The sequence below is a fragment of the Gammaproteobacteria bacterium genome (assembly GCA_029882975.1).
Lineage (GTDB): Bacteria > Pseudomonadota > Gammaproteobacteria > SZUA-152 > SZUA-152 > JAJDNG01.
Genome location: JAOUJW010000009.1, coordinates 57672 through 145829 on the forward strand (window position 1 = coordinate 57672; position 88158 = coordinate 145829).

The following is an 88158-nucleotide window of genomic DNA, read 5'->3' on the forward strand; positions in this document are numbered from 1 at the left end:
AATCATGATCTCCTGGCTCACCTGGCTTAGCCGCAGCTCGGGCGAAGACCCCTTGGCCCAGGAAATACAATCAGAGCTTCCAGACGACATGTCGACGGGCAGGGCATCCGCCTGGACTCTGGCCGGTTTAGTGCTGTTGGTGGGCAGTTCCCACCTGCTGGTCTGGGGCGCCACCCATGTCGCCACCGCTTTAGGTATCAGCGAATTGGTGATCGGTCTGACCATCATTGCCGTGGGAACCAGCTTGCCCGAAATCGCTGTCGCCATCAGCGCTGCGCTGAAAAAAGAACACGACATTGTCATTGGCAACGTGATTGGGTCTAATATGTTTAACAGCCTGGCTGTCATTGGCGTGGGTAGCAGTATTACACCGTTTCAGTTTCCTGATGTAGTGTTACTGCGCGATTACAGCACCATGGCTGCGCTAACTCTGGCCCTGTTGATCATGGCGTACGGATTTAGAGGCCCAGGCCGCATTAATCGCGTTGAGGCTTCGTTATTATTAGCTGCCTATGTGGGATATATGGTATCACTTTACATTACTGAGGCCGCATGAATCAGGAAAAACTCATTACATTGGCAAAAGCCGTCATTGAAAATGAAGCCAAAGCCATAGAAGCCCTGTCTGACCGAATTGACGAGGACTTTTTCAAGGCCTGCAGCATTATGCACGCCTGTCATGGGCGTATTGTCGTCATGGGTATGGGCAAATCAGGACATATCGGCGGCAAAATAGCCGCAACCCTGGCCAGCACAGGCAGTCCGGCGTTTTTTGTTCACCCCGGTGAAGCCAGTCATGGCGATATGGGCATGATTACCCAGAGTGACGTGGTCCTGGCTTTTTCCAATTCCGGCGAAACCGACGAAATCAGCACTTTATTACCCCTAATTAAGCGTAAAAACGTACCTTTGATTGCCCTGACCGGGAACGTCAACTCCAGCCTGGCCCGTGCTGCCACCGTACATATTGATGTCAGCGTGGAAAAAGAAGCCTGCCCCTTAGGGCTTGCCCCCACCACCAGCACCACAGCGGCATTGGCCATGGGCGACGCCCTGGCAATCGCTCTATTGGAATCCAAGGGGTTTACCGCCGATGATTTCGCTTTATCGCACCCAGGCGGTCAGCTGGGCCGGCGACTCCTGCTCAAGGTGGACGATATCATGCACAGCGGCACCACCATACCTAAGGTCAGCAACAGCGCCATGCTCAGCGAGGCTCTGATGGAAATGACTCGCAAAGGCCTGGGAATGACCACCGTTGTGGATACCTCTGAGAATTTATTGGGTATTTTTACCGATGGAGATCTGCGCCGAGTACTGGACCACGGCGATGTCAATGTGCACAACATTAAAGTCACCGATGTGATGACCAGCCCATGTAAAAAAGCCGAATTGGGCATGCTGGCGGTAGAGACATTACGTATTATGGATCAATATAAGATAAACTCTTTACCTGTGGTCGATGCCCAAGGACAGGTAGTGGGAGCGATGAACATGCACGATTTACTAAAAGCAGGCGTGGTGTAATGCTGGACATCTACGAAAAAGCCAAAAAAATTAAACTCATCATTTTCGACGTTGACGGCGTGCTCACTGACGGTAGCCTGTTTTTCGGTGATGACGGCCAAGAATACAAAGCCTTTAATGCAAAAGATGGCCATGGCATGAAAATGTTACAACGCAGTGGTGTGGAGGTCGCTATCATCACTGCCCGTAGCTCGGAATTGGTGAAACATCGTATGAAAAACCTGGAAATCAAACACGTGTACCAGGGCCAAAAGGACAAATTGCCGGCATTTAAATCTTTGATTGATAAGCTAAAAATACACTCTGATGAAGTGGCTTACGTCGGTGATGATGTAGTGGATTTACCCATAATGATTCGCGTCGGCCTGGCAGTCAGCGTGGCGGATGGGCACCCACTCAGCAAGAAACACGCACACTGGATTACCCCTACCCCCGGCGGTCGGGGCGCTGCACGCGACATCTGCGAATTGATTATGCAAGCACAGGGCACACTGGAACCCATGATCCAGGAATACTTAACCATGAATCCTTAGCATGCAAATCCGCATTATATTTCCATTGGTCTTACTGCTCAGCGCCGCCTTGAGCTGGTGGTTTGTAACATCTTTGGATTTTACCGCCCTGGAAGAACCCGAGAACGATACCAGAAAACCGGATTATTTCATGCACGGTGTGCGCACGGTGGTAATGGATAAAAAAGGCAAGCCTAAACAAGAATTATATGCAAACTTCCTGGCTCACTATAAGAAAGAAAACCGAACCGAATTGACCCAGCCCAACCTAACTGTACACCGCGCAGATGGCTCAGTTTGGACCGTTACCGCCGAAACGGGCACCATCTATGATGAAATGCAGGAAATCCTCCTGCAAGGCTCTGTACTGATAGAGCAAGAAAAATCCAACGTCACTATCAAAGCCCAAGACATAACCATCTATCCACAAACTCATACGGCAGAAACCAATAATGCAGTTACGATAGTATCCAGTGAAAGCACGGTCCAAGCTAAGGGTATGCATGCAGACTTCAAACAGCTCCGGCTCAGATTAGACGCCAAGGTAAAAGGCACATATGTTCAATAGTCGATTGACCCTCTGCCTCTTTGCGCTAACGCTGGCATTCACCCCGGCGGGAAATCCGGCGGCGAAAGATAAAATGCAACCCATAACCATAGAAGCCGATCGAGCCACTTTGGATGAAAAAAAGGGCGTGAGCACCTATTCCGGTCATGTACTGTTAACGCAAGGCGGCATCAAGATCAACGCCGACACCCTGATCGTCCACAGCGACAAGGGAGATTTAAGCCACGTCACCGCGATAGGATCCCCGGTGCGTTATGTACAGGAAGGCAAAATCAATAGCGAAAACATTAAGGGCGAAGCCAATACCATGGAGTACTTTGCCCGGGAAAAACGCCTGTTGCTGTTGGAAAATGCGCGCCTGACCCAAGGAGGTAATGCATTTAGCGGCAATCGAATTGACTACGATACCCAGAAAGAAGTCGTCACCGCAGCGGTGGATGAATCCGGACAACAACGTGTACAAGTTACTATTCAACCCCCATCCCAGGAATCCGAAAACGATCCGGCGAGTATAATAAAAATACCATGAGCCGACTGGAAGTTAAGAATCTGGCAAAACGTTTTCAAAACCGCATTGTGGTTAAAAACGTGTCGCTGAAAGTCAACAGCGGCGAAGTCGTAGGGTTACTGGGGCCTAACGGTGCCGGAAAGACTACATCCTTCTATATGATCGTGGGCCTCGTTCCTTGTGATGAAGGCGCAATTCTCCTTGAGAATCAAAATATTGCTGCATTTCCGCTGCATGCCCGTGCTCAGCTGGGTATCGGCTATTTACCACAAGAAGCATCTGTGTTCCGCAAGCTCTCTGTGGCCGATAACATTCTTGCAATCCTGCAGACTCGATCTGACTTAGACAGCCGTCAACAACAAGCTAAACTTAAAGAGCTACTGGAAGAATTGCATATCAGCCATATCAGTGACAGCCTGGGCATGAGCCTGTCCGGTGGCGAGCGAAGGCGCGTTGAAATTGCCCGAGCCCTGGCGACGGAACCCAAATTTATATTGCTTGATGAGCCGTTTGCGGGAGTGGATCCCATATCGGTAATTGATATTCAGCGAATCATTAACCAATTAACCAAAAAAGATATCGGTATACTTATAACCGATCATAACGTCAGAGAAACATTGGGCGTGTGTCATAATGCTTATATTATGAATGATGGTCGGGTGTTGGCCCACGGCAGCCCACATGAGATTTTGGAAAACCAGGAAGTAAAACAGGTTTATTTGGGAGAAAGCTTTAAACTATAGCAGCTTGTGTGCAGCACTGCCGTTTCTAAAAAGTAAAAAAACACGTAATGCACTCAAAATAAGCACAACAACGCATTTCCTGAAACTTTTTCAGTCAGTAGCTGTGATTTGGCTGCACACTTGGCTCAATTAGTGCTATTAATTACTATGCGGAACCAATAGAATTTTCAGGGATAGGATTGAATTAAAGATTTAAAACAAACTTAACACTTTTATGAAGCAGACGTTACAACTTAAACTTGGGCAACAACTTACCATGACGCCCCAGTTGCAACAGGCTATTCGCCTGCTGCAATTGTCGTCATTGGAACTGCAATCTGAGATTCAAGAAATCTTGGAATCCAATCCCATGCTGGATACGGAAGAGTCCGGCGACAACCAGAATGATGACAGTAGTCAGAACGACGAAAATATTGTTGCGAAGGACACATCGGACAAAGATGTTGACCACACAGTAGATATGGATATCCCCAATGATCTGCCAGTGGACAGCGATTGGGGCGATACCTTTGATACTTACACGCCGATTAAATCTTTGGATCCGGACGACAACCGGATCATGGAACAACCCCAAAACAGCGGGGAAAGCCTTAATGAACATTTGATGTGGCAAATGCGCCTCACCCCCTTCAGCGAAGTGGACATGGCCATTGCGACCTCCATCATCGACTCCATAGACGAAAGTGGATTTCTTACCGCTGCCGTAGAAGAATTACACCAAAGCCTGGTAGAACAAGGGCTGGATATTGAATTGGACGAAGTGGAGTCCGTGCTGCGCCGCGTGCAAAATTTCGATCCTCCAGGGGTAGGCGCGAGAAACCTGCAAGAAAGCATGGTGTTGCAGTTGGGATACTATGATATGGAAACACCATGGTTAACCGAAGCCAAGGCTATCATTAAAGACCATTTTGATTTGCTGGCCAATCGGGATTACCTGTCTCTAATGCGCCGCACCAAATTGTCAGAGAAACAATTACAGAACACCTTGGTTCTCATCCAGTCTCTCAATCCCAGACCCGGCAGCCAAATCACCGACACCCAGCCGGAGTATGTAGTACCCGATGTTTTTGTCCGTAAAATCAAAGGCCAATGGAAAGTAGAGCTGAATCCGGAGGTCACCCCCAAGCTTTCCATCAATGCTCTTTACGCCAATTTAGCCCAAAAAAACAGCAATTCCAGCGATACCACCTACATGAAGAATCATTTACAAGAAGCCCGCTGGTTCCTGAAGAGCTTGAAAAGCCGCAACGATACGTTATTGAAAGTGGCCAGGTGCATTGTAGAACGACAAAAGGACTTCTTCGAGCATGGTGATGAAGGGATGAAACCGCTGGTCATGCACGATGTCGCTGAAGTGGTGAGTATGCATGAATCTACCATCTCACGCGTCACCACCAAGAAGTATATGCATACCCCCAGAGGCATTTACGAGCTGAAATACTTTTTCTCCAGCCACGTCAGCACGGCCAGCGGCGGAGAATGTTCAGCTACGGCAATACGTGCCATGCTTAAGAAACTGATTGCCGCCGAACAAGCCAACAAGCCCTTAAGTGATAACAAGTTAGCGATTCTTTTGGGAAAACAGGGCATCAATGTAGCACGCCGAACCGTGGCTAAATATCGCGAAGCGATGTCCATACCACCCTCCAACGAAAGAAAACGATTGATTTAGGAATTTTCTGCGACATTTCCGGATGAGCGGAAAGAACAGAATGTGACCGCCAGAGGCAGCCATGCCTCACCCACTCTTGCGCCAACTTGGTGGAAAATGCAAATATTGGAAATATATCTAAGCTTTTCAGCGAAACAGACGATTCTGTTCTTATTAACGAGAGATTCTTACAACATTTACGCAAGTGCTACAGAGATGACTGGTATTCCGCCGCATAGGGCGGTATTATCCCCGGTTTCGTGCTCGATGCCGGACATAATAACAATAAAGACGCACAATCGTTTACACGGCAACGTAAACGGCTAAGTTTCACCGATACAGGAGATTTTTATGCACATCACCATCACTGGCCACCATTTAGAAGTAACACAATCATTAAAAGACTACGTTCAAGAAAAAATGCAAAAACTCGAGCGCCATTTTGACCAGGTGACCAGTATCGATGTGATTCTCAGCGTTGAAAAACAACGTCACAAAGCCGAGGCCACGATCCCGGTCAATGGCAACAAAATTTTTGCTAACGCTGAAGACCAGGATATGTATGCCGCCATTGACGCTTTATTGGATAAACTGGATCGGCAAATTATCAAGCGGAAAGAAAAAACAACTGACCATCACCGCAATGAGGGTTCTCCCAAAAAAGCCCAGATGTGATTTTGATTGGATGTAACCAAAAACGTAGAATAAGATGGAAATTCAAGACATTATTACACCGGATCGGGTCGTCAACGATCTAAATGTCAGCAGCAAGAAAAGAGCATTGGAAACTGTCAGCGAGATCCTCGCCAGAGGCAGTCAATCTTTAGCCTCTCAGGATGTTTGTGAAAGTCTGTTTGCACGGGAAAAGCTGGGAAGCACCTCCATTGGCAGTGGCGTTGCCATACCTCACGGACGACTGAAAAACACAGAGCAAACCATAGCCGCTTTCATCAAGCTGGAACAAGGCATTGACTATGACGCCATTGACAAACAAGCTGTCGACTTGATTTTTGCACTACTGGTACCTGAAAACTCCACTCAAGAACACTTGAATTTACTGGCGGAAATCGCCGAAATGTTCAGCATCGAGACCATTCGGGAGAAAATCCGCCAATGCGAGGATGCAGATAGCCTGTGCCATCTGCTTCAAAATTGGAAAAATCACATCAATAATTAGAGGATGTCACAAGAACAAATCACAGCGGAAAAACTTTTTGGTGCTCACAAAAACCGCTTGTTGTTGCAGTGGATTGCAGGGCACTCCGGCGCAAAGCGAACCGTTCAGTTTGTGGACCAAAGCCTGCAACCCAGCGCCAGCCTGATCGGACATCTCAATGCGGTACACCCAAACCAGGTCCAGGTTTTGGGCCCCTGGGAAACAGACTACCTGGAGGGCTTGGGAAAAAACACCTATCACGACGTCATATCACAATTATTCGCCAATCAACCCGTAGCGGTCATCGTCACTGACTCCATCACACCACCGGCCCAGCTCGTTGAAGCAGCACAAAGTTCCGGTACGCCTTTACTGACCTCGCCCATGCCCAGCCAAAAATTGATAAATCGCATGCAGTATTATCTGGAACATACATTAGCGGAGCGAATCGTCCTGCACGGTGTTTTTATGGAAGTCTATGGTTTGGGTGTACTATTGCGCGGCGAAAGCGGTATTGGTAAAAGCGAGCTGGCACTGGAGCTGATCAACCGCGGCCACCGCCTGATTGCCGATGACGCTCCGGAATTTTCCCGAATTGCCCCCGATGCCATTAAAGGCTTGTGCCCGCCCGCACTACAGGATTTTCTGGAAGTCCGTGGGCTAGGGGTCTTGAATATACGGGAAATGTTTGGTGACAGCGCCATAAAACCATCGAAAAATCTGCGTTTGATTGTAAAGCTCTCGTATATTAAGCCCGACCAGGAGTATAATCTGGATCGCCTGATGGGGACGAAACAAAACTTTACCTTATTGGATGTGGACATTTCTGAAGTGACAATACCGGTGGCACCCGGACGCAACTTGGCTGTGTTGGTTGAGGCAGCGACACGGCAGTATATACAACTTTTGTCAGGATACGACGCCGTCAAAGACTTCATGCAAAAACAAAAACAATTATTGGAACCGTCTTCCGAATGAAGCTCATTGTCATCAGCGGCGTCTCAGGCTCAGGCAAAAGTACCGGCCTCAACCTCCTGGAGGATCTGGGATACTATTGCATTGATAATCTCCCGGTCGGTTTGTTACCGGCGTTTTCCGAGCAAATGCAGGCTGCGGTACCCAATACCGTGGAACACATCGCCGTAGGTATAGATGCTCGTAATCTGCACAAAGAGCTACACCGCTTTCCGTATATTCTCGACCAAATCAAGAACAAGGGAATCAGTTGCGATGTCCTCTTTCTGGATGCTGACGACGACATACTCCTGAAACGTTTTAGTGAAACCCGTCGCAAACACCCCCTGACCGCCAACAAGGTCCCCTTGCTGGAAGCGATAAAAATTGAGCGCGAGTTACTGGAGCCCATCTCGTCTCGGGCCGATCTTTATATTGATACCAGCCGCAGCAATGTACACCAACTGCGAGAGCTGATTCGAGAACGCCTAAACGGCAACGAATTTGCATCCCTGTCACTGCTGTTTGAATCCTTTGGGTTTAAGCATGGAGTGCCGGCAGATGCGGATTTTGTCTTTGATGCCCGTTGCTTGCCCAACCCACATTGGGAGCCGCGATTGCGGCAAAAAACCGGCCTGGACGACGAGGTAGTGACATTTTTGGAAACACACCAGGATGTAGACAAAATGTATCGCGATATCAAAAACTTTCTGGATCATTGGATTCCTAAGTTTGAGGCTGACAACCGCAGTTACATGACCATCGCAATCGGCTGCACCGGTGGGCAACACAGGTCTGTATTCCTGGCGCAAAAGTTGGGTGAACACTATAAGACACAGCGGGATAATGTTTTAATGCGGCACAGAGATTTACCATGACGGTTAGCGTCTTATTAATCACGCACGAAAATTTAGGCAAAATTCTGCTGGAAATCACCACCCGGGTTCTGGGTGTCTGTCCCCTGCAAACCGACACCCTATGTGTTCCCTTTGATTCAGACCCAGATCAAATGCTGGCTCAAGCTCAAGCCAAAGTGGAAACCATGAACAGCGGCGATGGTGTACTGATTCTTACCGATATGTTCGGTGCTACACCCAGCAATATTGCCCACAAATTATCCAAGCCGGAACACGTCATGGTGGTGACCGGTTTGAACATGCCTATGATGATGCGCGTCATGAACTACCCGGATCTTACGCTCACCCAACTGGTGGAAATTGCCGTCGATGGCGGTAAAGACGGTGTATTGTTCAACCGCAGAGAAATTACCTAAGGAACCTCTGAAGTGACGAGAAGAGAAGTGAAGAGTTGTTATGCTGTCCACTGAACTGACCATAGTGAATAAACTGGGTTTGCATGCCCGGGCAGCGGCCAAATTGGTACAACTGGCATCGCGGTTTCAAAGTAGCGTGTTCGTCTCCAAAGACGGACGGGAAGTCAATGGAAAAAGTATCATGGGCGTCATGATGCTGGCGGCCAGCCAAAACTCCATCATCACTGTCACCGTGGATGGCGCAGACGAGTACGAAGCCCTGAGTGGTTTGCAGCAGCTGGTCGAAGAACGATTTGGTGAAGATGAATAAAGTATTTTAGCAACTGACAACCCTCATTCGTTATACCTTAACTTTTCCTACACTCTCTCAATTTGCCGCGCTTTGGTTTAAACTTGTGCGTTGGTATCCCCATTGTTTGAATCAGGGAATTTCATGTCAGACACAGAGCAAGAAGCCGGCAAAAACATCCTGGTAGATTTCACCGACCTGATCAATAAAGGCAGTGTTGCCCAGGTACGCCGCAAGATCAACAAAATACACCCCGCCGATCTGGCTCATTTGCTGGAGTCTCTGCCACAACCGCAGCGACACAGTATTTGGGAGTTGATTAAGAAAAAAAATCGCGGTGACGTACTGGCCAGCCTGCATGATGATGTAAGAACCAACCTGATCCAGACCATGGAACACGATGATCTGGTCACCGCGGTTCAAAGCCTGCCTAATGACGACTTAGCGGATATTCTCGAAGATATTCCGGAGGAAGCCACCTCACAACTGCTCCAATCCATGGACGAACAACGGCGTCAGCGTTTAGAAGCCGTTATGTCATACCCGGAGGATACCGCAGGCGGCCTGATGAACACCGATACCATCACCGTACGCGAAGACACGACGCTGGACGTGGTTCAACGCTATTTGCGCCTGCTGGGTGAAATTCCACAAGCCACGGATAACCTGATCGTCATTAACCGGGAAGGCACCTATATTGGCACCCTGGCGCTGACGGATTTGTTAATCAAAGATCCAGGTTTATCCGTTGGCGCACTCACCAAGCGGGACAGTCAGGCGATTGACGCCCATCTACCGCAACAGGAAGTGGCACATATTTTCTCGCAACGCGATCTCATTTCCGCCCCTGTGGTGGATAGTGAAAACAAACTTTTGGGACGTATTACTATTGACGACGTGGTGGACGTTATTCGCGAGGAATCGGACCACTCACTCATGAGCATGGCGGGACTGAACGAAGAAGACGATATGTTTGCCAGCTCCATTACCAGCAGCCGCCGTCGCAGCGTCTGGCTGGGTATCAATTTACTCACCGCCTTACTGGCCTCCTGGGTAATCGGCCTGTTTGGTCAAACCATTGAGCAACTCGTAGCCTTGGCCATTCTGATGCCAATTGTCGCCAGCATGGGGGGTATTGCCGGAAGCCAAACCCTGACACTGGTGATTCGGGGCCTGGCACTGGGTAAAGTCAGTCCGGCCAACGCCATGCGTTTGATCAATAAAGAAGCACGTATTGGTCTGCTCAACGGCTTAATCTGGTCACTGGTAGTCGCAGCCATTGCGGTGCTCTGGTTCGGTAACGAAAAACTGGGCTTAGTTATCGGCATGGCTATGATCGCCAATCTCGTTGTAGCCGCACTGGCAGGGGCATCCATCCCCATCGTACTACAAAAGTTCAAAATCGATCCCGCTCTGGCCGGCGGCGTGGTACTGACCACGGTAACCGATGTCATTGGATTTTTGGTATTCCTGGGCCTGGCGGCTCTGTATCTCGTGTAAGCATTAATTATTAAGGACAGCACATGCCTTTACCCGTCACACCGCTACTTACCGTGGATATCATAATCGAGCTGAGAGATCGTCCGAACCACCCCATTGTACTAATTGAACGACGTAACCCACCTTTGGGCTGGGCACTGCCCGGCGGCTTTGTGGATCGGGGCGAAACGCTGGAAACAGCGGCCATACGCGAAGCCAAAGAGGAAACCTGCCTGGATGTCACCTTGGTGGCCCATTTAGCCAACTACTCCGCCCCCAAGCGGGATTCCCGCTTTCACACCGTTAGCAGTGTCTATATCGCCCACGCTCAGGGCACCCCGCAAGCGGCCGATGACGCCATCAATCTTAAGGTGTATACGCCCGACCAAATCCCCACCCCCTTGGCGTTTGATCACGAACAAATCCTTAGAGACTATCTACTATTTAAGCAAACGGGCTGCAAACCCGGACTATTGCCGACGACATAAGTTTTTATCATTCCAGCCCGCATGGATTTTCCCCAGCGTTTCTGTAAAATTGCGATATTCTCTCGCAATAAGGGATTCTTGAATGAGCATTCCGGGAATTCGAAAAAATGACAAGCGACTCACTGCATTGGTAACCGAAATCTCTCTCGACTTGTCGCAAGGTAAAAAACACGTCGTCGCCGGACTGGGCACGTTCTCCGCTTGCAGCCGCAAAGCCGGCGCCGGAAACCCCGCTTGCACCATTGCCATGTTCCGAGCCTGTACAGAACTACGCGACTACGCAGAAGGCGGGACCAAACCCAAGACCGAAGGAACTCACGCGCCAATTGTGCAAATCATTCTCAACGCCATGAAAACCCAAGAAACCGTGGACATCCCGCGATTCGGTCGTTTGGCGATGGTGAAAGACGGAAAAAAAACCAAATTGATATTTCACGGCGCTGATGAGCTCAACGGCAAACTTGGCATAAAGTGAATCATCAATTAATGAAAACAGAGTTTTTGCAACAAGGATTCTATTTAGTTAAACAAGCCATCCCAAAAAAGCAAATAGACTCGCTGCTACAAGCGCTCAATCCACTTCAAAAAGAAAGCAATCACTACGGCGTGCGCAACTTAATGCAGCGAGTTGCTGAGATTCGTGATTTAGCTCTATCACCTACCCTACATGGGTTGACAAAAACGATACACGGAGATTTTTCCCAACCCGTAAGATCGATATTTTTCGACAAAACATCACAATCCAACTGGAACGTAGCTTGGCATCAAGACACATCCATCGCATTAAAGGAACGGCACGCTGTTCCCGGTTTTGATTTATGGAGTGAAAAACAAGGGATACCGCATGTAGAACCGCCGCAGGAATATTTAAACAACATGGTTACTTTGCGCCTGCACCTGGATAGAAGCGATAAAGACAACGGCGTCTTGCGGGTACTGCCGGGCACTCACCGCAATGGTCGCACAAGCTCCAAACAACTCATTAAACAAGTGGAACAAAACGAGTCCAACATCGTTGAATGTGTTGCCGAACCGGGAGATGTTTTAATCATGAGTCCCTTGCTGTTTCATTCGTCGCGAAAAGCTGTCCAAACAACACACAGAAGAATCGTACATATTGAATATTGTTCCATGCAACTACCGCCACCGTTGCAATGGTACGAAGCCTGATCGGGCCTTGAAAAATGAGACCTCATGTTTGACACGAGATTGGCAAAATATACAAACAGGAAGCGGGCCGGGTGCTGGCGGTTTTGTCTGCCCCTATGCAGGTGATTGGTTCGACCAGATAGTGAAGGGTTTCAAGCAAACACCAGAAACCGCTTCATACTGTTATTTTTCTAATACTTAGGCGCGCATACAACAAACGCGTACAACAAAAGGAGCACGACCATATGCAGTTTTTTGTTTACGTTACCTTGATATACCCCTATGAGCCCTTCCTCTGCGGAAGGTATGGTCAGAACGGGGAAATTTATGCAGAAAGCTTTTGAGACCGGCAAAATTGTGACCACGGGGAAATTCCCCCAACAAGTGACCAACGTACAGCTGGACGGGGAGTTCTCCATCTGCGCCAATGTATGGGCAACGGTACCTTGCGTATGGCCCAGTTGGTGGGAACCGGCGCTGAAGAGCTCAAACCCCCGGCATGAGCTTTCGACAATCAGGAGAAACCGTGCTTAGCGCTGTTTCTCTGGTCTCCAAATCCAGTAAAATAGCGTCATGATATATGCTATACCCACTTTGGCCTTGTTGGCACTCATTTTTGGGCCCCAGCTATGGGTCCGCTATGTACTGCGCAAACACAGCCGCCACCTGGACGGCATGCCCGGTACCGGCTCGGAACTGGCCAGACACTTGTTGCAGAAGTTTGGTTTAACTGACGTCAAAGTGAAGCAAGGTGGCAAAGATGAAAACTACTACCACCCGGAACAAAATACCGTGTGCTTGAGTCCCGATGTGTATACGGGAAAATCCCTGACTGCGGTGGCGGTAGCGGCCCACGAAGTGGGGCATGCGATTCAGTTCAATAAACAGGAACCCGTAAGCCAACTGCGGGGAAAATACTTAAATAAAGCGCACAGAATCCAAGCTGTTGGCGTATTCATTCTCACCGTGCTGCCCATCGTCAGCCTGCTCATAAGAATCCCCCATTTAGCGCTGGTCTCCGCGCTCATTGGCATTCTCACCATGGCCGCTTCGGTCGCACTTTATGTTGCCATATTACCGGAAGAATTCGATGCCAGTTACAATAAAGCCCTACCTATTTTGGCAACCGGCTATGTGCCTGAAACCTATATGCCCGCTGTGCGGCAAATTCTCAAAGCCTGTGCCCTCACGTATGTTGCCGGTGCGTTGGCGGACATACTGCGTTTGTGGCGCTGGATTGCCATTTTAAGATAAACACTTTCACACCGAGATTTTTTAAACCATGCAGACACAAGACAACATTTGGATCAGTGATTTTTTAAAACTGGAAAGCGCCGGGGGCATATTGCTGTTTATTGCCTCATTGGCCGCAATCATTGCGGCCAACAGCTTCGTCGCACCGTATTACGATTTGCTCCTTAGCGTACCCATAGAAATTCGAGTGGGCAGCTTTGAAATCGCCAAACCCTTGCTGCTTTGGATCAATGACGGCCTGATGGCCGTATTCTTCTTTCTTGTGGGTTTGGAGCTGAAACGAGAATTGTTGGAAGGTGAATTGGCAGACCGAAAAAAAGTCGTACTACCTGCCATCGGCGCAGTAGGCGGCATGATCGTACCGGCAGCGATCTATTTTCTTTTAAATAAGGACGACCCGGTAGCCATCAAGGGTTGGGCGATTCCCGCCGCGACAGATATCGCTTTTGCTCTGGGGGTATTAAGCTTATTAGGCACGCGTATTCCCGTTTCTATAAAAATATTTCTCACCTCCCTGGCAATATTCGACGATATCGGCGCCATAATTATTATCGCCGTGTTTTATACCTCAAAAATCTCTTTGACCGCACTTATCGTTGCGGCGCTGTGTTTATCCGTGTTGTATTTTCTTAACAAGCGCAACACAGCTTCCACCAGCGTATATATTCTGGTGGGCATCATCATGTGGGCAGCCACATTGAAATCCGGTGTTCATGCCACGCTGGCCGGTGTTTTGCTGGCCATGTTCATTCCCATTCGCTCAGCCCATAAACCCGACTATTCTCCATTAAAGAGCTTAGAACACGACTTACATGCGGCCGTAGCGTTTTTTGTACTACCGGTGTTTGCCTTTGCCAATGCCGGCATTAGTTTCAGCGGTGTCAGCGCCGAGCAGCTCTTGCATAATGTGCCCATGGGAATCACTCTGGGCCTGTTCCTGGGCAAGCAAATAGGGATATTCGCTTTTTGTTGGCTCTTCATTAAATTGGGTTTGGCGAGTTTGCCTAGCGGTATGAATTGGCGCAGCTTATACGGCACGGCAGCACTTTGCGGCATTGGTTTTACCATGAGCCTGTTTATCGGCTCCCTGGCGTTTGAAGAAACCGGCGTCAATCTGCTGTTTGATGAGCGTCTGGGGATACTATTGGGCTCTGTCCTCTCGGGAATTCTGGGTTACCTAATCCTGCGTAGTAGCCCTCATCAAGCTGACCCTGAGAAAGGGTAGCCGAACAGTCCTTTCCTATGCTGCGATAGGTTTATGGGTAATTAAGAGGGTTCGCCTGGAAAATGAAATGCTGTCTGCACTAAAAAGGAGCAGGCTTGAATTGCCCATTTTACTTTACGCTTTCTTTACCCATTTCAAACCACTGAACATAGGGCTGATAAGGTTTTCTCTTTTCCAAAACAGATAGAAAAACAGCACAAATACGTGTAAGGATACCAATCCCAGAATAAGGTACGACAAGTAATAGTGCCAACGATTGAAAAACTTGGCGGTATCCTCGGACACGTAGTCGAACAAAGGCCCGTACTCGAAAAAATCATCGGCATCAATAAACAAACCGGATATGGCCTGCAGGAGGAGAATCAGCAAGACAACCACAATCCACAACGATCCCATGGGGTTGTGCCCGGCGTAACCGCTGGGTGTTCGCTTCATGAGGGTTTTTGAATAAGCAATTACTTCACTGGGGCGGGAAAACAATGCTCTTAGCCGTACCGGATCAGGCCCTACCATTCCCCAAATCAATCGAAACAATAACAAGGCGACAATGGTATAGCCCAAATAAAAGTGCCAAAGCACCGAGTCTGACGACATGAACTTGCCAAACAGCCAACTGCCGGATACTGCTACAACGAAGATCCAGTGCCACACGCGTGTCACTGGATCCCATATTTTTTCTCGCTGCAATGGACTCACCATGCAATGCGGCGTCGATTAATCGTCTTTCTTGCGGAAATCGTCATGACAGGATTTACACGCCTTACCCAAATCCTTCATCGCCTTGCCCAAAGCAGATTGACCGTTACCGGCAACTGCAGCCACTTCCTTAACAGCTTTGGCATAGTCTTTACCGTAATCCGCTATTTTTGGCCAGGTTTCCCAAATTTTTGGTAACGCGGTTGTATCATCCGGATACTCCTTATTGGAAGTACCCTGCATCCAAGCCGCGCTATTGTTTAATTCCAATAAAACTTTAAGGTTGTTCGCCATGGTCTGGGCTTTTTTGGCATCGTAGGGCATTTTTCCCTTGGCCATGGCCATTAATGGGCCCATGTTAAATTTTCTGATTTGCATTTCGCCCTGTCGCGCCTTGATAGCCCCTTTTTTGGGGTCTTTATCGGCGAAAGCAGGCGAAGCCAAAGCCACGCACAGCACCGACAGGATTAATCTGGAAACAATCTTCATAAGTTAATTCTCCATTGTGTAAAGGTAACCGGATAAATATAGATGACTCTCAATATTTTGCGAGTATGGTCTATAAACGCCGTTTGCACCGTTTTATTCCCGGGTTTCGTATTTAAAAAAAGCTCAGATTGTGACCAAGAAATAAATAGCTTTTGGTTTCGCTATGGCGTGAAAACCCTTGTGCCAAGTACAGAGGCCCGATGGGCGTATCGACTCCGACAAATAAACTTCCAGCTAGTACTAAAGTACCAACATCGATTTCACTACTGTCATTCCAGGCATTGCCCGCCTCCACTGACATGCCAAAATATAATGGAATATCAATCAGCGTTGGCCAATTAATATAATCACCGGTATATAGAATGCGAGCAATTCCGGTATATCGTCCCATATAAGAGTTTCTTTCCAAGCCCGACAAGCTGAATAATCCACCCAAGGTATACCCCGTATCCGGCTCTACATCACCTCCCACCACCGCTCCCACACTTCCCCAAAACGTCAGCGTGTTTTTGCCAAAGGTTTCCGACAGCAGTAAATTGATTCGCACCCTGTCTTGCTCGCCAGCATTTCCCAGCGTCTGCCGCAGACCCAACCAATGGACACTTGCCAGAGACCCGGACGTCGGAAACTCCATGCTATCCAAATCGTCGTATACCATTCGAAGTTCCCATGCCCCCAAATCCGCATCATGATTATTAATAGACAACTTTCCCGTGTTGGGGACGCTGTCTCCAAACGCCCGATTCAGACCCAGCTCCACAGAAAATTGAGAACCAAACCAGCGACCCGCAACAAAACCCAACTGAGCAGTAGCCACTAAAGTATCATTGACTACATCGCGGGTTTTCGTAAAATCGTTTAAATGAGTTTGTTCAAATCTAAACCAAGGACGCACATAAAACTCTAACCGTCGATCCAAGGGTTGATAGAACTCCGTATGAAACACGTCGTTATAACCCAGTTGCAGCTCCGTGCGCCATTCACTGCCTGAACTCCCAACGGGAACCGTGTTGGCCGTCAAACTGAGGTGTGACTCAGTGGGTTCAGCATTGAAGTTGTTAGCGATGTTGGCGCCAAAACGCAAAAAATTGGGGCCCCAGGCTTTTTGCTTGGTGGTCAATACTAAGGTAGAGGTCCCATCGGAAGTCTCCAAATCAAAATCCACGCTTTCAAAAATATCCAACCCGTTGAGTTTTTCGATATCCTGTTCCAACTCTTTCATGTTTAGGGGGCCGGGCCTGGTTTGAATATACGTTTCTATGACGGAGTCAGACATTCTGGATTGATTTTGAACGACAACCCTGTCAACCCGCAACGGGCGTGTGGGCCGCTGTTTCTTGGCCAGATACTGCGTATAGTCACTTTCCGACAAAGACAGCACCTTTAGTTTCTCGCTCTGAGACTGCGCTGCAAGAATACCTATTTGCGTGAGCTCCTTAATCCGCTTGAAATCGGTGGAAGAAAAACCACTGGTATCGGGTTGAATCAAAATATCCCGATCGCCCAAAGCATCCAGTTGAAACGATGTTGCGCGCTGAATGGAGATATCGATGCTTTGGCCCAAAATACTGAAAGGAGATCCCAAGTCTTTTCGATTTTTCAGTTTCGAACTCAAATCCACAACAATCAGAATTTCGGCGCCCATTTCCCGTGCGAGTTTTACCGGGACGTTATTCACTATGCCGCCATCCACCAGCAGACGTCCATCCCACTCTACAGGGGCAAATATACCGGGAATAGACAAGCTGGCACGTAAGGATTCGGCCAAGCTACCCTCACCAAGCACGACATCTTCGCCTGTTTCGATATCTGTGGCGACGGCCCTAAAGTTGATGGGTAAATCACTAAACTTCGTTGGAGCATGTAACGTGAGCGACTTGAGATACACGTTGAGCTTTTGGCCCTCAAGCAGTCCTGTCGGCATGTAAAACGATCGGTTTTTAAAACCCATTTCGTTCTTAACGGGATAACCCAGATAATCGGTTTTACGCCTGGGACTCAACCCACGCCGTGGTGCCCTATCGGAAAACAAAACTTCCCAATCCGCCTGTGACAAGAGTAGCTCCAACTCGGCCGGGGAATACCCATAAGCGTATAGGCCGCCCGCTATCGCCCCCATGCTGGTCCCGGTGATAATATCCACCGGTACTCGCATTTTTTCTATTATTCCAAGAACCCCTACATGAGCCGCCCCGCGGGCTCCGCCGCCACTGAGAACCAAGCCTACGACCGGGCGGTCTTGTTTGCCAAGCTCTGTCGCAAATAGGTTGTTATCAGCGCCAAGCAAAGTCAAAAACAGCATTGCGGGATGTACCGCTATAAACTTAAAATTTGGCATGGCAAAACCTAATTTCTGACATATCGTGAAAATGGTGACTGCGCTGTTATTGCGCCGGTACTGTAACGCCCAAGCCACTGTCGTCCAGGTCGGAATTCAGAGTGCGCAAAAAGGACTCCAATTGCACCAGTTCCGTATCGGTCAATTTAAAGGGTAGTAAATCACTGTGTCCTAAACGGGTAAGAGGTCTTTTCTGATAATGTTTTAGGACCTCTGCCAGCGTACTAAACTGTCCCGCGTGCATATAGGGTGCAGTTTTGGCAACATTTCTCAACCCGGGTATCTTAAATGCTCCCAAGGTATCGTCCACAGTGAATTTTATAAATTGCAGCTCTTTGCAACCATCTTGATTGGCGTCACTGTAGTCACTACGACAATTAAAAGGATTGTTCAGTACTTTCTGTACACCGTCAAATCGGCCCTGGTCCTTGCCCAATGCTTTCACACCGGGGGTGGCAACGTTCTTAAAATCGTGGTTAGTGAATAACGGGCCCGAATGACAAATGACGCAGGTCGCTTTACCTATAAACAGTTTCAATCCTGCCTTTTCTTCTTCCGTATATAAGGGCTCAGAGCCCTGCACTACGCCGCTGTCCATTGCCTCTACATATCGATCAAAGCGGCTGGGACCGATAATTATCGTACGCTCATAGGCTGCCAGTGATTTTCCTATATTGACAAAGACCCGTGTCACCGTATTTTGATCCTCCGAGGACATGCTCTCCCAAGCCAGACTGGCAGAGGTGTCCGTTACGGGGCCGGCCTGTCGGGGAAAGCGGGATACATCGGATAGATCCGGGAAAGAGCCAAATACCGATTCATATAAACGCAAATACTCCGCATCACTGCCCAGCACATGAGCATAGTGAGTACGATTACCACCATGCTCCACGCCATTTTCCAAAGGCCCTAGAGCCTGAGACCATTGGCTATCTGCACGACCATCCCAAAAAAACCAGGGGCTATACGCCATACCAATGATGCTGGGAGCATTGCGCCGGGTTTGCCCCATACCGCGTGAAAGCGCTTGTCCGTCAGTAAAATTCTTACTCGGATCATGACAAGTCGCACAGGATATTTGACCGGACGCACTCAAGCGTGTATCAAAAAACAGCTTTTTGCCCAATTCAGCGGCTTTAGGATGGTCTGCGTATTGATTAGTCGGATCTTTAGGCAATGGAGGCAGATTCCCTATCCAGAGACTACGTACTATAGACTTTTCAGAGTCTGTCCAGCTCTGCGCTCCCACTTTGCCGTCGGCGGCAGCACAGACAACACTAACTGAACACAATAAAACTACAACAAAATTCGATACAATTTTCAGCATAATGGGCCGGCTTATTTTATGTTGACGACAAATACCGCCTTATCCCGGACTTTTCCGGCAATGATATTCAACCAAATCTCCCACTGTCCCGGCATGTTGAACTTAATACCGTCTATCAAATAGTTACCGTTACCGAGATTTTGTGTGACTTTTGGATTTGTGGAAAAACCGTGCTTGTGCTTGGGCATACCGCCATAAACCATGATATTGGCTGTTTCCACCGCCACTGCATCCGCGTCTTTCACTTGCAAGGTCCAATCGTGGATTTGGTGCAAAGGAGGTGGTGTTGTGTTTGGAAATAAACTCAACACAAAGCGTTTGTGATCGCTTACAACCACTAAGTGTGGCTCCTGACTCACCATCGTTGTTGCTTTTAGCATAGATGAGTTTGTGGAAGCGCATCCTGTCAAAACCAAACTGAGGGTAATCAAGTTAACAGCTATTGTAAAACGTTTCATTTCCGTCACTTCAGGAAAAACCGCTTCGGGCAATCAAGCCCAAAGCGGTTTGTTAAGTTAAACAAAAATCAAGTACATTTTTTATAAAACGCCCTGACCACCAACAATACGCGTGACGGTGGCACCGTTTTCACCCCGCCCCAACCAACTGGGTCCGGCACCAAAAACGGGCTGAACTTCACTAAAGTCGGAATCGGGCACGCCATCACAGTTCTTATCCACGCTCGGTGGTGTATTGGGACAACCACTGTATGGGACAGTAACAGTACTGCGACGTTGTGGGCCGAACTGCGCCGCAGAAATAGTATTGTTCGGCAAAGTTTTAAGGTACTCACGTATCATCTGCACCGGCGCCATATAATTATCAGGCGCGACTTGCAGCACTACCGGATTACGCGTGGGATCGACAATATTTTCCTTGTTCACAGGCCCGCAAATGCCAAGTTCGCTGGGCATATCAGGATCCGGATTGAAAGTACCACAGACGAAGCGCAAGTTACGTCCTCCGGAAGTGCGGCACTGCCGGTCAGACCCTTCACCATGAGGATAACAACTGATGACGGTATAAACTTTACCGGCATCAATTTTTTCGGCCCCCACTTTCATTTCCAAGATCCGACCTCCCAAAGTGGCTAAGGGAACGGAATTTGGTGCCGATTCCAGATCCAACACAAAATGCATATTGCTGGAGAAACCCATCCACCAACCGCCTTGATGACGGAAAGGGTGCGGATCAAATATTCCTTCCAGAAAACCTTCGTAACGATTGCGTAAAGCACCGCCGGAATAGTCCATCAAAGAAGCTGCCGGAGCGATAGGGATATAGTTATACAGCTCGCCCACGGTAATTGCCCCGTCAGCAAAGCCACCGTCCGGACCGTCCAAGGGGGTACCTTGGGCTAAGATAGGTATATCGTAACGAAACCCATTAGTAATACCGAAGGTATTTTCAGGGGTTAAATTTAAATCCGGATTTGTTGCAGCCAGAGACAAACCGGCGTATAGAGCAGCGTCTCCGATCATATTGTTTACGAAATCACCGATAACGTCGCGGCGCTCCAGCTCCACTTCTGTATAACCGACCACAGTGTCCAGCGGTGTACACAGCTTATGGCCTTTACCGTAGGGAAATCCGCCGTTACCAAACGTATGGCATTTGAAATCATCGCCGGAGTAAAAAGTTTTCACATTTTCCCAAGCGAGGGCTTTTATACCACCGGGAACAAAATAATCGGACTCGTCTTCAGGAACCTCGTCGGTCATTTCCAACAGTTCAAACTTGAATTTTTTCACTCGACCTTCGGAAGATACATTTAAGTCCAAACGACCCAAATACGCATCTTCACCGGACTCCACAATAATGGTCTTCTCGCCACTAGGACGCTTCACCACCATGGGCTCCGGCATGGCTTCGTGAGTATCGCCGCTGAGAATAACGTCAATACCGTCTATTTCTTTTGCGATTTGCACATTATCGCCAAGCCCAAGCTCTGTCGCTAACACAATCACTTGTGCACCGGCAGCTCTGGCATCGGCAATGTCTTGTGGCAGCTCTTCAAAGCCTTTGGTAAAACGAAAGCTCAAATTAAACAAAGGATTTTGTACCGGTAACCGTGTGGTGGTAATACCAATGAAACCCACTTTGATACCATTGGCTTCACGGATTACCCAGGGCTTGAACGTACGGTTCGAAGGAGACAGATTGATTTTGCGTGCGGCTCCTTGCGCCCGCTCGTTAAAGTTATAGACGTTGTTGGCCACAGTGTCGTAGTTGGCGGGGATCACATTACAGTCAGCCGGGCCGGCACTACCTGTGCACAAAGGATTCATGGAACTTAAAGTGGTCTGGTTGTTGACCGACATTTGCACCTTACCCTTTTGCTGGTCACGGTAGCGGTTACGAGTCGTACGGTTACCGTAGGCAAAATCCCAATTGCCCATCACAAAACCATCAATGCTCAGAGCATTAAATACAGGCATGATGGCATTGCCCAAGGTAAACATACACTCCGCACCACCGTGCGTGGCATCCCCAACCATGAACAACAGACTGTTGTCCTTACCTACCTCTTCACGTATGGATTTAATACCGGTTGCCAACTTGGCAACCCCTCCACTGTTAGTTCTATTACCTGCAACGATGAAATCTTCGTCGTGCGGTAAAATATGACAATGGACATCACTGAGATGGATGAGCGTGATATCTTTACTGGGAGAGGCCAAAACCGACTGGGAACCGAATGTCAATACCATGCCCAAAAAGGAACCCGCAATCCGGGGTACACTGTGTTTCAAAAATCGACAGTTCATTGTTTACTCCTTACTTTAGTATTATTTTTACTCCTGTTTTGACTAAAGCCACCACTCCACCCGATTCAAACCAGGCAGCGATACTTTAATCACATTTACAACGTTACTGCTTTTACAACACTTAGATACGGTTACCCCCTAGGTTTACCACTGAACAGACAGTGGAACACGGTTGACGCTATCGCGCTGGGAAGCGGGGAAGTTTTGCTGTCAATTCCCTTATTACATCTAACCCCAAGGGGAGGAGAAGGGGCAGAATTGAAATTCCAGAAGGTGGTGATTTTCCACCTCAAAATCACATCCGGAGGATAATATCGGTATTAAGAATTTCCTGCAACATGCAAAAGAAGACACTGAATCGTTTGTAAAGTAAAACGACAGCCAGCTTTCAGAATAATGGCATCGGACCTTAGACACAGTACAATAAAGCAGCAATATGCCTAAGGAACATTCTCACACGATAGGGTCACAGCGAAAACACCATAGAAGGAAGGATCAGCTCCTCTCATTCAACATCAGCCAAGTGTCCTTTTTAATCAAATACAGCACGTGTTCTCTCAGGGAATGATCCGGGGGTATTAAGGGATGTTCAAAATTGAACCGGGTATCTTCCATACCGATGCGCTCCATAACAGCACGCGATTTAAAGTTGCCCACGGAAGCAAAAGAATAAACCTGGGAGATGTGAAGTTCTTCGAAAGCCACTCTAAGAGCCACCCGAGCCGCTTCCGTCGCATACCCAAACCCCCAATATTCCATATCCAAACGCCAACCGACTTCAACGCAAGGGGATACCGGTAAATTGTAGTCAGGTTCATGCAAGCCGGTAAAACCGAGAAACTGTTGATCCTCTAAACGTTCCACCGCCCAAAAACCCCAACCTTTGGTTTGGATTAACCCCATAATTTTTCTCGCCATCGCATTGGACTCGTCTACCGTTAAAGTCCTTGGATAGAACTCCATAACCACCGGATCGGCATTCATCTTTGCAAACAACGGCAGGTCGTCTTCACGCCACTGTCTAAGTTTGAGCCTTGTGGTTTGGTACTCCATGCGGTTCTATCCCTATACATTTTTCTGTGTGTGTAAACGACGCATAAACATCAATTGACCCAAGATTTCTGCGTCGGCACTGAAACCCCAGCGTTGGTAGAATGGAAACATCGAGGCCAGACAATTTAAATCAATGTGCTCTACACTGACTAACTTCGGATGAGACAGAATTGAGTTCATGAGAAAAATCCCCAACTGTTTACCACGCATGTGCGGGTGTACAATAAGGTCATATAGGGTTGCTTTATAGACAAAATCGGTTAACACCCTGGCGAACCCCACAAGATTTTCTGCCTTGTCCAACACACCCAAAATAATGTCCGTATTGGCCAGCATTTTTTCAACATCACTTCGCTTGCGGGTATTGCACCAAAACTCATGACGATAGAGCTCCATGAGTTGATCTATTTGTTTCCCGCCCAGCTGCGAAACTAAGGTGTATTCATGCATGATGACACTGGGTTCCAAAGTTATCAAAGATCCGTTTCCAAGACTTCGTCGATTTTACAATAGAAACTTGTTTCCCGCATCGGCTGTAGTCTACTCTATGACCATGAACTTAAAGGATTTGCGATACGTTATTGCCGTTGCGGAAACCAAACACTTTGGGCGTGCCGCTGCCCGTTGTTTCGTCAGCCAACCCACGTTGAGTGGACAAATAAAAAAACTGGAGCAAGAACTCGGGGTTTGTATATTTGAACGCACCAATCGCTCGGTTGAAATTACGGCTATCGGTGGGGAAATTCTACAGCACGCTCGCTTAATGCTGGAACAGGCCGACGCCATTTCTCAGCTGGCCCTGGCGCATCAAGATCCACTGGCCGGACCATTGCGCATTGGTGCCATTCCCACACTCAGCCCTTACATGATGCCGTTGATACTGATCCCACTCAGAGACAAGCATCCACAACTGAAACTGGTATTGTCGGAAGAAATGACTCACGTGTTGACACAGCGGTTACGCAATCATGAAATTGATGCTGCGTTGTTAGCTACCCTGGTTAATGAACCGGATTTAACCCAAATCGAATTATTTAAAGAACCCTTCTGGCTGGCTCATCCGAGCAAGCACGAATTCTACCATAAGGAACAAATAACCCTGGATGACCTGAAAAACACCCAATTATTATTGTTGTCCGAAGGCCATTGCCTGGCCAAACAGGCACTGGAATTGTGTCAAACGGATGTCTCGGGAGACATGGCGGACTTGCGTGCCTCCAGCCTGGAAACCCTGTTGCAACTTGTCGGCGCGGGATTTGGTTGCACTCTGGTGCCGGCCTTAGCCATGCGCGGCAGCTGGACCACCGACAGTGGCGTCATTGCCCGTAAGTTGGAACTGCCCCAGGCGTTTCGCACCATTTCACTGGCGTTTCGCAGCAGTTTCCCCAGACGCGAAGCCTTGCACGCTTTGTGTAAGATTCTACTCAGTCAGTTACCCAATACCGTGCAAGCTCTACCGCAAGACTCAAGCTGGTGATTGTTACCGATGATCGTTGTACCATTCGATAAATTCCTTTAAATCCACCAACTCTATATACCCCATTTCGTCGGGCTCCTGAGGCAAACTCCCAACCTCAACGTAACCAATGTTATTGGCACACTCTAACTCTCCCAGAGCGGTTTCCAATATCATCCACATGGCCTCTTCGGATACATCAGCGTTCACATCCTCAAAATTGGGAATACCTATGCGTAATCCCAAGTCGTCGCTCGTATGGGATATGGGCAGAAACCACATTTCGTCCGGATCGTAGTGAACACCACCAAAACGCGTATAAAAACCAAATCCAATTCCAGTTTTAAAAGCGATGAAATTCCAATGCGGTAATTTTGGAGCTCGCTCGACCAACTCGATGACGCTGGTAAATTGCTCCACATCACCCTCGGCAGTGATAATCAATTCGCTTTGTGGTCCCGACTCTGATATCTCAAAAAACAATTTGTCATTGTAACGATGCAGCTGTTCCAGTATTTCGCCCATGATGCCATCGCGATCGGTTTCGTGTCGCGATTCTATTCTGCCCAGGTTGTCCTGAAACCAGGACCAAAAAAAATTATGTTGAGCCACTGCCTTATCCACCTTAGGTAAAGATCCAACGATTCTTCAGTCAGAATGATATAAAACATTAGTAGCGCTCACGAGTAAATAATACATACTAACTAATGTGACATATTCACACTGCCTGGAATACACATTAGCGCTGATCTAAACGCAGTCATCCAGGCAGTTGGCGTCGAGGGGAATGAAACCGAAGTGGTCACTGTAATTGACCCACAAACCGGATCAGCTCAGGAAAAAACTGTTGAAAATCGTCCTCCAGAGCTTCATAACAGCGATGAAAATCATGGATACCCTGGGCCAGATCGTTTCTATAACGTATTCTTGCGGCAGTTCTTTGTAAGGCGTATTCGATCCCTCCGTGGCTACGATAAGATTGGAGCATGCCCCCATGGATAATTGCCTGTAGAGTGTGGTGCAAACGCTGCGGGACTTGGTAGGGCAAGTCCTGATCCAGCAAGGCAATCCAATGCTGTAGCTGAGCTTCAAATCCTACAGGGGAGAATTCATCCCAATGTATCGCCAAAAAATGATCATAGAAAATATCCACCAGTATCCCGGAAAAACGGTAACGAGCCTGCTGGATACGCCCACGACTGCGTAAAAAAGTGGGGTGAGAATCGGTGAATTTATCAATTTGACGATGCTGAAATATACCTTTTTGCACCAAAATGGGGCATTCCTTCACGGCTTTGCCTTTGACAAAATCGCCCATGAGATTTCCCAGCAATTCATCGCGATTGGGTTGCGCTAAAAACAAATGTGCCAAAAAATTCACAATCCCGGTTGCCTTGTAATTCCCATTTCTGTCCTGTGTTATTCTATTTTTAATCAGTGTATGGTATTCATATTAACCTGTTTCCCTGGCCCCGGCTCCGATACTCAATGGGCCCAATAAAAACCCCTTTCCCTATATAGGGTGTATTTATGGATATATCCCAAATAAACAGCGACTTAAACCTTTTAACCATATTGAATCATGCCGTCAACCAGCATGCGATTATTTCCATGACAGACAAAGATGGCGCCATTATTTATGTCAATGAACTGTTTTGCCAAGTCAGCGGTTATTCCAAAAAAGAATTATTGGGCAAAAATCATAATGTGGTCCGCTCTCAAGCCCATGACACCAGGTTCTATCAAGATTTATGGCGTACGATAACCCAAGGCAAAACTTGGGAAGGCGTGATTCAAAATCGTCGCAAAGACGGCCAACCGTACTGGGTACAATCCACCATAGTTCCCATCCTGGATAACCACAAAAAACCCATACGGTATATCTCTGTGCGCACGGACGTCACCCAACGGGAACGGATGCGAGACGCCATGGAGCGCATGGCCACTGCCGATACCAGCCATGATGCTTTTAACGCCATAGCCAAAGCCATCTGCATCGGCCTGGACTGTCGATCTTGCCTAATAGCTCAATTTGTAACCCAAGATACGCAAACGCAAATAATCGGCAGCTTCGATCAAACACCGGATGTTGCACCAGCTAACGGCACACTATCCCCCGTTTTGCCACACAGCATTGCGGCTCATCTGCTTAACAAGGAACTGAGCTTGCTTGTCAACAACGCCGCTCACATGTACCCCGATGATCCCATACTCACCCGGCAAACCAGTGCTCTAATGGCGCAGGCCATACTGGATAATAGCAACAAGGTAATCGGACTTATATGCGCCACAAGCGGGCAACCCTTTATTCACTCGGGAACAGAAAACAGTTTGCTTAAGCTGGCCGCCAAACGTACCAGCCTGGAGTTACGCCGCGCGGAGTTCGAGCACGTGATACGGGAACGGGAACAGATGCTGGCCGCCGCACAACGTCTGGCTAAACTGGGTAGTTGGATCTTGGACTATCGCAACGGGAGTTTACATTGGTCCGAGGAAGTCTACCGAATTTTTGAGTTAGACCCAAAGACCACCACACCATCCTATGAATTGTTTTTACAAATGGTACACCCCGACGACCGCGAGCTGGTGCAACAGGCTTACGACAATTCCCTGCAAGACCGGAATGACTATTCCGTTCTGCATCGCTTGTGCCTGGAGGGAAAGCGCGAAAAATGGCTGCATGAACGCGGCGAAACCAGTTTCGATTCACAAGGTCACCCCATACGCAGCATCGGTTATGTTCACGATGTCACCGAACGTAAGCTTATAGAGAAAGAGCTCAGGGACAGCGAACAACGCTTTGACATCTCCCAGACCTTTGGCAACATCGGCTCATTTGAATGGAATATAGTGACCAACCAGGTACTTTGGTCCACCCAAATGTGGTCCATCCTGGGGTTGGATCGTAGCATCCCACCCAGTTTTGATGCCTATATAGAAAGAGTACATCCTGACGACGTCGATATATTGCAAAAAGCTGTTTTACAGTGCGTGGAAACCGCGACGGATGTGGATATAACCTATCGACTGATCCACCCCGGAGGTGAATTACATTGGGTCCGTGGCCGCGCCAATATCCAACACAATGGCGAAACAAAACGTATGCTGGGTATAATCATAGATATTGATAAACAAAAGCTGGCTGAAGATGAACAATCCCGGCTGCAAACACAACTGCAGCAGGCGCAAAAAATGGAATCCATCGGCCAACTCGCTGCCGGTATTGCTCATGATTTCAATAATATGCTCTCAACTATAGTGGGTTATACGGATTTGTGCAAAGAACTATATGTGGATCCGCAAAGCAAACCCGCCCAGTATCTAAATGAAGTTTTGAAAGCGGCAGAACAGGGACGTAATCTGGTCCAACAGATGCTGACTTTTGGCCGAGCTGCACCGGGTCATCGCAAAGCCGTACTCGCCGGGCGTTTGTTGAAGGAAATCTGCAAACTGCTCCACGCAACCTTGCCATCCCGAATTGCTTTGAAACCCCAAGTAGAGCAGGAATGCCACGTGTTAAGCGATCCGGTACAATTGCACCAGGTGGTCACCAATCTGATATTGAACGCCAGAGACGCTCTGGGACCCCATGGAGACATCCGTTTGATCTTGCTACCTAAAACCTATATTGAGGGAACATGCAGTAGCTGTGCACAACCGTTCCGAGGTGATTTTGTGGAAATATGTGTAGAAGACAATGGTCACGGAATCTCAGAGGACAACCTGACACATATATTTGAACCGTTTTTTTCCACCAAACAAATGGGAAAAGGCAGCGGCATGGGCTTACCCATGGTACATGGCATTTTGCATCAGCAGGACAACCACATCATTGTGGAATCGCAACTGGGCCAAGGCACAAAATTTCGACTGTTTCTACAACCGGCTTTAGAAAACGAAACAACGATAACACCGACCAAAACCGAGAAACCGCTGCCGCAGACCGTTAGCGAGTAGTGAGTCTTTAGCTAAAGAGCCCTCAGCGCGTAAGAGCCCTCAGCGCGTAAGAGCCCTCAGCGCGTAAGAGCCCTCAGCGCATAAGAGCCCTTTGCGCACAAGCCCTATAATTCCAATTTACGGTCTATTTCCTTCGCCATGGCGTCAGCCTCCTTGAGGTGTTTACCCTTGGGATGGGAACGTTTATAACCGTTGATTTCTTGCCTTGCTTTTTTCAACCAATGCAGTTTGGAACCGGGCTTATCGGCTTTCTTGTATTTATCCCAAGCATCGGTCACGTATTTAAAATCGCCATCGTCTTTTTGCACTTTGGCGATCACTGTCCATTTGTCCACCAAAGCTTGAAATTGTACATTGCCGGGATAGGCTTTTAATATGTCCTGCAAAGAATCCAACACACCCACCGCATTCTGATCCTCATCAGAGTAAATACGCAGTAATTGCTCTTTAGGATCACTCAAAGCGACCATGCCACGAAAGCTGCTACCCCAATACAGAGCCACATCCAACAAGGATGCAGGGTCCGGTTTCTCTTCGAAACTGACCCGTACCATGTCCTTTTTCCCGTCCACAGGAGTAACCACCGGGCTGAGCCGATTGTTTCGGGCCGGTACATCAAAAGGATGCGATACAAACTCCATGCGGTTGGTATCCAGGTCTTTTTGGTAAACCAACAGCTCCAACGGCTTGTCTCCCGGCGGAATTACCGGAATCTCAGCAAAGTGTCTATAAAACACATCCCAATGTTTGAAACTTTTGACTCGAACATAGTCACCGCCCTGGGTCGCATATACGCCATAGGCTTTTATTGTGGACAGTTCCGCGGCCTTTCCTGCGCTAACAAAACCACACAACAAAATTCCACCCACAACCAACCAAAGCTGCTCTTTCATAACATTATCCTATCTTTCATAACATTATCCTAATAGACTGATATTAACTGTTATCACAGTTTAACTGCATCCCCGGGAAAGGCAACCGAAGCGCCTGCGCCTATTTTCCCAAAGACTCCCATACATGTTCCGCAAACCCGACACCCGCTTCTGCAAAATAGTTATACGCATCGTCAGCGCCCGCCTCCAACACTGAGACCACATCCTCCGGAAACACGCCCGTGGCGCTCACCCGTCCTTTGTAGCCCCGTTTACGCAATTGAATAACAGCGGCCCTGTTAGCTGCGACGTCCGGCATCGCCAGCATGATAGCTTCCACACTATCGAGGTTTATATTGCTCCACAAGTCCGAATCTTCTGCGTCAGCATATAAGACACGACGTCCTGCACTACGATGTTTCTCCACCTTACCCGGATCCGAGTCCAGGCCGATGACACGCATTTGACGTTGGTTGAGAAAATCATAAGCCCCTGTACCCACACGCCCCATCCCGACAATCATCAGATTCGAGCTGCCAATGGATATGGGCACATCATCCGGATGCCGTCGAGCCAGTTCAAATCGACAAAGCAGCGAAGCGTAGCGATCGTATAGAGTATGGGCTAAGCGATTAGCCGGAGCCGCCACCACAAAGGACAGGGCCACTACCACTGCCAACAGCACCAACCAGTCGTTCCCCAGCCAGCCGTTGTCTACCGCCACGTTGGCTGCGATCAACCCAAACTCACTAAAAGTGGTCAAACTTAAGCCTGCCAATAACGCGGTGCGCGCCCTTACCCCAAAGGACAGCAACACAAAAAAGAATAGAACCATTTTCACCGGCAGCAGTAGCAACAGTAACAGCCCGAAACCAAAAGTCTCCCAAGTAGGGATGCCGGACATACCAATCTGTAGAAAAAAGCCAATGAGGAAAATCTCTTTTAACCCCCACAAGGCGTTGGACAACTCCGATGCCCGGTCATGCCCGGCCAACAACACCCCCAAAACCACGGCCCCCAATTCTGCACTCAAACCCAGCGCGTGAAACCCGGCTCCACCTGCGACTAAAGCCAAAACCAAACCAAACAGGAGCATCAAATCGTCGTGACCACTTAAGTCCAACAACTTATGAATAAGACCACGGAGCAAGGGTAAGGCGAATATCAACAACGCCCAGGGTGAGGGCATTTGTCCACTGGCGGTACTTAAAAAAGCCACCGCCACCAGATCCTGCATAATCAAAATACCAATAGCAACACGACCGTGAAAGGCGCGCAGCTCACGCTTTTCTTCCAACACTTTGGCTGCCACAACCGTACTGGAAAAACTCAGCGCTAAGGCGATAACTACGGAAGTGGTCCAACTGCTCCCCACAGAGAAATACACCAAAACACTTACGAAAGCTGAAAAAACCACCATATGCAACAAGGTGCCCAGCAACACCTCGGACCTGGCCACGTTCTTCAAACGCAGTTTCAGGCCCACGCTGAATAACAACAGCAAAACCCCTGTCTCCGCCACGTGTTTGATCATGTCGCTGCCGGATATCCCGTATCCATTTAGAGCAAATCCGGCCACCAAATACCCTACCAATGGTGGCAGACCGATGGAGCGTGCTGTCAATCCCATGAGGAACGCAATGGCTATATATATCGTGAACACTTGCACCTTCCCAGTGTGAGTTTATAATCCAGTGGATTCATACAGTGTCACGAATTCCACAACTAAAAGTCAACCAACAGCCAGTGGCTGGGAGCACTTTATGGCGAACCGGCCATCTATTGCCGTGAGCAGTTGTTTACTGGGTCACAACGTGCGTTATGATGGCAGCAACAGACACTGCCGCATCGTCACAGATATTTTAGCCTCGCAAATGGAATTTATCCCTCAATGCCCGGAGGTGGGACTGGGGATGGGCTCCCCACGACCTACCATCGGCTTGTATCAATACAAACAAACCTTGCGGTTGCTGCGTAATCCGGACTACTACGACTTTACCGACGCAATGGACCAATATGCGCGGGTGTCGCTGCAAAAGCTCTCGAAGATAGATGGTTATATATTTAAAAAAGGCTCCCCCAGTTGCGGGCCCTGGCAAGTACCGGTGTACCAAATGGGCAAGCCGGATCCTGTAGGACAAAGCGCCGGCCGGTATGCGGCTGCTTTTAAACAAACCTACCCGTGGATACCCGTTACCACCGAAGTGAGCCTGCAAAATCGCGACATCTTGGAGAACTTCACGCTTCGCGTACAGACACTATATCGCTGGCACCAGAGCGAACCCATCGACCTGGGCACATTGAGACAATTTCACAGTGACTATACAAAGCAACTGCCTTTGAATGAGCTACACCGGACACAGCTAAACACTTTAGTTGAGCAAGCCACCGGAGAAACATTAACATCTGTCCGGGCTGTGTATTTGCAACGGCTTATGGACGCACTGGCACCGGAATAATTTCATATTTCTCTAACATTCCCACAGTTCCATGGGTATTATTTTTCGATTTTTATTCGCCCCCAACCCTTTAAGAATTTTGATCCGGCCCGATACAGGGCTTAACTGGTGTAACAGCGAGGACCGAATATGAGGTTGTTGGTCAGGTTTTTTCCGGGAAAATCGCCAAAATCCGGATTACACAGCGGCATCGCCGTAGCATTGGCGATAGCGATAACGATGGTGTTTAGTGCATCTGCTCACGCCGTGGAACACGCAGGATTCAACACGCTGGAATACGTTGACTCCGAGCTAATCATTAAACACAATCTAGCCGAAGTCAGCAGTTCGATATTCAATAAGGCTAAAAACGAGCTGAATGACACTGGGTCCGGAAGCTGTGTAGGGACCACCTACCGTTTCGATCTGCAAGGTCAATTGGTCAGCACTCACCTGAATCGTCTCAATGGTTACTGGCAAAGTCTGTATGAAAATGGCCGGCTGGTGGACTACGCCTTCGTAAATTCCGATACGGGCGAAGTGCAAAAACAAAGCGAAAAGCTTGACCCAAACAAATTCAAAAAACAATTGCAAATGATGCGCAAGGTCCTGGAACAGACCATGTCCAATAAATTGGCCATCGCCGGGAATCACAAGCGCTATTTTTACGACCCCTGCTTTAACCTGGACGGACTGTATCAAATGGAACTGGTGGAAAGTGGACCTTACGGGCCGAAATATGCAAAAGCTTATTTGATCAAAAAAGGGAAGAACCCACAAAGCCCCGAGATTTTGTATATTTACTTTGACTATAAACAACAGCAAGTGGCTGACAATTCAGCCGCTATTCCTGCCCCCTAAGAGCTGATCGCCATGCAGTAGTGCATGGCGATTATTTTATTGTCTAAGCCGATATCCGGTTTTAAACATCCACCAAACCAACAATAAACAGGCTCCCAAGAACACCAAAACCATAGCCAGACTGATTCCCACATCCACATCCGCCACTTCAAAAAAACTCCAGCGAAATCCACTGATCAAATACACCACCGGATTAAACAAACTTACCGTCTGCCAAAAAGGTGGCAACATATTGATGGAGTAAAAACTCCCACCAAGGAAAACCAAAGGTGTAATGACCAACATGGGGATTAATTGCAGTTTCTCGAAATTCGTAGCCCACAGGCCGATGATAAAACCAAACAACGCAAAAGTGATGCAAGTCAGCACCAAAAACCCCACCATCCAAACCGGGTGAGCGATTTCCAGCGGTACAAAAAAACCTGCCGTACCCAGGATAATTAACCCAATAATCATTGACTTACTTGCTGCCGCGCCTACATAGCCCAGTAAAACCTCAAAAAAGGATACTGGGGCGGATAACACCTCATAGATGCTCCCGGTAAACTTAGGGAAAAATATTCCAAAAGAGGCGTTAGCCGTACTTTGGCTCAAAAGCACCAACATTATCAATCCAGGGACAATAAATGCCCCATAGGAAACTCCTTCTATGGCCTCAATGCGGGTACCAATCGCTGAGCCGAACACTACAAAATAAAGCACAGTAGAGATAACCGGTGAAACGAAAGTCTGCAATAGGGTTTCCCAGGCTCGTAGCATCTCAAACTTGTAGATTACGCGAATGGCGTACAAATTCATGACTGCTTCACCAAATTCACAAAAATTTCCTCCAACGAAGTCTTGGTGCTGAACACGTCTTTAATGGTTAATGGAGTCTGCGCCACTGCTCGCAGCAGCGCATCGATGCCCGTATCCTGCTTGCGTGGATCATAGGTATAGACCCAGTGACAGGCATCTTTACCAGGCTCCAAATTCCACTGACTAAGTTCCACAGGCAGCTGCACCACCTCAGTCTCCAATTGCAGGATCAACTGGCGTTTACCCAGTTTGTGCATCAATGCTTCTTTTTCCTCTACCAATAAAAGCTCACCCTGGTTGATAACACCCACCCGGTCAGCAATAGCTTCGGCTTCTTCAATGTAGTGCGTAGTGAGGATGATGGTCACTCCGGACTCCCGCAGTCGCCTTACCAAAGCCCACATATCTTTGCGCAGCTCTACATCCACACCAGCGGTGGGTTCGTCCAGAAACAATATTCTAGGTTCATGCGCCAGCGCTTTCCCGATCAGAACCCGGCGCTTCATCCCACCGGACAGCTCCATTAACATATTATTTCTTTTATCCCACAACGCCAGATCTTTGAGAGTACGCTCCAAGTGCTGTGCATCGGGCTTTTTCCCAAACAAGCCTCGGCTAAAACTCAAAGAATTCCACACCGTATCAAACGCACCCAAGGTGAGTTCTTGCGGTACCAAACCGATCAGAGATCGGCTCATACGATAGTCCTTTATGATGTCGTATCCATCAACGGTGACCGAACCGGAACTGGGATTGACAATGCCGCAGATAATTGAGATCAGCGTGGTTTTCCCTGCACCGTTGGGCCCCAGCAGCGCCAGAATTTCTCCCTGGAAAATATCCAAATCAATATTTTTCAGGGCTTGATAACCGGTATCGTATGTTTTACTCAGACTGGAAATGGAAACTATGGGTTCAGATGGATTCAATGAGCGCGTGTTCCTTAGTGGATTTACAGGGTTAGAAAACGTTATATAACACACCTACCAGACAAATTCCCCAACTGTTTTGTAACAAAGTATTACAACTTTGTCTTGTTTGGGAAACATGGATCCGCCGGGAGGAATCAACCAAATTGCCACTTGTCCAACAACTTTTGCATTTGAAAACCCATTTTCTCGGATAGCGATTTTCTACTGACAAAGCTGATTTCAAATAAATCGGCGTCTTTACTTTGCTCCAGCAAATAATCGTCACTGGTTTTAAGCTCATCCACTAACTTGCGCTCCAGCGCCCGTGTACCTGGCCAACTTTCACCTGTGGAGACTTTGGCGATATCCACTTCGGGACGATTATGGACAATAAAGTCCTTGAACAATACGTGAATATCTTCGATTTCCTCTCGAAACTTGGCTTTGGCCTCGTCCGTGTTTTCTCCAAACACAGTGACCGTACGTTTAAATTCGCCGGCAGTGAATTGATCATAATCAATGTCGTGCTTTTTCAATACCCGATTGAAATTGGGAACCTGAGCAATCACACCAATGGAACCAAGAATGGCGAACGGTGCGGCGATAATCCGGTTACCCACACAGGCCATCATATAACCGCCACTGGCTGCCACTTTATCCACCGAGACGGTTAGCGGGATGTTTTTTTCGCGCAAGCGCATAAGCTGCGATGCAGCCAGCCCATAACTGTGTACCATGCCTCCACCGCTCTCCAGGCGCACAAACACCTCATCTTTTTCCTCAGCCACCGTTAGCACCGCAGTGATTTCCTCGCGTAACGATGCCACCGCCGAGGCTCGAATGTCGCCGTGAAAATTCAAGACATAGATGCGCTTATTGCGACCCCCTCCCTTGGCTTCCTTCTGTGCGTCTTTATGTTTATCTTTTTCCTGTTTTAGATATTTTTTTAAGCCATCCTTATATAGCATGTTGGATTGCATGGCCAATGCCATATTCTCGTACTTCTCGTTGATTTTTTTTACTTCGATGAATTCTTTCTGGTGCTGTTTGCGGGAGGCAATAACCACTACAAATAAGACCACCGCGATAATGGCAACCACCAAAGTGGTGGTTTTTGCAAAAAATAGTCCATATTCATAGAAAAATTCTGTCATGAGGGCGTCGTCGTCTTTGTTTTGTTAGTGGAGTGTTGGTTTTATGTTGATTTTGTTTTGGCTGTGTTTCTATTGTAGTTCGGCGAATGGAAGAATTATTGGAGAATCAATGCCGACTGATTCTATGAAATATCCCGGCCGGCGTCCAGCACTTGCCAACCAGAGTGGTTTTTATTGCTGTAAAATTGGTAACTCCACCCAAAAAGTAGTCCCTGTAGGCGAACCTGCGTTTGTATGGGTGCTAAATCCGATGTTGCCTCCATGCATTTCCACAATCGCTTTCGCGATACTCAACCCCAGACCTGAGCTGCCCACTTTACCGTCACGCCGACCTTCTCGTGCCATAGTAAATTTTTCAAACACTCTGGTTTGAAATTCTTTTTGAATTCCTGAGCCATGGTCACTAACCGACACCCGCAAAAGGTCTTCACGACGGCACAGCCCCACTCTGATGGTATCCACCGCACCACCGTATTTGGCTGCATTACTCAATATGTTGTTGAGTACCTGCTCAATTCGATGTGCGTCACAAAATACTTTGTCATCTGGCATAGGTTTTTTTAAGGTATAGCGAGCCGAAAATTGCTTCGCGAAAAGTGCATTTTTGTTCACCGCCGATTCAATAATTTGGCTCAGTCGATGCTCCTGCTTGTTAAGACGCAGGTTCCCGGTTTCGATTTTTTGAATATCCATAAAATCATCAACCAATACCAACAGGCTTTCGGTACTGCTGATAGCAACATTGATATATTTGCGCACGACATCATTGATCTGCCCGGCGTCACCGTCTAACACCAAATCCAAAGCACTTTTCACTACCGCCACGGGTGTACGAAACTCATGCCCCACATAGCTCATTAAAACCTGTTTCTGCCGCTCGGCCTGCTGTCGCCGGTCTTCTGTTCTTTTTAGGCGGTGTAATAAAAACAGGGCAATCAGCATAAATGCCAGAAAAATTGCCCCTGATTCCCAGATCAGCGCTTTACGGTGATTTTCAAACAATACCGGATTACGGAAATCCACAACTTGCCAACGCGTACCTGGAACATCCAGGCGTGAGGAAATGAGGCCCGCTTCCTCCGGAGACAGACGGTAATCCTCCCGTTCCCATTGGTTGCGCGCACCTGTCGCCACCACTTCAATGAGATCCCGTTCCAGTGGTAATACCAACATTATTTTCTGATCAGGCCCCTGAATATTATTGATAATATCGCCCAACACAGCCGCTAAAAAACTAACGAAGAAAATACCCTCAACCGTTTTTTCCCCTTCGTCCTCCATTACGAAGCGCACCATAATGTCAAAGTGATAACCTTCGGCGTTAGGATGAATATAAGGTTGGTATTGTGTCTTGGTAGAGGAAAAAGTTTTGATATCGGTCAAGCACAACTCCGATATCAAACCGTCGAAGTCTTCAAAACGGGGCACGCCCAAACTATCTGCCACTGAAAAAGCAAAGTAATCCCGAAAGTGCCTACCGAGAGCTTCGTCCAGGTATTGATGTAGTGTGTCGTTATCCGGGTGGCCGAACAAGCCACGTATGGCGTCTGCATGACTATGTGAAATAGCCTCAACCATACGCCTTTTTTCAGAGATATACAGAGCCGCTTGCTGGCGCACACCCTGAATCGCCTCCCGCCCCAACTCATAGTGTTTTTGCTCAAAAGCCATCTGGCGGACACCACCAACCCATGCCAGCATTCCGGCGATCAGTGTCATCAAAATCAGTACGAAAACCAGATAGTTCCGGAGTAAGGACGATTTGTTAAACACTTGTTTCATAAAAAGGATTTCGGATTGAGCAGGGATTTCTTTAATTCCTTTTTTTCGACAATGGTAGTGCATCTTATTGAATTATATACTTATTGAATAATTCGCCAGTCCCGTCTTCTACAAAAACCGGCTTTGCGTTGGCGCTCGCACTACGCCAAAATTCAAGTTTCAATAACTTCAGGGCATACCATGAAAACTCCCATCGTAAAGGTTTTTAGCGGTAGTGACGTGCAACGCCACCTTCCCGAGGTAGCACGATTGCGTATTACAGTATTTCGTGAGTTTCCCTATTTGTACGATGGCGACATGGAATATGAGCAAAAATACTTGAGCACTTATACCGAAAGCCCGGACAGTGTCATTGCAATCGCATTTGACGAAGACAAGGTTATAGGCGCATCCACAGCGGTGCCATTGCAACACGAACCGCAGGAAGTTCAGCAGCCCTTTCTCGACCACCAAATTGACCCGGTTCAGGTGTTTTACCTGGGAGAATCGGTGTTGCTACAGGAGTATCGCGGTCAAGGCATTGGAGTGCGATTTTTTGAACAAAGAGAAGCCCATGCGCGCCGACTGGGGGAGTTTCAATGGTATGCCTTTTGTGCGGTCCAGCGGTCCTCGAGCCATCCCAGGTGTCCGCAGAATTATGAACCCTTGGACCGCTTTTGGAACCACCGCGGTTATCACAAACACCCGGAATTGCACACCACCTTCACATGGCAGGATCTGGATGAGGACACCCAGACCCCAAAACCCATGACTTTTTGGTTAAAGCCTTGCAGCTAATTGATGTAGCTACATCTAAGGAACCTCTGATTAATTCCTGGACGAGGGATCAAGAGCAATAATTAATCAGAGGTTCCCTAACTACATCATTTCCAAATCTTCTTTAATAGCGTCGATTCCGGCCTGAGCGCATTCCTCATCCAATTTGCCGTCTGGCGCTCCACTGACACCGATTGCACCGTACATTTCTCCTCCTGCTTGAATCGGTAAGCCACCGGCACCAAACATCAAATTATCCATATGAGCCAAAGAGCTGCTGCCTTGGCGCTCCATTGCAGAGGTGGCAGCCATAAACATGGCGGAAGTATTGGCTTTTTTCATACTCACTTCCACCGTCAAAAAAGGCGCCAACACATCCCGCAACATCACTTGAGACTGACCGTTACGATCCACCACGGTAACTCCGACCTGGATGCCCTTTTTGCGGCAACTTTGGATAGCAGCACGCGCCATTTTTAGAGACGATTCCATGGTCAATCGCTTGGTTGATATAACCAAAGGGTCATCACTGGCCCACAGACTGCTACAAAATACACTGAAAAAAATTAGGACTATGGCTCTCATATTCTGCTCCGCAATAGTGTTTACGACCAATATTCTTATCTCTATTTTAAAAAAATACAAGAAACAATACTCGAACCAAGCCCCTGCCACAATGGCCGGGGGCTTGAAGGCAGGACTTGTGACAGCTCACTACGAGGCTAAACCGCTTATGTTCTCCAGGAGGGTGGCACAACGGTATCCAATCCATTTTCGTCCAAGGTCCGCACGCAATCTCCGGGAACCGCTGTTTCGCAATGTTGCGCTATGGCTGGATTATGTTCCCTCCAATCGGCCGGGTCTGTGCAAACATATTTTGCCTCAAAGCCCGGTTGCCCCAAATTAACAAACTGCGCATCAATAACACAACACATCAACCGGCTCCGTAATATCTCATCCATTAACGGCCCGGTGAGACAAAGCCAATACTTTCGGAACGAAGACACTTGATCCAGGCTTTGAATCAATTCACAAAAACTCATTACACAGCTAGGCATAAGATAGTTTCCTCCCCTTATAAAAACTACGATTGTTTAGAACACGTCAATTCCAGATCTGCTAATACATCCAACGAATCGCTTTCCCGCTTTGCATTCACTTTACTACTTACACCTTTCTCATACGCTACATACACAAATCGATCTTCCATCCCTGGCAACAAATAGTCTGCATGGACGAAACTGTTTTCCTGCACCCCAAGATTACATTCATTCTTAGCAAAAGGTTTTAAGGCCAAATAGTGACCGGGAATGTTTTCAATTGCTGAATTCAAATTATGTGCTTGAATAGAAATGACTCCATCCACAGATAAGTTGGACGACGCATCCAAGACCATATCCGGAGACTGAATCACGGTTTGCGCTTTTAAAACAATATCCCCGCCCGCACCCTCGTCCGCATTGGTTTTTATGGCCCCACCCAGCAAAAACAACAACTGCGCATCCACGAAAACATTACCACCATTGGCAAAACCTGGATTGGCATCAGCACTGATGAACCCGTCTTTGATATAGACCATCCTGGAGGCACTAATCGAAATATCGCCCGGGTTTTCTACGTAATCGTTCAGTCCCAGCAGCGCAGCGCCGTCGGTGAGATAGAAGTCTTTAGCGCTAATGATAATATTGCCCTTACTCTGCGTTGCACTTGCGTCTGGTGCGTTTGCCAGCTGATTACTGACCAGAACCTTGGTGCGCGCAATACTAAACGCATCATCCTCATCATACCCCCTTTCCTGCCAATACTTGAAAGTATCTTCACTATAGCCACGGATTTCGACGACAGGAGCTTCGATAGTAACATCGCCAACTTTGCCACCCGAGGATACTCGGTCAGACTTCACCACAGCTCCACCGCTGATTTTTATACTCTCATCAGCCGTTATCGTCAGGTCTCCAGCCTGCCCGCTAAGTGATTGTGAGGAAGTATTTATAGTGGTTGCGCTATAAGGCCTGGATAAAGAGGCGCCACTAATTTCTACATTCTTACCGTGTAAAGTAATATCACCGCCCCTGCCTTCACCAAATACGATATCGGTAGAAACTGCGCTCCCGTTTTTGACGGTCAGATTAGTCCTTGCGGTTATAGAAATATTCCCGGATTCAGAAGCTGCACCAACCATCTGACTGAGAATGTAACCGCCTTCCATATTAAAACTGTCGGCCTGTATATCGACATTCCCACCGCTACTACCCGCGACTAAAACACCGGTGGGCTGCCACGGTGTATCGCTGCCTTCGATATTCACGGTACCCGCCTTGATATCAACATTCGCTGCTTTGCCGAATGCAATCGAATGAATTAGGGCAGAATGAGCCAATGTGACTTGCTCGGCCTCTATATCTATATCTCCTGCATCGCCAATACCCGAGGAACCTGCATGAATTTCGCTATTACTGATGCTGACTTCCTGGCCCAACTTAATATCAATCCCGCCACCCTTGCCGGAAAAAAAGCTTTGGTTGTCAGCAGCGATTTCCGAATCCGTCACCGTTAAACGTCCCCCTCGAATCACCACCTTACCGCCGGTCGCGGCACTAACATCCAGCGTAGCACCTGAATCCAGTTCAATATCCCCCAATGCCGTTTCCGAGTGACTAAGCACTGTATCTAAGGATTGAATTTGAGTACCCACTTCAAGCTCCGAGGTTAGCGTGCCTACCGCAGCAATTTGCACCGCACCGCCGCTAGAGCGTATCGCCGCCGCCTGGCCATCCTCCAATGCGGTCATGGTGACATTACCGGCGACAATGGTGACATCATGGGCACCGGCATCCAACTGGGCACCGCGTAACTCCACTGCCGCCGGGGCACTGGATGTAAATCCAAAGCTTGCCGGTGCCGCCACGCTCAAATCCAACCCCGAACTGGCAGCGGCAACGTTCATTTGCACACCGTCTTCAAAGCGCAAATAATCCGCCGTGCTCACATAAAAAGAACCATTGATATCCAGCGATGCACCTTCACCAAACAACACGCCGGCGGAATTCAGCAAATAAAAATCCGCTCCCTCAATTGAACTTTGAATTCGGCCGAAAATTTCCGATGGACTACCGCCGGTAACTCTTGTAATTACGTTGCCAATACTTTCATTACCGGTATGAGAAAAATGAGCGGTGTGATTTTGTTCTACATTGAAGCTACCGAAGCTATGAAACAGATTCTGCCCGGAAATAGTGCCCAACTCTGAGCGGATATCATATGTCATCACTCCCGTATCCGGATGCTGCTCAGCCAAAATAGCACCTGCGGGTGCAGCACCGGTACTGCCATCGCGCACAACTTCGGCATAAGCAAGGTTATTCAATAACACGGGAATGGCCAGTATCGTGAAACTCTTTTTCATCGAGCACTCCATAACAAATTCTTACCCTTTGCGACAGGGACGCGTGTGATGTTATGTCAGAAAGATTCGAAAGGGTAATACTTATTTAATCGTTCACAGCGAGTTTACCAGCATAGACAAGCACTAAGAAAGTTATTTAAACAAGCAGGCTCAAATGTCATTGGGTAAAGCGAAGAAAAGAAACAAAACGTCGATAGTTTTTACACTACTGCAGGATAATGGATAACATTTAACCAAGTAGCAAATAATCCCCTCGTTGCGTATACAGTTATGCCTGCCTCGCAACCCATCACGCAAGGGTTAAATACCAAGATGTCGACGGCAAAACGGAAAGGAAAATCCCGAAGCACGATGATACACGTGCTTCGGGTTGAAGCCGGGCGTGATTATTGCGGAGCTTGCTCCATGGAAGCGGCTGCGGGGTCTTGCGAGTCACCGCCCATTGACGGCTGCGCCCCACCCATGGGCGGCCCAAAGGGTAAAGGCAATTCGGTGCCATTAAGCGTTAACCTGGAATCTTTAAACTCGGCATGGGCCGTATAGTTATTACCTTGCTCTTTCACGTATCCGGCCTGGATAAACTGGGGCACTTGCTGCCCCAGCGGCGTCATCGCGAGCAAAAACTTGGGAATATTGACCTTAACGTCAGCAGAAGTCCGGCTGAGCAGATCAACAGGCATATTCATAGTTTGCATGCTCATATCCGCATCCAAAGCTTTGAAGTCCACATTAATGTCAATATTACCATCACCTTGCTCAGTCCCGACCTTTACCGCCTGGCCCAGATTGATGTTGCGTTTCAGGAGTTGGTCAGCCACTCCCATGAGTTGACCCATCATAAGTGCAATATCCGGTTGCGCGCCTTGTTTGGATTGCTCTTCCAGTACTTTTCCATAGTCCACAAATGCTTTAACGTCCAAATTACGCATGGAAAATTTTGCATCCAGGTTATTAATGGGCAAGGGTGCGCCACTGGAGGAAGATATTTTCTCTATGCTGGTGCTGAACTCATAATCAAAGGTTTCTTTATTGTTATCCGTCACCTTGTAGGTCATCTTGTTATTCGTCAATGTCACCGGGACCATGGCATTACCGATGTCGATAACAGCAATTTTCACACTGCCGTCGCCGGAGTACAGATTGGCGGCAAACTGCTGCAAATTGAAATCGCTGCTGATGTTCTCCAATTTGAATTGGGTTTCATCCCCTCGAGCGGAGCTCTCTTTTACCATCAGCAATGGCATACTGACCAAACCGGAAATTTGTTTGCCGTCTGATGAAACATCCATATCTCCGTTCATACCGGAGAACGACACTGACGTCATTTGTTTGACTGTATTGCCTAAGGGATCGGTCACTTCACGTTCATCCTGGAAATCGGCCTTAGGAACATTCAAATACATTTTCACGCTGCTGGCATATCCCACTACGGTATCGATGCTGGGCTCTTGGCCTCCGAAAAACTTGTCCACAGTGTTTTTGGCATTTTCGTCTTCGATAAGTAATTTTGTACGCACATGAGCAACACCGGTCGCAGTACTGCCATTGTTCAACGTGAACACCGGCATGGTGTTCACCTGGTGCTGTAGAGTGAACTCTACGGGAGTGGTTGGATCATTGAGTTTTATTTTGGTTGTAGCTTCTCCTCCAAACAAACCTTTTTTGTAGCTGCTGTCCATAACCGACAGCAAAGGGTGTTTGTCTATTGCTTCATGGGCAGCATTGAGTTGTCCTTCTGCCATTTGACCCGCCACTAATACTTGCCCGGCCACCAACACCAAAATGGCAGCTCCTGAGCCAATTACTATTTTTTTCATTTCTATCTCCGGTTTTAAAGTGTGTTGACTGCTACGCCATGCGCGGTGCTATATCCGTGATAAACCGGCAAGAAAATCCAACAGCATAAGAAAAATAGTTTGCTGTTTATGCCAGGGCCTGGCGCGGCTCAAATAGTATCGTAAGTACCGAGCAAATTGATGTGAAATATTGCCATTAAGAATAGCAACAAAATCTTAGTTTAAAAGCAAAAGCTCAAAATCTGTGCAAATAATACGCCACCTTAACAAAAAGGAAGAACAAGGACCTACTCTCATAGGCCGGGCTATACTGGAAACATGAACTACATCGACACAGTAAAACAGCTGGGTTATCCGGCCGACACCATTAAAGGCTACGCTGTAAACGAGATTCCCGACCATATTCCGCACGCACTGGCAACATACTATCATCAAGTTGGGAAAATGGCGTTCAATATGGCTCACAATGAACTATACCCGCCCAAAGCACTGACACAACAGGATCAACGCTGGGTATTCATGCATGAGAACCAGAGTGTTGCCTATTGGGCGTTTGATTGCAACTCAACCGAACCCGATCCACTGGTTCTCCAATACCTGTCTTGTGAAAACGGTTACGAGTGGCACCCGGAGACACAGCTGCAGGAATTTCTAACACGCATGATGTATTTTCAAACCAGCATGGGTGGGTTTCCCTATTGCGGCACCTCAGACAATCATTCCCTACTGCTACAACTTCAACAACAGTGGAACGTGACACCATACAATTTCGACGGGATGAGTTTTATTGTGCAAAAAGGCATTGTGGTATTGGCTTTTGACGCCAAGGAACTGGATATTTTCGTTTCTGCTTATTATGAAAGCAAACTGGAAGAATTCGAAAATACTTTCCAGCTGCAGCTGGAACACCTCTAGGGTAAACCATATGATAGTATAGTAACTCAGCGGCCTTTAAGTCCGGTAAAAATTCACAGTTTCTAATACAACAGCCCCCCAAGCAGTACACTTGCCGAAATAAAAAAGCGTGCGACAGACATTACTCCCCCCCGACTGAATTGTTTATTAATAAGTCGGTAATTTGGGTGCAGACATCTACCCGACATTACCTCGCGTAGAAACAAGTACCAAATCACCGCGGTTATTCAAATATTCAAAAAATGTATCTGTTTGTTTTTGTTATATTTTAATCAAGCTTATCAACCCGACTCTATGCCACATAAGTACTATTGATTGGCAGATTTTGCTCATCCAGCGATACTCTTATATGATAGCAATCCACTAATATGGGAGTCTGTGAATGCACCCGCAAACCAAGCAAATACCGGCCAATGTTGGCCCGGCAGCCTTGCGGACCTTCTTTAACATACTGGAGCAATGGCAATTGTCCCCGGCCGAAGGCCAATCCTTACTGGGGGTACCCGAGAGCACTTATTTCCGTTGGAAGAAACAACCCAATAGTGCCAACGTTGATTCCGACAAACTGGAGAGAATGTCTTATATTTTCGGTATCTATAAAGCCCTACGCTTGCTCTATAGCGACGAAGGCATAGCCGACGGCTGGCTATGCCGCAACAATGAGAACCCATTATTCAACGGACAAAAACCACTGCAACGACTGCTCAGCGGACAAGTGGCCGACCTCTATGTGATTCGCCAACACCTGGATGCCAGACGGGGTATGGTTTGACCCCACGGATTAGCGAAACCTTCTGGCCCAAAGCATTTCGAATCATTAGCAGCCGATTCCCACCCATTGGTATATTCGACAAAGTCGCCAAGCCTGAAGATCTTGAGGCTATTTTCTACGTGGAATCCCTCACTAACCCCCGGCTTCGTGATCAAATGGGCGCCATAACATTGGTAAAACCCGAAGACCGATTATCGGGCCAGGGCACCACACCCATCATGGCGGCTTTCACTCACCTCAACCCCAGCGGTAGCCGTTTCTCCAACGGCGAGTACGGTGTCTACTACGCCGCCAACCAACGGCAAACCGCAATTGCCGAAACGGTTTTTCATGTGGCACGATGGGCCAAAGAGTCCAACGACCCGCCCACCTCATTTGTTATGCGTGTCTATATCGGTCGGCTCAATAAAAAGCCCTATCATGATTTAAGAGACCAAGAGACACTGCACCCCGAGTACTTCAACCCCGACCCCAGTCAGTACGGCCCGCCACAACAACTCGCCGCAACCTTGCGCCAAGCCGGTAGCTGGGGCCTGTTATACCATAGCGTGCGCGACGCAAGCGGAGAATGCGTCGCCGCTTTTCGCCCGCCTGCCCTCGGCAACGTCCACCAAGGACCTCACCTGGCGTTTCATTGGGACGGGAAAAATATTGTCGATGTTTTGGAGCTGCGTTCTTTGGGGCTACCCGCGTAATCCGAACCCGCCAATTTGTACGTTTTTTGTTCGCATAATGCGTTCCAGGATATTGTCTAATCGTTTTGCAGTTGTGTTCGTGATAATTTAACGTACACTATAAATAAGTTTACGAAATCTATGTGTCGTGGTAACAGTAGCATTCGTCAACCTTTGGCCGCATTAAGGAGAATAGAGCCGGCTCATCACCGGCGAGGCAAATGAATATGCGTAACAAAACAGACAGTAAAGCAGAAAGCAACGTTTCGCCGCTCGACAAAGAGGCCGTCTTAATGCGGTCTTTAGATGACCAAAAAAACATCGCCGCCAGACAAGCCCGAGGCAACCTAAGTTTATCGAGGGGCTGGTATAAAACCCAAAACGAAATTGACAGCGAAAGAGAGCATATACTCTCAATAAAATCTTTACTGTTTAAGTGAAACGCTGTTTAAGTGAAACGCTGTTTAAGTGAAACGCTGTTTAAGTGAAGCGCTGTTTAAGTGAAGCGCTGTTTAAGCGAAGCCCAGCAAAGGCAGCTGAACAAAAAACAAGTCGACAATAAAAATAACACACCTGTTTCCGGATCACGTAATGAACGACAACCATAGAGGCTCCACTGGAGACACCTCAAACCATACCACGCACACCCCCATCAACACCGAAGACTTACTGACAAGGCGCGCTGTAGATCCGGCTATTAGAGAGATCGGCAAACTGTATAAGGAAGCCGAAGACAAAATCAAAGAAATCGAACACATTGGCGAAGGCCTGGTAGTACCTGCAATTAACGAACTCCGATACGCCGGTCATCACGTATTAAAATCGCTCAACACCCGAGACACCCACCAATCCACCGACGAATTGGGTAAAGCCAAAAAACACTGCAAACGCGCCATCTACGACGCCTCCGAAGCCGGCCTCTTATACCTGTTTCGTGTCTACAAAAACTTCCGCGAAGACTACCGCCGCTTGAACTTGCAACCGCACTTTAGCAACTACGAAGAAAAAGTGGCTACCGTAAAAAAGGCCTACCAATTGCTGGAACAACGTCACGCCGAAGAAAACAAAGACGAGCTATACCAAAAATTTTACGAAACCTACCGCTCCTTAAAAGAAACCATAGAAACCTTCGAAAACAGCCGTGACGACTTAAACCGCGTCATTGTGAACGAACGCTGGAAGTTCGTAACTATCGCCGTATCCGTTATCAGCGTTTCCATCGCCGTACTCGCACTATTTGGCTTTGGAAAACCCAACAAATACACCGCCTACGAACAATGCGTCGCGTTGACCCAAAGCAATCAACCCAACCTCACTCACAACAAAGTCTTGGAAAAATGTAATTCGTTGTTACCGAAGTTGCCTTAAGGTACGCGAATATTTGAGAAGGAGTTGTTAAATACCAATCACGTATGCAAACCGATTTAAACAGGTGAATTGTCAGCCCTAAATTAATGCAAGTAGTTTTTCCAAGAAACTCTTAGCAGTATGCCCCCAAAGAGCCGGATCTACATCGAATCCGTATTTCTCTTCGAACACACTTTCAACATTATCACCAGCCATAAAAGCCTGTATTTCTTGCCTCACTTGATTACGCTGCTCCTCTGTGTGACTGGAATTAAATCCTTTTACTATTTCCTCTATACTGTCTCCACCAAGATCAAAGTCTTGATTGAAGTAGCTGAAAATCAGGTTATCCAGGTTCTGGTAGCTATTCATCACTTTCTCTGTTAAGGAATAGGGAGGAGATATATCTTCGTCCGAAACACTTTCGAATTAAGGCAGGAAAATTTATAAACAGAAAATATTGATGGCCGCTCTCGCACATCCTTGTGCTTCGCGGCACCTGTACATCCATGTGCAATGGCCGCTCTCGCACATCCTTGTGCTCGCGGCATAAGTACATCTCGGCAACCGCTCCTGGTGCAAATAAATTCGAACCGAACAACTGAGCAAAAAGCTTAGTATCGTTTGAAGGATAAAATTCTAGAAAGGGTTTGGTGGCCGCTCTCGCACATCCTTGTGCTTCGCGGCACCTGTACATCCTTGTACAATGGCCGCTCTCGCACATCCTTGTGCTTCGCGGCACCTGTACATCCTTGTACAATGGCCGCTCTCGCACATCCTTGTGCTTCGCGGCACCTGTATGTCGTATTCAATGGGCCCGGTAGGACTTGAACCTACGACCAAGGGATTATGAGTCCCCTGCTCTAACCAACTGAGCTACAGGCCCGGAACCGCGCATTTTATCAGGTTTCGCGGGTAATTCCAGCGAAATCGTTTATGAATGAAGAATTTCGATAGCAGGAATGCCACAAAAAAACCCGCCGATTGGCGGGTTTGGTAGTTTGTTTTATCAACCTGGGCTTTAGCTATTATTGCCCATATCATCGGTGTCGATGAAGCTGCGCAGGGGATCGGAGCGGCTGGGGTGGCGCAGTTTGCGCAGAGCCTTGGCTTCGATCTGACGAATACGCTCACGGGTGACGTCGAATTGTTTGCCCACTTCTTCCAGAGTGTGGTCGGTGTTCATGTCGATACCGAAACGCATGCGCAATACCTTGGCTTCGCGTGCCGTGAGACTGTCCAGTACCTCCAGGGTGGCTTCGCGCAGGCCTTCGAAGGTGGCGGAGTTCACCGGCGAGAGCAGGTTCTGGTCTTCGATAAAATCGCCCAGGCGTGAGTCTTCATCATCACCGATGGGGGTTTCCATGGAAATGGGCTCTTTGGCGATTTTCAGCACTTTACGCACTTTGTCTTCGGGCATGTCCATGCGTGCAGCCAACTCTTCCGGGGTGGCTTCGCGCCCCATTTCCTGGAGCATTTGCCGGGAAATGCGATTGAGCTTATTAATGGTCTCAATCATATGCACGGGAATACGGATGGTACGGGCCTGGTCGGCGATGGACCGGGTGATGGCCTGACGTATCCACCAAGTGGCATAGGTAGAGAACTTGTAACCGCGGCGGTATTCGAATTTGTCGACGGCTTTCATTAAGCCGATGTTGCCTTCCTGGATCAGATCCAGGAATTGCAGGCCGCGATTGGTGTATTTTTTGGCGATGGAAATCACCAAACGCAGGTTGGCTTCCACCATTTCCTTTTTGGCGCGGCGGGCTTTGGCCTCACCGATAGACATGCGGCGGTTGATGTCTTTGATTTCACCAATGGTGATTCCGCTTTCGTCTTCCAGTATCAATAATTTTTTCTGCGCCCGCAGGATTTCGTCTTTGTGCTGTTCCAAATTGGCAGAATAGCTTTTGCCTTCACCGATTTGGTTTTGCAGCCATTGCAGGTCGGTTTCATTGTCCGGGAAGGAGGTAATAAAGTCTTTGCGGGGCATACTGGCTTTTTTCACGCACAGTTCCATAATGACTTTTTCCTGCACCCGCACGCGATTAACGATGTCGCGCATATTGCCCACCAGGCGATCGGTCAGCTTGGGTACCAGTTTGAACTGCTCAAATACTTCACGCAGCTCGGCATAGGTCTTTTCCGCTTTTTTATCGCGACCGGAGTCAGCCAATTGTTTGGCATATTTGGCGTAGAGCTTGCGAACCTGGCCGATGCGCTTGGCGCACTCTTCCGGGTCCGGTCCCACATCCACTGGTGATGCGGTATCGTCATCATCGTCATCGTCATCGTCGTCACTGTCATCAGCAACGTCCGCAGTAACGTCTACGACTACCGGAGGCGGTATCATATCGTCTTCCAGGTCTCGAAATCCGGCGATTACGTCGGCCAGACGCAGTTCTTCCTGATCGATTTTGTCAAACGCATGCATCAGGGAGATCAAACTGCCGGGATAGCGACCCAAGGCGTTAAACACCTGGTTAACACCGTCTTCGATACGTTTTGCAATTTCGATTTCACCCTCACGGGTCAGCAGCTCTACAGTCCCCATTTCTCGCATGTACATGCGCACGGGGTCGGTGGTGCGACCAAATTCGCTGTCGACATTAGCCAGAGCGGCAGCAGCCTCTTCGGCCACGTCTTCATCGGCAGTAACACTGCTTTCTGACAGTACGATACTGTCAGCATCCGGGGCTATTTCGTGTACAGCAATGCCCATATCATTGATCATGCTAATGATATCTTCGATTTGTGATGGGTCCACAATATCGTTGGGCAAGTGATCGTTAACCTCACGATAAGTAAGGTAACCTTGTTCTTTTCCCTTTGCGATCAATAGCTTAAGCTGTGACTGCTGCTCTACATTCATACTCATAGGTGTCTATATATCTCAATCGCATAAAAAAATAGCCGCAAAGTATACAACAAACCGCACTCATTGACCTAACATTAATGTTCGACTCTAAATCGTGCAAAACATTCAATGGTCAGTGTTTTTCGGTCAATGCTTTTTTTAATTCTTGCTTGTCCGCTTCACTTACTTGCTCGAAACGGGACTTTTCCAGAATCTCATCCAGCCGTTGGTCTTCACGCCATTTAATTAATTTATTAAACGTATCGGCAAATTCTCTCTCTACCTCGTTTTCGGACAATTGCAGCGGAATATTAATTAACTTCGCCAAATGTCCGCCTTCTGTGGTGCCACGCCAGTGTTCCAGCAAGGCTCCACAGCTTAATTCAGGATTGTTTTGGGCCAACTCTGCGATACGACACAGCAGGTCAACACCCCGTGTGTGTAACCCATTGATTTGTGTAAGATCTACCGAGTGTGCCAATTGCGGTTTCTCCAGCAACAGCCGAATGGCATGCCTTACAGGTGACAATCCCCCATTTTTGGTTTTTGCCGGTACCACCGGTTGTTTTTTATATTGTGTTGGAAAAATAAGTGTAGACAATTTTTCGCTGTCCATGTGAATAATTTCCGCTAACTTTGCCAACATCATTTGCAGAAATACACCGGGCTGGATTTTTGTCAGCAACGGCTTGGCTCTCTCCACTATCATGGAACGGCCGTCCAGGGTGCTCAAGTTAACACCCTTGGCCATGGTATTAAAGAAGAAGCTTGAGAATGGTACGGCTTGGTCCATTCGATGTTGGAACTGTTCTGTACCTTCCTTTCGTACCAGCGAGTCCGGATCTTCTCCTTCAGGTAAAAACAAAAACTTAATTTGTCTGCCTTCCCTGATTATAGGCAAAGATTGCGTTAATGCACGCCAAGCGGCTTTTTTGCCGGCGCGATCGCCATCAAAACAGAATACCACTTCCGGTACAATACGGAATATACGCTCCAAATGTTCTTGCGAAGTGGCAGTACCCAAGGTCGCGACGGCGTTTCGTATACCAAATTGTGCTAAGGACACTACGTCCATATACCCTTCCACTACTATAATTTGAGTTAAGTCGCGCACTGCCTTACGCGATTCATACAATCCGTATAGTTCGCGATTTTTGTGAAATACACTGGTTTCCGGCGAATTGAGGTATTTGGGGGTCTCGTCTCCCATGACACGTCCACCAAAAGCAATGGTACGCCCACGTTGGTCGCGGATAGGAAACATAATGCGATGGCGAAAGCGGTCATAATAAGAGCCACTGTCTTTGGCGATCAGCAATCCGGCTTTCTCCAAATGCTCCGGTAAGGTTCCCTTTTGAGCAAAAGCATTAAGCAGGTTGTCCCAGCCCGGCGGAGCGAAGCCAATTCCGTATTCCTGGGCAATAACACCGGAAAGGCCTCTACGTTTTAAATAATCCACCGCTGTGGCCGCATGTTCCGAATGCTTTAACTGATACTTAAAATAAGTCTCTGTTTTACCCAGAATTTTATAAATATGGACATCAGGCTTGCGAGTATCGGGTAAAGATTCTGTGGGTACGGTCATCCCGACCCGCGAGGCCAAGTCTTCGACGGCATCCACAAACCCCATGTGATCGTATTCCATCAAAAAACCGATAGCGGACCCATTGGCGCCACAGCCGAAACAATAATAGAACTGCTTGTCCGGGCTGACGGTAAAAGAAGGGGTTTTTTCATTGTGGAACGGGCAACAAGCTGTGTATTCGCGACCGGCTTTTTTCAAAGCCACACGGCTATTAATGACCTCAACGATATCGGTACGAATAAGCAGGTTGTCTATGAACTGTTGTGGAATCTTACCGGCCATAAGCACTAATGGTATGCTTTCGGCGCTTCACTGTCAGCATTTATTGAGACTGCATGCGCATCCACGCCGGTAACAAGATAACTTGAGCCGTTAATACAGCGATTACTGATATAGCGGAGTGGTAACTTAAAACAATGACGGAAAAATGGCGACTGCTTGATGGCTTATGCGCCGGAAAGAAGTGACTTCACCTTCTGACTCACCATGCCCATGTCGGCACGGCCCTGTACTTTGGGGCGCAGTTCATTCATAACTTTACCCATGTCCTGCATGGATGCGGCACCGGTTGCAGCGATGATCTCTTTGATCACGGCCTCCAGCTCGTTTTCGTCCATCGCCGCGGGTAAATACCCTTGCAGCACATCCACTTCGTACTTTTCCTGATCCGCCAGATCCTGGCGATTAGCCGCTTCATATTGACTGATGGAATCGCGACGCTGCTTGATCATTTTGTCCAGCACAGCCAGCACATCGGTGTCAGTGAGTTCTTTGCGCTCATCCACTTCCACCTGTTTGAGGGCAGCCAAAGCGAGACGCAACACGCCCAGGCGCTGCTTCTCTTTCGCCTTCATGGCGGCCTTCATATCGTCCGTAAGCTGTTGTTTTAGTGTGGACACGGGCTGGGACCTTTTGCGCTGACTCGTTACGCTTTATACCTAACGCCATCCAACCGAAGCGTCAGGCCTAAGGGAATTAGTACAGACGTCTACGGCGTGCGATTTCGCGCGAAACTTTTTTCATGTGGCGCTTTACCGCAGCAGCCAGTTTTCGCTGACGCACTTGAGTGGGTTTTTCATAAAACTCACGACGACGCACTTCTGTTAAAATACCTGCTTTCTCACAAGAGCGTTTGAAACGGCGCAGAGCCAGATCGAACGGCTCGTTTTCTTTAACTTTAACGTTAGGCATTCAATATCCTCTAAATTAATAAGCGAATACTCAAGCTGCCGTTCAGACTGTTTCTGAAGCCGGCACCCGCTCAGGGTAAACCCTGGTACCCGTTTCCTGGTAAAATGCGGACTCGCTTGGCAGCGCCCAGGCCTCGGAAAGGCATCCAGACCCAGGGAGCGCAATATTCTAGTAGTAAGTGAAGCAGAATGCAAAAATACAACCAAAAAAAATCCTAATTTTCTTAAAAAATTGTTCTTGGACGGGTCGAGATGAGAGTTTTGGGCATAGAAACCTCCTGTGACGAAACAGGAGTGGCAATATACGATACGGAATGTGGTCTTTTGGGCCATGCCCTGCATAGCCAGATTTCACTACATGCAGCCTATGGGGGCGTGGTGCCGGAGTTGGCATCCAGGGACCATGTGCGCAAAACCATTCCTTTAATCGATGACGTGTTGCAACAATCCGGCTTGCGAAAAACTCAAATTGATGCGGTTGCCTATACGGCGGGCCCGGGCTTGATTGGTGCCTTATTGGTGGGCTGCGCCGTGGGCCGCAGCCTGGCTTGGGCCTGGGACATACCTTCTATTGCGGTGCACCATATGGAAGGACATTTGTTGTCCCCCATGCTGGAAGATGAACCACCACCTTTTCCCTTTGTCGCCTTGCTGGTGTCGGGCGGTCACACCCTGCTGGTTAAAGTGCAAGGTGTGGGACACTACGAGGTTCTGGGTGAGAGCCTGGACGATGCCGCCGGAGAGGCTTTCGATAAGACGGCTAAATTGTTGGGTCTGCCTTACCCGGGAGGGCCTGCATTGGCAAAACTGGCACAACAAGGAGATCCGCAACGATTTCGTTTTCCCCGCCCCATGACCAATCGCCCGGGACTGGATTTTAGTTTCAGTGGTTTAAAAACCTTTGCACTTAACACCATCCATACCCACCCCTCGGACGATCAAACCAAAGCGGATATAGCCTGCGCCTTTGAATTAGCCATCATAGACACGCTCGCTATTAAATGTCGCCGCGCCTTAGAACATACCGGCTTAAAACGGCTGGTGGTTGCCGGCGGTGTCAGCGCCAATACACAACTACGCGAGAAATTGGCACAACTGCTTCATAGCATCCAGGGTGAAGTTTATTATCCACGCCCCCTGTTTTGCACCGACAATGGTGCCATGATTGCTTATGCGGGCGCCCTACGACTAAGTGCGGGAGAACAGCAACAAGGGGGATTTAATGCCAAGGCTCGTTGGCCCATCGAATCCTTAAGTCCGCTGCCCTGGCAGTCATAGGTTGAATGTATGTCTAAAACAAAGCCATGTAAAACAAGCCTGCCATGACAGCAGTATGAAACATACGACCATCAAAAAGGGGGCTTTGCGCCCCCTTTCTGTGTTTTGCGGTACTGCTGCTGCTTATTTTGCCATTTCTTTAACTGCTTTCAAGGGCAAAATTTTAACTACATTTCGAGCCGGTTTGGCTTTAAACACCGTTTCTTCGCCGGTAAACGGATTGATACCTTTACGGGCTTTGGTTGCGGGTTTACGCACAACTTTCAACTTCAACAGACCCGGCATAGTGAATACACCTGCTCCGTTTCGTTTGATATGTGCTTCAATGGTCTCCGCCAGACTGGCGAGTACGCTACCGACTTGCTTTTTGGTCAAATCGGTTTGTTCAGACAACGAGGCAATAAGCTGAGACTTGGTGAAGGGGTCTTTTACCGTCTTCAATTTCTTAGCTGGTGCTGCCGCTGCTGCTGCCTTTTTCTTCGCAGCTTTCTTTTTTGCCGCCATTTTACTTTCTCCCTTGCTAGTTAATAATTAAACGTGCATTTATAAAATAGCCGAATTTTACATTAAGTAAAACTTTTTTATATCTATTTTTGCAGTATTTTCCCCACTTTTGATTATTCAGTCATCAAAACAGGGAAAATAGGCCTACTATGGCAGAATATTTACACCCGCAGCCGTGAAAACCCTATAATATCCTTACCGATCCACGTATCCTCGACGCAAAATTGATACATTCAAAAAGGCCTCGCAAGCAGCACACCGGCGCCACAGGGTTTATAATTAAGTGGAATAGCTTATTCATTGCCCCGCAACCATAAGAACCTACAGGCCGATGCCGCGCAAGGAATCAGTAAGCGTAATTTGAGACCCTATAAAGAGCCAAAATGCCGGAAATTACCAAACGAAAAATAGTAGCCCAATCCCGAATTTTTACCATTGAGCAGTTGGATCTGCGGTTTTCCAATGGCGTGCAAGTCCAATATGAACGACTGTGTCCACGGGGACAGGGGGCTGTACTGATAGTCCCTCTATTGGATGACGACACGGTTTTGTTGATACGTGAATACGCTGCCGGTGTAGAGCGCTATGAGCTGGCCTTACCCAAAGGTAAGATAGATGCCAATGAAACCGTAGAGGAAGCCGCCAATCGGGAACTGGCAGAAGAAGTGGGATATGCTGCCCATTCACTGCAGCGGTTAAAGTCTCTTTCTGCATCACCCGGATACCTGGCCAATAATACCCATGTTGTGCTGGCCACGCAGTTGTACGAAAAAAGGCTGCCGGGAGATGAACCCGAACCTATAGAAGTCGTACCGTGGAAACTCAGCGAACTGGAACAATTGCTGCGACACCCTGAGTGCACCGAGGCCAGAACTATTGCCGCCCTGTTTATGGTAAAATACCATCAACCGGCCTGAAGCATCTCAGCAAAACGCCCGTGGGTGAAAAAGTTTAAACAACGGAATACAACTATGAAATTAAATCCCGAACCCTGGCTGGAACCGGTTATCCGCATCGCTCAGGCTGCCGGTCGCGAAATATTACACGTCTACAACTCGGGATTTGACGTCACTCGGAAACATGACAACACACCTTTGACTCAAGCCGATTTGGCAGCGCACCACTGTATCGAAGACGGCTTGGAGCAACTCACTCAAGATTTTCCGATTTTGTCAGAAGAGTCCACCCACATTGCTTTTCATGAACGCAGTCAGTGGGAAACCTATTGGTTAGTGGATCCTTTGGATGGCACCCGTGAGTTCATCAAACGTAATGGAGAATTCACCGTAAACATTGCCTTGATACATAAACAAAAATCCATACTGGGGGTGGTATACACCCCGGTCACCGGAGTTTGCTACTTTGCCTGCAAAGGTGAGGGGGCGTATAAACAGGAGCCGGGTAAAACAACCTTGGCCATACACAGTCGCAAGAAACCGGGTAAAAAAGTCATCGTAGCCGGTAGCCGCTCGCATCGGGGCGACTCTTTAATTGAATTTTTACAAAAAATAGGCCCGTATGACATTATCAGCATGGGCAGTTCACTAAAGTCCTGTCTGGTCGCCGAAGGTAAGGCGGACATTTACCCTCGTTTGGGCCCCACATCCGAATGGGATACTGCGGCGGCCCAATGTGTCGTTGAAGAGGCCGGCGGGGTTATTATGGACTTACAGATGCAACCTCTGCGCTACAATACCAAACGTTCCTTGCTAAATCCGTTTTTTCTAGTGTGCGGAGACAAGCAATACGATTGGGGACAGTACTTCTGACCAATCACCCTATTGGGGCATTCCCGTACCCAGATTGTAACCGACTTCAAAATCCCAACGGTCTACTACGTCACTCAGGACACTGATTTCCGCTGCTCCCGGATATACCGGATACGCTCCACAGGACTCTCCGATTTCACATATTGCCCCATCATTATCCAGATCTGAACCGGAACGTAAGATATATCTGCCCTCTTTAACATTGCCGATGCGGTAGTGATAAACGCCGCCATCGGAGACGACAGAGGTGACGAACCCTACCATGCGTTGGTCCTCTGCACGGAGTAATTTCACATGCTGTACCCCGGCATTGTGACTGTTGTCGGGTTGCGCCACTTCCATGCTGACGGGAATATCCGCAAATCCAAAATCGGAGCTGACCCTCACGTTTGCCGTGTATATACCCGGCGCCAAACGGCTACGATCCACTAGAACTTGATACTCGCCCAAACCGTCGCCGTCCACTGCCACTGCATATAGTTGCAACCAGCCGCCGGAGTCCTGGCTTATGTTCACTCCTGTCACAATGCCACCACCCCAATTGGACAGGATAAGCCTCAAGCGCGATGCCGCCAGGCCAAAATTCAACTGCCCAGGCGCCACTTGTAACAGCGGGTCTCCCTGTGATGGGGCATTACCCGCGGCCAGCGCCTGCGCTGTGGTTAGGGCCTTGTAGGCATCCACCAAACCATAGCCATAACGCTCGTCCCAACCCGTGATGCCCAGATCTTGTGTCAAGAGACCGCCTCTGAGCAAGTTATCGAATTCATCCGGGCTTAAATTGGGATACACGGATTTCATCAAGGCTGCCACGCCGGATACATGAGGTGTGGCAATCGAAGTGCCTGTCATAAAGCTGTACCCGTACCGTAAAACCCCGGTGCTGTCATCCCCCGCCGTACTGAGAACATAGTCCGGGTTATTATCACCGTTAATATCGGTCCAGGTACTGCCACCACCGGGCGCCGCCACATCTATGGTACTGCCATAATTGGAATAGGCTGCGTATTGGCGACTTATATCCACAGCGCTCACTGAAACCACGCCGGTATAAGCTGCCGGAAGAAAGGGGGTAGCGGAACCGTCATTACCCGCGGCCGCGATAAGGATGACACCGGCATTACGTGCCGCAGCATAGGCGCTGGGAGGCTCCAGGGTTTCAACAGCACCTTTGAGACGACCCAGGCTCAAGTTAATGACATCTGCCCTTTGTGTTGGCACGATTCCCGTGTCATTGGGTAAACCGGCTGCATACAATACACCCTGCATTACATCAAATTCGCTGCCGCCCGCAACACCCAGTACTCTCAAAGGCATCACTTTACTGTTCCAGGAAACACCCGCCACACCCTGACTATTGTTTGTGTTGGCAGCAACGATTCCGGCCACATAGGTTCCGTGAAACCCGCCGCTGCTGTTGGGATCGGTGGGATCGCTGTCGGGCCCATCCAAATCAGCGGCACTAACCGGGTCGCTTACAAAATCATAGCCTGACACAAACTGGCCTTGCTGTCCGTCCTGGTAATCCAGATCTGGATGTTGCGGTAAAATACCCGTGTCCAACACAGCAACAATGACATCAGGACTACCCGTACTAATATCCCAGGCCAGGGGCAAATTTATGAGAGGATAGTGCCATTGCATAGGATAACGGGAATCATTGGGCACCCGGGCCGGGTAAACGCGATAGTTCAACCGCACCGATTCAACGTCACTACGCCGCTGTAACGCAGCCGCAACCGTGATGGTATCCTGCTTCAATTGTTGCTGCGCTGACACTGCATTCGATGCGGGCTCAATTCCCAAGGCAGAAAATGTACCGGGAGCCATAGGCGCTCCCCCGTTACGTCCAACATTAATACCCAGTAACATATCGCGGTCCTCCGCCCCGCCTTTGGCGGTCATCCCCAATGCGGCGGCACGATTGGCGGCCGGGGAGAAACCCGAGTATGCAGGTTTGAATTTGACAATTAATTCGCCGGGAATAAAGTCATCATTGGAACTGAAACCATTACCTGAGGATGCTGTAGCCGGTAAATTAACGCCCACGGTGAGAAGATAACCGGATGCACCCAGACTGACTTCAACACGGAGGTGATAGGTGCCAGTACTGGGCGCCGTCACGCTAAGGTTGCCGTTTCCCGTGCTTTTCTCCAGGGACTGACCGTTCAGTAACAACTCCAGGGCCAAACTTGCTGTGCTGTTAGCCCTGGACAGAGTAACGATCTGCCCGGCATTTAAATCGACCTGGTAAACGTCAAACACATCGCCTACGGAGCGGCTGCGCCCATTAGGTCCCATGCCGGGCTGATTTACGTAACCACCGACCAAACCGGGATTGGGAATCAGTTGAGCCGTTGCAATGGAATCGTTGGCGATAAAAGGTGCGGCGGGATCGTTTACATCCGAATCCACATAGTGGATAGACGACACGTACAAGGTGCCGCTGACAGCCCCCTTAGGATCATCATCCAGCAGACTGTCACAGGAAAGTAACAATACAGTGGAGAATAGCAACCCCAATGCTTTGTAGGGTAGCCCGTTAACCGCCAATGAATTCTTCATGCTGTAACCTCGCTGCGACGGCCTTGAACACTAAGATTGCCGAACACTAAGAATGCCAATTTGTATGAATGCATACCGTGAACAGATTCTCATGCGAAACATTGGGAGGCAGGAATAGTAGCGGTAAGCAATATTTCTGTGACGCGTTAAGCGTAGCAATGCAGACGACCGATACTTTGTCGAGTGTTGGCTACATGCCGACATAGGCCGATTTAGTACTAACATCAGCCCCTAGCATATAGCGCAATGAAACAAAAGCCAAGTTTTTTAGTGTTGTTAGCCGGTTCAGATCCAGAGCAGGGTTCTGTATATTTCCCTACAGAACCCTGCATCACAGATGCCCGCGTTAGTGCGCTGTAATAATAAAACCGGTTTCAAAATTGAGGTTATTGATGTCGGTGCCACTGCCATCCACCACGATGTCCCCCGAAACCGAATTCAGCACAGGATAAGCCCCGCAAGATTCGCCCATTTCACACAACACACCGTCATTGTCCAAATCCGAGCCCGAACGGATTTGGTAAGTTCCCGGTGGAATTTGTGGAAAGGCGTAACTGTACACACCACCGATTACAGTCACCTTAACGGAAGCGCTAATGACCTGATTGATCCGGTCCCACAATTCCACGACCTGGGGTCCGGCATTATCATCGATGGCCGCAGGTGCAACCTGCATGGTGACGTTAATATTAGTGGAACCGGCATTGGAGCTGACCGCAACAGCGGAACTATAGACATTGGCGCTTAAGCCGGTGCGATTAACGGAGACGCGGTAGGTGCCCAAACCGGAAGCGTCCACGGCTACCGGCGTCACACTGAGCCAATTACTGTTTTCCGTCACACTGAGCCCGCTCAGGGCGCCGCTTCCACTATTGGAAATGGTCACGGTTTGGTTGTTTAATGCCAGACCAAAACTAATATTGGTAGGCGTCACCTGTAACGCAGGTGATGGTGCAGCGCCTCCCCCGCCGGCCAAGGCGTCTGCAGCCAACACAGCCTTTTGCGCATCCACCAAACCGTAACCAAAGGAATCATCCCGGCCGTTGGGACCCAGATCTTGAGTCAGGTCGCCGGCGACTAACATACTGTCAAATTGAGCCGGTGTTAGCGCCGGGTACACGGATTTCATCAAAGCAGCCACTCCCGCCACGTGAGGCGCTGCCATAGAAGTGCCATTTTGGGGTGGGTACAAGTACTGCAAGCGACTGCCGGAACCACTGCCACCGGTGCTGTAGACCGAATCGGGCCAACCATCAGAGTTTACGTCCCGCGATGTGCCTCCGGGCGCCGCGATATCGATGTTAGGACCAAAATTGGAGTAGCCGGTAAGGCTGCGACTGATATCCACGGCGCTCACGGCGACCACGCCTTCGTATGCCGAGGGCAGGTATATATCGTTGTTTCCATCATTCCCCGCCGCAGCCACAATAATGACACCGTTTTGACGTGCCTGCACATAGGTGGACGGTGGTGTGGTGGTGTTACCTGTACGGCCCAAGCTCAGGTTGATCACATCCGCCCGTTGAGCCGGACTAAGGGTGACACCCGAGTCATTGCTCAATCCCGCCGCGTAACGGATGGCCTGCAACACATCGTAGTCTGTGCCTCCTTGAGCGCCCAAGGCCCGAAGCGGCAAAATGCGGCTGTTCCAAGCAATTCCGGCTACCCCTGTATTGTTGTTGCTGGCCGCAGCCACCGTACCGGCTACGTGGCTGCCGTGATAGGAACCGCCTCCCGTACCATTGCCCAAATCGGTGGGATCGGAATCGATACCGTCACCATCCAAGGCATTGGAAGGATCGCTGACAAAGTCATAACCATAGTTAACGTACTGACCCTGCAAATCCGGATGATTGGGTAAAATGCCCGTATCAATGATCGCCACCACAACATCCGCCGAACCGGTGCTGGTATCCCAGGCCTGGGGCAAGTTGATCAACGGAAAGTGCCACTGCAAACCGTACAAAGTATCGTTAGGCACGGCAGCGGCGAACACTCGGTAGTTAAGACGTACCGACTCTACATCAGGGCGGTTCTGCAATGCAGCCGCTGCCAAAATGGTATCCTGTTTCAATTGCGCTTCGGCATTGGCGGCGCGGTAGGGAACAGCCGGTATTCCCAGCGCACTTAGGGTTGCCGGAGCAACACCATTGACGTCGGTATTTAAACGCAACAGCATTTCCCGATCCGAGCTGCCGCCCTGCACAGTCATACCCAAGGCGTTGACTTTAGCCTGCGCCGGAAAAAAGGTATTTGGAGATTTCTTAAAGTCCACAATCAGCTGTCCGGCCACGAAATCATCCGCAGCACTGAAAGCATTGGCATTCAATGCGACAGGTGCCTGGGAACCCACGGTTAACACATAAGAAATGGAACCGGTGTCGGAAATCAGCTGGATGTACACTACATAATTATCGGTTGCCGGTGCAGTTACCGATAATACGCCGCTGGAACCGGTAACAGACTGCCCTGCTACAGCCGAACCCCCTAATGTCAGTACCATCCATACCATTGTGGTGGCATCACCGTTATTGTCCCCCAAATGCAGATTGACCGTTTGGCCGCTGTTGAGACTGACAGCATAATGATCCTCCACATCGCCACTGATCCGTGATGCTCCCGCAGGACCGGAGCTCGGCCGATTCAAATAGCCTCCCAGCACGGCCGGGTTGGGCAAAGCTTGGACCGTTCCTGTGATAACACTATTGTCGATGAAATCAGCATCGGCATCATTCACGTCGCTATCCACCACATGTGAGGTGGTCACCGAAATCGTGCCACTGAGCCGGGACGGTTGCTGGCCGACCAAGGGATTGACTGTGACGGAAACCATCGCCGAATCGCTACCCCCTTGATCATCGGTCACCACCAAGGTGAAGTTCAATACCGTTTGTGCAACGACACTGGGGGCCGAAAATGTTGCGACAGCACCATTGGCATTATTAAGCGTAACAGCCGGCGTTCCCGTTTGGCTCCACGCGTATGAAACTATGGTGCCATCGGGATCACTACTGCCGGACCCGTCCAGGGTCACCAGCGTACCCGAGATCACAGTCGGATCCGCAACAGCGTTGGCCGTTGGCAGTTGATTGGCTGCGGGCGCCGGATTTATGGTTATAACTGCCGAATCCGTGTCACTGGCTCCGTCGTTATCGGTCACTGTCAAGGTAAAAGTCAATTGGGTCGTCACGCCCACAGTGGGCGCTATGAATCCGGCATTTACGCCATTGGCGTTGGTCAAAGTGACGCTGGGACTGCCACCCGTCTGGGCCCAAGCGTAAGAGACAATAGTACCGCCATTCGAATCGCTGCTACCGGCGCCTGATAGAGTCACCGCAGCGCCCTCTGTTACGGTTTGCGGCCCTCCGGCATTGGCGACAGGCGCCACATTACCCGGAGGATTAACCGTCACAACCACTTGCGCAGTTCCGGTTGCGCCATCGTTATCGGTGGCTGTCAGGGTAAAGTTAAGGGTGGTGGCACTGCCCACGGTGGGCGCTGTAAACGTCGCCGTGGCGCTGTTGGCATTACTCAGCGTCACGGTAGGACTGCCACCGGTTTGAGACCATACCAAAGACGTCACGGTGCCATCGGAATCGTTGGCAGAACCGCTCAGTGTTACCGCAGCACCGGAGGCGACGCTTAGGTTTGCATCGGTAACACTGACACTGGGCGGCGCATTAACGGCCACCGGGTTAATGGTAATCAGAACCGTATCCGAAGCCGACACACCGCGATTATCGGTAACCGTGATACGCAAGGTAACCGGCGTGGGCGCGGTCACAGCAGGCGCGGTAAAGGAAATCTGTGCCGCACTGGTGCTGGATAAGTTGACACCATTTGGGCCGGAGAGAATTTCCCAGACATACACTAAAGTCCCGAGGCTTTCGTCGGTGGCCGCGGCTGTAAGGTTAACCGTATCGCCCACCGTCACACTTTGATCATTGCCCGCCGATACGGTGGGTACTGCATTACCGTTAATGGTAATGTTAATTTCAGTGGAACCCGTTGCTTGCTGCGAATCCGTTACGGTGAGTTGTACGGTGACTATGGTGTTGCTTACGACCTGGGGAGCAACAAACTGTACTTGATTGGCACCATTGGACACCAATGTGATATTGGTACCGGTAGACGTGACCAGCCAGTTCCAGCTCACTATCGTACCGTCCGGATCGTTGCTGCCGCTACCGTTAAGCACCACGGTATCCCCAACATTGACCGTGGTTTGATTGGCGCTGATATTTGCAGTGGGCGGTGTATTACCCGCAACCGGCGGCACAACGGTGACAATAACGCCGGCTGTTTCGGAGACGCCATCCTCATCGGTGACCACGACGGAAAAATTATAAGCGGTGGATTGGCTCACCGTTGGCGCAGTAAATTGCAGGATTTGCTCAGTTGCACCGGTGACGGGCGGAGTGGGCAAAGCACCACTGCGATTCGTGTGTTCCCAACGATAGGTTTGTATGGGCGCCCCTTGGCGCTGTATGTTCACCCGCAAACTTACCGGAGTTCCACTGGACACCGTCTGATTGCTGCCGGCGTTAATGATTAACGGCGGGGTAACTATCACCTGGACATCAGCGGAACTACTGGCACCATTGTCATCAATCGCGGTGAGTCGAAACAGAAAAACTTCACGTTTCGCAGGCGCCGTAGGCAGGGTAACTTGCGTTGTGGTGTTTTGGCGGTTGCCGAAGACTACAACGGGCCCGGCGATCTGGGTCCATTCGGTAGATTGGACACCGGTGTCATCGATGGCTCCGCCGGTCAAGGTGAAACTGCTCACATCACCCAGTGACTGATTCGCACCTGCTGTTACCACCGGTGGCGTGTTGGAGGGTGTGGGAGTGGTATTTCCATTCCCTTGAGATTGAGTGTTCTGCGGTTCTCCCGTACAGGCTGCTAATATTAAGGCCATAAGCAACAGCAAGATGCTGTTTGTCCATGGCATACGACGCATTGCGCTGATAACTCGCATTGGTTCTGCCCCCGTTTCAGATTTTTATCGCCCGGACAAAAAACTACCGGTTCTTCACACCATTTGACACCTGCATGACACCAGGCTCCTGCCTCCGGCCACACCGGTGTTGGGCAAGTCGGCTGCAAATAAACTTGCCAAGATTCGCTATAAACTACTACTATTACTCAAGCTTTAACAAGCATGAATCATTATTTGAATATCCAGAATCGCTAGCATATCCCTTGCTTACACTGATTCCAAGTCCGTTTGCCCAATGTGCCCACGGCCTATTCGGTAAAGCTCTGGAAAGCCACAACGAAAACGTGACGGCTTGCGCAAGGACCCATCGATAAGCTTTTGATTAAATTAACTAAAATCACTTATCGCCACGGGCGGATTGGAACATTCTACATGGTTTTCTGTCTTACAAATACACTATATTGAAAAACTAAAGGACATAATTGTGCATAAAATATCTTCAGTTGTTGCAGCTGCAACAATAGTCACCATGGCCATTTCCCCCATGGCGTCTGCGGCTAAACCTAAATCCGACAAAGAAAAATTCAGTTACACCATCGGTGTTCAAATCGGCCAGAGCTTGAAACGGGAAGACCTGGACATTGATATTAAATTTGTAAAACAGGCCATGGAAGACGTACTTAAAGACGCTAAGCTGCAATTGACCCAGCAAGAAATGCAACAAGCATACACCAATGCACAACGTATAATGGCTGAAAAAATGGCAGCCAAAGGCGAAAAATCCAAAAAAGCCGGCGAAGACTTTTTGGCGAAAAACAAGAAAAAATCCGGCGTGAAAGTCACCGAGTCCGGTTTACAATATAAAGTGGTTACAGCCGGCAACGGCGCACAACCTAAAACCACCGACACCGTAACCGTGCACTACAAAGGCACCCTCATTGACGGCAAGGTGTTCGACAGCTCTTATGATCGCAACCAACCGGCCACCTTCCCTCTGACTGGAGTGATTAAAGGTTGGCAGGAAATCCTGCCCATGATGAAAACCGGTGCTAAATGGCAGGTATTTATCCCCTCTGACTTAGCCTATGGACCACGCGGTAGCGGCGGCGGCATCGGCCCCAACGAAACCCTGGTATTCGATATTGAGCTGTTGGAAATTAAAGCGAAATAAATCGATATGGCGGGTTCGCTGTTGCGAACCCGTTTTCTGTTGTTCGTACCGCCCACGCCACCCTTCTACACCATTCCTTGCTTCAATCTTCCAGTTTAACCGCACGCAAACGCGCAGCGGCTTCTTCCGGTGAAACTGTGTTTACAAACAAACCCGACCCCAATTCGAATCCGGTGGGAATACTGGTGCGAGGACATATCTCTAAATGCCAATGATAACTGTCTTCAAATTCATTGCTTCCAGGCTGATGCGGCAGGGTATGCAGAAAGTAATTGTATTGCGCCCCACCGATGACACTGTCCAATCGGGACATGGTGCGCTTTAATACCCAAGCCAAATCTTCTAACTGCTGCGCGCTGACTTTGAGAAAATCAGCCTCGTGCGCCAAGGGTAAGATGTGCACCTCCCATTCAAAACGGCTGGCAAACGGCTTAATTGCAACAAAATGTTGGCCTTTTTCCACCACATATAGACCACTGTCCAGCTCTCGGTGAAATTCTCCGGATTCACTGTTATAACCTGTGGCGACGAAAGTCATGGCATCGTCAATCAAACAGCAGTAAACACAGCTATGATTGCTGCGGTGATAGGTACGGCTGAATTGCACTTCTGCCTGAACATTCTCCGGCACCACCGGTAAAGCTATGAGTTGGCTGTGGGTATGGGGAATACTGGCTCCGGCGGCAGGACCGAAATTTTTAAAGGCCAGGACATAACGCAAACGCGCGTCCGATTGGTATAGCTGAGTCATGCGTTCACGGTACGCCAGAAATAATAGTGCCAAATGTTTCTGCGACATTTGGTGCAGGCCAATCCCGTGATTGTGATGGTCTATTATCACTTCGTGGCGCCCGTACCCTTCAATGGTTTGACGCAGGCCTTCGTTGATGCTTTCGCCGTATTGCTCGTCGCTTAATACCGGATAGAGATTTTCCACAATGCGAATATCCCATTGCTCCCCCTCGGAATAAGTGGAAATCTCCGGTGGGGTCATGTGCTCATTACCGCGACAAAAGGGGCAGGTTTCCACATGCTCTCGGGTATCCCGCGGAGCGGGATCTTCTTTTTTACGGGGACGCTGGCCACGGGCCGTGGAAACCAGTACGGATTCCGTAGGCACAATGGGATCCAGTCGAATTTCCCTCACAAAGTCCTGATCTTTGTTCTCACTCATAGACGCTCCCGGGGTTTTTACGACATTTTTTGAAAACCTTGTTGACCACCCTTGGTAGACTAACACCAACGGCATGAAGACAGATTAAAAGCTTTTGATTTGTGTATAAAAGCCGCTAGGGGACCCAATACTCTAAGGGCCTTGCATCGGCCACTCGACGATGTGGTCTTCCAATTCCAAGTTATCAAATTCACTAAAAACCCGGCCGCGTACCGAATGCCCGGCTTTGAAAACGGATTCCGGGTCACCCGATACCAATGGGTGCCATTGCGGCAATTCTTGGTTTTCCGATATAAGTCGATAGGCGCAACTGGCCGGCAGGAAAGGCAAATCCCCCAGATTCGGGATATTTTTCAAGTCCACACAGTCCTGCACCAGGGTAGCGCGACGCTGGTACTCCCGACAGTGGCAGTTATTCATATCCATGAGACGACAAACTATATTGGTGAAGTACAAATCCCCGGTGTCTTCGTCTTCCAATTTAATCAGACAGCATTTGCCACAATGGTCGCACAAGGACTCCCATTCCTCAGTAGTCATTTGCTGCAGGGTTTTTGTTTTCCAAAAAGCTTGCGTCACCGGGTATCACCTTTGGCCTCGTTCAGAGCCCAATCGTAAGCTAAGTAGTCTATGGGCACTTGCCCCTCTGCTATGCGCTGTTGCAGTGGGGCACCATCACTGAGATAGGGTGCAATAAATCGCGCCACACTGCCGTGAGTTTTGTCAAAATCCTTACCGTACCATTTAAACAGGCTGGAAATCAGCAACCGGTCTTCTTGGGCACTATAGCGATTACGGCTACGGTCACCAAGAAAGGCTTTGGCGCCGGATTCTAACATAGTTTCCAACCTCGCGGCGGTATACGCCTGCGGCTGCAATTTGGGACAGCCGATGGAAGCGCATACCAAAGCAAAATGTATCCTGGGCTCGGAAAAATCCTCGGCGCCTCGAATCAAACGATGCTCTATTTCGTCCAGATGGGTATCGGCTTGAAACAGGCGAAAAAAGCGAATTTTCCAGGCGCTTCGAAAAAAACTACCGATATCTTTGATGGACTTAACCGGATAATGCTGCAAAATAAGTTTTACCGTAAATGCATTGTAGGCATTGATGAGAAACGCCAAACGCTGCGGTGGAGTCCAGGCCTGGAACTGCTTTTTGTTCACTTTTGACAAGCCGGCCAAATACTGCTCCAGGGCTTGGGGCTGCTGTTTCCAGAGCCGGTAATTGACACCACTGAACGCCCCGTGGTCCTGAACATACTGCCGCAACAGTTGATCCCAGACCTTATGTTCATGATCAAAGTCCCCCGCAAACACGGGAGCGTTAATAGAAAACAGCAGGCACAGTACGCCGGCGAATCTTGCAATAACGGTGGACGGTATCAAAGGCACTCTGGAAATCACAGCCGCTAAGCCCGACGCCAGGCGTGGAACTTTTTCAGCCAATCCAACAAGCGTTCCGGTTTGTGGGCTTTTTTCCAGTTTCCCGCCACGTACTTGTTCATTTCAGCCAACGTGGGATAAATGTGTATGGTTCCGAGGATCTTATTCAGCCCCAGGCCATGGGTCATGGCCAGTACAAATTCGGCCAGTAAATCCCCCGCATGCGCCCCCACAATGGTGGCCCCAAGAATTTTATCTTTACCCGGCACGGTCAACACCTTCACCAAACCGCGATCTTCGTCGTCAGCGATAGCACGGTCCAAGTCATCCACGCCATAGTGGGTTACCTCATAGGGAATGCCCAGTTGACGGGCCTGTTTTTCATTAAGCCCCACCCGCGCCACTTCCGGATCGGTGTACGTGGCCGCCGGAACCACCGCGTAGTTAACCTTAAATTTTTTAAAGGGACTGAACAAGGCATTAACGGCCACATACCAGGCTTGATGCGAGGCCATATGGGTGAACTGATAGGGACCGGCAACATCGCCACATGCGAAAATGTTGGGGAAGTTGGTGCGCATAAAACCGTCCACCTGCACTGTACCCTTATCGCCGATGTGCACCCCCAACTCTTCCAAACCGAAACCGGTGACATTGGCACGACGCCCCAGAGCCAGCAATACCGCATCAAACTCCAATACACATTCCTTGGAATCCTCTTTGTGGCAGTACAGCAGGCGCTTTTGACCGTTTTGTATTTCAAAGCGTATGGGCGTGTGTCGATCCAGTAACCGCACGCCGTCCTGCTTCAAACTCTCAGCCACCAGTTGGCTTACCTCTTCGTCTTCTGCGTTCAATACGCCTGAGCGCCCCACCAAGGTCACCTGCGAACCCAAACGTTGAAAACTCTGGGCCAGCTCGCATCCGATGGGCCCCGCCCCCAATACCAGTAAACGTTCCGGTCGTTGGCGAATGTCCCAAATCGTATCCGAGGTGTAGTAATTCATGGCCTGCAACCCTTGAATGTCCGGTACATGGGGTCGGGCACCGGTGGCAATGACAATATTGCGGGTAGTGATGATTTTGTTATCGACTTGCACATGATAAGGCGACATTACTCGTGCCGCCCCTTGGATACACTCCACCCCCAGTTGGGTATAGCGTTCCACCGAGTCGTGGGGTTCCACTTTTTGAATGACCCTCTGAACTCGCTGCATCACTTCCGCAAAGTCGAAATCAACCTGCGCCTGTTTAAAACCAAAATCTTGTGCCCGTTTGGCATAGTTCAGCATTTTAGCGGAACGTATTAAGGCCTTGCTGGGAACACAACCGGTATTTAAGCAATCGCCACCCATTTTATGTTTTTCAATCAACGCCACTTTGGCGTTAACAGCAGAGGCAATATAAGCAGAGACCAGGCCCGCTGCACCGGCACCGATCACCACCATATTGTAATCATAGGATTTGGGTTTTACGGTGCGGCGGTTTTTACTGTGCGTATGACTCATAATTAATCTCGGACCGTGACTGACTCGGCTCGCAGGGATTTATTGTTTTTAACAAACTCCAGGCCTTTTTTTGCTACAAAGGGAAATATTCCCAGCAAGGCAAAAGACAATAACAAACCGGGAGACAATATACCGCTGAGTGATTCGATGGAAGCCAGTTGACTGCCCGCGTTAACATAAACTATCGTCCCCGCAAGCATACCGATCTGACTGACCAGGAAAAATTTCAGCGTACCGATGGGTGTCAATCCCATCAATAAATTTATCAGGAAAAAAGGAAATATGGGAAGCAAGCGCAAGGAAAACAGGTAAAAAGCGCCTTCTCGACGCACTCCTTCATTAATGGCTTGTAGTTTGTCGCCAAATCGAGCTTGCACCGCATCGCGCAGTGCAAAGCGCGAGACCAAGAATGCCAGCGTAGCGCCCACCGTGCTGGCAAACGAAACGACCACGGTTCCCACCAATAGTCCAAAAACTGCGCCGCCCAGCAGGGTCATGATGGTGGCTCCAGGCAAAGACAAGGCTGTCACCAGCACGTACACCAGAAAATAAGCGATTATTGTGCTCCACTGGTGCTCTTGATAAAAAGCCATGAAATCCTGACGCTGAGATTGAATGTATTCCAAGGTGAAAAATCTACCCAGATCAAATATAAAAAAAACAGCAATGGCCACGGCGATCAATGCCAACATGACTATTTTGGTGGATTTCAAGTTCTTCATAGGCCTTCCCAATAATCGATTCTGTATCCGCCGGTAGCCGCACCGACAGGCTTCAAACTATTGACGCCGAACTCCCCTCGATATTACAAACCAAAACCGCCATTTTGTGTCATTTTCGTCACACCCATCCCCAGGTAACGTCTTGTATCTCACTTTGGGTGCAGTAAACTCTTTGGCCCTGTGTCAAAATAACAGAATTAATGTAGATTCCACCTTAGAAATTCCATGGAGATAAAGCGGATGTCACAAGATTCCGATTCAACTAAAGAACAGCGTATTTTGAATGCCATGAAAATGGTGCTCACCGATATTATCAAAGACACCACTACAGCGCCGGGACTGAAGCACCCCTTATCGGACGGTACCATAGAGAATATCCGTAACTGCCTGGGTTTAATCAGCGCCAGAGAATCGGAGTTAAAGCAGGATGCCGGATACGCCTCGGAAAAACCCTATTTCATCGACGAGCCGCAAAAGAATGTGGTGGTTTCAGTGGATTCTTTAAAGAAAAAGGACTGAGACGAGCCTCGATCTGCATTTGCCTCAGTCTGTATTTACCGGTATTTAATAGTGCGGCGGCGGCGTCTCTTCCGATTGTAATGCCAACGGCGAGGGCGACATATGTTTCACCAACTCGTGCAACCGTAACAACTCCTGAGTCATTAAGGCATTTTGCTTCTCCAGTTCCAACACGGCTTTGGTCAGCTCATCGATGCTGGCCTCTTGGTGAGCAATACGAATTTCCAAGTCTATAATTCTGGATTCCATCCTACCTCCATCATTCTGAGCCCTTAGGCATCACGCTTAGGAATTGAGCAACAATTCCTTCGCCAAATTGAGTTTTGCCGCCAAATACGTGGAGCCACCACGATCAGGATGCACTTTTTGCATTAAGCGCCGGTGAGCTTCGATTATTTCTTTTTCCCCGGCGTCGGCAGCTACCCCTAGAATTTGCAAAGCTTCCTCTCGTGTCATGGCACCCGCCGTCTGAGACGGGGATTGTTGCTGCTTGTGTTGATATTGCTCGCGCCAGTTTTCATGGACACGATCCAGATACGCTTGTAACAGAGCGGCAGAATCTCGATCGTGGCTGCATTCGCCTAATAAAGCAATGAGTTGCTGCAAGGACAATTGATGTAAATAGCGCCCTTGGTAGCGACCCTGGAGTATTTCCCCGTCCATTTCTCCGCTGGCATGATCCAAAGTCATATCAAAGTAGGCGCTTTGCACCCCGGAGCGCTGCGCATTACCCGCTCCGCCCATGGCCTGCTTCGACTGCCAGCGATAGTACAACCGTTTCAGCAATGGAACGTATTTCAGTAGAGGCATAAAACGAAACAAGACGGGAATAGCCGCTGCCACAAGAGCAATCAACCAGGGTAGCTTACCCAGCAAGGTCAACAATACCAAAATGGCAATACCGCCGCCGATCAACAGCTTGCGCAACCATTGTGCAGCTAACTGCGGATTACGACGATAGTAACTGCGCCCGATCAGCAATAACACGAAGACCGCCAGTAAAATCATTAAATTTCGCAAGACTGTTCCTTTTTGAAGCCAAGGAATTTTCCGCTATAGACTGTCACAGCCATCAAGGTTTGCGACCTAATTTCAGCACATCACTGCCATGACGCTGGTTAAACGCTTCCAGCGCGGCAAAACCACCCGCTGCATAAACGGCGACCGCACTGAGTAACTGTTGTAATTGTTGAGCGCTTCCGCTGTCAAAGGGACAGTAGGCACCGCGGCTTAATCGCGCAATTTGGCGAAGCACGTGCGCAGCATGCAGATCGTTCCCTTCATGAAATACAAACACGGGAACACCGTGCAACCCCAGTTCGCCGGCCAGTTGGTACAGCTCATCGGCAGACTCCTCAACACAGTCACCCACAAACACCAAGGCGTTCACTCTGCTTTTGGCGGTTTCTTTGATGGTGTGGCGCAGCACTCTGGCAATCTGGGTGTGGCCACCTTCACAAAAAACAGCGCGCATACAACGTAACAAATCCGTGCCATCGCGCCACCAGGCACTGGCTTGAAACTCCGAAAAACCTCTGTAAAAACATAGCTGTACCTCCAAGCCTCCAAGGGCTTGTGTTTGGGTAAACATTTGCCCCTGAATATGACAGGCCTGATCCCAGGTAGGTTCACGGCTGGCGGTAGCATCCAGAGCAAACAGGAGCCGCCCCCGGGATACCGCTTTTTTCACCACTGGCAAGGCAGCGACTTTACCCAAAAAGTCGGCCACATCATTGCTGTTGGTTTTAAGGTCTTTTTTGTCAGCCATAGTCGAAAGGCCTACCGATTGAATTTATTGACCAATACGGGGCTGTACTCGGGACGCGGCTTCCTTGGCATTTTGCCTGGCAGTGTCCGTATCCTCTGCCGCGGCCAGACACACGCCCATACGCCGGCGCATAAAGGATTCCGGCTTCCCAAACAAACGAATATCGGTAGCGGGAATCGCCAAAGCCTCTGCCACACCTGCATAAACCAGGTTTTGCCCCTCCACACCCCCGTAGATCACAGCACTGGCTCCGGGATTGCGCAAGGAGGTATCCACCGGCAATCCCAAAATCGCCCTTGCATGTAATTCAAATTCATTTTGTGCCTGAGTGATCATGGTAACCATACCGGTATCGTGGGGCCTGGGGCTGACTTCACTAAACCAAACCTCATCGCCTTTTACAAACAACTCGACCCCAAATAAACCCCAGCCACCCAGATTGTCCGTTACCATTGCTGCAATCTCCTTGGCCCGAGTTAAAGCCACGGCACTCATGGCTTGAGGTTGCCAGCTCTCCACATAATCGCCCTGCTCCTGACGATGACCAATAGGCTCACAAAACCGGGTAACTGTGTTACCGGACGCGTCCCGACTGCGCACCGTGAGCAGGGTAATTTCATAGTCAAATTGGATTTTCTGCTCGATGATTACCCGGCCGCGGTTAACCCGTCCACCGCTCATGGCATAATCCCAGGCCTTATCGATGTCTGCCGGTGTATTAATAGCTGACTGGCCTTTTCCGGACGAAGACATCACCGGTTTCATAATACAGGGACAAACAATTTGTTCTTGAACAATTTTCCGCACCGATTCCAAGTCGTCTGCAAAGCGATAGGCAGAGGTGGGCAAATGGAGTTCTTCAGCTGCCATGCGACGAATACCCTCGCGATTCATCGTCAGCTGTGCCGCCCGAGCTGTGGGAATAACCACAGCCAGGCCTTGCTGCTCCACCTCCGCCAGGGTGTCAGTAGACAAAGCCTCTATCTCGGGCACCACCAAATGGGGTCTTTCCTTTTTGATTAAGTCCAATAACTGAGCAGGGTTTGTCATATCAATAACATAAGCCCGATGCGCCACTTGATGACCCGGTGCATTGGCATATCGATCCACCGCAATGACTTCAACGCCGAGTCGCTGTAAAGCGATGATCACTTCCTTGCCTAACTCACCACTGCCGAGCAACATGACTTTAGTGCTGTTGGCAGACAAGGGGCTACCTATGTTCATAAATTCTCCTCCAATTGGACTTTAGCACGATTTAGCGCGTTTTACGGCCGTTTTCCCTACTGATTAGAACTTTTCAAGTTTACGACACATCTGCCGTAATGATAACAGAGGTCATGTACGAGGTATTTTACTATTGGTTTAGACTGCAAAAAAAGGTAACCTCATTTTCCATTGTAAAATTGGTCCCTGCGAACCGACAAAGACTGTGCGAGCAAACATATTCCAGCCTCAAACTTTATTAATGTGGGTTTTCAAAGCCCCTAGTGGTGTAATCATCTACGCGTTGATTGTGTGTACCACGGCCCCTCTGGTCAATGCGGATACAAACTCAGCCAAACCCTTACCGACTACCGAGCAGATCCACCCTAATCCAACACCTCCCTCTCAATTGTCGACTCAATCCCCAACTCCCCCTATCACCCCAGAATCAAAACCCGCATCCCCGGTACAAGACCAAACACCGTCAACACAAAAACCGCCACGAGAAAGCCCAAGCCCTACACAGCCACAAGCGGAACAAGACACCCTCGATGGCAACACAACGGTGTTCGGTAACATTGAGATTCAAAGCAATGATGTATTCGACACCTCCAATCCTAAAGAAAGTCATTGGTTTTATCGCACCGTAAATTTTCTACACGTCAACACCAAGGACCATGTCATCAGGAATTTGCTATTGTTTAAAACCGGTGACCCTTTTTCCGTGCGCCAATTACAAGAAACAGAACGATTGTTGCGTGGCAATTCCTATTTGTACGATGCAGCAATCACCGTATTGGGTAAGCGCGATGATAAAATTGACGTACGCGTCTCCACACAAGACGCTTGGACCTTAACCGGGGGCGTCAGTTTCAACCGCAGCGGAGGTGAAAATCGCTCCAGTTTCGATCTAGAGGAGCGAAACTTATTTGGTGTCGGGAAAACTCTTAAGGTTCGACGTTCGTTCCAACAAAACCGTACCGGGACTCTGTTTGAATACTACGATCCGGCGTTGGGTCTAAGGCATCTGGAGTTTCGTATCAATTTTACCAACAACAGTGACGGTGAAAAATCCGAGTTCATTCTCACACGACCCTTTTATTCTCTCGATTCACGCCGTGCCATTAGCCTGCAAGCGGTATCCTTCACTCGGGATGAACGTTTGTATGAAAACGGCATGATCATCAATGCTTACAAACAAACCGAAGAAGATCTGGAAATTTTTGGAGGGTTTTCCTCCGGGCTCAAGAACAACAAGGCACTGCGCTGGCGCTATGGTTTTCACTATAGCCGAAATATTTTTCGGCGCACGATAGAAACTATGGATGCCACCCTCATTCCCTCTGACAAAACCTTATCTTACCCATGGTTTGAAACCCAGAGCTTGGAAAACCGATTTATTAAAATGACCCGCATTGATCACATCGCTCGAACCGAAGATTTAAACCTGGGAACACAATATCGACTACGCCTGGGCATGGCTCACCCCGAATTCGGCAGCGATCGCAGCGCGCTTCTTTGGGAAGCCAACACAGGCAGCACCTTTCGATTTTTCAGCCAAAACATAGCCTCTTTTAGCGTGGAAAGCACCGGCAGGATGGGCAATCACAAATCGGAAAACGCGACCGTCATCGGTCGCAGCCGTTACTTTCTGCCGTTGCAGGAACATCAGACCTTATATGCCAATCTGGAACTGGAACTGGGGTACAATCTGGACCGAGAAACCCAATTGTTACTCGGTGGTGATAAAGGTCTGCGAGGGTATCCCAGCAACTACCAAAGCGGTAATCGTAAATTACTGCTTAATTTGGAAAGCCGCTTTTATTCCAATGTCCACTTGTGGCAGTTGTTCCATGTGGGTGGTTTGGTGTTTTTTGATGTGGGTTACGCGTGGAATACCGGCTCTACTGATTGGAGTGATGTGTTAAAAGATGCCGGGATTGGGCTGCGCTTGGCATCCAGCCGCTCCGGTCGCGGTAAGATCCTTCATCTGGACTTGGCCTTTCCCCTGGACGGGGATCCTTCCATTGAGCGCAGGCAATTCCTGGTCAGCACCTACACCCATTTTTAACACCAGGGACTAAACCCTAAAGGTCAACAACGCCTGTAACCCTTGGCTATCCCTGCGATTATGCAATTCCACCCCAATACCGTACAGTTCGGAAATTTGTTTGACGATAGCCAAACCCAAACCGCAGCCCGATGCTTCTGTACCCAAGGCTCGGTAAAATCTATCAAATACTCGGATTCTCAGCTCGTCGGGTATGCCTGGCCCGTTATCTTCCACCATTAACCGAACTCCCTGTCGGCCACGCTCCAACTGTACGTGAACATCGCCATCTTCCGGCGTATAACGGATAGCGTTATCGACCAGATTATTCACCAGTATGGAAAAACTGATTTCATCTCCTTGAACCAAGATTTGCTCATCGCCGCCCAAGGAAATATTGATACCCTTTCGAAACGCCTTAGGTGCCAATTGAGCGATGACCTCAGCACACAGATTGTGGAGATTAATGCTTTGTTTTTCCAAGGGAATATTTTCCGGATTCAGCCGCGCCAGTGTGAGCATTTGTTCTACCAAATGGCCGGCGCGATCCACCCCGCTTAATAGCTGCTGTAGAGCCGTTACTCGTTCTTGATCCTGCGTAGCTCGCAACGCAACCTGCACTTGGGTTTTTAAGGATGCCAACGGTGTGCGTAGTTCGTGCGCGGCGTCATCGGTAAAGCGGCGTTCTTTTTCGAATGCCTGCTGCACTTGGATGAACAGCGTATTAAGTTCTGTCACTAAGGGGACGATTTCTCCGGGGATTTTACTTGTCTCCATGGGTTGCAGATGTGAAGGGTCGCGTTGAGTGACCTCCGCTGCCACTTTTTTCAGTGGCGCCAAACCGCGCCCAATGCCTAGCCAGATCATTAATCCTATGACGGGCAGTGAAATCAACGCCGGGGTCACCAAACGATCACTAATGTCCGCTACCAATTCATTACGGATATCGTAACGCTCCGCTGTCTGCACCAGATAGGTACCGCTTTCGTCCCAAAGGTTAAAAACACGCCATATGCTGCCGTCCAACTCCACGTCGGCGTAACCACGTGTTTGGTTGGAAAAACCCTGATTAAACATATCCTGTTTCGGCGCACTGGCTGATTTGAGTAAACGCTCTCCCGATCGGTTCCACAACTGAAAGGCGATTTTGAGTTCATAAGCATGTCCAAACGGGCTGCCTTCTTCATAGTCCGCAACGTCCGCTTGTTGCAACATCCGTTGCAATACCTCGTTTTTTCCTTGCAGTACTTCAGGCAACAACAAAACCTGTAACACCCGGGCGGTCTGCGCTAATTGGGCATCAAACAATTCCTGGACTTCATTGTTAGCATCAAAGTAGCTGAGAGTCAGCGTAATCGAACTGACAGAGATAATCGTAATCAACAGCGTGATCAGTAATCGCGAACGTATTGAGGTAATCACTCAATCATATACCCCACACCCCGCACGGTGCGAATCAAATCTGTACCGAGTTTCTTGCGCAAGTGATGAATAAACACTTCTAGTGAGTTGCTTTCCACTTCGGAATCCCAGCCGTAAAGTTTTTCTTCCAAACGAACCCGGGGTATCACCCGACCGATGTTTTCCATCAAATGCTGCAACAGGGCAAACTCACGTACCGACAGACTCACCGGCTCATTATTCAACAGCACCCGGTGTGCAGCCGGGTCTAAAGCCACATTACGATGGGTGAGCAGGGGTTCTGAACGACCGGCATGGCGACGCTGTAAAACTCGCAAACGGGCACAAAGCTCTTCGAGATCGAAGGGTTTTACCAAATAGTCATCGGCACCGCTGTCCAACCCCATGACGCGATCTTTGACGCTGTCTCGGGCCGTCAGCATCAACACGGGAATATCGCTGCCACCGTTGCGAATACTTTTGAGCACATCCAATCCCGACTTTTTCGGTAGGCCAATATCCAGCACCACAAGGTCAAAGGCGTTATCTTTTAGGGCGTTTTCGCCACTGATCCCGTCTTTCAACCAATCCAGGGTATAACCTTCCTGCTTTAAGCCCGACTTTAGAGCTTCTCCAAGCAGTTCATCATCTTCTATTAACAATACACGCATTACAATACTTCAGACCTTTACACCCGACTTAGTCATCTGTATTTCATTGAGTTTTATAAAAACACGAAACGACGCAGCAGAACCAGGAGGGGCAAACAGGTCAAATACCACCAAAAAGCTGATTGTATTATAATAAACTCATTGGCTCACTCGATTATTTTTCATTTTAAGAATGTCTTAAGGAAAAACCGCCTTATGCGCTACATGGTTCTACTGTGCTTCACTCTATGCAGTGCTTGCATTGAAAACGTCAAACCGTGGGAAAAAGATATCCTGGCGCAGAAAAAAATGCAGCTCAATGCCGCTCCTTTGGAAGTTTTTTTGGATGAGCATATATATTTTAGTAAAGAAGCCTCTAACGGAGGTACAGGTGTTGGCGGCGGAGGCTGTGGGTGCAATTGAAACCAGCTCGCATCAGTGGGCAATTGGCCAAAGCCACGTGCGCTCTGCTTGGCGCCAACACATTGCAAGCTGTAGAAGCCACCGAGGCAGCTCCCTGGGAAATTGACAGCGCGTTTTTGTACTATACGGAATCCGGGCGCGTCACCGTATATGAACCGGTTGTTAATCTGCGTAAGGAAGTAGCCGATGATAATATTATCAACCTCCGTGTGGTACTGGATTCACTTACCGGAGCCTCGGCCAATGGCGCCATCCCCACGGACACTCCCCAAACGTTTACCACCCCTTCGGGCGAAGGAACGTATACCAGTGCCGCCCATCAACTGCCGTTAGACCACTCTTTTTCGGATATTCGCGGTGCCCTGGATCTGTCCTGGGAAACACCATTTGCCGCTTTAAGCAAAACTCTATGGAGCGCGAGCTTTTCCCGTGAGTATGACTACATGGCATATAGCCTTGCCGCGAACCTATCTCAGGATTTTAATAATCGCAACACGACGGTGACTGCGGCTTTTAGCTATGGCAAAGATTACAGTAAACCCATCGGCGGCGCCCCGGTAGGTCTGAGTGCGATGCCGAGCACCACAGCCACGGCCAAATCCCAACTGCCCGGTCAACAATCAAAAACCATCAAAGACGTGTTTCTGGGGCTGAGTCAAATCATAGACCGCCGCACCCTGGTACAGCTCAATGTCGGTTTCGGCAACTCCCGCGGTTATATGACCGACCCCTACAAAATACTCAGTGTAGTGGATCTTAGTGCCAACACCACCGGGTATGTCTTTGAAAACCGACCGGACAAACGCCACAAACGGGTTGTATACGGCAACTACATCCACCAACTGAACACGGATGTCATTCGCTTCAGTTACCGTTATTACAAAGATGATTGGGATATTAAGTCCCATACAACAGAATTTCGGTACCGCTACGAAATAGGTCACGGTCATTTTTTACAGCCACATCTGCGCTACTATCAACAAAACGCAGCCCGCTTCCACCGCTATTTTCTACGCGACTCAGACAATCCCCAATATGCCAGTGCCGACTACCGTTTAAATGCCATGAGTGGCCGCACGTTTGGTTTATTGTACGGAATTGAGGTCAAACCGCTGAGCGAATTCAGTATACGTCTGGAGAAGTACCTTCAATCCGGTGAAGGCCAACCCAATGCCGCCTTTGGCAAAATCAGGGACCAGAATCTTTTCCCGACCGTGGAAACCTGGATATTTCAGCTGGGATATTCTTTCACATTCTGAACATGAACCTAAAACGTCAACCCGGTTATTTCAGAGGATGGTTTCACGCCATGGGCAGTCCCTGCGAGGTGCTTATGGAAACCGAGGACCACGGCCTGGCCCAGGCTTTACTGCGCACCGTTACTCAAGAAGCCCGGCGAATCGAAGCCAAATTCAGCCGCTACCGGAAAGACAATATTGTGTACCAAATTAACCACGAATCCCATAAACAGGCGATTTGTGTGGATGCGGAAACCGCACGACTGCTCAACTATGCACAAGAGTGTTACGAATTGAGCGAGGGCCTGTTTGATATCAGCGCCGGTACGTTGAGTAACGTTTGGCATTTTGACAGCAGCGACCGCGTTCCGACCCGGGAACAAATACGACAATGTTTACAATACGTGGGTTGGGAAAAGGTGCACTGGGACAATCCCTTGATCCGTCTGCCTCCCGGCACGCAAATCGACCTGGGCGGTATTGGAAAAGAGTATGCCGTGGACCATTGTGTACAACAACTGCGCCAATCCACCTCCATTAGCTGCCTGGTCAACTTTGGGGGCGACATTGCCATCACCACCGGTCGACACAAGCGCAATGCCTGGTGTGTCGGTGTGGAAAATCCAAGTACCCCGGGTCAAGCCGGGAATACCGCTTTAAAACAAATCCGCTTAACTCAGGGCGCAGTAGCCACCAGCGGCGATGTGCGCCGCTATGTACTTAAAAACGGCGTTCGCTACGGTCATATCCTCAACCCGAAAACCGGTTGGCCTGAAACGCAAGCCCCGCGCAGCATCACGGTCGCGGCACCCACGTGTTCCCAAGCCGGCGTTCTATCCACTCTTGCCATGCTACAAGGCGAACAGGCCGAAAGTTTTCTATCCGCACAACAAGTCCAATATTGGTGTTTGCGCTAAACGCCAGGCCCAGCTTATCCAGCCTGCCGCACCAGGTTCGAACCGTATTGCTGTAATTGCTGCAATAACTGCGCTATATGATCCACCTGGTGATTATCCACCGCCTGCATCAGGTCTTTGGCAAAATGTGACAACTGAGGAAATCCAAAGGAACCACCGGCACCTTTAAGCTTATGCGCCTTAGCTCTTAAGGTGGCAAAGTCTTGATCACGTGCACAATGCTGCAACTCCTCTATCGCGGTAGTGAGATTACCCAGGAACTCTTGCACCAACGCTTCAAATTCATCATCCCTTTCATTCTCTACCGCAATAACGTTTGGCACTGTATGGGGCAAGAATTCGCTCAAAGCCTGTTGCAATTGCTCTAAATCCACGGGTTTGGTTAAATATTCCTGGGCTCCGGCCTGCAAACAATCGGAACGATTTTGTTTTAAGGCATTGGCGGATAATACAATGATTGGCTTCTTATAACCTTTAGCCCGCAATTGACGAATAGCCTGTAGTCCATCAACCTGGGGCATGTGCATATCCATAAGGATCAAGTCAAAGTCCCGGCGCAATGCCGCATCACATGCCTGAGCACCATCACCTACGATTGTGGGGGTAATCCCCATACGTTTTAGATACATACGAATCAAAGCCTGAATATCACTGCTGTCTTCCGCCAACAATACCTTGGCGTTAAAAGACCGTGAAACCCGGGTTGGGCCCAGTATCCCGGAACGGTCCTCATCTTCATAAATAAGTTCTGCGTGCTCCAAGCCGGTATCTATGGTGACTTCAAAAACCGAACCGCGGTGAATTTCGCTTTGGCAACTTATGTCACCCCCTAAATCGCGGGCAATTTGTCGGGAGATGGCCAAACCCAAACCGGTACCGCCATAACGCCGTGTGGTGGAACTATCGGCCTGTTGAAACACCTTAAAAATCCCCCCCATTTGTTCAGCGCTCATGCCTATGCCGGTATCTGCAACCTTAAATTGAATCTTGTGCGGCTCGCTGAGATAAACAACGGTTATCGTGATCCCACCCCGATGGGTGAATTTCAAAGCGTTGCTGCACAAATTCAGCAAGATCTGTTTTAAGCGGGTGGGATCTGTTTTAATAAAGCGCGGTAAGGGAAATTCAAAGCGGGTGGTCAGTGCTAAACCCTCGCTACGGGCTTTTTCTCCGATGATTCCCAACACATCGTCAACGACTTTCACCGGACTGACGTCGAGAATCTCGTAATCTATGCTACCAATTTCTATTTTACTGATATCCAATATGTCATTAATGATATCAAATAAGTGCAAACTGCTCTGGTGAATGGAATCCACTGCGATTTGCTGCTCATCCCGGCTTAACTGCAAATTGGCCAGCGTATCGGAGAAACCAATAATGGTTGTCAAGGGTGTGCGAATCTCATGGCTCATGTTGGCCAAAAACTCCGTTTTTGCACGAGTGGCTTCGTCCGCTCGAATGGAGGCGTAAGCCAATTCTTCATTCTTCATAGCCAAATCCCGGTTTTTTTGGCTCACAAACCGGATCACCACCTTGGCCACATAGGCTTCCAGTAAAATGATAAACAAACCGGCTAATAACAATATTCCGATTGTGAGATTGGATTGGTGCCTGGCGGTACGCAGCGCTTCCTCAGTAAATCGTTTTTCCAACGCGATAGCGCGCTCCAATAAGGCCAGTACTTTGTCCTGCTCCACTCTAGCGGCTTTGAGGGTATCACGGTATTCGGCCTCGCTGACATCCTGCTGCAACATTTCAGCAGCGGCACGATTCAACGGCTGGGCTTTGCGAGTACGCTCCGTTAACTGCTGATGTAGCTCCGCTTCTTCCGGGTTCAAACCCAACATGACCAACTTATCCCGAGCATCGCGGTATTGGGCCGCGTAGCCGTAAAACTTGATAAGCTCTTCGTCACGCTCAAAATAGTCCTCTGTGGCCAATATTTTTGTCGTCGATAGAGCACGCAGTCGGATGGCATCGCGCATGGCATAGGCGTATTCCATTTTGGCATTATTGACCTCGACAACTTCAGCCATACCGGCTCGCACCCGGTGTAATTGGCTTAAGCCAACAATACCCAGCATCAGGTTCAGGACCAGGATTAGCCCGAACCCCAGTCGCAGTATTTGCCCTAAATGTTTTTGACCGGCATCCATAACTTATTGAAATTTCGAAAAAACAGAAGTATTTGAGAAAAAACAGCTTTATACCTATCGACAGTTACCAGGAACATCTTTATTAAGCTGCCTTTAAAAGCGGATTCGGAGGCCCCATTAGAATAAAAAAGGATGGCCAATGGACACCAACAACATCAGCGGCAAGGTCGCAGAATTTCTGAAAAAAATCTCTCAATTCGGGCAACGCTTCCTAAGCCTGTACTCACCCAGCACCCTGAAGGAGAAAGGCTGGATATGGGCCGGCGCTCTGTTTTCTCTGACCATTGTCGTAGCACTGTTCTTTTTGGGCGTGTATTGGAGCCGTGAACCGGACAATCTAAACACCCGCACGGTAGCCTTGGATGCGGCTCAAGGTGACAAAGCCAAAATTGTCCCCGGTTTTACCACCACCGCCACACTCATCCAGGTGGCCGATACTCTGCTGAGCAAACCGGGTGGTTATTTGAGTAACGACAAGCTTCCTCCCGCTTCCTTTTTTGGTGCTTTTCCTATGCTGGACAACATTCCCAATTGGGAATTCGGCGTAGTGACTATGGTTCGAGATACATCCAGGGTGTTACGCAATGATTTTTCCCGCTCTCAATCGCAATCTCTGGAAAATGAATTTCTAGCCCAGGCGGAACCGAAATTCAATTTCGCCAATGATTCCTGGTTATTCCCGCCCACTGAAAGCGAATACGGTAAAGGTGTGGAATTTCTACAAAAATATTTACACAATCTGGCCTCCCAGTCGGATCCCAATACCCAATTTTTTACCCGAGCTGACAATCTGAATGAACTGCTGGCTATCATTGAAAAGCGTTTGGGCAATCTATCTCAACGCCTCAATGCCAGTGTGGAAGAGCTGCGGGTTAACACGGACCTGGCCGGCGACAGCGCCGCCGAGCAATCCACCCAGGCACCCGGCCTGGTAATCGCCAAAACGCCTTGGATGGAAATTGATGATGTGTTTTATGAAGCTCGTGGTTATGTTTGGGGTTTGCTGAACATTCTCAGAGCGGTGGAAGTGGACTTTGAAAAAGTGTTACAGAAAAAAAATGCCGTGGCCAGTTTGCAACAAGTGATTCGCCTGCTGGAGCAGGCACAAGCCCAACCGTCCAGCCCCATGGTGCTCAACGGAGACCCCATGGGCTGGATGGCCAATTATTCCAAGGCCCTGGTCAGTTACATTTCGCCCGCCAATTCCGCCATCATTGATTTGCGAAATTTACTGACGACCGGCTAACTTAGTTACCGTTCTTCATTTCCTTAAAATAAGCGTGGATGCCGCCTTTCATAAAGTGGTAATCCGTAACACCCATTTCTTTAAGGTGATACTGTAACCAACGTACTTGCTTACCCGCGGCATCATAGATCAGCAGGCCTTTGCCTTCGCGCTTGGCTTTCTTAATGTATCGATCCAGCTTCTTGGTATCGTCCAGAAACACTCGATATTCACGGCCTACAAAAATAGACAGGGCCTCACGTTGAAATCGATCCCTCACATCCAACACAATGTCTTCCGTTGAAGCCAGGCGCTCACCAAATTGATCCGGGGTCAGAGAATGTTTCTCAAATTCGGTTTTGCTGATTAACAAATTGGGGTCCCTCAACGTTTTGCTGATCAGCATAGTGTTTTTGGGATACGCCTTGGCCCAGTCCAGTACACCGGCATCATATGCCACCACATTATCTATTTTTGCGTTCTTGGCTTTTCGCGCCGCCTTATAGGACTTCATGCAGGTTTTGCCATTGCAATAAACCACAATCGGTCTATCGCTGGACGCACGTAACTTCTGCATGTCCGCTGCAAAGGTTTTGGATGCCAAGGGAATATTGATCGCGTTTTCGATTCGAAGCGTTTGATACTCGTAAGTTGATCTCACATCGACAATATGGACGTCCTTACGCTGAGTATACAAATCCTTCAGCTCAATATATTTTACTTCGGGAAAAACGTCGCGGCCTGGAAATTCTTTGTCCGCAGCCCAGGTTTGCGACATCATTACGCCCAGCAGGACGCTTAGCATGAATGATTTAACCATAAAAACCACCTACCTAGTTCGATTCGTTGGCGACTACTGCATAAGTTTTATTTTTGGGCAGGAAGAAACGTGCCCTCTATAGCCCTGTAACGAACTTTGTAGAATAATCTTTAAATTTACGCGTCTACATTAACGCTTTCTTAAGGTAAGCAACATTTATAGTGGAAACAATCTATTAGACTAACGCACGAACTCGCTTTTGAGTTGGTCATAATAAGCTGCCGTACCACCCTTCATAAAATAATAGGATTTAACCCCTTTTTCTTTAAGGTAATACTGCAGCCACCGAACCTGCTTCCCAGCAGCATCATGGACCAGTAAGGTTTTGTTTTCCCGTTTAGCTTTGTCGATATAGCGATCCAGACTGCGTTTGTCGTCCAAATAGGCGCGGCGTTCACGGCCTACGAATAATGACAAACCTTCTCGCTGAAAGCGATCACGGACATCGATGACAATAGCGCCTGAATTGGCGACTTCTTCCCCGTAAGCATCGGGCGAAAGCAAATGCCGGTTAAACTCATTTTTACTAATGAGCTTATTTCTGGACACCGGACTTTTACCCAGTAACACGGCGTTTTCCGGGTAGGTTCGCGCCCAGTCCATAATGCCTGCATCAAAAGCATGCACGTCCTGAATTTTGTTTACGGAACACTTTAAAGCAGCTTTGTAGGATTTCATGCAGGTTTTGCCATTGCAATAAACCACAATGGGTTTTATTTCTTTGGCCCTTAAAGTGCGCATGCGTTCTACATAAGTGGGTGAAGATAAAGGAATATTAACAGCACCCTTGATTCTAAGGGTCTCAAACTCATAGGCGGAACGCACATCCACAACAATGACTTCATTGAAACGTCGCTGCAATTCCTCCAGCTCCATCACCGGAACCAATGGATACAGGGCCCGCCCCGGAAACTCGACTTTTTCCGGCGCTGCCACTAACGGCACCGCCCACGTCATCAGCAAAATCAAAAGCCCTAGCTTGCTGAATAGACAATGTCTAAACATAACACCCTTCCCCCTAACGAGAGTTGATCGATCTATCCAAAATGCTGCAAAGCCGTGCTTCTGGTCTTCAGAACACGGAAAATCGGCTGGGCCGACTTCCCTCTTTGGGTATTTTTTATAGTTTTTCGAGGGTTATGTGCCAATACACACCATAAAACCAGCTTGGGCAATGATAGCGTATTCTTTATTGCACGTTAGAACTTTTTAAGAAAGGAAACAAGTTCTAAATTGGAATTATTATATAATAACTGGCCGGAAAATGGCCAAATTACTTCTCAAGCCCGTCAACACCTTGATAAAAGTCCAAATCGGCACTTGACTCCAGAGGGCTCAATCGGTTTAATACGCGTTCCGCAAATTAGCGCCCAGGTAGCTCAGTCGGTAGAGCAGGGGACTGAAAATCCCCGTGTCGGTGGTTCGATTCCGCCCCTGGGCACCATTTTCCACACAATATCAAATGTTTACGGCTATCATTGTGGTTGCCAGTTTTTCCGGAAATTCAATGCTACAGGGGTGATACGATCAAAAGAACCTCTTCTCTCTGCTGCAATTCCTGTAACAACACGTAAAACCAGAAACAAAGATGATTAGCCCTAGAAACTAGCCTTAACGCCGAAACATTAAAACCATATTGGATAATTTAAAACCGGAATCCATAGTTTTTTCACAGCGTTTACAATACTATCCCCCTCACGACAATAATTGTGTTAATTGTCGTATCCTAAATCTACCCGGAAGTGTATGTTTCCCAAACATCAAGAACGACAAATAAAGGTTAGAAAGAATGCCAAAGATTAAGAAACAGAGGAGACGAAGCGAAGATACAAGCAAAAACGAATTGTTTATTGGAGTGATTGGTGCTGTAGGCACTGATTTAAAAAATGTGTGCTCTCGCTTATCAAAAGAACTGAAAGCTGTTGGGTACAATCCAGAAATTATCCGATTGAGCAACACAATTGTACAGTTTGGAAAAACAAGCCCGGAAGTTGGCAAACTGGTCAATGCAGATTTAGCGCATGAGGAAGAGCGCATCAAAAACCTAATGGATGCGGGTGATTTAATAAGAAGGAAAATCGGAGATAGCAGTGCCGTCGCTCAATTAGCACTGAGTGCAATTGCTGAAAAAAGAAAAGAGATTGGCTGTGAATTGGAGGAGCCATGTTATGGCACAGCTTATATTCTTAATTCTCTAAAACATCCAGACGAAGTCGAAATGCTTAGAGATCTGTACGGCAAATCGTTTTTTCTAATTTCCGTGTATTCTCCAAAATCCAATCGAATAGATAAGCTTGCAAAAAATATTGCAAAGTCGCATCACTGGGGAGTAAATGCTTCATTTAATGAAATCGCGAAAAAACTAATTGACAGGGATGAAAAAGGAGAAGACCAACAATATGGGCAGAATGTAAGGGATGCGTTTCCTCTCGCAGACGTTTTTGTAGCTGAAGATCATCAAAATGATGAAATAAAAAGATTCATTGAATTGTTATTTGGCCATCCCTTTATAACGCCCACTACAGATGAATATTCTATGTTTCATGCCCACGCGGCCGCGCTAAGATCAGCAGATTTGGCAAGGCAGGTTGGAGCTGTAATTGCTACAAATGAAGCAGAGATCATATCAAGTGGATGCAATGAAGTACCTAAAGCTGGTGGCGGGAAGGTTTGGGAAGATATGATTGAACACAAAAAAGATTATAGAGATTTTCAGTTAGGTCATGATGCAAATACACTGATGAAACACCAGGTTATAACAGAAATAATTGGCCAATTAAATGCATCAGATTTACTCAAAAGTAAAAAAACTGGTGACGAAATTAACTCGCTGGCAGAAAACGTATTATCTAAAGATGGGATATTAAAGGATTCAAGAATTGCGAGCATCATTGAATATGGGAGAATTGTTCATGCTGAAATGTCCGCAATTATGGAAAGTGCCCGAAGGGGATTACCTATTAAAGGCGCAACTCTCTATTGCACTACATTTCCATGCCATATGTGTGCACGCCATATAATTGATGCAGGCATAAAAAGAGTTGTATACATTGAACCTTATCCAAAAAGTATGGCGAAACAATTATATAAGCGCTCTGTTTGTGTCGATGACGATGATGCAGATACAGATGCTGTTAGGTTTGAATCGTTTGTAGGTATAGCACCTAGGAAATACTTTGAGTTGTTTCAAATGACTAAACGTAAAGATAAATTTGGTTATAAATTAGATTGGAAACCAGAAACTTCAAAGCTGCGAATATCAGAACGTTTTCCAATTTACTTGGATATTGAATCCACTCTAATTGAAAATTTTTTTGCAAAAGCAGAAAAATCCTTGATATCAAGTACTTCTTAGCATACATTTCAATTAGGGAAACCTAAAACAATGGGGAAATATTATGTCAAATATCCAGGAAGATTGGCTTCAAATTCAATTTCAAGAAGCTAGGACAAAATTGGAAAATTGGAGCCCTTCTAAACAAAATGCAATGAGGAATGCGGTTGACCAAAATAGAGAAAAGCAAGAAAAGAAGGTTGTAGAACCGCCAAAAAATGTAAGTTAACTTTTAAGTGGAATGTGTAAAAAAGAGCGACACTTGTCGCTCTTTTTTTGTTCAATTCTCGAAATCTAAGTATGTAATTTTGTTAGCTCCTAAAGATGTAAGCGATCAAAGACGGTCAGTATTGCACAAACTACTCAACTGCGTTAGTGGCTGAGGCCTTGAGCATTCCTTGTAATACGGACAGTTCCACATTCCATGGTAGCAGTCGTTCATAATCCTCCAGA

At 48.5% G+C, this 88158-nt stretch carries 80 protein-coding genes, 2 tRNA genes and 1 pseudogene (1 of these 83 cut by a window edge); 41 read left to right on the plus strand and 42 right to left on the minus strand.

Features of this window, described 5'->3' with window-relative positions; genetic code table 11:
• The 19 genes from OEY58_08695 to nhaA form a co-directional block, all read left to right on the plus strand.
• A protein-coding gene (locus tag OEY58_08695) for a calcium/sodium antiporter (protein ID MDH5325524.1) crosses the window boundary here: on the plus strand, positions 1–556 show its 3' portion. It extends 410 nt beyond the left edge of the window; the window shows 556 of its 966 coding nt (coding positions 411–966); the start codon falls outside the window, past its left edge; its stop codon occupies positions 554–556.
• Positions 553–1527 (plus strand): KpsF/GutQ family sugar-phosphate isomerase, encoded by a 975-nt coding sequence (locus OEY58_08700; protein ID MDH5325525.1) that lies wholly within the window; start codon positions 553–555, stop codon positions 1525–1527. The genes OEY58_08695 and OEY58_08700 overlap by 4 nt, the downstream gene beginning before the upstream one ends.
• On the plus strand, positions 1527–2060 hold the full coding sequence (gene kdsC, locus OEY58_08705; GenBank protein MDH5325526.1) for a 3-deoxy-manno-octulosonate-8-phosphatase KdsC: 534 nt from the start codon (positions 1527–1529) through the stop codon (positions 2058–2060). Before OEY58_08700 ends, kdsC begins: the two co-directional genes overlap by 1 nt.
• Position 2061: 1 nt before the next feature.
• The gene (gene lptC, locus OEY58_08710; GenBank protein MDH5325527.1) at positions 2062–2607 is read left to right on the plus strand and encodes an LPS export ABC transporter periplasmic protein LptC; all 546 of its coding nucleotides are present in this window, start codon (positions 2062–2064) and stop codon (positions 2605–2607) included.
• Positions 2597–3136 (plus strand): lipopolysaccharide transport periplasmic protein LptA, encoded by a 540-nt coding sequence (lptA, locus tag OEY58_08715; GenBank protein ID MDH5325528.1) that lies wholly within the window; start codon positions 2597–2599, stop codon positions 3134–3136. Before lptC ends, lptA begins: the two co-directional genes overlap by 11 nt.
• Positions 3133–3858 (plus strand): LPS export ABC transporter ATP-binding protein, encoded by a 726-nt coding sequence (gene lptB / locus OEY58_08720; GenBank protein ID MDH5325529.1) that lies wholly within the window; start codon positions 3133–3135, stop codon positions 3856–3858. The genes lptA and lptB overlap by 4 nt, the downstream gene beginning before the upstream one ends.
• 214 nt (positions 3859–4072) lie before the next feature.
• Positions 4073–5530 (plus strand): RNA polymerase factor sigma-54, encoded by a 1458-nt coding sequence (locus OEY58_08725; protein ID MDH5325530.1) that lies wholly within the window; start codon positions 4073–4075, stop codon positions 5528–5530.
• Between the two features lie 330 nt (positions 5531–5860).
• Positions 5861–6184 (plus strand): ribosome-associated translation inhibitor RaiA, encoded by a 324-nt coding sequence (gene raiA / locus OEY58_08730; GenBank protein MDH5325531.1) that lies wholly within the window; start codon positions 5861–5863, stop codon positions 6182–6184.
• A 34-nt stretch (positions 6185–6218) separates the two neighbouring features.
• Positions 6219–6686 carry a PTS IIA-like nitrogen regulatory protein PtsN gene (ptsN, locus tag OEY58_08735; GenBank protein MDH5325532.1) on the plus strand — a complete coding sequence of 156 codons (468 nt, stop codon included), beginning with the start codon at positions 6219–6221 and terminating at the stop codon, positions 6684–6686.
• Positions 6687–6689: 3 nt separating this feature from the next.
• Positions 6690–7643, plus strand: coding sequence for an HPr(Ser) kinase/phosphatase (hprK, locus tag OEY58_08740; protein ID MDH5325533.1), 954 nt, complete (start codon positions 6690–6692; stop codon positions 7641–7643).
• On the plus strand, positions 7640–8497 hold the full coding sequence (gene rapZ / locus OEY58_08745) for an RNase adapter RapZ (GenBank protein MDH5325534.1): 858 nt from the start codon (positions 7640–7642) through the stop codon (positions 8495–8497). Before hprK ends, rapZ begins: the two co-directional genes overlap by 4 nt.
• Positions 8494–8892 (plus strand): PTS sugar transporter subunit IIA, encoded by a 399-nt coding sequence (locus OEY58_08750; protein MDH5325535.1) that lies wholly within the window; start codon positions 8494–8496, stop codon positions 8890–8892. The genes rapZ and OEY58_08750 overlap by 4 nt, the downstream gene beginning before the upstream one ends.
• 40 nt (positions 8893–8932) lie before the next feature.
• Entirely contained in the window at positions 8933–9202 is a 270-nt protein-coding gene (locus OEY58_08755; protein MDH5325536.1) for an HPr family phosphocarrier protein, read from the plus strand.
• A 123-nt stretch (positions 9203–9325) separates the two neighbouring features.
• On the plus strand, positions 9326–10681 hold the full coding sequence (mgtE, locus tag OEY58_08760) for a magnesium transporter (protein ID MDH5325537.1): 1356 nt from the start codon (positions 9326–9328) through the stop codon (positions 10679–10681).
• Between the two features lie 23 nt (positions 10682–10704).
• A complete protein-coding gene (locus tag OEY58_08765; GenBank protein MDH5325538.1) occupies positions 10705–11148 on the plus strand; it encodes an NUDIX hydrolase in 444 nt (147 codons plus the stop codon).
• An 82-nt stretch (positions 11149–11230) separates the two neighbouring features.
• Positions 11231–11623 (plus strand): hypothetical protein, encoded by a 393-nt coding sequence (locus OEY58_08770; GenBank protein ID MDH5325539.1) that lies wholly within the window; start codon positions 11231–11233, stop codon positions 11621–11623.
• 11 nt (positions 11624–11634) lie between these two features.
• Positions 11635–12318, plus strand: coding sequence for a phytanoyl-CoA dioxygenase family protein (locus OEY58_08775; protein ID MDH5325540.1), 684 nt, complete (start codon positions 11635–11637; stop codon positions 12316–12318).
• A 552-nt stretch (positions 12319–12870) separates the two neighbouring features.
• Complete coding sequence (locus OEY58_08780; protein ID MDH5325541.1) at positions 12871–13551, plus strand: zinc metallopeptidase; 681 nt, start codon at positions 12871–12873, stop codon at positions 13549–13551.
• A 28-nt stretch (positions 13552–13579) separates the two neighbouring features.
• Positions 13580–14776, plus strand: a complete 1197-nt coding sequence (gene nhaA / locus OEY58_08785) for a Na+/H+ antiporter NhaA (protein ID MDH5325542.1) — start codon at positions 13580–13582, stop codon at positions 14774–14776.
• A 114-nt stretch (positions 14777–14890) separates the two neighbouring features.
• Here the strand turns inward: nhaA and OEY58_08790 are convergent, their stop codons facing one another.
• The 8 genes from OEY58_08790 to OEY58_08825 form a co-directional block, all read right to left on the minus strand.
• Positions 14891–15436: a cytochrome b/b6 domain-containing protein gene (locus OEY58_08790; GenBank protein MDH5325543.1), complete on the minus strand. Its 546-nt coding sequence runs from the start codon at positions 15434–15436 to the stop codon at positions 14891–14893.
• 54 nt (positions 15437–15490) lie between these two features.
• Complete coding sequence (locus tag OEY58_08795) at positions 15491–15961, minus strand: cytochrome c (GenBank protein ID MDH5325544.1); 471 nt, start codon at positions 15959–15961, stop codon at positions 15491–15493.
• A gap of 112 nt (positions 15962–16073) precedes the next feature.
• Entirely contained in the window at positions 16074–18299 is a 2226-nt protein-coding gene (locus OEY58_08800) for a patatin-like phospholipase family protein (protein MDH5325545.1), read from the minus strand.
• 46 nt (positions 18300–18345) lie between these two features.
• Positions 18346–19626 carry a cytochrome-c peroxidase gene (locus tag OEY58_08805; GenBank protein MDH5325546.1) on the minus strand — a complete coding sequence of 427 codons (1281 nt, stop codon included), beginning with the start codon at positions 19624–19626 and terminating at the stop codon, positions 18346–18348.
• Positions 19627–19637: 11 nt separating this feature from the next.
• On the minus strand, positions 19638–20084 hold the full coding sequence (locus OEY58_08810) for a FixH family protein (GenBank protein MDH5325547.1): 447 nt from the start codon (positions 20082–20084) through the stop codon (positions 19638–19640).
• An 81-nt stretch (positions 20085–20165) separates the two neighbouring features.
• Positions 20166–22394, minus strand: coding sequence for a hypothetical protein (locus OEY58_08815; protein MDH5325548.1), 2229 nt, complete (start codon positions 22392–22394; stop codon positions 20166–20168).
• 495 nt (positions 22395–22889) lie between these two features.
• Positions 22890–23447, minus strand: a complete 558-nt coding sequence (locus OEY58_08820) for a GNAT family N-acetyltransferase (GenBank protein ID MDH5325549.1) — start codon at positions 23445–23447, stop codon at positions 22890–22892.
• Positions 23448–23459: 12 nt separating this feature from the next.
• A complete protein-coding gene (locus OEY58_08825) occupies positions 23460–23924 on the minus strand; it encodes a GNAT family N-acetyltransferase (GenBank protein ID MDH5325550.1) in 465 nt (154 codons plus the stop codon).
• A gap of 76 nt (positions 23925–24000) precedes the next feature.
• Here OEY58_08825 and OEY58_08830 point away from each other — a divergent pair, with 76 nt between their 5' ends.
• Complete coding sequence (locus OEY58_08830; protein ID MDH5325551.1) at positions 24001–24924, plus strand: LysR substrate-binding domain-containing protein; 924 nt, start codon at positions 24001–24003, stop codon at positions 24922–24924.
• 3 nt (positions 24925–24927) lie between these two features.
• Here OEY58_08830 and OEY58_08835 read toward each other — a convergent pair whose 3' ends face one another.
• Entirely contained in the window at positions 24928–25515 is a 588-nt protein-coding gene (locus tag OEY58_08835) for a hypothetical protein (GenBank protein MDH5325552.1), read from the minus strand.
• Between the two features lie 190 nt (positions 25516–25705).
• Positions 25706–26284, minus strand: coding sequence for an ACP phosphodiesterase (locus OEY58_08840; protein ID MDH5325553.1), 579 nt, complete (start codon positions 26282–26284; stop codon positions 25706–25708).
• Between the two features lie 149 nt (positions 26285–26433).
• On the opposite strand from OEY58_08840, the gene OEY58_08845 reads away from it, so the two are divergent.
• Complete coding sequence (locus tag OEY58_08845; protein MDH5325554.1) at positions 26434–28860, plus strand: PAS domain-containing protein; 2427 nt, start codon at positions 26434–26436, stop codon at positions 28858–28860.
• Positions 28861–28964: 104 nt separating this feature from the next.
• On the opposite strand, the gene OEY58_08850 is transcribed toward OEY58_08845, so the two are convergent.
• Entirely contained in the window at positions 28965–29753 is a 789-nt protein-coding gene (locus OEY58_08850; protein ID MDH5325555.1) for a hypothetical protein, read from the minus strand.
• 100 nt (positions 29754–29853) lie between these two features.
• Positions 29854–31395: a cation:proton antiporter gene (locus OEY58_08855; GenBank protein MDH5325556.1), complete on the minus strand. Its 1542-nt coding sequence runs from the start codon at positions 31393–31395 to the stop codon at positions 29854–29856.
• A 100-nt stretch (positions 31396–31495) separates the two neighbouring features.
• On the opposite strand from OEY58_08855, the gene OEY58_08860 reads away from it, so the two are divergent.
• Both OEY58_08860 and OEY58_08865 read left to right on the plus strand, forming a co-directional pair.
• Entirely contained in the window at positions 31496–32191 is a 696-nt protein-coding gene (locus tag OEY58_08860; GenBank protein ID MDH5325557.1) for a DUF523 domain-containing protein, read from the plus strand.
• A 129-nt stretch (positions 32192–32320) separates the two neighbouring features.
• Complete coding sequence (locus OEY58_08865; protein MDH5325558.1) at positions 32321–33031, plus strand: hypothetical protein; 711 nt, start codon at positions 32321–32323, stop codon at positions 33029–33031.
• 36 nt (positions 33032–33067) lie between these two features.
• On the opposite strand, the gene OEY58_08870 is transcribed toward OEY58_08865, so the two are convergent.
• The 4 genes from OEY58_08870 to OEY58_08885 all read right to left on the minus strand — a co-directional run bounded on the left by OEY58_08870 (position 33068) and on the right by OEY58_08885 (position 37676).
• Positions 33068–33829, minus strand: coding sequence for an ABC transporter permease (locus OEY58_08870; protein MDH5325559.1), 762 nt, complete (start codon positions 33827–33829; stop codon positions 33068–33070).
• Positions 33826–34758 (minus strand): ABC transporter ATP-binding protein, encoded by a 933-nt coding sequence (locus OEY58_08875; protein ID MDH5325560.1) that lies wholly within the window; start codon positions 34756–34758, stop codon positions 33826–33828. The genes OEY58_08870 and OEY58_08875 overlap by 4 nt, the downstream gene beginning before the upstream one ends.
• A 137-nt stretch (positions 34759–34895) precedes the next feature.
• Positions 34896–35894, minus strand: a complete 999-nt coding sequence (gene sohB, locus OEY58_08880) for a protease SohB (GenBank protein MDH5325561.1) — start codon at positions 35892–35894, stop codon at positions 34896–34898.
• A gap of 171 nt (positions 35895–36065) precedes the next feature.
• On the minus strand, positions 36066–37676 hold the full coding sequence (locus OEY58_08885; protein MDH5325562.1) for a HAMP domain-containing histidine kinase: 1611 nt from the start codon (positions 37674–37676) through the stop codon (positions 36066–36068).
• 180 nt (positions 37677–37856) lie between these two features.
• On the opposite strand from OEY58_08885, the gene OEY58_08890 reads away from it, so the two are divergent.
• The gene (locus OEY58_08890) at positions 37857–38453 is read left to right on the plus strand and encodes a GNAT family N-acetyltransferase (protein MDH5325563.1); all 597 of its coding nucleotides are present in this window, start codon (positions 37857–37859) and stop codon (positions 38451–38453) included.
• An 81-nt stretch (positions 38454–38534) separates the two neighbouring features.
• Here OEY58_08890 and OEY58_08895 read toward each other — a convergent pair whose 3' ends face one another.
• The 4 genes from OEY58_08895 to OEY58_08910 form a co-directional block, all read right to left on the minus strand.
• Entirely contained in the window at positions 38535–39017 is a 483-nt protein-coding gene (locus OEY58_08895; GenBank protein ID MDH5325564.1) for a heme-binding protein, read from the minus strand.
• A 146-nt stretch (positions 39018–39163) separates the two neighbouring features.
• Complete coding sequence (locus tag OEY58_08900) at positions 39164–39490, minus strand: hypothetical protein (GenBank protein ID MDH5325565.1); 327 nt, start codon at positions 39488–39490, stop codon at positions 39164–39166.
• A 26-nt stretch (positions 39491–39516) separates the two neighbouring features.
• The gene (locus OEY58_08905; protein MDH5325566.1) at positions 39517–41838 is read right to left on the minus strand and encodes a filamentous hemagglutinin N-terminal domain-containing protein; all 2322 of its coding nucleotides are present in this window, start codon (positions 41836–41838) and stop codon (positions 39517–39519) included.
• A 386-nt stretch (positions 41839–42224) separates the two neighbouring features.
• Complete coding sequence (locus OEY58_08910; GenBank protein ID MDH5325567.1) at positions 42225–43655, minus strand: YdgA family protein; 1431 nt, start codon at positions 43653–43655, stop codon at positions 42225–42227.
• A 297-nt stretch (positions 43656–43952) separates the two neighbouring features.
• On the opposite strand from OEY58_08910, the gene OEY58_08915 reads away from it, so the two are divergent.
• The 4 genes from OEY58_08915 (at position 43953) to OEY58_08930 (ending at position 47363) form a co-directional block, all read left to right on the plus strand.
• The gene (locus OEY58_08915; GenBank protein ID MDH5325568.1) at positions 43953–44549 is read left to right on the plus strand and encodes a hypothetical protein; all 597 of its coding nucleotides are present in this window, start codon (positions 43953–43955) and stop codon (positions 44547–44549) included.
• 382 nt (positions 44550–44931) lie between these two features.
• Positions 44932–45321 carry an MbcA/ParS/Xre antitoxin family protein gene (locus tag OEY58_08920; protein ID MDH5325569.1) on the plus strand — a complete coding sequence of 130 codons (390 nt, stop codon included), beginning with the start codon at positions 44932–44934 and terminating at the stop codon, positions 45319–45321.
• Positions 45318–46016, plus strand: a complete 699-nt coding sequence (locus OEY58_08925) for an RES family NAD+ phosphorylase (protein MDH5325570.1) — start codon at positions 45318–45320, stop codon at positions 46014–46016. Before OEY58_08920 ends, OEY58_08925 begins: the two co-directional genes overlap by 4 nt.
• Before the next feature lie 570 nt (positions 46017–46586).
• Positions 46587–47363, plus strand: coding sequence for a hypothetical protein (locus OEY58_08930; GenBank protein ID MDH5325571.1), 777 nt, complete (start codon positions 46587–46589; stop codon positions 47361–47363).
• 78 nt (positions 47364–47441) lie between these two features.
• On the opposite strand, the gene OEY58_08935 is transcribed toward OEY58_08930, so the two are convergent.
• The 6 genes from OEY58_08935 to rpsU form a co-directional block, all read right to left on the minus strand.
• Positions 47442–47714, minus strand: a complete 273-nt coding sequence (locus OEY58_08935; protein ID MDH5325572.1) for a contact-dependent growth inhibition system immunity protein — start codon at positions 47712–47714, stop codon at positions 47442–47444.
• A gap of 440 nt (positions 47715–48154) precedes the next feature.
• Positions 48155–48228: transfer RNA gene (locus tag OEY58_08940), tRNA-Ile, on the minus strand.
• A gap of 135 nt (positions 48229–48363) precedes the next feature.
• Positions 48364–50217, minus strand: a complete 1854-nt coding sequence (gene rpoD / locus OEY58_08945; protein MDH5325573.1) for an RNA polymerase sigma factor RpoD — start codon at positions 50215–50217, stop codon at positions 48364–48366.
• A gap of 118 nt (positions 50218–50335) precedes the next feature.
• Entirely contained in the window at positions 50336–52069 is a 1734-nt protein-coding gene (gene dnaG / locus OEY58_08950) for a DNA primase (protein MDH5325574.1), read from the minus strand.
• A gap of 164 nt (positions 52070–52233) precedes the next feature.
• Entirely contained in the window at positions 52234–52686 is a 453-nt protein-coding gene (locus OEY58_08955) for a GatB/YqeY domain-containing protein (GenBank protein MDH5325575.1), read from the minus strand.
• A gap of 76 nt (positions 52687–52762) precedes the next feature.
• Entirely contained in the window at positions 52763–52978 is a 216-nt protein-coding gene (gene rpsU / locus OEY58_08960) for a 30S ribosomal protein S21 (GenBank protein MDH5325576.1), read from the minus strand.
• 251 nt (positions 52979–53229) lie between these two features.
• Between rpsU and tsaD the strand changes: the two genes are divergently transcribed.
• The gene (gene tsaD / locus OEY58_08965) at positions 53230–54255 is read left to right on the plus strand and encodes a tRNA (adenosine(37)-N6)-threonylcarbamoyltransferase complex transferase subunit TsaD (GenBank protein ID MDH5325577.1); all 1026 of its coding nucleotides are present in this window, start codon (positions 53230–53232) and stop codon (positions 54253–54255) included.
• 123 nt (positions 54256–54378) lie between these two features.
• Here tsaD and OEY58_08970 read toward each other — a convergent pair whose 3' ends face one another.
• The gene (locus OEY58_08970) at positions 54379–54759 is read right to left on the minus strand and encodes an HU family DNA-binding protein (protein ID MDH5325578.1); all 381 of its coding nucleotides are present in this window, start codon (positions 54757–54759) and stop codon (positions 54379–54381) included.
• A gap of 383 nt (positions 54760–55142) precedes the next feature.
• On the opposite strand from OEY58_08970, the gene nudE reads away from it, so the two are divergent.
• A complete protein-coding gene (nudE, locus tag OEY58_08975) occupies positions 55143–55676 on the plus strand; it encodes an ADP compounds hydrolase NudE (protein ID MDH5325579.1) in 534 nt (177 codons plus the stop codon).
• A 54-nt stretch (positions 55677–55730) separates the two neighbouring features.
• Positions 55731–56528: a 3'(2'),5'-bisphosphate nucleotidase CysQ gene (cysQ, locus tag OEY58_08980; GenBank protein ID MDH5325580.1), complete on the plus strand. Its 798-nt coding sequence runs from the start codon at positions 55731–55733 to the stop codon at positions 56526–56528.
• Positions 56529–56537: 9 nt separating this feature from the next.
• Here cysQ and OEY58_08985 read toward each other — a convergent pair whose 3' ends face one another.
• Both OEY58_08985 and OEY58_08990 read right to left on the minus strand, forming a co-directional pair.
• On the minus strand, positions 56538–59093 hold the full coding sequence (locus tag OEY58_08985) for a S8 family serine peptidase (GenBank protein ID MDH5325581.1): 2556 nt from the start codon (positions 59091–59093) through the stop codon (positions 56538–56540).
• Between the two features lie 346 nt (positions 59094–59439).
• Positions 59440–64074, minus strand: a complete 4635-nt coding sequence (locus OEY58_08990; GenBank protein MDH5325582.1) for a S8 family serine peptidase — start codon at positions 64072–64074, stop codon at positions 59440–59442.
• Positions 64075–64519: 445 nt separating this feature from the next.
• On the opposite strand from OEY58_08990, the gene OEY58_08995 reads away from it, so the two are divergent.
• Positions 64520–65206 (plus strand): FKBP-type peptidyl-prolyl cis-trans isomerase, encoded by a 687-nt coding sequence (locus OEY58_08995; protein ID MDH5325583.1) that lies wholly within the window; start codon positions 64520–64522, stop codon positions 65204–65206.
• Between the two features lie 82 nt (positions 65207–65288).
• On the opposite strand, the gene OEY58_09000 is transcribed toward OEY58_08995, so the two are convergent.
• The 4 genes and pseudogenes from OEY58_09000 to OEY58_09015 form a co-directional block, all read right to left on the minus strand.
• The gene (locus OEY58_09000; GenBank protein MDH5325584.1) at positions 65289–66380 is read right to left on the minus strand and encodes a DUF4921 family protein; all 1092 of its coding nucleotides are present in this window, start codon (positions 66378–66380) and stop codon (positions 65289–65291) included.
• Between the two features lie 132 nt (positions 66381–66512).
• Positions 66513–66959 carry a YcgN family cysteine cluster protein gene (locus OEY58_09005; GenBank protein ID MDH5325585.1) on the minus strand — a complete coding sequence of 149 codons (447 nt, stop codon included), beginning with the start codon at positions 66957–66959 and terminating at the stop codon, positions 66513–66515.
• A complete protein-coding gene (locus tag OEY58_09010) occupies positions 66956–67828 on the minus strand; it encodes a DUF547 domain-containing protein (GenBank protein ID MDH5325586.1) in 873 nt (290 codons plus the stop codon). Before OEY58_09010 ends, OEY58_09005 begins: the two co-directional genes overlap by 4 nt.
• Positions 67792–69995, minus strand: a pseudogene (locus tag OEY58_09015) (FAD-dependent oxidoreductase). The gene OEY58_09010 and the pseudogene OEY58_09015 overlap by 37 nt, the downstream one beginning before the upstream one ends.
• A 240-nt stretch (positions 69996–70235) precedes the next feature.
• Here OEY58_09015 and OEY58_09020 point away from each other — a divergent pair.
• A complete protein-coding gene (locus OEY58_09020) occupies positions 70236–70514 on the plus strand; it encodes a segregation and condensation protein A (GenBank protein MDH5325587.1) in 279 nt (92 codons plus the stop codon).
• A gap of 45 nt (positions 70515–70559) precedes the next feature.
• Here the strand turns inward: OEY58_09020 and OEY58_09025 are convergent, their stop codons facing one another.
• The 4 genes from OEY58_09025 to purT are packed head-to-tail and all read right to left on the minus strand — an operon-like array spanning position 70560 to position 73509.
• Positions 70560–70763, minus strand: a complete 204-nt coding sequence (locus OEY58_09025) for a SlyX family protein (GenBank protein MDH5325588.1) — start codon at positions 70761–70763, stop codon at positions 70560–70562.
• A gap of 36 nt (positions 70764–70799) precedes the next feature.
• Positions 70800–71534 (minus strand): molecular chaperone DnaJ, encoded by a 735-nt coding sequence (locus OEY58_09030; GenBank protein MDH5325589.1) that lies wholly within the window; start codon positions 71532–71534, stop codon positions 70800–70802.
• Positions 71535–71586: 52 nt separating this feature from the next.
• Positions 71587–72282, minus strand: a complete 696-nt coding sequence (locus tag OEY58_09035) for a DsbA family protein (GenBank protein MDH5325590.1) — start codon at positions 72280–72282, stop codon at positions 71587–71589.
• Between the two features lie 24 nt (positions 72283–72306).
• Entirely contained in the window at positions 72307–73509 is a 1203-nt protein-coding gene (purT, locus tag OEY58_09040; GenBank protein MDH5325591.1) for a formate-dependent phosphoribosylglycinamide formyltransferase, read from the minus strand.
• Between the two features lie 289 nt (positions 73510–73798).
• Here purT and OEY58_09045 point away from each other — a divergent pair, with 289 nt between their 5' ends.
• The gene (locus OEY58_09045) at positions 73799–75559 is read left to right on the plus strand and encodes a BamA/TamA family outer membrane protein (GenBank protein MDH5325592.1); all 1761 of its coding nucleotides are present in this window, start codon (positions 73799–73801) and stop codon (positions 75557–75559) included.
• A 9-nt stretch (positions 75560–75568) separates the two neighbouring features.
• On the opposite strand, the gene OEY58_09050 is transcribed toward OEY58_09045, so the two are convergent.
• Both OEY58_09050 and OEY58_09055 read right to left on the minus strand, forming a co-directional pair.
• Positions 75569–76960: an ATP-binding protein gene (locus OEY58_09050; GenBank protein MDH5325593.1), complete on the minus strand. Its 1392-nt coding sequence runs from the start codon at positions 76958–76960 to the stop codon at positions 75569–75571.
• A complete protein-coding gene (locus OEY58_09055) occupies positions 76957–77610 on the minus strand; it encodes a response regulator (protein MDH5325594.1) in 654 nt (217 codons plus the stop codon). Before OEY58_09055 ends, OEY58_09050 begins: the two co-directional genes overlap by 4 nt.
• A 204-nt stretch (positions 77611–77814) precedes the next feature.
• Here OEY58_09055 and OEY58_09060 point away from each other — a divergent pair, with 204 nt between their 5' ends.
• Genes OEY58_09060 through OEY58_09070 form a run of 3 tightly spaced genes read left to right on the plus strand, consistent with a single transcriptional unit; the run spans position 77815 to position 80167 of the window.
• Positions 77815–78012, plus strand: a complete 198-nt coding sequence (locus OEY58_09060; GenBank protein MDH5325595.1) for a DUF4266 domain-containing protein — start codon at positions 77815–77817, stop codon at positions 78010–78012.
• On the plus strand, positions 78003–79271 hold the full coding sequence (locus OEY58_09065; GenBank protein MDH5325596.1) for a DUF3570 domain-containing protein: 1269 nt from the start codon (positions 78003–78005) through the stop codon (positions 79269–79271). The genes OEY58_09060 and OEY58_09065 overlap by 10 nt, the downstream gene beginning before the upstream one ends.
• Positions 79272–79273: 2 nt before the next feature.
• Positions 79274–80167, plus strand: a complete 894-nt coding sequence (locus OEY58_09070; GenBank protein ID MDH5325597.1) for an FAD:protein FMN transferase — start codon at positions 79274–79276, stop codon at positions 80165–80167.
• Positions 80168–80181: 14 nt separating this feature from the next.
• Here the strand turns inward: OEY58_09070 and OEY58_09075 are convergent, their stop codons facing one another.
• Positions 80182–82326, minus strand: a complete 2145-nt coding sequence (locus OEY58_09075; protein ID MDH5325598.1) for an ATP-binding protein — start codon at positions 82324–82326, stop codon at positions 80182–80184.
• 139 nt (positions 82327–82465) lie between these two features.
• Here OEY58_09075 and OEY58_09080 point away from each other — a divergent pair, with 139 nt between their 5' ends.
• On the plus strand, positions 82466–83572 hold the full coding sequence (locus OEY58_09080; protein ID MDH5325599.1) for a DUF2333 family protein: 1107 nt from the start codon (positions 82466–82468) through the stop codon (positions 83570–83572).
• A 1-nt stretch (position 83573) separates the two neighbouring features.
• Here the strand turns inward: OEY58_09080 and OEY58_09085 are convergent, their stop codons facing one another.
• Together OEY58_09085 and OEY58_09090 are read right to left on the minus strand one after the other, a co-directional pair.
• Entirely contained in the window at positions 83574–84371 is a 798-nt protein-coding gene (locus OEY58_09085; GenBank protein MDH5325600.1) for a rhodanese-like domain-containing protein, read from the minus strand.
• 180 nt (positions 84372–84551) lie between these two features.
• Complete coding sequence (locus OEY58_09090; GenBank protein MDH5325601.1) at positions 84552–85376, minus strand: rhodanese-like domain-containing protein; 825 nt, start codon at positions 85374–85376, stop codon at positions 84552–84554.
• Between the two features lie 363 nt (positions 85377–85739).
• On the opposite strand from OEY58_09090, the gene OEY58_09095 reads away from it, so the two are divergent.
• The 3 genes from OEY58_09095 to OEY58_09105 all read left to right on the plus strand — a co-directional run bounded on the left by OEY58_09095 (position 85740) and on the right by OEY58_09105 (position 87934).
• A tRNA-Phe gene (locus OEY58_09095) sits at positions 85740–85815 on the plus strand.
• 345 nt (positions 85816–86160) lie between these two features.
• The gene (locus OEY58_09100) at positions 86161–87726 is read left to right on the plus strand and encodes an anti-phage dCTP deaminase (protein MDH5325602.1); all 1566 of its coding nucleotides are present in this window, start codon (positions 86161–86163) and stop codon (positions 87724–87726) included.
• 43 nt (positions 87727–87769) lie between these two features.
• Positions 87770–87934: a hypothetical protein gene (locus tag OEY58_09105; protein MDH5325603.1), complete on the plus strand. Its 165-nt coding sequence runs from the start codon at positions 87770–87772 to the stop codon at positions 87932–87934.
• Positions 87935–88158: the final 224 nt, after the last annotated feature.

Excerpts from the sequence above, each read along its gene's own strand:
- OEY58_08810 (MDH5325547.1), bottom strand. The coding sequence starts at position 20,084 with ATGAAACGTTTTACAATAGCTGTTAACTTGATTACCCTCAGTTTGGTT.
- hprK (MDH5325533.1), top strand. The coding sequence starts at position 6,690 with ATGTCACAAGAACAAATCACAGCGGAAAAACTTTTTGGTGCTCACAAA.
- OEY58_09100 (MDH5325602.1), top strand. The coding sequence starts at position 86,161 with ATGCCAAAGATTAAGAAACAGAGGAGACGAAGCGAAGATACAAGCAAA.
- rpoD (MDH5325573.1), bottom strand. The coding sequence starts at position 50,217 with ATGAATGTAGAGCAGCAGTCACAGCTTAAGCTATTGATCGCAAAGGGA.
- OEY58_08850 (MDH5325555.1), bottom strand. The coding sequence starts at position 29,753 with ATGAAAGAGCAGCTTTGGTTGGTTGTGGGTGGAATTTTGTTGTGTGGT.
- OEY58_08820 (MDH5325549.1), bottom strand. The coding sequence starts at position 23,447 with ATGGAGTACCAAACCACAAGGCTCAAACTTAGACAGTGGCGTGAAGAC.
- OEY58_09060 (MDH5325595.1), top strand. The coding sequence starts at position 77,815 with ATGGTTCTACTGTGCTTCACTCTATGCAGTGCTTGCATTGAAAACGTC.
- OEY58_08910 (MDH5325567.1), bottom strand. The coding sequence starts at position 43,655 with ATGAAAAAAATAGTAATTGGCTCAGGAGCTGCCATTTTGGTGTTGGTG.
- OEY58_08900 (MDH5325565.1), bottom strand. The coding sequence starts at position 39,490 with ATGCCTAGCTGTGTAATGAGTTTTTGTGAATTGATTCAAAGCCTGGAT.
- OEY58_08815 (MDH5325548.1), bottom strand. The coding sequence starts at position 22,394 with ATGAACTGTCGATTTTTGAAACACAGTGTACCCCGGATTGCGGGTTCC.
- tsaD (MDH5325577.1), top strand. The coding sequence starts at position 53,230 with ATGAGAGTTTTGGGCATAGAAACCTCCTGTGACGAAACAGGAGTGGCA.
- OEY58_08885 (MDH5325562.1), bottom strand. The coding sequence starts at position 37,676 with ATGAAACAAGTGTTTAACAAATCGTCCTTACTCCGGAACTATCTGGTT.
- kdsC (MDH5325526.1), top strand. The coding sequence starts at position 1,527 with ATGCTGGACATCTACGAAAAAGCCAAAAAAATTAAACTCATCATTTTC.
- OEY58_08985 (MDH5325581.1), bottom strand. The coding sequence starts at position 59,093 with ATGAAGAATTCATTGGCGGTTAACGGGCTACCCTACAAAGCATTGGGG.
- OEY58_09075 (MDH5325598.1), bottom strand. The coding sequence starts at position 82,326 with ATGGATGCCGGTCAAAAACATTTAGGGCAAATACTGCGACTGGGGTTC.
- lptA (MDH5325528.1), top strand. The coding sequence starts at position 2,597 with ATGTTCAATAGTCGATTGACCCTCTGCCTCTTTGCGCTAACGCTGGCA.
- OEY58_08890 (MDH5325563.1), top strand. The coding sequence starts at position 37,857 with ATGAAAACTCCCATCGTAAAGGTTTTTAGCGGTAGTGACGTGCAACGC.
- OEY58_08970 (MDH5325578.1), bottom strand. The coding sequence starts at position 54,759 with ATGGCGGCAAAAAAGAAAGCTGCGAAGAAAAAGGCAGCAGCAGCGGCA.
- dnaG (MDH5325574.1), bottom strand. The coding sequence starts at position 52,069 with ATGGCCGGTAAGATTCCACAACAGTTCATAGACAACCTGCTTATTCGT.
- OEY58_08865 (MDH5325558.1), top strand. The coding sequence starts at position 32,321 with ATGAGGTTGTTGGTCAGGTTTTTTCCGGGAAAATCGCCAAAATCCGGA.
- OEY58_08795 (MDH5325544.1), bottom strand. The coding sequence starts at position 15,961 with ATGAAGATTGTTTCCAGATTAATCCTGTCGGTGCTGTGCGTGGCTTTG.
- OEY58_08755 (MDH5325536.1), top strand. The coding sequence starts at position 8,933 with ATGCTGTCCACTGAACTGACCATAGTGAATAAACTGGGTTTGCATGCC.
- OEY58_08905 (MDH5325566.1), bottom strand. The coding sequence starts at position 41,838 with ATGAAAAAGAGTTTCACGATACTGGCCATTCCCGTGTTATTGAATAAC.
- OEY58_08765 (MDH5325538.1), top strand. The coding sequence starts at position 10,705 with ATGCCTTTACCCGTCACACCGCTACTTACCGTGGATATCATAATCGAG.
- rapZ (MDH5325534.1), top strand. The coding sequence starts at position 7,640 with ATGAAGCTCATTGTCATCAGCGGCGTCTCAGGCTCAGGCAAAAGTACC.
- OEY58_08805 (MDH5325546.1), bottom strand. The coding sequence starts at position 19,626 with ATGCTGAAAATTGTATCGAATTTTGTTGTAGTTTTATTGTGTTCAGTT.
- OEY58_08750 (MDH5325535.1), top strand. The coding sequence starts at position 8,494 with ATGACGGTTAGCGTCTTATTAATCACGCACGAAAATTTAGGCAAAATT.
- OEY58_09035 (MDH5325590.1), bottom strand. The coding sequence starts at position 72,282 with ATGGCTGACAAAAAAGACCTTAAAACCAACAGCAATGATGTGGCCGAC.
- OEY58_08780 (MDH5325541.1), top strand. The coding sequence starts at position 12,871 with ATGATATATGCTATACCCACTTTGGCCTTGTTGGCACTCATTTTTGGG.
- OEY58_08800 (MDH5325545.1), bottom strand. The coding sequence starts at position 18,299 with ATGCCAAATTTTAAGTTTATAGCGGTACATCCCGCAATGCTGTTTTTG.
- OEY58_08935 (MDH5325572.1), bottom strand. The coding sequence starts at position 47,714 with ATGAATAGCTACCAGAACCTGGATAACCTGATTTTCAGCTACTTCAAT.
- OEY58_09105 (MDH5325603.1), top strand. The coding sequence starts at position 87,770 with ATGTCAAATATCCAGGAAGATTGGCTTCAAATTCAATTTCAAGAAGCT.
- OEY58_09080 (MDH5325599.1), top strand. The coding sequence starts at position 82,466 with ATGGACACCAACAACATCAGCGGCAAGGTCGCAGAATTTCTGAAAAAA.
- purT (MDH5325591.1), bottom strand. The coding sequence starts at position 73,509 with ATGAACATAGGTAGCCCCTTGTCTGCCAACAGCACTAAAGTCATGTTG.
- OEY58_09020 (MDH5325587.1), top strand. The coding sequence starts at position 70,236 with ATGTCACAAGATTCCGATTCAACTAAAGAACAGCGTATTTTGAATGCC.
- OEY58_08915 (MDH5325568.1), top strand. The coding sequence starts at position 43,953 with ATGAACTACATCGACACAGTAAAACAGCTGGGTTATCCGGCCGACACC.
- raiA (MDH5325531.1), top strand. The coding sequence starts at position 5,861 with ATGCACATCACCATCACTGGCCACCATTTAGAAGTAACACAATCATTA.
- lptC (MDH5325527.1), top strand. The coding sequence starts at position 2,062 with ATGCAAATCCGCATTATATTTCCATTGGTCTTACTGCTCAGCGCCGCC.
- OEY58_09055 (MDH5325594.1), bottom strand. The coding sequence starts at position 77,610 with ATGCGTGTATTGTTAATAGAAGATGATGAACTGCTTGGAGAAGCTCTA.
- OEY58_08700 (MDH5325525.1), top strand. The coding sequence starts at position 553 with ATGAATCAGGAAAAACTCATTACATTGGCAAAAGCCGTCATTGAAAAT.
- OEY58_08860 (MDH5325557.1), top strand. The coding sequence starts at position 31,496 with ATGGCGAACCGGCCATCTATTGCCGTGAGCAGTTGTTTACTGGGTCAC.
- ptsN (MDH5325532.1), top strand. The coding sequence starts at position 6,219 with ATGGAAATTCAAGACATTATTACACCGGATCGGGTCGTCAACGATCTA.
- OEY58_08930 (MDH5325571.1), top strand. The coding sequence starts at position 46,587 with ATGAACGACAACCATAGAGGCTCCACTGGAGACACCTCAAACCATACC.
- OEY58_08990 (MDH5325582.1), bottom strand. The coding sequence starts at position 64,074 with ATGCGAGTTATCAGCGCAATGCGTCGTATGCCATGGACAAACAGCATC.
- OEY58_08870 (MDH5325559.1), bottom strand. The coding sequence starts at position 33,829 with ATGAATTTGTACGCCATTCGCGTAATCTACAAGTTTGAGATGCTACGA.
- nhaA (MDH5325542.1), top strand. The coding sequence starts at position 13,580 with ATGCAGACACAAGACAACATTTGGATCAGTGATTTTTTAAAACTGGAA.
- OEY58_09070 (MDH5325597.1), top strand. The coding sequence starts at position 79,274 with ATGAACCTAAAACGTCAACCCGGTTATTTCAGAGGATGGTTTCACGCC.
- sohB (MDH5325561.1), bottom strand. The coding sequence starts at position 35,894 with ATGACAGAATTTTTCTATGAATATGGACTATTTTTTGCAAAAACCACC.
- cysQ (MDH5325580.1), top strand. The coding sequence starts at position 55,731 with ATGAAATTAAATCCCGAACCCTGGCTGGAACCGGTTATCCGCATCGCT.
- OEY58_08770 (MDH5325539.1), top strand. The coding sequence starts at position 11,231 with ATGAGCATTCCGGGAATTCGAAAAAATGACAAGCGACTCACTGCATTG.
- OEY58_09025 (MDH5325588.1), bottom strand. The coding sequence starts at position 70,763 with ATGGAATCCAGAATTATAGACTTGGAAATTCGTATTGCTCACCAAGAG.
- OEY58_09090 (MDH5325601.1), bottom strand. The coding sequence starts at position 85,376 with ATGTTTAGACATTGTCTATTCAGCAAGCTAGGGCTTTTGATTTTGCTG.
- OEY58_08895 (MDH5325564.1), bottom strand. The coding sequence starts at position 39,017 with ATGAGAGCCATAGTCCTAATTTTTTTCAGTGTATTTTGTAGCAGTCTG.
- OEY58_08920 (MDH5325569.1), top strand. The coding sequence starts at position 44,932 with ATGCACCCGCAAACCAAGCAAATACCGGCCAATGTTGGCCCGGCAGCC.
- lptB (MDH5325529.1), top strand. The coding sequence starts at position 3,133 with ATGAGCCGACTGGAAGTTAAGAATCTGGCAAAACGTTTTCAAAACCGC.
- OEY58_08830 (MDH5325551.1), top strand. The coding sequence starts at position 24,001 with ATGAACTTAAAGGATTTGCGATACGTTATTGCCGTTGCGGAAACCAAA.
- OEY58_08845 (MDH5325554.1), top strand. The coding sequence starts at position 26,434 with ATGGATATATCCCAAATAAACAGCGACTTAAACCTTTTAACCATATTG.
- OEY58_09085 (MDH5325600.1), bottom strand. The coding sequence starts at position 84,371 with ATGGTTAAATCATTCATGCTAAGCGTCCTGCTGGGCGTAATGATGTCG.
- OEY58_08775 (MDH5325540.1), top strand. The coding sequence starts at position 11,635 with ATGAAAACAGAGTTTTTGCAACAAGGATTCTATTTAGTTAAACAAGCC.
- mgtE (MDH5325537.1), top strand. The coding sequence starts at position 9,326 with ATGTCAGACACAGAGCAAGAAGCCGGCAAAAACATCCTGGTAGATTTC.
- rpsU (MDH5325576.1), bottom strand. The coding sequence starts at position 52,978 with ATGCCTAACGTTAAAGTTAAAGAAAACGAGCCGTTCGATCTGGCTCTG.
- nudE (MDH5325579.1), top strand. The coding sequence starts at position 55,143 with ATGCCGGAAATTACCAAACGAAAAATAGTAGCCCAATCCCGAATTTTT.
- OEY58_09000 (MDH5325584.1), bottom strand. The coding sequence starts at position 66,380 with ATGAGTGAGAACAAAGATCAGGACTTTGTGAGGGAAATTCGACTGGAT.
- OEY58_08725 (MDH5325530.1), top strand. The coding sequence starts at position 4,073 with ATGAAGCAGACGTTACAACTTAAACTTGGGCAACAACTTACCATGACG.